This is a genomic window from Bradyrhizobium sp. AZCC 1578 (assembly GCF_036924675.1).
In the GTDB taxonomy this organism is placed as follows: Bacteria; Pseudomonadota; Alphaproteobacteria; order Rhizobiales; family Xanthobacteraceae; genus Bradyrhizobium.
The window spans coordinates 4,431,755-4,544,628 of sequence record NZ_JAZHRZ010000001.1; the positions used below are offsets into that span (position 1 = coordinate 4,431,755).

Sequence of the window (112,874 nt, forward strand, 5' to 3'; positions counted from 1 at the left end):
GGCGGGTGACGTGTCGAGCGTCCAGCGGCCCATCAGTCGGTCGAGCGGCGAGCGCTGCAGCGGGCTGAACGCGGCAGCGCGCGACACACCGCGCCAAAAGGCCGCGAGCGCCGCCCGCGCGCCCTCGGCACCGCCTTGCGTCCACCCGTCGGCCACCAGGGCTGCATTCATTGCGCCCGCCGACGTGCCGGAGATTGCCTCGATCCGCAGCCACGGCTCCTCGACCAGACGGTCCAGCACGCCCCAGGTGAAAGCGCCGTGGGAGCCTCCGCCCTGCAAAGCAAGGTCCACCAGAACGGGTTCGCGCGCTGTTTCGTCCATCGTCACCCTCGTTGATCGGAGATGAAACGACACTCAATTCAGGACGCTCCGATACTTTCCTCTCGACCTTTCGTAAGATCGGCGCAGCAGTGCGAACAGACTGCCACCCGTCGCCGCGCCCAGCAGGTAGGCGAAGGCGATCAGCACAGCGAGCGGCACTCGGGCATGCAGGCCGAGGAAGGACATGGTGACGATCTCGAAGTTCTGCAGCACGAAGATGATCGTTGCCGCGACGAACAGAATGATGACGGCAAGGTAGATCCAGCGCATGAGCGCCTCCTTTTCGTCGATCAAGGGACTGCGCTGCAGCCCGGCCGACCACACCTCAGCGAGCGCGGCGCAGGCCGAAGCCGAGCCCGACCCAGCCAGCGCCGGCCATGATGAGATCGATGGCGAGGAACAGGCCGAGGATATAGAGACTCGAAACCGGCCAGCGCACCAGGATCAGCACGCCGAGCAGAAGCGTGATCACGCCGGATAGCGCGACCCAGATCCAGGGCATTTCTCGTTTCATGCTGAAAGCCAGCACGATCCGCATGATGCCCGAGACCACCAGCGAAGCGCCGAGAACGAGGGTCAGTAGCACTGCCGCGAGCAACGGATTCTGGAACGTCGCGAAGCCGGCGATGATGTAGAGCACGCCAAGCAGAGCCCAGAGCAGAAATTTGCCCCAGCTCTTGATCTGGAAGGCGCTAAACACCTCTGCGACGCCGGCGATGATCATCATCACGCCGACCAAGAAGACGCTCACGACGGTGGCCATTGCGACGCTGCCGAGCGCGATAAACCCGGCGAGCAGATAGACGATGCCGAGTGCGACGATCCACCCCCACTTGGCACGTAGCGGTGCCGTATCCGAACCGGCTTGAGGGCTCTTTGCGGTGTCTGAAGTGCTGGTCATGACGGCCTCCGATGCGAAAACCTATCCGACGTCAATTTGTCGGGCCCTCGACGCTAGTGCGCGAAGGGGCGCTCGACAGGTGGATACTACCGCAACTGCGCGTTGCGATCACCTGATTTCGATATCATCGGTCGTGAATTCGCCGTGCGAGGTCCTGCCGCGGCACGATGCTGGTCGCCTCGTTGGCGATAAACGATTATTGAGCGGTAGCAATACGCTAGATCAGCCGCATCCCCTTCAGACTCGCGTGCCCATTCTTGCCGACGATGATGTGGTCGTGCACGGAAATGCCGAGCGGCTTTGCGATCTCGACGATCGCTTTGGTCATGTGGATATCGGCCTGCGACGGCGTCGGATCGCCGGAGGGGTGGTTGTGCACGAGGATCAGCGCGGTCGCCGATAGTTCGAGCGCCCGCTTGATCACCTCGCGCGGATAGACCGGGGTGTGGTCGACGGTGCCGGTCTGCTGCACCTCGTCGGCGATCAGTTGATTGCGCTTGTCAAGGAATAGCAGGCGAAACTGCTCCTTGTCGGCAAACGCCATGCCGCTCCGGCAATAATCGATCACGTCGTTCCAGGACGAGAGCGCAATCTTGCGCTTGATCTCGCCCTTCGCGACCCGGCTCGCCGCCGCGGCGAGCAGCTTGATCTGGTTCACCGAGGCCTCGCCGATGCCGTCGACCTCGCGCAGGCGCACCACCGGCGCATGGATGACTTCGGCGAACGAGCCGAATTTCTTCAACAGCGCCTTTGCCAGCGGCTTGGTGTCGCGCCGGGGCAGGGCCGGAAACAGCGCCATCTCCAGCAGCTCGTAGTCGCTCAGCGCCTCCGGCCCGGCCGCATAGAAGCGCTCGCGCAGGCGTTCGCGATGGCCGTGATAGTGCGGCGTCTCTGTGGATTGATCCGGGGGATTGCTGGTCTTGGCAGGCATCGGCCGTAACCATGCCGTGCCTGCGAGCTTTTGCAACTCTAAAGTGCGACAGCATCTGAAGAAAAGGCGCCGCACACATAGCGCGGCGCCTTCGTTTCGCTTCTTACCTGCGATCAGGCCTTCACGGCCGCGAATGCGTAGCCGTTGCCGTCCTTTGTCAGCGTGCCGACATTCGGGAAGCCGAAGTGATAGCCGGCGATCATGCCCTTTTCCGCGATGACGCGGTCGAAGAACGCGCGCCGCGTGGCTTCCGCCTTCGGCCCGTCGGCGTCGAAGGACGAGAACCAGCCGGGATTGCGCACGAACAACTGGTGCATGCCGGTGACGTCGCTCTGGATGAACAACTGCTGCCCGCCCGAAGCGACCAGGAACGACATGTGGCCGACGGTGTGGCCGGGCGTGGCAATCGCCTTGACGCCGGGCGCGAGGTCGGCACCGTCATTGTACTGCTTGATGTTCTTCCAGGTCGGGAAAGTTGCCTGGATTCGCTTGACGAGGGGCCGCATATTCTCGGGCATCTTCTCGACCAGCGCCGGATCGGTCCAGAACTTGTACTCCACCTCGGGCATCAGGATTTCCGCATTCGGGAAAACCTGCGCGTTGGTTTCTTTCACCCACAGCCCGGAAATGTGATCGGGATGGAAATGCGAGATCACGACCGTTGAAACCGTCGCCGGATCAAGGCCAGCCGCCTTCATGTTGTCGGCGAGCTTGCCCACTGTCGCAGGGCCATTGCCGCCAAAGCCGGTGTCGAACAGCACGACCTTGCCGCCAGTCCGGATCGCGGTGACAGTGAAGGGATTGTCGAACTTGTCCGGGTTGATGCCGGCAGCCGTCAGCGCCTTCTTGATGTCGTCAAGCGAGGCGTTCTTGATCATTCCCTCAGTGGCGGCGCGCTCGACACTGCCCTCATGCAGGCTGAAGGCCTCGATGTCGCCGACCTTGAATTTGAGGCTGTCGGCGGCGCGCTGCGCATGCGCCGCGCCGATGAACGAAACCGGCCCCTTGAGGCCGAAAACCAGCGCCGCCCCCGTGCTCCCGAGGATCAGATCGCGACGTGAAATCTCGAACATTGCTCTTGCTCCCTTTGGTTGATCCCTGGCCCGCCAGAGGCTCTCGCTGCCGGAAGGTGCCCCGTGCCGAGTCCTACACCGGCGCGCCCGGCCTATTCCGCAAAGGTTAGGATTAGTTGACTGGCGGCAGGAAGGCGCTGTCGTGTTGAGAACGACTTGCAACACGCCGCTGTGGCAGCCTCGTTCAAGCAGTCGCGTCGTGCGTCGCAACCAGAAAGTTGAGCCGACTGCGTTCGATGTAGCCGGGTTGGGCCGAAGCGGAATTTAAGCCGCCGCCAGCGGCTTCTCGCCGTTGCGCTCTGACAGCGTAAAGATTTCGACGCCAGTCGCGGTCACGCCGACCGAATGTTCGAATTGCGCCGAGAGCGAGCGGTCACGCGTCACCGCGGTCCAGCCGTCGGACAGGATTTTTACATGCGGCTTGCCGAGATTGATCATCGGCTCGATGGTGAAGAACATGCCGGGCTTGAGCATCACGCCTTCGCCGGGCCGGCCGATATGGATGATGTTGGGCTCGTCGTGGAACATGCGCCCGAGGCCATGGCCACAGAAATCGCGCACCACGCTCATGCCCTGCGGCTCGACAAAACTCTGGATGGCATGGCCGATGTCGCCGGTGGTGGCGCCGGGCTTCACCGCGGCAATGCCGCGCATCATCGCCTCATAGGTGACTTCGATCAGCCGCTCGGCCTTGCGCGCGATCGGGGCGATCACATACATCCGGCTGGAATCGCCGTACCAGCCGTCGACGATGAAGGTGACGTCGATGTTGACGATGTCGCCTTCCTTCAGCGCGCGGTCGCCCGGCATGCCGTGGCAGACCACGTGATTGATCGAGGTACAGGTCGAGTAGCGGTACCCGCGATACATCAGCGTCGCCGGATAGGCGCCATGGCTGAAGGCGAAGTCGCGGACGAATTCGTCGATCCGCGACGTCGGAACGCCCGCCTGGACCACGTCGGTGAGCTCGTCGAGGCATTTGGCCACCAGCGCGCCTGCCTTGCGCATGCCGGCGAAGCCGCTGGCGCCATGCAGCTTGATCTGGCCGGTTTTTCGCAAGGAGGTGTCGGTGGCTTCGATATAGCTCATGGGCGGGTCATACTTTTGGAACGGAAAAAGGACTGATTTTGAATGCCTAATTTAATGATCCAACCGGTCAGCGCAAGCCGAGGTTTGGGCCACGGCACGGCTTTAAAAGGCTTGCATCTAGCCGGAAACTTCCACCACGGGCTCGACCGGCAGCGCGCCGCCGCGGACGCGGATTTCGCGGACCGGATAGGGAACACGGATCCCCTCCCGCTTGAACGCGTCCCACAGCTCCAGCATCACGTCGCTCTTGACGTTGTCGAGTCCATCAGGATCGGGCAGCCAGAAGGTCAGGGAGAACTTCATCCCGGCCTCGGCGAATTCGGTCAGGATGCAGTTCGGGGGCTTGTTCTTGATGGCGCGCGGCACGGCGCCGGCAAGGTCGATGGCCAGCTTGCACACCGCTCGCGGATCGGCGTCGTAATTGGTGCTGAACAGCACCTTCACCAGCGTGTTCTTGTCGGTATAGGTCCAGTTCACGACCTTCTGGGTCACCAGATCCTCGTTCGGGATCAGGAACTCGCGGCCGTCGCCGGCGGCAACCGAGATGTAGCGCGTCTTCATCGTGCTGATGCGCCCGGTGTTGTCGCCGATGGTGACGAGATCGCCCGGCTTCACCGACTTGTCGACCAGGAGGATGATGCCGCTGATGAAGTTGGCGACGATCTTCTGCAGGCCGAGACCGATACCGACGCCGGCCGCGCCGGTGAACACCGCGAGCGCCGCGAGGTTGATGCCGACCGCGCTCAGGGCAACCGCAATGGCAAATACCATCAGCGTGAACCGGACGATCTTGACGAGGAGAACCTGGATCGATGGCGTCAGATCGCCGGACCGGGTGATGCGCCCTTCCACGAAGTTGCTGGCGATATTGGTCAGCCATAGCGTCACGATCAGGAGCGCGCCGAGCTTGATCAGGAGCAGCGGCGTCAACCTGAGATCGCCGAGCACGATCGAGACCGAGTCGAGCGCCTCGACCACCGGCTCGAGCTGGCCCAGAATACTCAGGGCCACGACCAGCCAGGCCGAGATCGACACCAGCCGGACCACGAAGGTATTGCGGATCACCGAGGTGATAAGGTTGATGACCAGCCACGCGAAGGCGAGCTTGGCGGCAACCGCGAGCAGATAGCTGCGGCTCGGCCAGGTCGACGCGATCATGACCCAGCGCGTCAGCATCATCAGAAGCGCGAACACCGCCGTTGACGTGCTGCCGACCAGCACGCGGACGAACAGCCGGAACGGCGCCGGCCAGCCCATCGCAACCGACGACACGTCGATCCTGGAGCGCACGGCGGCGGCGCCGGCCCAGGCGATGCCTGCGGCCGTCAGGATCAGTCCCAGTTGCAGATAGAACCAGGGCGAGGTGACCTCCGCGCCGACCGAACGTGCGGCGTTGTGCAGGATCTCGATGATCTCTTTCAGGTCCATCGGAAAATTCTCGTTCGAGGTTCTGGCCCCATCAGACAAAGGTGATTCGCGAATAGCAGGCAGATTCTCACAGGCGACGTGCGGATGCCATCGATACGCAGCTACGGGGGAAGGTCAGGCCCCGTAAATCGGGCACATTGCCGCGATCGCAGAAATGGGTTGGCGATCAAGTGTGGCAACGATAAGGATGCAATTGCAAGTATTTGCGACGATATCGGAGGTTCATGGCTTCTCTCGACTCGGTCAGCATCGCCATCTTTCTGGGCGCCATTCTGGTGATGGCGGGCATCCTGTCGAGCCTGCTGGCGTTGCGCTTCGGGGCGCCGCTGCTACTGGTGTTCCTCCTGATCGGTATGCTGGCGGGCGATGCCGGGCCGGGCCAGCTCAGCTTCGATGATGTCCGCACCACCTATCTGGTCGGCTCGGTGGCGCTGGCGCTGATCCTGTTCGACGGCGGCCTGCGAACCAAATTTCAGAGCATCCGCACGGTGCTGGCGCCCTCGATGGTGCTGGCGACGATCGGCGTATTGCTCACCGCGCTGATAACAGCGCCCGTCGCCAAATATGCGCTCGACCTGAACTGGACCGAGTCGCTGCTGGTCGGCGCGGTGGTGGCGTCGACCGATGCTGCCGCGGTGTTTCTGCTCGTCCACACCCAGGGCCTGCGCCTGCGTCCGCGTGTCGGGGCGACGCTGGAAGCGGAATCCGGCACCAACGATCCGTTTGCGATCTTCCTCACCTTGATGCTGGTCGAATTCATTTCCATCGGTCAAAGCTCACCCGGGCATGTCGCATTCGAACTCGCGCGCGAAGGTCTGCTCGGTGCCATCTTCGGCGTGGTCGGCGGTCGCCTGGTGGTGCTGGCGCTCAATCGCATGGCGCTGCCGCAGGGCTTGCATGCGCCCTTCGTCACGACCGCTGCATTGGTGGTTTTCGGTGTCGCGCAGATTGCACACGCGTCGGGCTTTCTCGCGGTCTATCTCGCGGGAATCATCGTCGGCAACCGGCCGACGCGCGCCCATAATTCGGTGGTGACGTTTCTCGATGCCGCGACCTGGCTGGCGCAGATCGTGATGTTCGTCCTGCTTGGGCTGCTGGCGTCGCCGCAGCGCCTGCTGGATAGCGTCGGTCCGGCCGTGATCGTGGCGCTGGTGCTGATGCTGGTGGCGCGGCCGATCGCGGTGTTGCTGTGCCTGGTACCGTTCCGATTCAACTGGCGGGAAAAGATCTTCATCGCCTGGACCGGCCTGCGTGGCGCGGTCGCGATCTTCCTCGCCTCGATCCCGATGCTGGTCGGATTGCCAAAAGCCTATCTCTATTTCGACGTCGCCTTTGTCGTGGTCATCATCTCGCTCTTGCTGCAGGGCTGGACACTGGCGCCGGCGGCGCGGTGGCTGCACGTGGCGCTGCCGCGCGTCGAACGCGGTCCGCGGCGCGTCGAGCTCGATCTGCCCGGCCAGCTTGAGCAGCAACTGGTCGGCTATCCGGTACGGGCGAAGAGCCTGTATTTCCGGCGCGGCCTTACGCCATCCTGGTCAAAGCCGACGCTCGTCATCCGCGACGAGCGGATTCTCTCGCCCGCCGAGGCCGATCCGATCGAAGCCGGCGACTACGTCTATCTGCTGGCGCCGCCGGAAAAGGCCGAGGCGCTGGATCGTTTCTTTGTCGATATGCCGCCGAGCACGGCGCCTGACCCGCATCTGCTCGGGGATTTCATGGTGTCGGGCGAGCACACGCTGGGTGAACTGGCGGAGGTCTATGGCGTCACTATCAGCGAGGATCAGGCCAAGCTGACGCTGTCGGATTATTTCGATATCCATCTCGACCACGCGCCGAAAGCAGGCGCGGAGCTGGCATTGGATCCCATCGTCCTTGTCGCGCGCAATATCAGTGGCGGCCGCGTCAACGTGGTTGGCCTGCGGCTGCCTGAAGAGGAGGAGAAGGTCGTTCCCCTGACAAGCTGGCAGGCCTTCAAGCGCAAGCTTGCGGAGGTCTGGTCGTCGGTGGCAGGGGCATGACCGCCACCGCCTTCCTTTGGCTGTGGTCCGTCACAGAGCGCGCCGTTTGGATTCGCGTTGCGCCAGAGCTACTCCTCCAGCGTAAACCCGACTCTCAAGGTGACCTGGTAATGGCGAACAGACCCATTTTCGATATGGCCTCTGGTCTGCACGACCTCGAACCATTTCAATTCGCGAATGGTCTTTGATGCGCGGGTGATGGCGTTCTGAATGGCATCCTCGATGCTTTTTTCGGACGATCCGGCGAGATCCAGAATCTTGTAAACGTGATCCGTCGTTCCTGCGGTACTGGGCATTGCAAACCTCCGTTGCGGCGATTGGTGCCTGCTTCCTCCTGTTCAGCGTTCTGATGCGATCAGGAGCGCGTGCATTCTGAACGAGTTCTCAAGCTCTTCAGTTCCATCGAAAGCCGTCGGCCAGTACCGCTGCACAGGGATTATGACAGGTTGAACGGGGGGTCAAAGTAGCTCTGGCAGGTGTTTCGGATCAACGAGCAGTTCGAGCTGCGGGGGCTGCGCGGTTGCCTTTTGATGAATCCCTCGCGCTCGAGCGTTAACACCATCGGCGTTCACTAGCTGAAGATCCCGGTGAAGCTGGCGAGCTGAGGCGCCGGCGCGGCAGCCGGACTGAAACTCCCGCGGCACCTTTGCCGTACTTGTGCGCTGGGAGGATCAAATCATGAATGCGAGCCTCGAAGCCGAGCAACGGGGAGCCCTGTCCTGGACCGGCCAGGCGAGGAACGGAATCGCCGGGCAGACGGCGGCGCGCAGGCGCATCGATTCCGTCGACCTCGTGCGCGGCCTCGTGATGATATTGATGGCGCTCGACCATGTGCGCGATTTCTTCGCCCCGGGTGGGTTCAACCCGCGCGACGTGACCGATCCCGCGCTGTTCATGACGCGCTGGATCACGCATTTCTGTGCACCCGCCTTCGTCTTTCTCGCAGGTGTGTCGGCATTCCTCTACGGTGAGCGCGGCCGTAGCACGCGGCAGCTCAGCCGCTTCCTGCTCACGCGCGGGATTTGGCTCGTACTGATCTAGCTCACGCTCGTCCGCCTTGCATGGACCCTCAGCTTCGATCTCGGCTACTTCTTCAGCCAGGTCATCTTCGCTATCGGCGCGTCGATGATTGCGCTCTCAGTGCTGGTCTTTCTGCCGCGCAGTGCGGTCGCGGCCATCGCGCTCGTCTTGATCGCCTGGCACAATCTACTCGATCCCATCAAGGCAGAGGCCTTTGGCCCGGCCGCGCCGATCTGGAATTTCCTGCATGAGCCGGCTTTGCTGCAGTTCGGCGCCACCGTGAAGTGGTTCGCGGTCTACCCGTTGATCCCGTGGATCGGCGTGATGGCGGCGGGCTACGCGCTCGGTCCGGTCTTCACGCTCGATCGTACGAAGCGGACGCGCTGGCTCGTTGGATGGGGCACCGTCGCGGTGGTCGGTTTCGTCCTGCTGCGGGCGAGCAACGTCTACGGCGACCCCGCGCCCTGGAGCGTTCAAGCCGGTGCAATTGCGACGTTGCTGTCCTTCATCAACTGCGAAAAATATCCGCCATCGCTGCTGTATCTGGCCATGACGATCGGGCCGGCATTGCTGCTGCTTGCTGCGGTTGAGAACGCGCGCGGCCGGTTCGCGGCGTGGGTCACCACCTTCGGCCGCGTTCCATTCTTCTATTATGTGGTTCATGTTTTTGTCATCCACGCGCTCGCGGTGATCTTCGCGTGGGCGAGCGGTGCGGAGACCAGCTGGCTGTTTGGTCCATTCCCTGCCGACAAGCCGAACGGATACGGCGTCGGCCTCCTGGGCGTCTTTTCCGTGTGGCTTGCGGTTGTGGCGGCGCTCTATCCGCTTTGCAACTGGTTTGCCGGCATCAAAAAACGTCGCAGCGACTGGTGGCTATCCTACCTCTAGTACCGCTGCACGGTGATTAATCCCTGTGCCGCGGTACTAGTGGACGATTCAGCGAACGAAAAAGGCCCCAGCCGTCGGCTGAGGCCTTCCCATCATGTACTATGCGCTCTCAATAGATGTAGGGAGCGCAGACGTACACGGTGCGCGGACCATACTTGGTGAAGATGGTCTTGTAGCAGCTTCCGCCGACATAGAACGACGTTCCAAAGTGGCGATGGCCCCAGTGACCATGCCCATGATGTCCATGATGACCGTGGCCGTGATGACCATGGCCATGATGACCGTGGCCGTGATGACCATGGCCATGATGACCGTGGCCGTGGCCATGATGGCCACCATGCTTTCCGCCGGCGGACGCCGGTGCGACCGCAGCCGCGGTCATGGCAATGGCGGCGACGGCAGCGAGGGTAATCTTACGAAACATTTCTGTTCTCCGCTCCAGGCATGATTGCCTGATATGCCTGTGAGACGTGCCCGGGGCGGAGAAAGTTCGAGGGATTTTTATGAACGCGCGTTCACGTGTGACCTGCAGCACGCAGCAAGCGTTCAATGCCATCCAGCCTGCATTCGTGCGCTCAGGAAGCGATTCCGCGCAGGTCTGATGCAATATCCGCAGTTGAGGAATGAACGGAGTATCATTAGCCTTGCGGGGCAAGGCCGCCGCTTCACGGCCGCACGGTGGAAACGCAGGAGACACAACAATGTCCGGCCCCTCTGACGACCAGCTCGGCTTTGCGCCCGATTATGATGCTGCCGTTCCCTATATGCAGCGGACCCGCGACTACTACGCGGCGATTGGCTACACCACGCCCTACCGCTGGGCGCATTATGTCGACGCGCCGTTCCAGCCGCTGAAAAAGCCGCTCGCGCAATCGCGCGTCACCATCGTCACCACGGCCGCCCAGTATGATCCCACCAAGGGCGATCAGGGACCGGGCGCGGCGTACAACGGCAGCGCCAAGTTCTACCAGGTCTATGACGGCGATACCTCGAAAGAGCACGATTTGCGCATCTCGCATATCGGCTACGACCGCAAGCACACCACGGCCACCGACAGCGGCACCTGGTTTCCGCTGCCGCAGCTTCTGAAAGCCGCCGCCGCGGGACGGATCGGCGAGGTCGCGCCGCGCTTCTTCGGGGCGCCGACCAATCGCAGTCACCGCGTCACCATCGACGTCGACGCGCCCGACATCCTCGCCCGCTGCCTCGCCGACAAGGTCGATGCCGCCGTGATCGTGCCGAACTGCCCGGTCTGCCATCAGACCTCTGCTCTGGTGGCTCGTCACCTCGAAGCCAACGGCATCGCCACCGTGGTGATGGGTTGCGCCAAGGATATTGTCGAATACGCGGCCGCGCCGCGTTTCCTGTTTTCGGACTTCCCGCTCGGCAATTCCGCCGGCAAGCCGCATGATTTGGCGTCGCAGGCGCTGACGCTCGAACTGGCGCTGCGGCTACTCGAGTCCGCGCCCGGCGCGCGCACCACGATGCAGTCGCCGTTGCGCTGGAGCGAGAATGCTTCCTGGAAGCTCGACTACAACAACGTCTCGCAGATGAGCCCGGAAGAACTGGCGCGGCGCCGCGCCGAGTTCGACAAGCAGAAGGAAATCGCACGCGGCAACCGCGCGGCGTGACCCCGTCACCCTCCCCTCCAGGGGAGGGTGGACTTCACGGCCATCCTCTCTCACAAGGGGAGAGGAAGCAGGAGGATACCCCTTTGACCCGACCGTTCGAAGGCGTGAAGATTCTCGACTTCACGCAGGTGCTGGCGGGCCCCTATGCGAGCTACCAGCTCGCGCTGCTCGGGGCCGACGTCATCAAGGTGGAGCGGCGCGAGGGCGAGGACATGCGCCGCACGCCGCTGAGCCGCGAATGGGCCGAGCGGGGGCTCGCGCCGGGCTGGCAGGCGATCAACGGCAACAAGCGCAGCCTGACACTCGACCTCTCGAGGCCGGAAGCGATTGCCATCGTCAAGCAGCTCGCCGCGCAGGCCGACGTGGTGATGGAGAATTTTCGTCCCGGCGTGATGGACAAGCTCGGCATCGGCTATGCCGCGCTGTCTGAGATCAACCCGCGGCTGATCTATTGCGCCATTTCCGGCTTCGGCCAGACCGGGCCGGAACGGCTGGGAGCCGGCTATGACGGCAAGATCCAGGCGCTATCAGGCATCATGTCGATCACCGGTCACGCCGAGACCGGGCCGACGCGGGCCGGCTTTGCGGTTTGCGACGTGCTGTCGGGCGCGACCGCAGCCTTTGGCGTGTCGAGCGCGCTGTTCCAGCGCAGCCATACCGGCAAGGGACAGATGGTCGACGTCTCCATGCTGGAGGCGACGCTGGCGTTTCTGTCCGGGCAGGTCGCGGATTACTCGGTCGCCGGCCACCGCCAGCAGCTTTCCGGCAATCAGGCCGTGAGCCGAAGGCCCACCGCCAACCTGTTCAAGGCGGGCGACGGCTATCTTCTGCTCGCCGTCAACAGCGAGAAGCAATACCGCGCCTTGATGACCGCGCTCGGCCGCGCCGATGCGCTTGAGGATTCCCGCTTTGTTGATTGGTTTGCCCGTCAGGAAAACGAGCCGGCGCTACGGGCCATCATCGAGGAGGCGCTGTCCAAGAAGGACCCGCGCGAGTGGGAAAAGCTCCTGGAAGCCGCAGGCGCGCCCTGTGCCAGCATCTGGAAGATCGAGGAGGTGATCGACCACCCGCAGGTCGCCGCGCGCGGCGCCATTCAGGAGATCGATACGCCCTATGGCCGCCTGCGCTTCGCCGGCAGCGGTTTTCAGCTCGCCCATGGCGGCGGAAGGCTGGACCACATGGCGCCCGCGCTCGGTGCCCACACCGACGAGGTGCTGGCCTCGCTCGGCTATGACACGAAGGCGATCGCGGAACTGCGCGCGCGCGAGGTCGTCTAGCGGTAGCCGGGGCAGGGGCGTCTGCTCCTGTCCCGTTTTGAGCGTGCCTGCGCATGGCGACCCTGCAGCAAGCCGCTTTAAGCGGCCGGGCTTACCGTCTAAAAGACGCCTTTCCCGATCCAAGAAGGATAGATCATGCCCGCCTATCGTTCCCGAACCACGACCCACGGCCGCAACATGGCGGGCGCCCGCGGCCTCTGGCGCGCCACCGGCATGAAGAACGAGGACTTTGGCAAGCCGATCATTGCGGTCGTCAACTCCTTCACCCAGTTCGTGCCCGGCCACGTGCACCTGAAGGACCTCGGCCAGCTCGTCGCGCGCGAGATCGAGAAGGCGGGCGGCGTCGCCAAGGAGTTCAACACCATCGCGGTCGATGACGGCATCGCGATGGGCCATGACGGCATGCTCTACAGCCTGCCGTCGCGCGAAATCATCGCCGACAGCGTCGAATACATGGTCAACGCGCATTGCGCCGACGCGATGGTCTGTATCTCCAACTGCGACAAGATCACGCCCGGCATGCTGATGGCGGCGCTGCGCATCAACATTCCGACCGTGTTCGTGTCCGGCGGCCCGATGGAATCAGGCAAGGTCAACCTCAAGGGCAAGATCCGCGCGGTCGACCTGATCGATGCCATGGTCGCAGCCGCCGACAGCAATGTCAGCGATGCGGACGTGGAGGAGATCGAACGCTCGGCGTGTCCGACCTGCGGCTCCTGCTCGGGCATGTTCACCGCCAATTCGATGAACTGCCTGACCGAGGCGCTTGGCTTGGCGCTGCCGGGTAACGGCTCGGTGCTGGCGACGCATGCCGACCGCAAGGGATTGTTCGTGGAGGCCGGGCACCTGATCGTCGACCTGGCGCGGCGCTATTACGAGCAGGATGACGAAACCGCATTGCCGCGGACGATTGCCAACTTCAAGGCGTTCGAGAACGCCATGACGCTCGACATCGCCATGGGCGGCTCGACCAACACCGTGCTGCATCTGCTGGCGGCGGCTTACGAAGGCAAGGTGCCGTTCACGATGCAGGATATCGACCGGCTGTCGCGGCGGGTGCCGGTGCTGTGCAAGGTCGCGCCGTCGGTGGCGGACGTGCATCTGGAAGACGTGCACCGCGCCGGCGGCATCATGGCCATCCTCGGCGAACTCGACCGCGCCGGGCTGCTTAACCGTAGTCTGCCGATGGTTCACAGCAAGACGCTGGAAGACGCGCTGAGCCGCTGGGATATCAAGCAGACCAAGAGCGAAAGCGTCCGAAAATTCTTCACGGCGGCGCCGGGCAATGTGCCGACGCAGGTCGCCTTCAGCCAGGAGCGCCGGTTCGAGGAACTCGATACCGACCGAGCCACCGGCTGCATCCGCGACGCCGCGCACGCTTTCTCCAAGGACGGTGGCCTCGCGGTGCTCTCGGGCAACCTCGCGCTCGACGGCTGTATCGTGAAGACGGCGGGCGTCGATGAGAGCATTTTGAAGTTCGAAGGACCGGCGCGGATCTTTGAAAGCCAGGATGCCGCGGTCGAAGGTATTTTGGGCGGCAAGATCAAGGCCGGCGACGTCGTCGTGGTCCGTTATGAGGGACCCCGCGGTGGCCCCGGCATGCAGGAGATGCTGTATCCGACGAGTTATTTGAAGTCGAAAGGGCTTGGAAAGGTCTGCGCGCTGATCACCGATGGCCGGTTCTCCGGCGGCTCCTCGGGCCTGTCGATCGGACACATTTCGCCGGAAGCGGCTGAAGGCGGCCTGATCGGCCTCGTGGAAGACGGCGACCTGATCAAGATCGACATCCCCGCGCGCTCGATCAGCCTCGTGGTGGATGACGCGACGCTGGCAAAGCGCCGCGAAGCCATGCTGGCCCGCGGGGCGGACGCCTGGAAGCCCGCCAAGAAGCGCAGCCGCAACGTGTCGATGGCGCTGAAGGCCTATGCCGCGCTGACGACGAGCGCAGCCCGCGGCGCGGTGCGGATTGTGCCGGAGTAGCGCTACGTCAGCACCTTGACGCCGCCGAGCGCGGTGACGCGGCCGCGCTTGAGCATCACGATCTGGGTCGCGAGCTGACGCAGCTCGGCCGCGTCGTGGCTGACATAGACCATGGGGATGCCTTCGTCGCGCAGCCGCACCAAATAGGGCAGGATTTCCTCCTTGCGGCCTTCGTCGAGCGATCCCAGCGGCTCGTCCAGCAGCAACAGCCGCGGCTTCGATAACAGCGCGCGGCCGAGCGCGACGCGCTGGCGCTCGCCGCCGGAGAGTTTTCCGGGACGGCGATCGAGCAGATGGCCGATATCGAGCAGGTCGGTGATGCGCTTGAATTGCGCGGGATCCGCCGCGAGCCGGTTCATGCGCCGGCCGTAGTCGAGGTTTTGCCGCACGTCGAGATGCGGAAGCAGCCGGGCGTCCTGAAACACGTAGCCGATCCGTCGCCGGTGCGGCGGCACGTGGACGCCTGCGGATGTATCATCGAGCGTCTCATCGTCGAGTGCGATGATGCCGCGATCGGGCCGCAAGAGCCCTGCGATCATATTGATCAGCGAGGTCTTGCCGGCGCCGGATGCGCCGAACAGGCCGGTGACGCGCCCCTGGCTTTCGAACGAGGCTTCAAGCGAGAACTCGCCGAGTTGCTTGGTGACGTCAACGCGCAGCATGGGTCAATTCCCGTGCACGCGCTGCGTGGCGCGCCGCGCGAACCATTCGGAGGCGATCAGGGCGCCCATCGCGATCACGGTGGAAACGACAACCAGCCGTCCCGCCGCGGCATCGCCGTCCGGCGTCTGGATCAGCGAGTAGATCGCCGATGAAATGGTCTGGGTTTCGCCGGGAATGTTGGAAACAAAGGTGATGGTGGCGCCAAACTCGCCGATTGCCTTGGCGAAGCCGAGCACCATGCCTGCGAGTACGCCCGGCAACGCCAGCGGCAGGGTTACCGTCGCAAACACCTGCCACGGCGCCGCGCCGAGCGTGCCTGCCGCCTGCTCGAGGCGACGGTCGACCGCCTCGATCGAGAGCCGGATCGGCCGCACCAGCAGCGGAAACGACATGATGCCGCAGGCAAGCGCGGCGCCGGTCCAGCGAAACGCGAACACGATGCCAACGTTGTCGGCGAGCCACGCCCCGACCAGGCCACGGCGGCCGAAGGTCAGCAGCAACAAATAGCCGGTGACGACCGGTGGCAGCACCAGCGGCAAATGGACCAGGGCGTCGAGGACCGATTTGCCCCAGAACTCACGCCGCGCCAGCAGCCACGCCAACGCGATGCCGAACGGCGTCGCCACCAGCGTTGCGATGATGGCCACCCGCAGCGACAGCAGGATGGCGGTCCATTCGGCCGGCGAAATCTCGAACATCAGGTTGACGGGCTGACGAGGAATTTGAAGCCGTATTTTTCAAAAATGCCCTTCGCCGCGATCGAACGCAGGAAGACGAGATAGTCTGAGGCATCCGGCTTCGCGGTCATCGTCGCCGCGACGGGATAGATGATCGCCGGATGGGAATCGGCCGGAAAGGTGCCGACGATTTTGACGCCGGTCTCGACCTTGGCGTCGGTGGAATAGACGATGCCGAGTGCAGCCTCGCCGCGCGCCACCAGCGTCAGTGCGGCGCGAACGTCAACGGCCATCGCAAATTTCGGCTCGGCGGCCTGCCATGCGCCGAGCTTCTCCAGCGCTGCCTTGGCGTATTTGCCGGCGGGCACGGATTTCACGTCGCCCGTGGCGATCCGGCCGTCGCCGGCGAGTCTTGCAAGATCGAAGCCGGGGCCGATGTTCACATGGTTGATTTTCGAATCCTTCGGTGCGATCAGCACGATGCTGTTGCCGAGCAAATTGACCCGGCTCGGTTCGTTGATGGTCTTCTTCCCGATTGCGTAGTCCATCCAGTCGGTATCGGCGGAGATGAATATATCGGCCGGTGCGCCCTGTTCGATCTGTCGGGCGAGCGCGGAACTGGCGGCGTAGCTGACGGTGATCTTGGCGCCCCTCTTCGCGGCGTAGGCGGCGTCGATCTCGTCAAGCGCATTCTTCATCGAGGCTGCGGCGAAGATGGTCAGCGATTTGTTCTGCGCGGCGGCGGGCGAGGGGATGGCTAACGATAAGGCGAAGGCCAGGACAAGGCCGGCAAGACGATTCATCGGGCGCTCCATGCATGATCGCGAGCTGCGGTTGCCGCGCGCAAGACAGGCATTGGTTGGGTAAGGCGACCCATCGGAAGCGCCGTTCCGGTATTCCCTGAAAGACTTGCGGTCGACCGGGATATCGCCAGCCCTGACAATAGTCAGGATGGGAAAGGAGGTAAAGGCGGCTGCACCGGCTTGCAAGGTGCAGCCGGGCCGTCAATGGTGATGGTGTCGCTTGTGCCCGCCACCGCCGTAACCCCGCAGCTCCGCATACCTGGTCATCTGCGACGGGGTCAAAACGCTGCCGGTCGACAAATGATATTTCAGATGGGTCTCGCGCAGCATCCCTTGCGTGGCGGCAACGGCCGCGGTGGACGCCTTCAGGCTTTCGGGCGTGACGGTGCGGGTGGCAAACTGCTTGTCCAGTTCGGCTTCCTGCTCGATCAGCTTGGCGCCTAGCGGCATCGCTTCGGCCTTCATGGTATCGAACAGGCGCTGCATGCTGGCGCGTTGCTCGGCCGAGAGTTCGAGCTTGTCGGCAAGCTCGAGAACGTGCAACGGCCCCGGATAGCCGTTCAGTTCGGCCGCGAGCGCCAGGCCCATTCCGCGGCCGGCGCCAAGATCGGAAATCTGCTGCTCCGATAGCGCCTTGATCGAGCGCGTCTGCATTCCTGCATAAGGGGTCTGTGCGTGCGCGCTCGTGACGAATGCGATCGATGCAATCAGGGGCCAAATCTTCATCGTCGTTCTCCGGTGGGTCTGCTTGACACTTCGTGTTTGGTATCCGGCGCGTTCAGCACCGACTTGCAGGCGGGCGGTAGCGCCGCCATCGTCATCGGCGGCTTCGGCTTCGGCGGCACTTTCGGCGGTTTCGGATGCAGCACCGCGTCGCTGAACCAGTAGGCAAGGTCGGCAGGCTGGCAGCCTTCGCCCTCGTTCGGCTCGGGCTGGCTTTCGCATTCGCCGGCGCCGGGCGGGCATTTCATGCGGATGTGGAAGTGATAGTCGTGGCCGTACATCGGCCGCACCTTGTGAAGCCAGTATCGGTCGCCCTTGGCTTCTCGGCACAACGCCTTCTTGATCGCGGCATTGACGAAGATGCGTTGCACGCTGGGCTCCAGCGCCGCGGCGCGGATCACGGCAAGATGCGTCGGTGTCCAGGCCTGCGGATCGATATCGAGCCGGTCGCGGCGCACCATCATCACCGCCGACATTTCCTCGCGCTCATTGCGCGATAGTTGCCGGTTCGGCATCGGCGTCAGCCAGATGTCGGCATCTAACCCCACCTGATGGCTGGCATGCCCGGTCAACATCGGCCCGCCGCGCGGCTGCGACATGTCGCCGACCAATATGCCGGGCCAGCCGGCATCCCGGCGCGCTCTTGCGGCCAGCCGCTTGACCAGCGCGACCAGGTCAGGATGGCCCCAATAGCGATTGCGCGACAGCCGCATCACCTGCCAGCTATCGCCGTTGATCGGCAGCCCTTCCGCGCCCGCGATGCAGCCATGGGCATAGAACCCGTGCACGCGCGTCGGCATTGCCGTCGGCAGCACCTTGCGGCCGAACAGTTCCTTGGCAGCGATGTTGGGATCGTTGGGATTGGCCAGCGGCGGCAGCGGTTTTGGATGGACCGTGCCCTTGTCCTGCGCCCATGCGCTTGCGGCATAGGCGGCGGCTAGCAAGGTTATGAGGGGGATCAGAAACAGGCGAGGATTCATCGGACCAGAGAGTTCAGTGATCACTCAATTCGCGCAAACGTAGCATGAAATCGGCAACAGGGGAGAGGCGCGGCTAGCACAATTGCGTGGCCCCTCGCCAGCGCGGCAATCCGCGCAACACCCGTATCGGGGTCAACTCACGCGTGCCCTCACTGCAACTCGATGTTGGCGGACTTGATCACCGCGGCCCACCGGTCGATTTCCTCGCGCATGTAAGCGGATGACTTGTCGACCGGGCCGCCGAAAATACCGGCGGACAGTTTCTTGAGCTGATCCTGCACCTGAGGTTGGCGCAAGGCCTCGTTCACATCGGCATTGATCTTCTCGACGATGTTTTTCGGAGTTTTGGGCGGCGCTACGATTCCGTACCAGGCGACCGCTTCGAAACCCGGCAACGTTTCGGCGATCGTCGGCACGTCCGGCAGCGCCGGGAGCCGTTCGGGCGAGGCCACGGCGAGCAACTTCAACTTGCCCGCCTGGACAAGCGCCAGCGAGACGCCGAGATTGTCGAACATGACGTCGACGTCGCCGGCGACAAGCCCCTGCAACGCGGGCGCCGAGCCGCGATAGGGAATGTGTCGCAGCTTCACCTTCGCCATCGATTGAAACAGCTCCGACGTCAGATGCGAGGTCGTGCCGTTGCCCTGCGTGGCGCAGATCGCCTTGTCGGAATTGCCCTTCAGATATTCGATAAGCTCGGGCACGCTCGATGCTTTGACGTTGTTCGGATTGACGATCAGCGCGTTTGGTACCTGGGCCATCACCACAATCGGCTCGAATTTCGTCGGATCGAAGCCGAGCCTGGGGTACAGATTGTGATTGATCACGAGCGGCGGCGGCGGTGACGAGAGCAGGGTGTAGCCGTCAGGCGCCGAATGAAAGACCTGCTCGGCCCCAATGTTTCCCGCGGCGCCCGTGCGGTTTTCGATGACCACCGGCTGGCTCCATTTGCGTGACAGCCAGTCCGCGATGATCCGTGGAATGGCATCGGCCGTTCCTCCAGCCGGAAAAGGCACGACGATCTTCACGGGGCGGTCGGGATAGTCCGCAGCCAACGCACGCGCATACAAATGCGTGGACATGACCAGAACCAGCGGCAGGAGCGCCAGTTTACGGCGGGCGGCAAGCAGAGCTGGCATGGAGCCGTGCATTGAAACTCCTCCCACTGTCGTTCTTCGTCCGGTCTATCGCGCCGGCGCTTGGTGTTTACAGCAAGAGAGGATAGCTTGAACGAGCAAGCTTCCGAAGCATTTTTCGCGTGGGATGATGACGCAGCCGCAGCTCACTGTTGTGATCATTGGAGGTGGCATTGGCGGATTGTTCGCCGCGAACGCGCTGATCGCTCACGGCTTCGATGTTTCCGTCTATGAGCAGGCGCCCGCGCTTGGCGAGGTCGGGGCGGGGGTATTTCTGACACCCAACAGCGTGCGGCAGTTGCAGCGGGTGGGGCTCGGACAGCAGGTGGAAAGATGGGGGGCCAGGGTCGGTACCGCTTCTCACTATTTTCGCCACGACGGCGCGCCGATCGCCCCGGTTCAGGTGACGGACTCCGCGGGCTGGAATGCGACGTTCGGCATGCATCGCGCGGACCTGGTCGAAATTCTGGCCAAGGCATTGCCGCCCGCCGTAGTTCGCACGGGCCATCGCGCTACAGGCTTCGAGCAGGCCGATCAGGTTGCGCGCGTGACATTCGCCAATGGCGCCGCCGCCGAAGGCGACGTCGTCATCGCTGCCGATGGCATCCACTCGGAGCTCCGGCGCTATGCGGCGCCGCCGTCCCGGCCGGTGTTTCACGGCTCCGTCGCCTATCGGGGCGTGCTGCCGCATCAGCGCATTCCGCGCTGGCCAACCGACCGCTGGCAGATGTGGCTGGGCCAGGGAAAACATTTTCTCAGCTTTCCGGTTCGATCGGGCGAGCTCATCAACTATGTCGGCTTCGTGCCGGCCGATGCCGAAATGAAGGAATCCTGGTCTGCGCCCGGAGATCCCGACGTGCTTCGCCGTGAGTTCGAGGGCTGGGACCCGCGCATCGGGACGTTGCTGAGCCAGGTCGACAAGACGTTCCGATGGGCGCTGTACGATCGCGAGCCGCTGCCGGCCTGGACGCGCGGGCGCTTGACGCTGCTTGGCGATGCCGCGCATCCGATGCTGCCGCATCTCGGCCAGGGCGCCAACCAGTCGATCGAGGACGGTATGGCGCTGGCAACAATTCTGGCGCAGGCGTCGCGCGCCAATGTGTCGGTCGCGCTGCTGGCTTATGAGCGGCTGAGACGCGAGCGCGTAGCGGCCGTTCAGCGCGGTGCGCGCGAGAATGGGATGCGCTACGACTCATCCTACGCCGATCTCGGCGTGCGCGACGCCGAGATATCAGCCCATGCGGCGTTCCGCAGGCGGCTTTACGATCACGATGTGGTACCGGAAGCGCAGGCCGCGGCATCTTCGCTGTGCTGAACAGTCGTTGCACGTGGTCGTATTAACTGCGCGATAACCTTCCCGGTCACTGACGGACATCTATGCGCACGTTCGGCGTTTCGCGCATTCCTTGTGCATCCGCCGCGCGAGAAGCCGTGCCCGGCGGCCGCGCGTCGATTATGCCCCGTGGATCGGCGGTCCGCACCGCGCTTGTACACGCAAAGCGTGTGTGTGCAGTTTTGTCAGGCCGCGCATGAGCGCGTGAGGTAGTAGTTTCTACGACAAGAGATACCTTTTTTTCAGAGACTTATCTGAAAACTTTGCACGCACAGTGCGAGTAGAGCGTGGTAATGCCGAAGAAGCCAAAAGCTGCCAGGAAGCCGAAACAGTCGATTGTCCGTTTTCCTGGCCGGCCCGCAAAGCCCGCTGCGACCCGGGATGGCGGCATCATCGGACTGCGCGTCGACATCACTGAGTTGAAGCAGCGCGAGGCTTCGTTCCGGCTGCTGTTCGACAGCAATCCGGTTCCGATGATCGTCTGCGCGCTGGGTGACGAACGAATCCTCGCCGTCAACGACGCCGCAATCCAGCACTACGGTTACAGCCGCAGTGAATTCGAGAAGCTCACGATCCGCAACCTGCAGGCCTTCGACGTCGAGCCGCCATGGGCCGGCGAACACGCCGGCGACGAGCGCGCGGCCCACGCCTGGAAGCATGTCAGGGCCGACGGCGCGCTGATCGATCTGGCGATCTATTCGCGTCAGCTTGTTTACGGCGGTCGTCCCGCGGTCCTGCTTGCGCTGATGGACACCACCGAACGCAAGCGCGCCGAGGCGCGGCTGACGTTCATGGCCCAGCATGACGGCCTGACCGGGCTACCGAACCGCAATTTGCTGCGTCAGCAGATGGACGACATCCTGCTGCGCACCCGCCGCAACGCCGAGAAGGTGGCGGTGCTCGTGCTCGGCCTCGACCATTTCAAGGCGGTCAACGATACGCTCGGCCACGGCATCGGCGACAAGCTGCTGCGCGGCGTCGCCAAGCGATTGCAATCGATGCTGCGTGAGGAAGATGCGCTGGCCCGGCTCGACTCCGACGAATTTGCGGTCATCCAGAGCGGGGTGACGCGACCCGAGGATGCAGTGTTCATGGCGAGGCGTCTATTGGACGCGATCGCCGATCCCTATCTTCTGGACGGGCATTCGGTCGTGATCGGCGCCAGCATCGGCATTGCGATGTCGCCCGGCGATGGTGACGAATCCGAGAAACTGCTGAAGAACGCCGACCTCGCGTTATCGCGGGCCAAGAACGATTCCCGCGGCACGTTCTCGTTCTTCGAGGCCGGAATGGACGCACGCGCCCAGACCCGCCGCAAGATCGAAACCGAACTGCGCGAGGCCGTGCACACCGATGCGCTGCGGCCCTATTACCAGCCGCTGGTCGATCTTTCGAGCGGGCGCATCACCGGCTTCGAAGCGCTGGTGCGCTGGCCGCATCCCGAGCGCGGCATGATCTCGCCCGCCGAATTCATCCCCGTTGCGGAGGAGACCGGGCTGATCAACGCCGTCGGCGGTCTGATGCTGCGCCGCGCCTGCACGGATGCGGCGCAATGGCCTGACGACGTTCGTGTAGCGGTCAATCTGTCGCCGCTGCAGTTCCGCGTCGGCAATCTCTTGTCGCTGGTCGTGGAAACACTAGAGCAGTCCGGCCTGCCGGCGAAGCGCCTGGAGCTTGAGATTACCGAGACGCTGCTGTTGGAAAAGAGCAGTGAGGTGCTCGCGACCTTGCATGCGCTGCGCGCGCTCGGCGTCCGCATCTCGATGGACGATTTCGGCACCGGCTATTCCAGCCTGAGTTACCTGCGCAGCTTTCCGTTCGACAAGATCAAGATCGATCAGTCCTTCGTGCGCGACCTTGCCGCCAATCCCGATGCCCAGGCGATCGTGCGTTCGATCATCAGCCTCGGCAAGGGCCTCGGCGTCACGATCACGGCGGAAGGCGTCGAGAGCGAGGCCGAGGTAAATTGCCTGCGCAACGAGGGATGCCATGAGGGGCAGGGATTCCTGTTCAGCCGCGCGCGGCCCAATGCGGAGATCGTCAGTCTGTTGAAGACGCAAGGCAACTGGAGCGCGCCGGCAGGTGCGGCGCTGGTGGCGTGAGGCTGGCATCGCTTTCACAGCCGTCATTGCGAGCGCAGCGAAGCAATCCATTGGACCGCAAAGCAAGAGTGGATTGCTTCGCGGAGCCTGTCATCGGGCGCGCATTCGCGCGACCCGTTGGCTCGCAATGACGGTGGAGACTACTTCGCCCGTGCCGTCTTCTTCCTCGCATGATACGTCAGCGCCAGCGCCACGCAGTGGCGCAGCGCGGCCTCGGGGAGTTTGTCGCCGGCGTCGAGCAGAACGCTGCGGTTGCCGCCGTAGCGCAGTTCCGGATAGAGCTCGCGAAATGTCTCGACTAGATCGGTCTGGCAGTGGAAATAGACCGCGTAGCGGCCGGCTTCCGCCTTCACCTGGTCGATCCGGGTCGTGCTGCCGCTCTTGCTCTCGGTCGTGAGATAGCTCGGCTGCCCCCATTTCAGCGTCTCTTCCAGGGCGCCGACGCCCTCGGTGGTCCTTGCGGTATCGAAGATCAGCCGGCGCAGCGCCAGCAGTTTTGCCCTGACCGGATTGGGATAGGCTTCGAAGACCGCTTCCACCGCAGCATCCCGGGTGGCAACGCGTGGCCGTTTGGCGATGCGCTTTGCAGTTTGCTTCCGTGCCGCCTTCTTCATTGCAATGTCAGTGCATCCTGCCAGCTTCCATTGCAGAACCTAAAGCAGGATGCGAGCGGGCGGAAGCCGTCTCTTGCGTTGCTTCATCGCGTCGTCGGCGGTGCGTCGAGATTGCCGGCGAGGATCGCCCGGCCGGCATCCTCGTAATGGGCGTCACGGCCCTGGATCTGCTGCGCGATCGCGTGCATGTCGCGAAAGCGGCGCTCGAACTTGTTGGCATTGAACACGGCCGTTGCGCCCGTCATGTGATAGGCGGCGTCGACCACGGCGGCCGATTGATGGATCGTCCATGTCGAGGCGAGGCGCAGCGCCACGCGATGGGCTTCGGTGATAACAGCGCCTTGCGACAGGTCACGCCATACATCCGCAGCAGTGGCATAGAGATAGGCGCGGGTGGCGCGCAGTTGCGCCTCGGTGCGCCCGATCAGCCCCTGCACGGCGTTGTTGTCGCGCATCGCCTTTGACGCTTGCGGTGTCTTACCCCGGGCAAGGTCGGTCGCCGCATCGAGCGTGGCGCGGGCGACGCCGAGCGAGGTTGCCGCAAAGCCCATGCCGAAAACCATGTTGGTAGAGAGTTTGTACAGCGGCCCGTTCTCGCGCAGCGCCGCCGGATCGTCGCGCAGCGCTGCGAACTTTTCCGGGATGAACAGATTGTCGACCGAATAGGAATCGGTGCCGGTGCCGCGCAGGCCGATCACGTCCCAGACGTCGTGCATCGTGGCGCTGGTTACCGGAAACAGAATGGTACGAATCTCCGGCGAACCGTCCGGCTTGCGCCGCGGGGTGCCGTCGGCTTCGACGACCCGGACATGGGCGCCGAGCCAGCTTGCCTGCCGCGAGCCGGAAGCAAAATCCCAGCGCGCGCTGGCCTTGTAGCCGCCGGGGACCGCCTGCACCTCGTGGTTGATCGCGCCCCAGGCCAGAATCCCGGGTGCAACGTTGAAGATCTCGTTGGCAGCATCGGGATCGAGATAGGCCGCGGTCATGGCGCAGACGCTGCACTGGCCGAGGCACCATGCGGTCGAGGCATCCGCCTTGGCGACCTCCTCCTGCATCTGCATGAACGTTTCCAGCGGCACTTCGGCGCCGCCAAAACTCTTCGGCAGCAGCGCGCGGTAAAGCCCGTTCTCGATCAGCGCCTGTGTCACCGCTGAAGTCAGGCGGCGGGTCCGCTCGATCTCGTCGGCCTCGCGCGCGATCAGTGGCTCTAGCGCCCGCGCGCGTTCCACGAGGTGGATGCTAGGCTGCCTGTTCATGCGTTTCCTCGCATTCTCTTCTTCTTGGCGTTTTTCTATATTCACGCCGCCGCGCGACCGATATTGAGCGACGGCTGCGGCGGTCGCTTGGCCGACGGGAAACTCAAGGCTATTGCGACGGCGGCCATGCCGATCGTGAAGGAGCCGACATAGAGCCAATTATAGCCGTGGAAGGCATCGAATACCCAGCCACCGGCGAGCGGCCCCAGCGCCATGCCGAGGCTGGCAAAGGCGGACACGGCGCCGAACATGCTGCCCATGATGCGCACACCGAAATATTCGCGCACCAGCACGGCGTATAGCGGCATTACGCCGCCATAGGCGAGGCCGAAGACAACCGACAGCGCATAGAACTCGCCGAGCTGGCCGACCGCGAGATAGGTTGCGATCGCCAAGGCCTGCACGAACAGGCCGCCGACCAGAACGTGCTTGGCGCCGAAGCGATCGGCCAGCAAGCCGAGCAGCAAACGGCCGCCGAGGCCGGAGAAGCCGGCGAGGCTATAGACGGTGACCGCGGTCAGTGGCGCGATGCCGCAGATCATGGCGTAGCTCACCAGATGGAAGATCGGTCCCGAATGCGCCGCGCAGCAGGCGAAATGCGCGCCCGCCAGGATGATGAATTGCGGCGTTCGCAGCGCCTGCGCGACCGTCCACTGCCCGTCAGGCGCGCCGATTCCATGGGCAGCGACGGGCGTTGAGGGTTCTGGCGGCCGCCGCACCAGCAGCGAGGCCGGGATCAACAGCGCCAAGGCGACGATGCCGATCACCAGCATCGCCGTGCGCCAGTCATAGGAGGCGATCAGCCAGCTTGCGAACGGCGCGACCGTCATCGGCGATACGCCCATGCCGGCCGACACCAGCGCCACCGCAAGGCTGCGACGATGTTCGATCCAGGCGCTCGCCACCGCGACCATCGGTGCATAGAAGCTGCCGGCCGAAATCCCGATCAAGACGCCGAACGCCAACTGAAATTGCCACAGGCTGGTGGCCTGGCTCGCGCCGATCAGCCCGGCGCCAAGCAGCAGCGTGCCAGACAGGACGACGATACGGGTGCCGAACCGGTCGGATAGCGTGCCCCAGAAGAACGCCGCCAATCCCATGGCGAGAAAGTTGATCGTTGCTGCCGCCGAGACGCCGCTGCGCGACCATCCCATGGCCTCCGAAATCGGTTGCAGGAACACGGCCAACGACAACATCGAGCCGAACGCGACGCAGGTCATCAGCGCGCCTACGGCGACGACGACCCAGCCGTAGGATGAACCGGAGGCCTTGCCCATGCGTTTCCTTGCGCGTGTGCTGTTATTTGTATGCGCGGGATAATGGTGGCCTATTTGGCGTCGTCGCGCAATGCGGTGGAAGGCAACCCTCTCATTCGAAGATCATCTGATTGTGCGTTGCATTCGGCGGAGCATCGCGCGCGCGCCGAGGACGACGAGCAGCGCACGATCGAGCTGTTTGGAATCGATTTGGCCGATGATGCTCAGGACACGATCGTGTCGCAGCGCGATCATCTTGTCTGTCATAATTTGTGAACGAACACGAAGCCATTCGAAGGCTTTTCTGTGCTTGCTCCACTTCTTGACCACAGCGCGGCGCGAGCGCCGGCGAGCCAGGGCCCATTCTACTTTGCATGGGGTTGTTTTCGCGATTTTGTGTCCAGGCCGTCGGAGAGGCGCGCTGCGCCCGGCACACGAGATCGTTAGTGCTTCGCGAGCAGCCCTCAGCTATCCACCTTCAGCGCGGCAATGAACGCTTCCTGCGGGATGTCGACCTTGCCGAACTGCCGCATCTTCTTCTTGCCTTCCTTCTGCTTCTCCAGAAGCTTGCGTTTGCGCGTGATGTCGCCGCCGTAGCATTTGGCGGTGACGTCCTTGCGCAGCGCGCGGACGGTTTCGCGGGCGATCACCTTGCCGCCGATCGCGGCCTGGATCGGGATCTGGAACATGTGCGGCGGAATCAGTTCCTTCATCTTCTCGACCATGGCGCGGCCGCGGCCCTCCGCGCGCGTCCGGTGCACCAGCATGGACAGAGCATCGACTGGCTCGCCGTTGACGAGGATCTGCATCTTGACGAGGTCGGCCACCTTGTAGTCGGTCAGATGATAGTCGAACGAGGCGTAGCCCTTCGAGACTGACTTCAGCCGGTCGTAGAAATCGAACACGACTTCGTTGAGCGGCAAATCGTATTTCACCATCGCGCGGGAGCCGACGTAAGTTAGCTCCTTCTGCGCGCCGCGGCGGTCCTGGCACAGTTTTAGCACGCTGCCGAGATATTCGTCCGGCGTGAGGATCGTGGCCTCGATCCACGGCTCCTCGATGTCGGCGATCTTGACGACATCGGGCATGTCGACCGGGTTGTGGATCTCGATCTCCTGCCCATCAGTCAGGTGCATCTTGTAGATCACGCTCGGCGCCGTTGCGATCAGGTTGAGATCGAACTCGCGCGACAGCCGCTCCTGGATGATTTCGAGATGCAGCAGCCCGAGGAAGCCGCAGCGGAAACCGAAGCCGAGCGCGGCCGAAGTCTCCATTTCGTAGGAGAAGCTCGCATCGTTGAGCCGCAGCTTGCCCATTGCCGCGCGCAGCGTTTCGAAATCGTTGGCATCGACCGGGAACAGGCCGCAGAACACCACCGGGATTGCCGGCTTGAAGCCGGGCAGCATCTCGGTAATCGGCTTCTTGTCGTCGGTGATGGTATCGCCGACGCGCGTGTCGGCCACTTCCTTGATCGCCGCGGTAATGAAGCCGATCTCGCCGGGGCCGAGCTCGTCGACCTGCTCCATCTTCGGCGTGAAGAACCCGACGCGCTCGACATCATAGGCCGCGTTGGTGCCCATCATGCGGATGCGCTGGCCCTTTTTCATCGTGCCGTCGACGACGCGGATCAGCACGACGACGCCGAGATAGACGTCATACCAGCTATCCACCAATAGCGCCTTCAGCGTCGCGCCGCGGTCGCCCTTCGGCGGCGGCAGGCGAGTCACGATGGCTTCCAGCACGTCGGGAACGCCCAGGCCGGTCTTGGCCGAGATCATCACGGCGTCCGAGGCGTCGATGCCGATCACGTCCTCGATCTGCTGCTTGACCTTGTCAGGCTCGGCCGCCGGCAGGTCGACCTTGTTCAGAACCGGCACGATCTCGTGATTGTTGTCGAGCGCCTGATAGACGTTGGCGAGCGTCTGCGCCTCGACGCCCTGGCTGGCATCGACCACCAGGAGCGAGCCTTCGCAGGCCGCCAGCGACCGCGAGACTTCGTAGGCGAAGTCGACATGGCCAGGCGTGTCCATCAGGTTGAAGATGTAATCCTTGCCGTCCTTGGCGCGGTAGTTCAGCCGCACCGTCTGCGCCTTGATGGTGATGCCGCGCTCGCGCTCGATATCCATGGAATCGAGCACCTGTTCCTTGCCCGCCATTTCACGGTCCGACAGCCCGCCCGTCATCTGGATCAGGCGGTCAGCCAGCGTCGATTTGCCATGGTCGATGTGCGCGACAATGGAGAAGTTGCGAATGTTGGAAATGGGCGCAGTTGTCATGGGGCGCGGGATAGCATTCGCGTCCCCGTGCGGCAACCATCTTGCTGTATTTTAAGGGGCTTTCTTCACGCCAAGCTGATTCCACTAGAGCCGAAAACACGCTAGGCAATGGCCATGTCGACTGCATCCATTTCGCCCACGGCCGCGCGCTTGAGGCGCATTCCCTCGATCCGGCGGCTGGCCGCGTGGCTGGCCTCACGCGCCAGTGATCCCAAAGCCAGCCTGTGGCTGGTGACCGGCTTTGCCGTGGTCCACGCCGTGCTGTGGACGCTGATCCTGGTCAGTCTGAAGACCGGGCAGGACGTCCATATGGACGTCGCGGAAGCCTTCGCCTGGGGGCAGAAGTTCCTGCTCGGCTATGGCAAGCACCCGCCGCTGTCGGGATGGGTCGCCGGCATCTGGTTCATGCTGTTTCCGGTCACGGACTGGGCGACCTATGCATTGGCAATGGCGACGCTTGGCTGCTCCCTCGTGATCTGCTGGCTATTGGCGTTGCGCGTGGTCGATCGCCGCCGCGCGTTCTTCGTCGTGGCGATGCTCGCGCTCTATCCGATCTTCAACTTCAAGGGCTTCAAGTACAATCCGGACCTGCTGCAACTCGTCACGCTGCCGCTCGTCGTGCTGGCCTATCTCGACGCGTTCGAGAAACGCAGCCTCAAATCGGGCGTGTGGCTCGGGCTCGCCGGTGCGCTGGCGCTGATGACCAAATACTGGGTGCTGACCATGATCGGCGCCGTCGGCCTTGCCGCGTTGATCCATCCGCAGCGTTTGCAGTTCCTGCGTTCGCCGGCGCCATGGGTCGCGATTGCCACGCTCGTGGTCGTAATGCTCCCGCACTTCATGTGGCTGAAGCAGGTGAACTTCGTCCCGCTCACCTATGCCGGCGATACTTACTCTCTCACCGATCGCGCGATGATCGACGATCTCGCGCTGGGCTATGTCGGGCACAATCTCGCGCTGCTGGCCGCACCGGTGATACTCGGCGCGATCGCGCTGATGTGGCGGCCGTTGCGCCTGATGCCGTTTCCGGCCTTCGCGCGCGGCGCCAACACCGGCGTCAACATTTCGCAGGCGATCAATGTCTGGATCGTCCAGGCGGTCGTGGCGATCGGTCCGCCGCTGGGTGCGTTGATATTCCACGTCTACATCAAGACCGACTGGGGCATCCCGCTGTTCTTCCTGGTGCCGCTCGCGCTGGTCGCGATCCCTGCGGTGCGGATCCGCAAGATCGCGCTGTTGAACCTGACGACGACCTGGCTCGTCATTTCGCTCGTCGTGCTGGCGATATCGCCAAGGATCGTCGCCTACGAACTGGATGAAAAGCGCACCGCAGGCGCGCCCTACCGGGCGCGTTCCGAACTCGCCCGCGAACTGACCGAAGCCTGGCACACGCGGTTTTATTCGCGCTGGCCGGTGGTCGCCGCCTATACCGATACCGGCCAGCCTGTCACCTTCTACAGCCCCGACCATCCGGCGCCGCTGACGCCGGACGAGCCGTGGTCGTCCGGCCTGACCTCGCTCGAGGAGGCGAAGCGATCGGGCTTCATCGGCATCTGCGAGGTCGGCGACTGGAAGCTGGAAAAATGCGAGGCGTGGATGCAGGCCCATGCCGCCAATGCCGAGCGCATGGTGATGACCACGCGGCGACTCTTTCTCGGCAAGGCTGGCCCCGCGACGGCCTGGAACATCTTCATCGTACCGCCGGCCAGATAGAAATCACTCGAAGGGGCAACGCATGGATCTCGACCTGACGGATAAAACGGCGCTCGTGACCGGCTCGACCCGCGGCATCGGGCTCGCGACCGCCATCGGGCTTGCGCAAATGGGCGCGGAGGTGATCGTCAACGGCCGCGAGCAGGCGGCGGTCGGCGAGGCCGTCGCGAAAGTTGAACAGGTTGCGCCGTCGGCCAAGGTGCACGCGGCGGCATTCGATCTTGGCCATGCGGCGGGCTGTGCCGCGCTGGTGGCGCAATTCCCTGAAGTCGACATTCTCGTCAACAATCTCGGCATCTACGAACCAAAGGGCTTTTTCGAGATCGAGGATTCCGATTGGTCGAGGATGTTCGAAGTCAACGTCATGAGCGGGGTGCGGCTGACGCGGCACTATTTGAAGCGGATGCTTGATAACAAGGACTGGGGTCGCGTCGTGTTCGTCTCCAGCGAATCCGGTGTCTTCGTTCCGAAGGAGATGGTGCATTACGGCTTCTCGAAATCGGCGCAGCTCGTCATCGCGCGCGGCGCGGCGGAAACCACCAAGGGCACCAACGTGACTGTCAACTCGGTGATGCCCGGCCCGACCTGGGTCGAGATGGCGCCGGTTCGCCTGGCCGCGCGCGCGAAAGCTGCGGGCACGACCGTCGACGATCTCGTCTCGCGCACCTTCAGCGAACGCCGCCCGGCATCGCTCTTGCAGCGTTACGCCGCGCCGGAAGAGATCGCCAATCTGATCTGCTACGTCTGTTCAAAAGCCTCCAGCGCCACCAACGGCGCCGCGCTGCGCGCCGACGGCGGGATTGTGACGAATCCGTTTTGATGGAGTCTCACACGCCTTCTTCGTTGAACTTGTCGGCGACCAGCGCTGCGATCGCATCGACCGCTTGCTGCGCCTCGGGGCCGATCGCGGAGACCGTGACCGAGGTTCCAGGTCCCGCGGCCAGCATCATCAACCCCATGATCGAGGTGCCGCCCACGGTCTCGCTGCCGCGCGTCACCCAGACCTCGGCGTTGAAGCGCTCGACCATCTGGACGAATTTGGCCGAGGCCCGCGCGTGCAGGCCGCGCTTGTTGATGATCTGAAGTTCCCGCGAGATGGCGCCCGCGGGCACGCTCGGCCCGAGTTCCTTGTCGGGCGCGGCCTCGTCGCTCATTTGCCGGCGAGCACGCGGCTGGCGATGGTGACGTATTTGCGGCCGGCTTCCTGCGCCATCGCGATGGCTTCGGGAAGCGAGCGCTCTTCGCGCACCTTGGCAAGCTTGACCAGCATGGGAAGATTGATGCCTGCGAGCACTTCCACCTTGGGGCGGCTCATGCAGGAAATTGCGAGGTTGGAAGGTGTGCCGCCGAACATGTCGGTGAGGATGGCGACACCATCGCCGCTGTCGACGCGATTCACCGCTTCGATGATGTCGCTTCGACACAGATCGGAGTCGTCTTCGGCTCCAATCGTGATGGCTTCAATTTGTTTTTGCGGACCCATGACATGTTCGAGCGCCGCCTTGAACTCGTCGGCAAGGCGCCCATGGGTCACAAGCACTAGACCAATCATCGGAAACTCCTCGCGGGTGCTTTTTGGTGCACCGCACGAACGCGCCACTTTGACCATCCAGAGGCCCCGCGCAAGAGGGCATCTTGGCTATTGTTCCGGAATGTGCCGGTAAAGAGTGAGGCCTGCGCCGGTTTATTCGGTGGCGATATTGGGGCTTATATGGTTACCAATCCCCTTCGAACAATCATCCAAAGGTTGGACGGAACCTGAACCGGCGGTTGTTGTCAGAGCCGCTACAATCAATGGGAGGGGGTCGTAGCCGGTTCCGACGGGGATTCTCGGTAGTAAAACACCATTCAGGCGGATAGAGAGCGCTTCTGGCGGCGGCAGCCGCTCGGCATCGCTGGCCGCAAGATCGGCGACGAGGCCCACCACCGCCTCCCCAACAAAGTCACAATGGCGAATGCCGAGGCCCCGTACCTCGATCAGCCCAGCCAATTCTCGCGCCGGGCGGACCAACAATTGTCCGGCGACTGTGTCGAGATGGACACGGTCATCGCCGACCAAAACGGCCCGCGGAACCTGTCCAGTGCGTCCGGCGAGAATCAGATCGAAGGCCAGCCGCGACTTGCCGGCGCCGGATGGCCCGCGGATCAGCACGGCGCGCTCGCCCACCAGCACGGCGGAGGCGTGCACGCTCGCGCCCGCCGTCATGGCGTGGGCAGCCTGACCACGAACCGCGCACCCGCCACGCTCGGCTTGCCGTCGGCGCCGGCCGGGCCGTGGCGGTTTTCCGCCCAGATCCGCCCATTGTGCGCTTCGATAATCTGCTTGGAGATCGATAGGCCGAGACCTGAGTTCTGGCCAAAGCCCTGATGGGGACGGTCGGTGTAGAAGCGCTCGAAGATGCGTTCCAGCGCATCCTCGCCGATGCCCGGTCCGTCGTCATCGACGATGATTTCGATCTCCGAGCGCGCGCGGCGGCAGGTGACGCGCACCTTCCCGCCGGGGGTGGAGAAGGATTGTGCATTGGACAGCAGGTTGGAGATCACCTGTCCCAGCCGGGAATCGTGGCCCGGCACCGAGAACGTATCGGTGGCGCCGCGGCCGTCGAAGCGCGCTTCGACCGCGACGTCGTGGCCGAGCCGGGTTTCGTTGGCGACCGAGGTCAGCGTCGTCAGCAGCCGGCGCAGATCGACCGGGGCCATGTCCTGGCGCTGCAATTCGGCATCGAGGCGGCTTGCATCTGAAATATCCGAGATCAGCCGGTCGAGCCGCTTGACGTCGTGCTCGATCACCTCGAGCAGGCGCGCGCGGCTGGTGTCGTTGCGTGCCAAAGGCAGCGTTTCCACCGCCGAGCGCAGCGAGGTCAGCGGATTCTTCAATTCATGGGCGACGTCGGCGGCGAACATCTCGATCGCCTCGATGCGGCTGTAGAGCGCGTTCGTCATGTCGCGCAGCGCGCCGGACAGATGGCCGATCTCGTCGCGGCGGCGGGTGAAATCGGGAATCTCGACGCGAGTCTGGATGCGCCGGCGGACACGCTCGGCGCCGTCGGCCAGCCGCCGCACCGGACCCGCGATCGTGCTCGCGAGCAAGAGCGACAGCACGATCATGACCGCGGAGGCCACGCCGCCGACCTTCAGGATCGCCAGCCGCTCGGCGGTCACCATCTGGTCGATGTCGTCGCCTTGCGTCGAGAGCATCAGCGCACCGTGTACAGCACGGAAGCGCTGCACGGGGACGGCGACCGAGACGATCACCTCGCCGCGGTCGTTGACGCGCACCATGCTGCTCTTGACGCCGTCGAGCGCCTGCACGATTTCCTGGTAGCCCTTGCCGTTCTCCGGGCCCAGTTCGCGATAGAGCGGCAGGTCGCCGCGATTGAGCCAGGTGCGGGTCGCGATCAGCGCGCGTTCGACGAAGCCCGGCTTCTCCGTGGAAGGTGGCGGCAGTTCGAATCGCAATACGTCGCCGCGGCCATAGAGACTGCGGCTGTCGAGGATCATGCCGCCGTCGCCGCCATAGATGCGGGCGCGCGTCTTGGTCGGTGAGATCAGCCGCCGCAGCACCGGCGCGACCCGCTCCGGATTGATCGGAAAATCCAGCCCGGAAGATTCGTCCGGCGCGCCGTAGCTTTCGCCGGGCTTGAGATCGAGCAGCCGGTCCGGATCGATCGTGATGGTGTTGGTTTCGACGGTGGCGGAGGCGGCAATCGCGCCGGCGATGATTTCGGCCTGCACCAGAAGGCTCTGCGCCCGCGCATCGATCAGGCCGGCACGGAATTGCGAGAGATAGAGAATGCTCGCCACCAGCGCGACGAGGCCTGCCAGATTGAGCGAGACAATCCGGCGCGTGAGGCTGGAGAAGGAAAGCGCGAAGAAGAACTGCCCGGCCCGGCGCAACCAGCCGAGCGGTCGTCGCCAGCCCTTCTCGCCCGCATTATCCTCGGCAACGCGTTCCCGATCGAGGAGCTCCAAAGCATCCTCGTGGTTCAGGTTGGGATCGGGCTGCGTTCGATCTAGCAATGGCTGAACTGCCGGTTGTGATGCGCCGATTTCTAGCTCTACGCCTTTACGCCGAACGGGCGGACGTGTCAGTTAACACTTCCGCCCGGAAAACGCAGATCAGGCTTCCTTGAAGCGATAGCCGACGCCATACAGCGTCTCGATCATCTCGAAATCGTCATCGACGACCTTGAACTTCTTGCGCAGCCGCTTGATGTGGCTGTCGATGGTGCGGTCGTCGACATAGACCTGGTCGTCATAGGCCGCATCCATCAGCGCGTTGCGGCTCTTCACCACGCCGGGCCGCGTGGCCAGCGCCTGCAGGATCAAGAACTCCGTCACCGTCAGCGTCACCGGCTCGTTCTTCCAGGTGCAAGTGTGACGCTCCGGGTCCATCCGCAACAGGCCGCGGTCCAGCGCGCGTGCATCCGGCTCCTTCGGAACGGCGGTCGGATCCTTGGGCTGGCCGCGGCGAAGCACGGCCTTGACCCGCTCGACCAAGAGGCGCTGCGAGAACGGCTTGCGGATGAAATCGTCGGCGCCCATCTTGAGGCCGAACAATTCGTCGATCTCTTCGTCTTTGGACGTTAAGAAGATCACCGGCAGATCGGACTTCTGCCGCAACCGGCGTAGCGTTTCCATGCCGTCCATGCGCGGCATCTTGATATCGAGGATCGCAAGGTCCGGCGGCGAGGTACGGAAGCCGTCCAGCGCCGAGGCACCATCCGTATAGGTCATGATGCGATAGCCTTCGGCTTCGAGCGCGATCGATACGGAAGTGAGAATGTTGCGGTCATCATCGACCAGGGCGATTGTGGGCATGAGCCTCTGCTTTCGAATAAGAGAGTGGCTTAAACGGCGGGCACTTGAGCCAGACGCCGCATAAATGGGCTTCGTACACAGTCAACGAGCAATGCAAGCTGGGCTGAAGTGTGACCGAGTTCCGCAAAACGCTCCCCCAAGGAGACGCGCGGCCCCCATATAGCACCCTGACCCGCTGAGAAAAGGCCCTTTTTGCAATAAGATGGCCGGAAAGGAACCATGCAGCCGACCGCAGATTTTGATGCTTCCAAACTGGCCCGATCGCTGCTTAGGCGTAGCCGGCAGGGCGCATTGGCCACGCTTATGCCCGAAAGTGGCGATCCCTATTGCTCGCTGGTGAACGTCGCCAGCCATGCCGATGCGTCGCCGATTCTGCTGCTTTCGCGGCTGGCGCTGCATACAAAAAACATCCTCAACGATGGCAGGGTATCGCTGATGCTGGACGAACGTGCCGCCGGCGATCCGCTGGAGGGCGCACGAATCATGCTTGCGGGACGGGCCGAGGAGGCCCAAGGGGAAGCTGCGAAAATCCTGCGCCGGCGCTATCTTAACGCTCATCCATCGGCTGAAGCGTTTGTAGATTTCAAGGACTTCTCGTTCTTTCGGATCGTCCCGTCAGGCCTGCATCTGGTCGCGGGTTTCGGCCGCATCATCGACCTCAGGCCCGAGCAGTTCATGACCGAGATCGACGATGCCGCCGATTTGCAGGAAGCCGAGCAAAACGCTGTCGAGCATATGAATGAGGATCACCGCGAGGCGATGAACCTCTACGCGACCAAACTGCTGGGCGCCGAGTCCGCGGACTGGCGCTGCACCGGTTGCGACCCCGACGGCATGGACATGCAGGCCGGCTCCGCGACGCTGCGGCTCGATTTCCCGGCACGGATCACCAGCGCCATGGCGTTGCGCAAGATGCTCGTGCGGCTGGCGGGCGAGGCGCGGGGCAAGGGCTAACAAGAGTTAACGCTTGCCATCACGGAGCAACTCCGCCGCACCGTCGAATTCATCGCCGATGACAGTGAAGAAGATTCAGGCGCTGTTGCCGTAAAACGAAGCGATGGTGCAGTTCGCGGTCACGGGCGGAAAGCTTCGTCATGAAAACACGCTCCGCGCGCTGAAATGTTCTGATGGTGCGACGCAGCAATTGCCGGCCGATCCAGTCAACGGCGGATGGTCGCGCAACCAAGAGGGCAAACCAGCGCAAAGCAGTGCAGCAAGCGATTGATACAAATCAACCTTCCGCGCTGGAATAAACCAAATCGCGTGGATCGGCTTGGCAAGCACGGCGTTCATCAATATAGGTCGCCGGACCGAGGCCGGCAGGCTATAATTCAGGGTCACCGCGACAGAGCGCGTCAAGCGACATGCGCGCGATTCGAGTAACGCGGGTTCGAGGAGGACTTTCTTCGTGCAAGAGACGGGTCTACGCAACGGTGCCTTCGGCGCCGATAAATTCGGCTTAAAAAATCTCAAGACGGTGCACTGGAATCTCGGCGCGCCGCAGCTTTATCAATATTCACTCACGGCCGGCGAGGCCGTGTTGTCGGCCGACGGCGCGCTCTGCGCGGACACCGGTGAATTCACCGGCCGCAGTCCCAAGGACAAGTTCACGGTGCGTGATGCGACCACCGACAAGAACATGTGGTGGGCCGGTAACCAGTCGATCACCTCGGAGCAGTTTGCCGCGCTCTATGCCGACTTCCTCAAGCATGCCGAAGGCATGACGCTGTATGCGCAGGATCTTTACGGCGGCGCCGATCCGAGCTTCCAGATCAAGACGCGCGTGTTCACCGAACTTGCCTGGCACTCGCTGTTCATCCGAACGCTCTTGATCCGCCCCGAGGCTCAAGCGCTGAAGGATTTCGTGCCTGAACTCACCATCATCGACCTGCCGAGCTTCCGCGCCGACCCCAAACGTCACGGCGTGCGCTCGGAGAACGTCGTCGCCATCGACTTCGCCCGCAAGATCGTCCTGATCGGCGGGTCTTATTATGCCGGCGAGATGAAGAAGTCGGTCTTCACCACGCTGAACTATTATCTGCCCGCCAAGGGCGTGCTGCCGATGCACTGCTCGGCCAATGTCGGACCCAAGGGCGACACCGCGATCTTCTTCGGCCTGTCCGGTACTGGAAAGACCACGCTGTCGGCCGATCCCAACCGCACGCTGATCGGCGACGACGAGCATGGCTGGGGCAGCGACGGCGTCTTCAACTTCGAAGGCGGCTGCTACGCCAAGTGCATCAAGCTGTCGAAGGAAGCCGAGCCGCAGATCTTCGCCGCCAGCAGCCGCTTCGGCGCCGTGCTCGAGAACGTGGTGCTCGACGAGAGCACCCGCGTACCTGACTTCGACGACGGCTCGAAGACCGAAAACACCCGTTCGGCCTACCCGCTCGATTTTATCCCGAACGCTTCGCGCACCGGCCGCGCCGGCCAGCCGAAAAACGTCGTGATGCTGGCCGCCGACGCGTTCGGCGTATTGCCTCCGATTGCAAAACTCTCGCCGGCGCAGGCGATGTATCATTTCCTGTCCGGCTATACCGCCAAGGTCGCCGGCACCGAGCGCGGTCTCGGCAATGAGCCGCAGCCGGAATTCTCCACCTGCTTCGGCTCGCCGTTCCTGCCGCTCGATCCGTCCGTCTACGGCAATATGCTGCGCGAACTGATCGCCAGGCACAACGTCGATTGCTGGCTGGTCAACACCGGCTGGACCGGCGGCAAATACGGCACCGGCAGCCGGATGCCGATCAAGGTGACGCGCGCGCTGCTGACCGCAGCGCTGGACGGTTCGTTGCGCAACGTCGAATTCCGAACCGACAAGTATTTCGGTTTTGCGGTGCCGACCGCGCTGCCGGGCGTGCCCAGCGAGATCCTCAATCCGGTCAACACTTGGAAGGACAAGGCCGAGTTCGACAAGACTGCGCGCGCACTGGTCGGCATGTTCCAGAAGAACTTTGCCAAGTTCGAAGCCCAGGTCGACGCCGAAATTCGCGCCGCCGCGCCGGATTTGAAGCTCGCGGCGGAGTAAGGCTCAAACGCAGGCAACTGCTCCAAAGGGCGGCTTCATGGGCCGCCCTTTTTGCTTTTCCGACGAATTTGGCTGTTGTCCGGAAAGACCGCGTTGCTGGGCGTGCGACGATCGGTGATCTGCAGGCCGAACAGGCTGCTGATCAATTCGACCGCGACGCGCGCGGTGCGGCCGCGTTCGTCCAGGAACGGGTTGAGCTCGACGACGTCGACTGATCGCACCAGACCGGAATCGTGCAGCAACTCCATGATGAGATGCGCTTCGCGATAGGTCGCGCCACCCGGTACCGTGGTGCCGACGCCGGGGGCGACCGCAGGATCGAGAAAATCGACGTCGAAGCTCAAATGCAGCACCCCGTTGCTCGCCCTGACGCGCTCGATCACGCGCCGGATCAGGACGGCGACGCCGAACTCGTCGATGGCGCGCATGTCGGCGATCGCGACGCGGCGGTCGAACACCAGCTTTTTCTCCAGCGGATCGATCGAGCGGATGCCGAACAGATCGAGCCGCTCGGGACCGATCGAGGCGCGGGGCACGTCGCCGAGCAGGCCCTCGAGGCCGTCCTCGCCGCAGAGAAAGGCCGCCGACATGCCGTGCATGTTGCCGGTCTCGGTCGTCTGCGGCGTGTTGTAATCGGCATGTGCATCGAGCCACAGCACGAACAACGGCCGGCCCTGTTCCTGCCAGTGTCGCGCGACGCCGTTCACCGATCCCATCGAGAGCGAGTGATCGCCGCCCATGAAGATCGGAACGGCGCCGGATCGCGCGAGCAAATACGAACGCTCGCTGAGCGCTCGGATCCAGGTTTTGATCACGTCGTAATATTTGGCATTCGCCGGCGGCGGCCCCTCGGCGGGAGCAATGGCCGGCGTCAGCATATCGCCATGGTCTTCGACGACAAAACCGAGTTGATCGAGGATGCGGCCGATGCCTGCGGTGCGCAGTGCCGCAGGTCCCATCAGCGTGCCGGCCTGCGAGGCGCCGATCTCGAGGGGGACACCGAGCAAGGCGATGCGGGGAGCGTTGGCGTCGGACATGCAGGCAGCCTCGATCAAACTGTAGCGTGGGCAAAGCGAAGCGTGCCCACCATTCAATGCAATGATTGAATCGATGGTGGGCACGGCGCAAGTGCGCCTTTGCCCCTACAAGAGAGGTAAGGGCCCAATGTTCCGCTTAGGCCTTGAAATACGCGATTTGCGTCGTGGTCGCGAGCAGGCGGCCGGAGGGTGACCACAGCTCGCTGTTCTGATCGCCGTAACTCCGGTGGAAGATCTTGGCGTCGGCTACCGCCAATATGTGCGTGATGTCCTCGGCCGCGAGATCGTCCGACGCGGTATGGAAGTACGTCGTCAGTGACACCGTGCCGAACGGGACCAGTTCCCGCCGCGCCAGAAATACTCGTCCGAAGAACGCATCCGACATCGACATCAGCGACAGCAAGTCGATCTTCCGCGGCGTGCGGTCGCCGATCCACTGTTTAGAGAACGCATCGAGCGGTGCCGTGGCAGGCGATCCGTACAAACTCGGCTCACCCTCGACGAAGCGGAAATCATACTGGTGCGTCCAGGTCATCGGCGTGTTCGGAAACGAACGCGCCTGCTCGAACGGCGTGGCGCCCGGAAATCTTGCCTGCTGGTGCGACCAGGACGGACGGCGCTCGGCGAACACGGCGGTTGCCAGCGTCGCAACATCGCCGCCGCCTTGCGTCATCTCCACGCACCAATGCTGGCTCGAACGGTTGGCCTTGACCAGGCGCACGTCGAGATCGAAGCCGCCTTCGGCGACCGGCGCGCAGAAATTCACCGTGACCGACAACGGATCGCCTGCGCGCTGCGGATGCTCCATCAGCGCGCGCAGGATGGTGGCGGCTGTGCAGCCGCCGAACGGGCCGACAAAGGCCCAGTAATTCGGGCTGGTCTTGCCTTGCCAGCAACTGTCACCGGCGGTGACTCGCGTCGCATCATCGAAGAGGTGTGGGGCTTTTGTCAGCATGGATACTTTCGATTTTCAAAGGCGACAGCCTTGCCGCAAGTGCCGTCATTGCGAGCGGAGCGAAGCAATCCATCGCGCCGCAAGCGGAGGAATGGATTGCTTCGTCGCTTGCGCTCCTCGCAATGACGTGGACGTAGTATCGCGACTATCCGGTCGAATTCAATGACGTCTGAGGTAATGGTTCCCGTGCCCCGGGATTTACCGCGTCGCCCCGCGCTGCGCGCTTGTTTCCGGCACGGCCGACGTCGCGCGCACCGGCACGTTCCAGATATCCTCGGCATATTCGCGGATGGTGCGGTCGGAGGAGAACCACGGCATCCGCGCCACGTTGAGGATCGAGGCGCGGGTCCAGGCCGGCACCACCTGCCAGCGCGCGTCGATGCCGCGCTGCGCCGTGTAATAGGAATCGAAATCGGCCGAGACCATGTAGTGGTCGAGATAGCGCAGCGCGTGGCTGATCGAGGCGAAACGGGCGCGATCGTCAGGCGAGAACGCGCCGCTCTCGATTGCCGTAATGGCCCGCGCCAGCCGCGGCGAGCGGCTGATCACATCGGTCGCATCCAGGCCCTGCTTGCGCCGGATCATGACGTCGCCGGCCTCCATGCCGAAGATTGCGATATTCTCCGCGCCGACATGGTCGCGGATTTCGATATTGGCGCCGTCGAGCGTGCCGATCGTCAGTGCGCCGTTCAGCGCCAGCTTCATGTTACCGGTACCGGAGGCTTCCATGCCGGCGGTCGAAATCTGTTCGGATAGATCGGCGGCCGGAATGATCACTTCGGCGAGGCTGACATTGTAGTCGGCCAGAAAGACGACCTTCAGCCTTCCTGCGACGTCAGGGTCGTTGTTGACGACTTCGGCGACATCGTTGATCAGCTTGATGATCAGCTTGGCGTAGCGATAGCTCGCCGCCGCCTTGCCGGCGAAGATTTTTACGCGCGGCACCCAGTCGCGCTGCGGCTCGTCCTTGATCGCCTGGTACAGCGCAATGGTCTCGACGACATTGAGCAATTGCCGCTTGTATTCGTGGATGCGCTTGATCTGGATGTCGAACAATGCCGACGGATCGATCTTGACGCCAAGGCGCTCGTTGATGAGCCGCGCCAGCGCCACCTTGTTGTGATGCTTGACCTCGCGAAAGCGCTGCTGGAACGCGTTGTCGCTGGCGTGGGCCTCGAGGCGCTCGAACAGCGAGAAGTCGTCGAGCACGGCCTCGCCGCAGACCTCGCGCATAAGCCCGGTGAGCTTCGGATTGGCCAGCATCAGCCAGCGGCGGAAGGTGATGCCGTTGGTCTTGTTGGTGATGCGGCCGGGATAGAGATGATTGAGATCGTGGAACACGGTCTCCTTCATCAGGTCGGAGTGCATCGCTGACACGCCATTGATGCGGTGCGAGCCGACGAAGGCGAGCTGCCCCATCCGCACCCGGCGGCCGGACTTCTCGTCGATCAGCGACACCGACGCGCGATATTCGATGTCGCCGGGGCAGCGCTGATCGGCCAGCGCCAGATGCGCAGCGTTGATGCGGTAGATAATTTCGAGATGCCGCGGCAGCAGCCGCTCGAATAGTTCGACCGGCCAGGTCTCCAGCGCTTCCGGCAGCAGGGTGTGATTGGTGTAGGACAGCGTCGCCACCGTGATCTTCCACGCCTCGTCCCAGCGGAAATTGTGCAGATCGACCAGGATGCGCATCAGCTCGGTGACGGCAAGGCTCGGATGGGTGTCGTTGAGCTGCACCGCGACCTTCATTGCCAAGTTGCGCAACTGCCCGTCCGAGGCGAGGTGCCGCTTGACCAGGTCCTGCAGCGAGGCCGAGACGAAGAAATATTCCTGCCGTAGCCGCAGTTCGCGCCCCGCGGGGCTCTCGTCGTTCGGGTAGAGGAATTTGCAGATCGATTCCGCGCGCGCTTCCTCGGCGACGGCGCCGAGGTAGTCGCCGGTGTTGAAGACGTCGAGCCGCAAGGGATCGGGCGAGCGCGCCGACCATAGCCGCAGCGCGTTGACGTGCTGGCCGCGCCAGCCCACGATCGGCGTGTCATAGGCGACGGCCTGCACGGTTTCCGCCGGCCGCCACGTCGCGCGGTCGCGCCCGTGGTCGTCGACGTGTTCGACAAAGCCGCCGAAATGAACGTGATAGACCACCTCCGCCCGCAGGAATTCCCAGGGGTTGCCGAAGCTCAGCCATTCGTCCGGATATTCCTGCTGCCAGCCCTGCGAAATGATCTGGCGGAACAGGCCGAAATCGTAGCGGATGCCGTAGCCGATAGCGGGAACGGCCAGCGTCGCCATGCTTTCCATGAAGCATGCCGCCAGCCGTCCGAGACCGCCATTGCCGAGCGCGGCATCCGGCTCGCATTTGCGCAAATCATCCAGGCCGACGCCGAGATCGCCGAGCGCCGCCTCGAACACCGGCAAGAGGCCCATATTGTTCAGCGCGTCGGTGAACAGCCGGCCGATCAGGAATTCGAGCGAGAGGTAGTAGACCCGTTTGCTGCCCGCATCGTAGCTCTCCTTTTCGGCCGTCAGCCAGCGGTGCACGATGCGGTCGCGCAGCGCCAGCGCCGCGGCCTTGTACCAGTCGCGACGCGTCGCCATGCCGGCGTCCTTGCCGATCGCAAGGCGCAGCTTGGCGAGGATGGCGCCCTTGATCTCGGCGAGCGCGAGCTCGTCGACCGGCTGGCCAAGTGCCGGATAGTTCCCTGCGATTTGTTCCTGCAACACGTCGATCCCTGCATTGAGACTCACAACATAGGCGTCTTGTCCGATAATCGAAACGCCGGAGAACGCCGGAGTATGTTGTGCACTGCGCTGGTATGAATTTATGCAAGGACCGGGCCGATTTCGCGGCACCGGCGGCCGGCTTTTGGTGTTATAATTCCATACCAAAGTACAGGGATCGCTGGGCTTGGTGGGTAGATGCCGATTGGGGTTCAAGGAATCGCGTGCCAGCAGAACGGGGAGGGCCTGTCATGAGATTGACGATCGAGATCGCTGCCGCCGCGTTGTTGATGGTCTGCATCAGCGCCACCAGCGCCGCCTTTGCCGCGGGCAAGACCGGCAGAAGTGCGGACGGCGTAAGCTGCTCGTTCAGCGTCGCAAAGGGCGCTTCACCAGAAGCGCGTTGTGCCGCGATCAAGCGGCAGTGCGGCGGAAAATTCTACGCCAATTATTGCGGCGACAAGCTGTTGTCGGCGATGTGAAGGATTGAGTTGCGGATGGTTCATACCATCGCGCGATCCCAAGGTTCTCGCGTCGGCCACTTCCAGCAACAGCGTCCGGATCTGGCTGGCTCGCGCCCCGTCCATGATTCTCGATTCCGCGGCAACCGGATAGGCGAAATTTCGGCACGAAGCTGGAACAAATTAAGAACACTTTAGCAAGTCTTTGATATATCATTGTGATTCGGCGCGATGCCGACACAACATCTATGGTCTATCAGTCTCTGCGAGGACTACATGTCCACCATCGCTTTCGATCAGTTCGCTCTCACCCGCATCGCCGATTTCGCGCGCTCATTGTCGCGCCTGCATCAGGCCTCGCGCCGCCAGCTCGTCGACGACGACGCGATCGACCGCGAATTCAACGCGGTCTGCATGTCGGTGTGGGGCTACACCACGGACGATTTCAGCGACGAACTGTTTTCGATCGAGGATCACGCCTTTCTCGATTCGCTGGATGAGGCGCAGGCGCGGATTTTTGCAGCCCAAGCAGGCTACGATCTCGTCGACGACCAGGGCATGCTGACGGACTGGTGGGGCTATTGCTGGATGATTCTCGCCGAGAAGCGCGGCCTGCTGACGCCGGAAAACCGCGCTGCGGCGCGTGCGGCGATCGAAGAAAAATATCTGTCGGCGCCGAACGTGATCGGCGTCATCGTCGGGCGGTAGTGCTGGCGTCAGCTACGTGAATGCTGCGAGGCCGGGCCCACGCTACTTTGCATGGGGTTGTTTTCGCAATTTTGAGTTTGGGCCCTGCGGTGTACTGCGGGTGCCCTATCGCGCTTCCGCCCGCTTCGCCGCTTTCGGCGCGGCCGTCTTCGGGATCGAGGCGGTCGGCAGTTCGTCGTCGCGCCGTGCTTCGGGCAGCGGCGCGGTGCCGGCGACCATCTCGGCGCTGACTGGCGCGACCTTCATTTCGCCGAGCCGGGCGCGGACATCCGCCGTGAGGCCGGGATAGGAGGCGACTGGCGTGAACTCCGCCGTGTGGTCGGCGCCCAGGCGCACGCCGGTATAGGCCACCAGGCCGTCGGTGGTGGCGACGACATCGCCGGAGCGCAGCGAGGTATCGAGCGTGAGATCGACCGGCGCAAGCCCGGACGGGCTTCGGCCGTTGCAGGTGCAGTCGGCGCTCAGCGCCTTGCGATAGGCGTAGGCGTTCTCGCTGTCGGCATAGCGCTCGCCGTTACTGGCGGTCGCATGATCGATGTTGCTGCCGTAAAACACCTTGGTGACGCTGGCCGGGCAGAACGCCTGGCAGGTCTGCACCGGCGAGGCGGTGCCGCGCATGGTCAGCGGAAAATATTTGCCGTCGCAGCTTCGGACGCAAAACGCTGGCCCGGAGCCGGCTACCCGCGGGGCCGGGGCGGGCGCTGATGGCTGCTGATTGAGGCCGAACGGATCGGCGAAGAAATTGGCTTGCGGTGACGCTTGCCGCGTCTGCTGCTTCTGCGCGCCGCCGAACAGGAAATCGAACAGGCCTTCGGCGGAAACGCTGCGGGGCGCGAGCAGGAGAGCGCCCGAAAGGATCGCTGCGGCAACAAACCTCGCGCGGCGCCGCATGCGCGAAAAAGCCAACTCTGTACGCAACGCCAACTCCACCCAACGCAACAAACGCGCTGAAGCGCGACGGCTTCAGTTCGGGTAACCTTAACGGTGGATGGTAAATGAGTGATGAGCGGGGACGGGGAAGACCTATTCACCCCTTCAAAAATTCACCCGCCTTGTACAGCGAACGAAACTCAAGCCCTGCCTCGGCAAAGGCTTCGGTCGCGCCTTCCTCGCGGTCTACCATCGTAAGCACGAGCACGACCTCGCCGCCGGCTTCGCGCACGGCCTCGACCGCCTTCAACGCCGAGCCGCCTGTGGTGGTGACGTCCTCCACGATCACGATGCGCTTGCCCTGCAGGGTCTCGCCCTTGGCCAGCCCCTCGACCGCGAGGCGGGCGCCATGTTCCTTCGGCTTCTTGCGCACGAAGAAGGCGGCGATCGGGTGGCCCTTGATCCAGGAGAGCTGCGCGATCGCGCCCGCCAGTGGGACCGCGCCCATCTCCAGCCCGCCGACGAAATCGAGATTGTCGTCCTTCAGCGCCTCATAGGTCAGTTCCGCCAACAGCGCCGCACCTTCGGGGTCGAGCATGGTCGGCTTGAGGTTGAAGTAGAAGTCGCTCTTGCGGCCCGAGGCCAACGTGATCTCGCCGCGGCCGAACGAGCGCTTGCGGATGATCTCGGCGAGGCGGGCGCGGGAGGCTGATTTGGACAAGGCGGTTTCCCCGAAGGTTTCAGGCGGGGCGCAATCTATCGGTGCTGCAGGGCAGATTCTAGCGCCGATCCGACGCCGTCAACAGGGCACAATGTCGTCTTGGCCATCGGGTCGGCGCACCGCGCAGCCCGATGACAGGCTCCAGCGGATGACCCCGTATTCCGCAGCAGCGGTTGTAACGCCCCAAAGTTCCGGGGTACTGGATACCCCGCTTGTCGCCTTCGCTAAAGCTCCGGCGGACCCATTATCGCAAACCCCGGCGGAGCCTTGGCGGAGACGGGTCGCGGGGATCACAAAAATGACGATCGAACTGCACACCTGGAACACGCCGAACGGCCGCAAGATCTCGGTTGCGCTGGAGGAAATGGGGCTGCCCTACAAGGTGATCCCGGTGAACATCACCAAGGGCGAGCAGATGGCGCCCGCCTTTCTCAAGCTCAGCCCGAACAACAAGATCCCGGCGATCGTCGATCCCGACGGTCCCGGCGGTAAGCCGGTCGGCATCTTCGAGTCCGGTGCGATCCTGCTTTATCTCGGCGAGAAGACCGGCAAGTTCCTGCCCAAGCCGCTGGCCGAGCGTATCCCGGTCTATGAGTGGCTGATGTGGCAGATGGGCGGCTTTGGTCCGATGCCCGGGCAGGTGCATCATTTCATCGCGCTGGAGAACGAAACCGACCGCGCCTACGGCCTCAAACGCTTCATGGCCGAAACCCGCCGGCTCTACGGCGTCCTCGACCGCAGGCTGGAGGGCCGGGAGTTCGTCGCCGATGCCTTGTCGGTCGCCGACTTCGCCATCCTCGGCTGGGCCTGGCGCCATCCGCGCCACAAGGTGGAGCTGAAGGATTTTCCGAACGTCGAGCGCTGGTACAACGCGATGATGGCCCGCCCGGCGACCAAGCGCGGCATGGAAGCCAAGCTGGATTGATACGCGCTGTCCCGACCCACCATTGTCGCCGCCCGGCCTTGTGCGCAATTGCGTACAAGGCCGGGCGATGACGGCCGGAGCTCACGCCCTTTTCGCCTCGAACGCCATCTTCACCGCAAGCCCGGCCAGCACCGTTCCCATCAGCCAGCGCTGCAGCAACAGCCACGTCGGCCGCGAGCCGAGAAACATTGCGATCGATCCGGCGGCGAGCGCGATCACCGCATTGACGGAGACGCTGATCACGATCTGGATCGCGCCGAGCGCCAGCGACTGCGTCAGCACGCTTCCCACCGTAGGGTCGATGAACTGCGGCAGCAGCGCCAGGTACAGCATCGCGATCTTCGGATTGAGCAGATTGGTGACGAAGCCCATCGCAAACAATTTGCGCGGGCCGTCGACTTGCAGCTTCTTCACCTGAAACGGCGAACGCCCGTTCGGCTTCAGCGCCTGCCACGCCAGCCACAGCAAATAGGCCGCGCCGGCAAACCGCAACGCGTCGTAAGCATAGGGCACTGCGAACAACAGCGCGGTGATGCCGAACGCCGCGCACAGCATGTAGAACACAAAGCCGAGCGCGACGCCGCCCAGCGACACGATGCCGGCCGCCGGTCCTTGCGTGATCGAGCGCGAGATCAGGTAGATCATGTTCGGCCCCGGCGTCAGCACCATGCCGAGCGAGACCAGGGCGAAACCGAGCAGGGTAGGGAGATGAGGCATGGGGGACCCGCGGCGAGGAATGCGCACGTTTCTAACGTGCGAGCCGCGGCGATGTCATTTCGTATATTGCTCCGAGGACATTTCTATGGAGCTGCATCGGCGGTGCGCTCCCTCTCCCGCGTGCGGGGAGGGCTGGGGTGGGGGTGTCGCCGCATAAGAGATGTCAGAGTTCGCGGAGAGAAACCCCACCCGCCGCGCTTACGCGCATCGACCTAAGAGCGAGCTTCGCTCGTCTCGACCCCGCAAGCGGGAGAGGTAAGAATCAATGCGCCTCATCCCAGTTATTCGCCGCCCGAGCATCCACCTGCAGCGGCACAGACAGCGCCACCGCCGGGAACGGCGCGTCCTGCATGACGTGCTGCACCACCGGAAGCGTCGCCGCCACTTCGTCGTCCGGCACCTCGAAGATCAGCTCGTCATGCACCTGCAACAGCATCTGCGCCGACAGCTTCTTCTCCGCCAGCGCGTCCTCCATGCGGATCATGGCGCGGCGGATGATGTCAGCGGCGGTGCCTTGCAGGCGCGCGTTGATTGCGGCGCGCTCGTTGAAGGAGCGGATCGAGGCGTTGGAGGCCTTGATGTCGGGGTAGTGCATCTTCCGGCCAAATAGCGTCGTGACGTAGCCGTTAGTGCGGCAGAAATCCCGCGTCTCGTCCATGTAAGCGCGGATGCCCGGGAAGCGCTCGAAGTACTTCTTGATGTAGGCAGAGGCTTCCTCGCGGGCGATGCCGAGCTGGTTGGCAAGGCCGAATGCCGAGATGCCATAGATGATGCCGAAATTGATCGCCTTCGCGCGCCGCCGCACTTCGCCCGGCATGTCCTTGATCGGCACGCCGAACATTTCGGACGCCGTCATGGCGTGAATGTCGAGCCCGTCGCGGAACGCCTGCTTCAAAACGGGGATGTCCGCAATTTCGGCCAACAGCCGCAATTCGATCTGCGAGTAGTCCGCCGACACCAGCTTGTGCCCGGGCGTCGCGATGAAGGCGCGGCGGATCTTGCGGCCGTCCTCGGTGCGAACTGGAATGTTCTGCAGGTTTGGTTCGTTGGATGACAGCCGCCCCGTGGTGGTCGCGGCCAGCGCGTAGGTCGTGTGCACGCGGTGGGTCTGCGGGTGCACGTAATTCGGCAGCGCGTCGGTATAGGTCGATTTCAGTTTCGAGACCTGCCGCCACTCCAGAATTTTCTTCGGGAATTCATGACCCTGCTCGGCGAGTTCGTCGAGAATCTGCGCCGAGGTCGACCACGCCCCGGTCTTGGTCTTGGTGCCGCCGGGGATGCCCATCTTGCCGAAGATGATGTCGCCGATCTGTTTGGGGCTGCCGACATTGATCGGCTCGCCGGCGATCTCCTGCAACTCGGCCTCGACGCGCGCCGCGGTCTGGGCGAAATCGCCCGACAGCCGCGACAGCACCTGGCGGTCAATCGAAATGCCGCGCCGCTCCATCCGCGCCAGCACGGTGACCAGCGGCCGCTCCAGGGTCTCGTAGACCGTCATCATGTGCTCCGCAGCGAGCCGCGGTTTGAGCACGCGATGCAGCCGCAGGATCACGTCGGCGCTCTCGGCCGAATAGACGGCCGCCTTGTCGATCGCGACCTGGTCGAAGGTCAGCTTGTTCTTGCCGTTGCCGATTAGCTCGCTTTCGCTCGTGACGGCATGGCCAAACCAACGTTCGGCGAGCGACCCCAGCGCATGTGAATTGCGTCCGGCGTCGAGCGCGTACGACATCAATTGCGCGTCGTCGACGTTGCCCAGGGTGACGCCGTGCTGCGCCAGCATCACGGCGCTGAACTTGATGTCGAAGCCGATCTTGAGAATGCCCGGCGATTCCAACAGCGGCTGCAGCGCCGCCAGCGCCTCGGCGGCCGTGATCTGGTCCGGCGCGAGGCCGGCGTCAAACAAGCCTGCGCCGCCGCCGGATTGCTTGTGCGTGAGTGGAATATAGCAGGCGTCGTTTGGCGCCAGCGCCAGCGCGATGCCGCAGATGTCGGCCTGCATTGGATCGTCCGAGCTCGCCTTGGCGACGATCGCAAACGTGCCGGCGTCATAGGCCCGCGCAACCCAGGCATTTAGCTCATCGAACGTGCGGATGGTCTGGTACTTGGTCCGATCGACCGGCAGTTTTCGCGCGGCCTCCGCGCGGACCGCGGCCAGCGATATCGGCGTACCCTTGTGGCTCGCCGCCTTGTCCTGCTTGTCGCCGCCGGTCTTGCCCGGTGCGGTGCCGGCTTTGCCGGCGGGCAGACTGTCGAACAGCGTGGCGCCTTCGACATAGCCCTCCGGCTTCTTGCCCGATGGCGGCACCGCGAACACACTGGCGCCGCTCTTGTTGCCTGCATCCGGCTCGATATCGGCGGGATCGATCTGCGAATATTCGGCGACACGGCGGGTAAGGGTGGAGAATTCCATCGCCTTGAGGAAGGCGATCAGCTTGCGCGCATCCGGCTCGTGCACGGCAAGGTCATCGAGCGGCACTTCGAGATCGACCTTGTCGTCGAGCAGCACCAATTGCCGCGAGATCCGCGCCTTCTCGGCGTTCTCGAGCAGTGCCTCGCGCCGTTTCGGCTGTTTGATCTCGCCGGCTCGGAACAGCAATTGTTCGAGGTCGCCATATTCGATGATCAGTTGCGCGGCGGTCTTGACGCCAATGCCGGGCACGCCGGGAACGTTGTCGGTGGAATCGCCGGCCAGCGCTTGCACCTCGACGACTTTCTCAGGCGGTACGCCGAATTTCTCGATCACCTCAGGGATGCCGATGCGGCGGTCCTTCATGGTGTCGTACATGGTGACGCAATCGGTCACGAGCTGCATCAGGTCCTTGTCCGAGGACACGATGGTGGCGGTGGCGCCGCGCTCGCAGGCGATGCGGACATAGGTCGCGATCAGATCATCGGCCTCGAAGCCGACCTGTTCCAGGCACGGCAGATCGAACGCCCGCACCGCCTCGCGGATCAGCGCGAATTGCGGGATCAGATCGTCCGGCGCCGCTGTCCGGTGCGCCTTGTAATCGGGATAGAGCTTGTTGCGGAACGTGATTTCCGACTTGTCGAACACGACGGCCAGATGCGTCGGCCGGTTATCCTCGGGCATCTCGCGCAACAGCTTCCACAGCATGTTGCAGAAGCCGAGCACTGCATTGACCTGCAGCCCGTCGGATTTGCGGTTCAGCGGCGGCAGCGCGTGATAGGCGCGGAAAATGTAGCCGGAACCGTCGACCAGGAAGACATGGTCGCCCTTGGTAGGGGCTTTGGCGGGCGCCTTGGCAGGCGCTTTGGCGGGAGCGGGTTTCGCGGCGGCTTTGGGGGCTGATTTCGGCATGGCCGAAATTTAGGGATTTTTGCGCGGATTGACAGCCTTGAGGGGCGGTAATTTGGGATTGCCGCACAGCCAATTTTCGTCGTCCCTGCGCACGCAGGGACCCATAATCCCGGAGAGTAGTTTCGTACTGGGCCGGGGCGATAGCCGATGTAACCACGGGGAGCGGTGGTTATGGGTCCCTGCGTGCGCACTAGGGCATCTACACGCTTGCCGGGCCATATACGAGGAGTTGGAAGCGAGCCATTCCCATGTGGAAGGTGATTGGTCCAGGTGGGCGATGAGAGGCGTAACCGGTCCATCCGCCGAGCTTTGCGATGATCCATGCCGCCCAGGCGACAGTGTTGGGGCGATGGTGGTTCTTCTGGAGCTCGGTGCGGCCTTTCAGGGTTTTGTTGATGGCCTTGAGCGCTTCGATCTCGTCCGGCGTGAACACAAATTCGACCTGCAATTGTTCGCCGCCATTGCGGGCTTGAACGAGCTGGATGACGATACATGCTACTCTGGTGGCGATCGCCACGAGTTTGATCAGGCCTTCAGCGCTGTCGAGCTGACTATCCTCGATGCGCAGACCCTGGCTCTTCAGCGAGCGAAAGAGCTGTTCGATGATCCAGCGCTGCTTGTACCAGGAGACGATCCGCCAGGCATCGGCGGCGGTGACGACCGGATGAGTGGTCAGGAGCAACCAATGAATGGGCTTGGCGCTCTTCGGGGGGTGCAACTCGACGACCTCCACGAAGCTGACTTTGACGCCCTGTGGCAGGTCTTTCACGCCGGGGCGCTGCGGTCGTTTGAGCACAACGGTTCCCAGGCGCATGGAGAGGTGGGCCTGGCGACCGTGGCGATCCATTCGCTTTGGTAGATCGATCACCGCCTTGTCGCAGAAGCGGGCCCGCGCGACCGCCTGATAAAGCGTGCCGCCATCGACCAGCGCATGGTCGTGCATGGCGCGCGACAGGAGGTGGACATTGTCAGCGGGTGTCAGCGACCAGTGAGCAAAGAAATCCCCCTCGCGGTCGTTGACGACGGTGATCATACGAGCAGCGACCAGAACCTCGCAGCCTTGCTTAGCCGTCGTCACCCAGCGCGCCGATTCCTTGTCGGCCAAGGCGCGCTTCTCGTGAGCGATCCTGGCCTTGCGCTTGCGCGTCCACACCTCACCGCCGGTGAGCCCGAGACAGACCCCGCTATCGGCATCGACCGCCATCATGGCATGCAGCAGCACGCCGCAGCATTGCCTTTGCCGACCTTGCCCAAGTCGCGCCGATGTCCCGGACGAGTGTGGAAGTTGATCTCGCTGGTGTCCTGGATCGACAGCACATGACGCCCGCTGACCGCCATCGACGTCTGCAGGCTCCAGCCTTCAATCAGCTTGTCGATCGTGACTTGCGGATTGTTCACAAACCGCCAGAACGCCATGTTCGCGGCCCAGTTGCCCTGCGCCATCTGGCGCAAACAGACACTGCGCGTGCAAAGCATAGCCCGGAGAAGCGCCGCCCCCTTTTATCGAGGCGAACGTCTCCAAACTTACCCAGGGACAAATCCGGTTCCTGCTGCATCTCTGGCGCTCCTTCGAATCAAAGCGCCAGAGAGAGAATCATACAAAACGCTGCGGCGAACGCACATCATGCCGCCCCGAGTCAATCTGTCGCGTCCCCAAGACGTGTAGATGCCCTAGTGCGTTCGCAGGGACGACGATAGAGATTACGCCGCCAGCTGCAGCGCCGGCGCGGCCTTTTTCGGCACGATCCAGAACGCGGCCGGGCGCTCGAACAGGAAGTTCGCCCGCAGCGCCAGTGCCAGGCGCCAGATCACCACCGCTCCGGCGACGCCTGCGACCGTCACGATCAGCGAGACCATCCCGATATCAGCGATCAGGCCGGTCTTCAAAAGCAGCGTTCGGGTCACCGCCATCGGTAGGAAGAAGGCGAGATAGATGACGATGGAATGCTCGCCGCAATAGCGCAGGAAATTCAGCCACTGCATGCGCGCCAGCAGCGTGCCCATGACGATGATGGCGCCGGCGCCCGCAAAGCCGAGCGCCAGTGAAACGAGCGGCCATTCGTCAAAGCCGGATACGACCAGCGCGCCGTTGACGAGCGTCCACAACGCGACGCCCACGAGTGCGAGGGCCGGGCGCGCCCGCGCGCGGTCCGACAACGCGAACACGTAGTTGGCGAACAGGTAGCCGGAATAGAAATAGACGAAACGCCCGCAGAATTCGTCGATCACGGTCCAGCCGGTCGTGATATGCGCCATCTCGAGCGCCGCGGCCGCGAGCCAGATCGCGAGCGGCGGGACGCCACGCAACAATTTTGTGACAACGAAGAATACCGGCAACAAATAAATGAACCACAGCGTGCCGAACGGCTCGATGAAGGATTCCAGATACATGAATCCGACATGCCGCCAACCCGATTCAGCGGCGAAGCCAGGAGCCTTGAAGCCGAACTGGATCGTCACCCACAGCACATAGAAATAAGCGAAGTGCAGGACCTTGCGGTCGAGATAGGTGCGCCAGTCACGGTCGATGACAACGGCAAGAAACAGGCCCGAAATCAGGAAGAAATCCGGCATCCGGAACGGTTTTGCGAACATCACGAACGCGTGCATGAAGCCGCTCTGGCCGGCCGCCGCTTCGACCCCCAGCACCGAATGCATCATCACCACCATGATGATGCAGATGCCCTTGGCGTAGTCCACCCAGTCGATGCGGGTGGAGCGTTCCGTGACGGCGGATGTACCGTTTGAAGTCATCGGTGTCCCTTTTCGGCGCGAGGCGGCCGCATCTTCGGCCCGATCCGTTGCTTTCTTCTTTATCCATACAAATCACATGCCGGGATCGGGCACTTTTTCCGGTTTCCCCCTTTGGTGAAAAATGCTCTAAGACGCCCGCAAAATCGGGATTGGCGTTAACCATCAAATACGGATTGTTTTCATGCGAATCGCCATGATTGGCACGGGCTATGTGGGGCTGGTATCCGGCGCCTGCTTTGCCGATTTCGGCCACCAGGTCACCTGCGTGGACAAGGACGCCGGCAAGATCGAAGCCCTGCGCCGAGGTGAGATCCCGATTTTCGAGCCCGGGCTCGACGCGCTGGTGGCCTCCAACGTCAGGGCCAAGCGGCTGGATTTCACCACCGACCTGAGCGCGCCGGTGGCGGAAGCCGACGCCGTGTTCATCGCCGTCGGAACGCCCTCGCGGCGTGGCGACGGCCATGCCGACCTCACCTACGTCTACAGCGCTGCGCGCGAGATCGCAGCCGCGCTGTCCGGCTTCACCGTGGTGGTCACCAAATCGACCGTGCCGGTCGGCACAGGCGATGAGGTCGAACGATTGATCCGCGAGGCCAATCCGTCGGCCGACGTCGTGGTCGCCTCCAATCCGGAATTTTTGCGCGAGGGCGCCGCGATCCGCGACTTCAAATTCCCCGACCGAATCGTGGTCGGGACCGACGACGAACGCGGGCGCAAGGTGCTGGGCGACGTCTACCGGCCGCTGTCGCTCAACCAGGCGCCGTTGATGTTCACGGCGCGGCGCACCGCCGAACTGATCAAATACGCGGCCAACGCGTTCCTCGCCACCAAGATCACCTTCATCAACGAGATTGCCGATCTCTCGGAAAAAGTCGGCGCCGACGTGCAGCAAGTCGCGCGCGGCATCGGGCTCGACAACCGCATTGGCTCAAAATTCCTGCATGCCGGTCCGGGCTTCGGCGGCTCCTGCTTTCCGAAGGATACCCGCGCGCTGGTCAAGATCGCCCAGGACCATGACGTGCAGCTCCGCATCGTCGAGGCCGTGCTCGGCGTCAACGACATCAGAAAGCGGGCGATGGCGCGCAAGGTTTCCAACGCAACCGGCGGCCTGCGCGGCAAGACGGTGGCGGTGCTCGGCCTCACCTTCAAACCCGATACCGACGACATGCGCGAGGCGCCGTCGATCCCGCTGGTGACAGGTCTCCTCGACATGGGCGCCAAGGTGCGCGCACACGATCCGGTTGGCATGGAGCAGGCGAAGAAGGAATTGCCCGAGATCGAATATTGCACCGACCCCTACGAATGCGCGCGCGGCGCCGATGCGCTGGTGATCGTCACCGAGTGGGTCCAGTTCCGTGCGCTTGATCTGGAGCGCCTGAAGAATGAAATGGCGCAGCCCGTGGTGGTCGACCTGCGCAACATCTATCGCCCCGAGGACATGGCCGCGCAGGGCTTCACGTATGAGAGTGTCGGACGGGCGCCTGAGCCGAAGGTGTAGCCGCAACCACAGTTGTCATACCCTGCGCAGGCGGGGTACCCAGTACGCACGATCTTCGTAATCAGTAGCGTCTGCGTTTATGGATCACCCGCCCCAGTGCGCAATCGCGCACAAGGCGGGTGATGACGGATGAGAGATATTGCCTCTTACCTTCGACACGCCCCTGCCGATCGACGCGGTGCTCGACGAACTCGGGCGTACGCTCGCGGCCAACAACGCGGCGGTGCTGGTGGCGCCTCCGGGGGCCGGCAAAACCACGCGGGTGCCGCTGGCGCTGCTCGATGCGCCCTGGCTGAAGGACAAGAAGGTCATCATGCTGGAGCCGCGGCGGATCGCGGCGCGGGCCAGCGCCGAACGAATGGCGCGGACGCTCGGCGAGCGGGCAGGAGAGACCGTCGGCTATCGCGTCCGCTTCGGCTCCAAGATCTCGCGCGCGACCCGGATCGAGGTGGTCACCGAGGGAATCTTTTCACGCCAGATTCTCGATGATCCCGAGTTGAACGGCGTTGCTGCCGTGCTGTTCGATGAATTTCACGAGCGTTCGCTCGACGCCGATCTGGGGCTCGCGCTCGCCCGCGATGCGCAGACCGGCCTGCGCGAGGACCTGCGCATCCTCGTGATGTCGGCGACACTCGACGGCGCAAGGGTCGGCAAGTTGCTCGGCGACGCGCCTGTCGTTGCCAGCGAAGGTCGCGCTTTTCCGGTGGAGACGCGCTATCTCGGCCGCAAGGCCGATGCGCCGATCGAGCGGCAGATGGCGGATGCGATCGCGACCGCGCTGCGTGCCGATCCCGGCTCGGTGCTGGCGTTTCTGCCGGGCGCTGCCGAAATCCGCCGGACGCAGAATTTTCTCGCCGAGCGGGTTCATGACGCGAGCGTCGAGATCGTGCCGCTGTTCGGCGCGCTGGAGGCCGCCGTGCAGGACCGCGCCATCGCGCCGGCACCGAAGGGGCAACGCAAAGTCGTGCTGGCGACTTCGATCGCCGAGACCTCGCTCACCATCGAGGGCGTCCGCATCGTCGTCGATTCCGGCCTGGCGCGGGTGCCGCGTTACGAGCCCGATATAGGCCTGACGCGGCTGGAGACCGTGCGCGCCTCGCGCGCCGCGGTCGACCAGCGCCGCGGCCGCGCTGGCCGCACCGAGCCCGGCGTGTGCTACCGGCTGTGGGACGAGCCGCAGACGGCGTCGCTTGCCGCCTACACCCAGCCCGAAATTCTTTCGGCCGATCTATCCTCGCTGGTGCTCGATCTCGCGCAATGGGGCGTCCGCGATCCGGCGACGCTGGCGTTTCTCGATCTCCCGCCGGCGCCGGCGTTGAAGGAAGCGGGCAGCCTGCTTCTCGAACTCGGCGCTCTCGATGGCGACGGCCGCATCACCGCAGAGGGCAAGAGCCTGCGTGCGCTGGCGCTGCCGCCGCGGCTGGCGCGCATGATCGTGGATTCGCACCGGCTAGGCGCGGGCGAAGAGGCCGCCGAAATCGCCGCTGTTCTCACCGAGCGCGGCCTCGGCGGCGACAGCGTCGATCTCGATGTCAGGCTCGATCAGTTCCGCCGCGACCGCTCGCCGCGTGCTTCCAGCGCGCGTAGCCTCGCACAGCGCTGGGCCCAGCAGGTGGCGGCGACGGAGCGCGCCAACGAGTCGGCTCTCTCTTCTCCCTCCCCCCTTTCGGGGGAGGGCCGGGGAGAGGGGGCCACACGGGCAGTCTTTCCTGCGGCCACCCCCTTCCCCCGCCCCTCCCCGCAAGGGGGAGGGGAGCCCGGGCAGTCTCGCGTCCCTAACGCCGAACTTTCAACAGGCGTCATGCTCGCACTCGCCTTTCCCGATCGGGTCGCCCGCAACCGCGGCAACGGCAGTTTCGTGCTCGCCAACGGCCGTGGCGCCGCCGTCGAGCAAACCTCGTCGCTGGCGCGCGCGCCCTATATCGCGGTCGCCGAACTGACCGGCACCGCAGCCCAGGGACGCATTCTGCTGGCAGCACCGATCGCCCAAGGAGACATTGAATCGCATTTCGCCGATCAGATCGAAAGCACCGAAGAGATTTCGTTCGATCGCGGCGCGATGGCGCTGCGTGCGCGCCGCAAGCGGACGCTGCACGCAATCACGCTGTCGGAAGCGCCGATGGCGCTGTCGCCGTCGGCAGAGACCGCACGCATCTTCGCTGCGGGCTTGGTCGCCGCCGGACTCGATAAGCTGCCGTGGTCGAAATCCCTGAAGCAATGGCGCGACCGCGTGATGTTCCTGCGCAAGGCGGAAGGTGAGAGCTGGCCCGATCTGTCGGATGCTGCGCTGGCAGCCGAAGCCGAAAACTGGCTGGTGCCCGCGCTCTACGACAAGACCTCGCTGAAGGATTTTTTCCCCGGCGATCTCTCAGATGCGCTGATGACGCTGTTGCCATGGGAATTGCGCGCGCGGCTGGAGCGCGAGGCGCCGACGCATTTCGAGGCTCCGACCGGCACCATGCTCGCGATCGACTACGAGGCCGAGCAGGGCCCGACCATCGCTGTGCGCCTGCAGGAACTGTTCGGGCTCAACACCCATCCTTCGATCGCCAAAGGCAAGGTGCCGCTGGTGCTCGAATTGCTGTCCCCGGCGCAACGCCCGGTGCAGGTGACGCGCGACCTTCCAGGCTTCTGGCGCGGCAGCTATGCCGCGGTGCGTTCCGACCTCCGCGGCCGCTATCCCCGCCACCCCTGGCCGGAAGACCCGGCCACCGCGCTGCCGACCCGCCGGGTCAAGCCGCGCGGGACGTGAGGGGACCGATACGCGCGGGTCAAGCCCGCGCATGACGATTTCGGCCCATTAACACTTCGCTCATCCTTTTCGTCAAAATGGCAGGCCCAGTCATCGCCGTTAGTCGCGGTTTCGCGGCTGGCGTGGTGATATCGGCGGTCTGGCAGTCGAGTGTGGCGTGATGCGTAACCTGATGATCCTTGCCGCCGTCCTGGTCGGCCTCGGCACCTACATGGCGCAGATGGCAAATAAGATGTCGCCGGCCTCGGCCTCCGCCAGCACGTCGCCTCAAAAAGCTCCCGTGCAAACGGTCGCGCAAGCCTCCAGCCGCAGCCTCGACATTCCCCGCGATGCGCGCGGCCATTTCCAGGCTGACGGCCGCATCGACGGGCAGCGCATCAACTTCATGGTCGACACCGGCGCCTCGCTGGTGGCGCTGAACGAAAAGTCGGCGGCGCGGTTTGGCCTGCGTCCCTCGCGCAGCGACTACAACGCGACCGTCACCACGGCCAACGGCACCATCAAGGCCGCGCGTACGCGGCTTGCGATGATCGAACTCGGCGGCCTCGTGGTGCGCGACGTCGACGCCGTGGTGCTGCCTGACGAGGCGTTGTCCGAGAACCTGCTCGGCCTGTCGTTCCTGTCGAAGCTGAAGCGCTTCGAATACGCCAACGGCAAGATGGTGCTGGAACAGTAGAGCTTTCCGCCCGGCCTGGCGGCATCTATATTTTTCAGATGAACAGTTCCGAAGCCTTGGAGACCCTGCGACGCTCCGAACACGCCCTGCGCGGGCGGGGTGTGAAGCATGCTGCCTTGTTCGGGTCTGTGGCACGCGGCGAAAATCGTCCTGACAGCGATATCGATATCATGATCGAATTCGATCCGGAGGCTCGTGTTACGGTCTTCGACTACGTGGATATCAAGGAATACATCGCGCAGCTTTTTGATCGGCCCGTGGACGTTGTGAACCGCGAAGGGCTCAAGCCTTATGTCCGCCCGGCGGCAATGGCCGACGCGATCTATGCCTTCTGATCCTACGAACCGCGCGCTCCGCGATATCCTCCATCACATCGATTTGGCGAAGAAAATGGCAGACGCCGGAAACGTCTATCGTCACGACTACGAGGACGTTGCTGCCCAATTTGTCATCGAAGCAGAGATTCGGAGATCGGGCGCCTAAGTCCGGTGGCGCCGTTTGCCGCAACTGCCAAATTCGCCGCAATTAGCCGCCACAAGGCGCCGGTCCCGCCTATCGCCGGGCCGGCGTATTCGCTATGGCTGCGGTTCCCTCGCTTTCATGACAAGGCTATCCCATGTTCCCGAAGCCCAAATCCGTGCTGGTTCCGAATACCTATGACTTCGAATCCGGGCCGATGGTGAAGGCGACTGGTTTCCGCGAATACGACGCGCGCTGGCTGTTCGAGAAGGAAATCAATTTGATGGGTGTTCAGGCGCTGGGCATGGGGCTCGGTACGCTGATTGCGGAACTCGGCGTGAAACAGGAAATCGTCACCGGCCACGATTTCCGTGGCTATTCTGCTTCGATCAAATACGCGTTGATTTCCGGCCTGATGGCCGCGGGCTGCAAGGTGCACGACATCGGGCTCGCGGTGACGCCGATGGCCTATTTCGCGCAGTTCGATCTCGACGTGCCCTGCGTCGCCATGGTCACCGCCTCGCACAACGACAATGGCTGGACCGGCGTCAAGATGGGCGCCAACCGCCCGCTCACCTTCGGCCCCGACGAGATGACGCGGCTGAAGGAGATTGTGCTCAACGCCGATTTCTCGAACAGGGTCGGCGGCTCCTATCAATTCCACGAGAATTTTCCGGCGCGCTATATCGCCGATCTCACCAAGCGTCCGAAGCTGAAGCGCAAGCTGAAGGTTGTTGCCGCCTGCGGCAACGGCACTGCGGGCGCGTTCGCGCCGCAGGTTTTGGAGGCGATCGGCTGTGAAGTAATTCCGCTCGACACCGAGCTCGACCACACGTTTCCGAAATACAATCCGAATCCGGAAGACATGGAGATGCTGCACGCGATCCGCGACGCCGTGCTCAAGCACAAGGCCGATGTGGGCCTGGGCTTCGACGGCGACGGCGACCGCTGCGGTGTCGTCGACAACACCGGAGAGGAAATCTTCGCCGACAAGGTCGGCGTGATGCTGGCGCGCGACATGTCGGCTATCCACAAGGAAGCGCAGTTCGTGGTCGACGTGAAATCGACGGGATTGTTCGTCACGGATCCGGTGCTGCAAAAGCAGGGCGCAAAAACGGCCTACTGGAAGACCGGCCATTCCTACATGAAACGCCGCACCAACGAGATGGGCGCGCTGGCGGGATTCGAGAAATCTGGCCACTTCTTCTTCAACAAGCCGTTCGGCCGCGGCTATGACGACGGCCTGGTCTCGGCAGTTGCGATCTGCGAGATGCTCGATCGCGCACCTGACAAGTCGATGGCAGACCTGAAGAACGCGCTGCCGAAAACCTGGTCGTCGCCGACGATGTCGCCGCATTGCGCAGACGAAGTGAAATACCGCGTCGCCGACGCCGTGGTGAAGCACTTCGAAACGCTGCAGAAGAAGGGCGACAAGGTCGCCGGCCAGAAGATCCGCGATCTCGTCACCGTCAACGGCGTGCGCGTTACCGTGGAAGATGGAAGCTGGGGCCTGGTGCGGGCCTCATCGAACAAGCCGGAACTGGTGGTCGTGGTCGAGAGCCCGGTGAGTGAGGCGCGCATGCGCGACATGTTCGAAGCGATGGATTCCGTGCTGCGCACGCATCCGGAAGTGGGGAAGTATAATCAGAAGATTTGAGAGGGGCGCATTGCTGCCCCACTCTCGATCGTCGTCCCCCGCGAAGGCGAAGGCGGGGGACCCAGTACGCCGCGGCTTCTCGATCGAAAATGGGCGTCTCTGGAATACTGGGCGGTCAAGCCGGGCGATGACAGCTTCGCGAATGGCGATAACTCTACGCCGCCGGCACTGGCAGTGCGGTCACCGACTTGATCTTCTCCATCGCAAACCGCGAGGTGACGTTCTTCAGCGGCACTGCGCTGATCAGCTTTTTGTAGAACACGTCATAGCTCGCCATATCGGCGACCACGACGCGCAGCATGTAATCGACGTCGCCGGCCATCCGGTAGAATTCCATCACCTCGGGCATGGCGCTGACGGCGTCGGCGAACTTTCGCAGCCAGGCCTCGGAATGGTCGGCGCTCTCGACTGAGACGAACACGGAAATGCCGAGCCCGATCTTGTTCTGGTCGACCAGCGCCACCCGGCGCAGGATCACGCCATCGGCCTCCAGCCGCTGGATCCGCTTCCAGCACGGCGTCGACGACAGCCCGACCCGGTCCCCAATCTCGGCAACCGATAGCGAGGCGTCCTCCTGCAGCACGGTCAGGATCTTGCGGTCGATGGCATCCAGCCGGCGGCTGGCTTCAGGGAGCTGAACGGCTAGGTCAGTCATGAGAAGAATGTTCCATATGAAAGGTCTGATCCTCTCATATATAGAAAATTCTTCTATAGCAAGCCGCTAGTGGCCGGCCGAGGTCTGGCCCGCAACATGGCCGTGGGTCAAAAACTCTTCAACTTCAGCACGTTGAGGGGCTGCGAAAGCTCCCCCGAAGCGGGTGCATTTCAACGCCGCCGCGGCGGAGGCAAATCGAAGCGCCTGCCGCAATTCCTGCTTCTCGGTAATCGCGAGCGCAAACGCGCCGTGGAACACGTCGCCGGCGCCCAGGGTGTCTACCGTATGCACCGGGAAAGCCGGGGTTTCCTGGATACCGCCGTTCTCGTCGAGCCAGATCGTGCCCCTCGGGCCTCGGGTTCCCGCCAGAAACGAGGGGGTCAGTTTTGCAATCTTCTTCAGCGCCTGGGCATCGTCGCTAACATCTGCGGTCTCCTGCAGCGGCTCGCTCGAGAACACCAGATGCGTCGAGGCGTTCAACAGTCCCTCGCGCATCGACATCGCGCGATCGACGTCGACAATGACGGGAATGCCGCGCCGGACCGCCTCGGCGCAGAGTTCGGTGCAGAATTCCGCGCAGCGGCTCTCGGTGAGAATGGCGGCGCAATCGTCCAGCAGCGTGTCGAAGTCGGGCAACTTCACATGCCACAGGTTCGGATCGCGGAAGGTCACGATGGTGCGCTCGCCGGAAGGATCGATCATCACCGCCGAGATCGGCGTCACCAGCCCCGGCATGTGGATGAGATGTTTTGTCTCGATGCCCTCATGCGCCATCTGCTCGAAGATGAAGCGGCTCGATGTTTCCTTGGCATCGCCCATCGGCCCGCAAATCGAGGCGCGGCCACCGAGCCGAACGATGCCGATCGCGCCATTGAGCGCGTTGCCGCCGCAGATTTCGTCGAATGCGGTGGCGTTCTCCTTGGAACCGCGCCCGGGAACACCCGGCGTATGAAAAGTGAGGTCACGCACCGGCATGCCGATGCAGAGGACACGCGGAGGTATTTTCGGCGCCTTGTCCTGAAAGTTCATGCGTGAGTCCGTCATGTCCGTTCAAAGTCCCGAGTTAATCGAGCAAGCAGGCGCCGGTTCCGTGCTACGCGCAGTTATCCCCGCGGATGCAACCATTGGCCGATCAAATGATGCGCGATCGCGAAGGGGTGCGCGGCAAACAGGCCGTCGGGGTGTTGGCGCTTGTGCATGAGAGCGACTTCGGCGCGATCGAACCAGCGCGCGTCCTCGAGCTCTGCGCGGTCCACTACGATCTGCTCGTTGAGCGCGCGCGCGGAACATCCGATCATCAGCGATGACGGATAGGGCCACGGCTGCGTCATGTAGTAGCTCACGTCGGTGCAACGAATGCCGGATTCCTCGAAAATTTCCCGGCAGACCGCGTCCTCGATCGTTTCGGCCGCTTCGACGAAGCCGGCGAGGCACGACCACATTCCAGGCATGAACTGCTTCTGGCGGCCGAGCAGGCATCGATCACCGTGCGTAACCAGCATGATCACGACCGGATCGGTGCGCGGAAAGTGCTCTGCCTTGCAGCTCGGGCACTCGCGCTTCCAGCCGCCTTCCTTCATCGCGGTGCGGGTGCCGCAATTGGCGCAATAGCCGTGGCGCTGATGCCAGGTCACCATCGATTTGGCCATGGCGATCGCGGAGAGTTGTTCTGGCGGCACGGTGCCCTGCATGGCCATGCCGCGCAGCTCGGTCACGGCGACGTCGTCGCGCGTCATCAGCTTTTCCACGGCGGCCGCCGAAATGCCCATGCCGAACACCGGCGCGCCGTTGCGCAGGCCCAGAAAGATGGTGCCGGGATTGGCGCCGAGCTTCACGGCTTCTTCGACGCCGAGCAGCACGCGCGGCCCATCCGCCTCCTGCTTCACCAGGAGCGAGTCGCGGTAGATCACATAGGCGCTGGCGTTGCGCTGGTTCTCCAGCGCGAACAATTTTTCGTCATTGGTGCGCAGATGCGCGGCGCGATCGAGAATATGGGTAACGAAAGCGGGCTTCCCCAGCGGATATTTGTCGAATGCGGACATCTATTCAACCCAACCAGATCTTGCGGCGAAGCGCGTTGATGAAATTCTGGACTTCCTCGGCGTCGTGCGCGAGCGGCGGCATCACGCCCCAGACCGGGCGCGGCCAGGCCGCATCGCTGGTGCGCCGCGCGATGACATGGACATGCAACTGCGGCACCAGATTGCCGAGCGCCGCAACATTGAGCTTGTCGCATTTGGTGATTTCTTTGAGCGCCCGCGAAACCCGGGAGATTTCGGTCATCAACTGCGCCTGCTCGACGTCGTCGAGGTCGATGATTTCCACCGCACCTGCCCGGCGCGGCACCAGGAGCAGCCACGGGTAATGCGCGTCCTTGATCACCAGCACCTTGCACAGCGGCAGGTCGCCGATGTCGATGGTGTCCTTTTTGAGCTGAGAATGCAGCGACCAGGTGGAAGCGTCAGGGGGCATCAAGAGTTCCCATGCCCGATCCATGCCGGGCCGATAAAGTGCCTTCTGTGGGCACTCCTGGTTTCATACCAAGGTGTCATCATCCGCGAAAGCGGTTGACTTGTCCGCCGTAGCCTCAACGAGCGAAGGCGGATCTACGGAGTATTACAGGGAAAGCCCCGCTTGCTTTCCGGTCCTTTTGGCCCCAAATAGGGACCGGGAGATTGGCGGTGGACGAGCCACTCGCCAACCGGGTCAGGTCCGGAAGGAAGCAGCCCTAACGAGGTCCGGATCGGGTCGCTCGTCAGTCTCCTACCTGTTTTTCGAGCGAATCGCGCATGAACGCGGCCAGTCAGCGCCCTGCGCTCGATTCCGTTCCTATCCGCAAGCCGGCCCCGAGAGACAATCAATTGCGGATCGACCGATGAGTGATGCTGGCGCTCCCCCCGACAAGTCAGATGGCGCCGGCCAGAGCGGTTTCGAGCTCGGCGGCCAGGGCGAGACGGCCAAGCCCTACCGGGTGCTGGCACGCAAATACCGTCCGTCCAGTTTTGACGATCTGATCGGCCAGGAAGCGATGGTCCGCACCGTTTCGAACGCGTTCGAAACGGGGCGAATTCCGCAGGCCTGGATCCTGACCGGCGTCCGCGGCGTCGGCAAAACCACCACGGCGCGGATTCTAGCCCGCGCGCTCAACTACGAGAAGCCGGATGGTTCGGTGAAGGGGCCGACCATCCACATGCCGGATCTCGGCGTGCACTGCCAGGCGATCATGGAAAGCCGGCACATGGACGTCCTCGAAATGGATGCCGCGTCCCATACCGGCGTTGACGACGTCCGCCAGATCAACGACAGCGTGCGCTACGCGCCGGCCAGTGCCCGCTACAAGGTCTACATCATCGACGAAGTCCACATGCTGTCGACGGCGGCCTTCAACGCCTTCCTGAAGACGCTGGAAGAGCCGCCGGAGCATGCCAAATTCGTCTTCGCCACTACCGAGATCCGTAAAGTCCCGGTCACCGTGCTGTCGCGCTGCCAGCGTTTTGACCTGCGCCGGGTCGAGGCCGACGTGCTGATGGGGCATCTCTCCAACATCGCGAAAAAGGAAGGTGTCGAGGTCGAGCCCGAGGCACTCGGCATCATCGCACGCGCCGCCGAAGGCTCGGTGCGCGATTCGCTGTCGCTGTTCGATCAGGCAATTGCGCATGCGGCGGGGCTTGTCCGTGCCGACGCGGTACGGCAGATGCTGGGGCTTGCCGACCGGACCCGGGTGATCGACCTGTTCGAGCATCTGGCGCGCGGCGATATCGCCAGCGCCTTTGGCGAATTCCGTTCGCAATATGACGTCGGCGCCGATCCGGTCGTGGTGCTGTCCGACCTCGCGGAATTCGTCAATTTCGTCACCCGCGTGAAGATCGTCCCCGCCACCGCCGACAACATCGCGTTCGGCGAGACCGAGCGCGTCCGCGCCCGTGAATTTGCCGCAAAGCTGTCGATGCGGGTGCTATCGCGGATGTGGCAGATGCTGCTCAAGGGCATCACGGAGGTGCAGACCGCGACCCGGCCGGCGGCCGCCGCCGAAATGGTGCTGGTGCGCATCGCCTATGTCGCCGACTTGCCGACACCGGATGAGGCGATCCGGATGCTCGACCAAAACGGCGGTGGCGCGCAGATCGCGTCAGGCAGCGCGGCGCCGTCACGGGCTGCGCCCACCGCACCGGTATCTTCAATGTCTGCCGCATCGCCGATGCGGACGCCTGCCTCGCCCCGCTCCGGCGCGGAAGCGTCCGCGCGCCCACAAATGGCGGCGCCGTCGGCACAAACGGACTCCGCGCCGGTTCTGCGGATCACCACTTTCCCGCAGCTTGTCGCACTCGCCGGCGAAAAGCGCGATCTCCTGACCAAGGCGGCGCTGGAAGCCGATATGCGCCTCGTCCGCTTCGAGGACGGCCGGCTTGAGGTGGCGCTGGAGCGGAATGCGGCGCGGGGGCTGGTCAACGACCTCTCCCGCAAGCTGGAACTGTGGACCGGGCGGCGCTGGACCGTGATCGTCTCCAACGAGGCCGGCCAGCCGACATTGCGCTCGCAGAACGAGCAAGCGAGAAACGAGCACGCCCGCGCAGCCGAGGCCGATCCGCGTGTGCAGGAGGTGCTGGCGCGGTTTCCCGGCACTAAGGTCGTCGAGGTGCGAAGGCTTGCCGCCGAGCCGCCGGAATCCGATATTATCACTGACGACTTGAACGAGACTTCCGACGGCGACGACGACTGATCGGACTCTCGAGAGGACGGATGAATGGCTGATTTTCTCGGCATGATGAAGCAGGCGGCGGAGCTGCAATCCAAGATGCAGGCGATGCAGGAAGAGCTCGGCAATCTCGAGGTCGAGGGCATTTCCGGCGGCGGGCTGGTTGCCGTTCGCATGACTGCGAAGATGGAAGTGAAGGGCGTGAAGATCGATCCGTCGCTGATGAAGGCCGAGGAGCGCGAAGTGCTCGAGGATCTGCTGGTCACCGCGCAGAACGACGCGCGGCGCAAGGCGGAAACCGCGGCGATGGAAAAGATGCAGGCGCTGACCGGCGGGCTCGGCCTGCCGCCTGGACTTGGTCTCACCTGAAATGGCCGCAAGCGTTGCCGGCCCTGAAATCGAACGCCTGATCCAGCTCCTGGCGCGCCTGCCGGGGCTCGGGCCGCGCTCGGCGCGGCGCGCGGCGCTGCACCTGATCAAGAAGCGCGAGGCGCTGATGACGCCCTTGGCTGGCGCGCTGCAGGTGGCCATCGACAGGATTCAGGTCTGCAAGACCTGCGGCAATATCGATACGCAAAATCCCTGCACGGTATGCACTGACCCGAGGCGCGATCCCTCGACCATCGTCGTGGTCGCCGACGTCGCCGACCTCTGGGCGTTGGAGCGGGCGAACGCGACCAACGGCCGCTACCACGTGCTCGGCGCCACATTGTCGCCACTCGACGGCATCGGTCCGCAGGACCTGACCATCGACGCGCTGGTGGCCCGCGCACACGAGTCGCAAGTCAGCGAAATCGTGCTCGCGCTGAACGCCACGGTCGACGGCCAGACCACCGCCCATTACATCACCGATCTCCTGCAGGACGCCAACGTCAAGATCACCCGGCTTGCCCATGGCGTGCCGGTCGGCGGCGAGCTTGATTATCTCGACGAAGGTACGCTATCGGCTGCCATGCGGCAGCGCACGCTGTTCTAACCATCACCAACGGAACTGATCGACATGACGAAACCTCGATTCGGCAAACGCTATTGTTTTGCGGTCATCATGGCGGCGACTTTGATCGCGCCTTCCGCATGGGCGCAGCAGGTCGAGCCCGCACCGAAGCCCGGCAAGCCGATCAAGGCCGGCGACGTGCTGTCCGGCGAACTCAACGCCATGAAGGGCGGCAAGAAGCGCGCCGCGACCTACCAGATCACCAGCGAGCCGCGCCGGCTGCCGCCGCCGAACGGGCTCTGCAATCTCGAAACCGGGCCCGAGACGTTCCAGCTCGTCACCAGCAGCGACGCCCAGGCCGCGCAACTGAAGAATTTCATCGGCAAGGAAATTTCCGTGAAGGTCGACGAAGTCGCCTGCGCGCAGGACGCCGGGCAGATCAGCGAAGCCGTGATCACCAAGTGGAGCGTGGTGACCAAGCATTAGATCGACGCGTCTTGCATCTATCTTCGTCGTCCCTGCGAACGCAGGGACCCATAACCACAAATGTCCGTCGTGAGGCCGTGCTGGCGCTCCAGCGCATTTCAACAAGCAAGATTCGTGGTTATGGGTCCCGGCGCGCGCTTCGCTTGGCCAGGACGACGGAGAGACTAAACCTTCACCGGTCCCACCGCTTCAAAATGCCCGCGCCGCTGCAGCCACGTCAGCAGGATCAGGCTCGGCACCGCGACCGCAACCGAGATCACGAAGAACAGCGGCCAGCCCGTCGCCTCCGCCACATAGCCGGCGCCGGAGGATAGATAGGTGCGCCCGACGGCGGCCAGTGCGGTGAGCAGCGCGTATTGGGTCGCCGTGTGCAACGGGTTCCGGCATAGCGCTGAGAGATAGGCGACGAAGATCACGGTGCCGATAGCGCCGGTGAAGTTTTCCGCCGAAATGGCGGCCGCCAGTGCCCATTGGTTGGTGCCGACAAAGGCGAGCCACGCAAACACCAGGTTGGAGATCGCCTGCAGCACGCCGCCGATCCAGAGGCTTGCGACCAGCGAATATCGCCGCGCCACATAGCCGCCGGCAAAACCGCCGATCAGGGTCGCGGCGAGGCCGACGCCCTTCACGATGGCGGCGTAGTCGTTGCGGGTGAAGCCGAGGTCGATCACGAACGGCGCGGTCATGGTGCCGGAAAACGCGTCGGTGAGTTTGAACAGCACCACGAAGGCCAGCACCGTCAAGGCATGCTTGCGGACCAGAAATTCGGAGAACGCCCCGATGGCGGCATGCATGACGCGCGAGAATGCAGCCTCGTCGTGGGTCTTGGCCTCCGCGCGCACCGATTGTTCAGGCTCGGTGGCGGCCAGTGCGGTGACGGTGCCGATCAGCACCAGCGCGGCCATGGCAACATAGCCCCACATCCACGCCGAGCTACGCCCGATGCCGGTGTCCTCGAACGCGCTTACGAGGAACAGCACGCCGGCGGTCGAGACCAGCATGCCGATCCGGTAGGCCGCGACGTAGGAGGCCATCCCGGCGGCCTGTTCGCTTTCGGGCAGGCTCTCGACACGGAATGCGTCGACCACGATGTCCTGCGTCGAGGACATGGTCGCGACCAGAAGTGCGCCGAGCGCCACGAACAGCGGCGAGCGCGCCGGGTCGGTCAGCGCCAGCAGCATAATCGCGCCGATCAGGAGCAGTTGCGAGAACACCAGCCAGCCGCGCCTGCGGCCGAACGCGCGCGTGAAGATTGGCACATGCAGCGCATCGACCAGCGGCGCCCAGGCAAATTTCAGCGTGTAGGGCGTACCGACCAGCGCGAACAGTCCGATGGTGCCGAGATCGACGCCGGCTTCGCGCATCCACACTAGGAGCGTCGATCCAGATAGCGCCAGCGGCAACCCCGACGAAAAGCCGAGCAGCAGGACGATCAGCACGCGCGGCTGGAGGTACACGGCCCAGGCCTCGCGCCAGGTTGGCGCGGGGGCTTTCTCGGGCGCAGAGGTGGCTTCTGGTGCTGTCATGCAGGGGTGTTAGCAGATTTTGCAACACTGTCATCGCCCGGGCGTTGACAGTCTAATATGCGGCCCTACTCCCCCGCCTGCAGCTTGCGCGGGGCGGGGAACAGCTCGGGGGTGCTGCTCTTGACGAAGCGCGGCACTTCCACCGGCGCATCGGTCTTGCTGAAATCGAGTTCCTCGATCCGCCCGGCGCGCTTTTCGATTTTGTCGGCGGAGATCAGGATCTGGCGGACGTCCTCGTTCACGTCGCCAAAATGCTTTTGCAGCTTCAGCACGCGGTCGCGCAAGCGGCCCAGATCGTCGCCGAGGTTGAGCACTTCGGTGCGGATCTGGTCGGCGGCATCGCGCATGCGCGCGTCTTTCAGGATCTGTTGCATCACCTGGATCGCCAGCATCAATAGCGAGGGCGACACCAGCACGACGCGGGCGCGGTAGGCTTTTTGGATCACGTCGTCAAAGCCGTCGTGGATTTCGGCATAGACCGATTCCGACGGCACGAACATCAGCGCGGTATCCTGGGTCTCGCCGGCGATCAGGTACTTCTCGGCGATGTCATTGACATGTTTCATCACGTCGTTGCGCAGGCGCTGCGTGGCGAATTTTCGCTCCTCGTCGCTGCGCGCGTCGTGCAGCGCGGTCATTGCCTCCAGCGGAAATTTGGCGTCGATGCAGAGCGGGCGCTGATCCGGCAGGAACACCACGCAATCCGGCCGCTTGCCGGACGAGAGCGTGTACTGGAACTCATACGAGCCCTGCGGCATGCCGTCCTGCACGATTGCTTCCATCCGCGCCTGGCCGAAGGCGCCGCGCGACTGCTTGTTGGCGAGGACGTCGCGGAGCGTTGTCACTTGAGACGTCAGGTCGGTGAGGTTCTTGTGCGCGTTGTCGATGATGCCGAGCCGCTCGTGCAGCACGCGCAGGCTATCCATGGTGTGGCGCGTGGTCGCTTCCATCGATTGGCCGACGCGATGCGTCACCGAATCCAGCCGCTCGTTGACCGCGCGCGCCATCTCGGCCTGGCGGCCGGCCAGCGCCTGCGCCATGGCGTCGACCCGCCCCGTCGATTCGCTCTGCGCTCGCAGCATCTCGCTCAGCCGCTCTTCCAGCTCGTCGGCGCGGATCGCCTGCGCCATTGCCAGTTCCGCGCCGCGGCGGGCGGAGCGGGCGATGACGATGGCAATCGTCAGCAGCAGCGCCAATGCGAGCGCGCCGAAGCCCGCCAGCGCCTCGCCCACGTGAATCGGCAGGTCGCCGACGATGAAGAGAATTTCGTTCATGTCAGCCTTGTAGCCCGATTCGCCGCTTGAATCGAACGAAGGGGGAACATTTATGGTAAATGATGGATCAATTATCGTGGTTAACGCCGGCTTAAAAATCATGGTTAAGGCCGCCTTAACGGCCGCTGCGGCGGATTGACCCCGGCAGGTCAGCGGCTTAAATCCCGCGCCAGAGAAAAATCATGGCCATCAGAGAAATCATCATCCTGCCGGACAAGCAGTTGCGGCTCGTCTCCAAACCTGTCGAAAAGGTGACGACGGAGATCCGCAAGCTCGCCGACGACATGTTCGAAACCATGTACGACGCGCCCGGCATCGGTCTGGCCGCGATCCAGGTCGCGCAACCTTTGCGGTTGATCACCATGGATCTCGCCAAGAAGGACGAGAACGGCGAGACCAAGCCGAAGCCGCGGGTGTTCATCAACCCGGAAATCATCTCCTCGTCCGAGGAAATGTCGGTCTACGAGGAGGGCTGCCTTTCGATCCCCGAATATTACGAGGAGGTCGAACGCCCGGCGCGGGTTCGCATCCGCTACACCGATCTCGACGGCAAGGTGCATGAGGAGGACGCCGATGGCCTGTTCGCCACCTGCATCCAGCATGAGATCGACCACCTCAACGGCGTGCTGTTCGTGGACTATCTGTCGAAGCTGAAGCGCGACCGCGTGATGAAGAAGTTTACGAAAGCCGCCAAGCGCGCGGCGGGGTAGGCGTTTTTCCGCCGTGATCCATCAGCCGTCATGCCCGGGCTTGACCCGGGTATCCACGTCCTTTTTGTGCCGCACTAAAGACGTGGATGGCCGGGGGCGCAGACAAGTGTACGTAGTCTGCGCAAAGCAGACTACTATGCCCGGCCATGACGGAACAAACTAACGCCGTCCCGGGATTTTTCACCTCATGCCACTCCGCCTGATCTTCATGGGCACGCCCGATTTCGCTGTGCCAACGCTTCTGGAACTCGTGGCCCATGGCCATGAGGTTGTGGCGGTCTATACCCGTGCGCCAAAGCCGGCCGGGCGCGGCATGAAACTGCAGCCGACCCCGGTCGAGCAGGAAGCGCGGCGGCTTGGGATTCCCGTGTTGACGCCCACAACGCTGAAGACGCCGGAAGCGCTTGCCGAATTCCGCGCGCACAATGCCGACGCCGCCGTCGTCGTCGCCTACGGCATGATCCTGCCGCAGGCCATCCTCGACGCGCCGCGCTACGGCTGCTTCAACCTGCACGCTTCGCTGCTGCCGCGCTGGCGCGGTGCCGCCCCGATCAATCGCGCCATCATGGAAGGTGATGCCGAGACCGGCGTGATGGTGACGAAGATGGATGTTGGCCTCGACACCGGCGACGTCGCGATGGCCGAGCGGCTCGCGATCACGGACTTAATGACGGCGGCCGACCTGCATGACGCGCTGGCGCCGCTCGGGGCCGACCTGATGGTGCGCGCCATGGGCGGGCTCGAGCGCGGCGGGTTGCAGCTCAAGAAACAGAGCGAAGACGGCGTGACCTACGCCGCCAAGATCGACAAGGCCGAGGCGCGGATCGACTGGAAGCGACCGGCGCGCGAGGTGCTGCGGCATATTCACGGACTGTCGCCGTTTCCGGGCGCCTGGTGCGAGTTGGCTGCCGACGGCGAGCCGGCGCGGATCAAGATTCTGCGCTGTGAGTTGGCGAAAGGTTCAGGTGCGCCCGGCGAGGTGCTCGACGATGGTTTGACGATCGCCTGTGGTGACGGCGCGATCCGCATTCTGGAACTGCAACGCGAAGGCAAGGCGCGGATGAAGGCCGCGGATTTCCTGCGCGGTACGCCGCTGAAGGCTGGTGCGCGGTTTTCTTAACGCTGTCATACCCCGCGATGGCGGGGTATCCAGTACGCCGCGGCCTTCGAGATTGAACCGAGGAGCCGCAGCGTACTGGATCATCCGCCGGAGCCTGTCATCCGGCCGGCCAAAGGCCGGACCGGTTGGCGGATAACGACGGCTCTACTGGATTGAGATGCCCCGCTACAAACTCATCATCGAATACGACGGCACGCCGTTCTCCGGCTGGCAGATCCAGGATAACGCGCCGACCGTGCAGGGCGCGCTGGAAACCGCGGTGAAGGCGATCTGCGGCGAGGATGTGCGCGTCCATGGCTCGGGCCGTACCGATGCCGGGGTTCATGCGCTGGCGCAGGTCGCGCATTGCGATATCCAAAAGCCGTTTCCGCCGGGCCGGCTGCGCGATGGGTTGAACGCGCATTTGCGCCCGCATCCGATCGGTGTGCTCTCGGCGGAGATCGTGGCCGATGATTTCGAGGCACGTTTCTCGGCCAAGAGACGCCACTACCGCTACCGGATCACCAACACCAGAGCCAATCTCGCGCTCGATATCAAGCGGAGCTGGCGGGTGCCGCGGCATCTCGATACGGATGCGATGGACGCCGCAGCCAAGAGGCTGCTCGGCAAGCACGATTTCACGACGTTTCGCGACACCGAGTGCCAGGCGAAATCGCCGGAGAAGACGCTGGACCAACTCGACGTGATCAGGGAAGGCGATCAGGTTTCGATCCTTACTTCCGCGCGCTCGTTCCTGCACAGCCAGGTGCGCTCGATGGTGGGCTCACTGGTCTGGGTCGGCGAAGGCCGCTGGAGCGCCGACGACCTCGCCGCGGCGCTCGCCGCCCGCAACCGCGCCGCCTGCGGCCCGGTGGCGCCTCCGGAGGGGCTGTATCTGGTGCGGGTGGAGTATTAGCTGACGCTGACGATGTAGGATGGGTGGAGCGAAGCGATACCCATCATGTTCGCGGCGAGATGATGGGTATCGCTGCGCTCCACCCATCCTACGGTTCTGTGCGGATGGTGGCGGCGGTGCACTAGGCAAAATACCTTTCCAACACCCCGCGATAGATCTTCGTCAGCTTCTCCAGATCCGACACCGGGGTGCGTTCGTCGATTTGGTGCATGGTCTGGCCGACGAGGCCGAATTCGATCACCGGGCAGTAGCTCGAAATGAAACGCGCGTCCGAGGTGCCGCCGGAAGTCGAGAGCTCCGGCTTGCGTCCGGTGATTTCCTCGATCGCGCTTACTGCGAGATCGGTGAACGCGCCCGGCTTCGTCACGAACACGTTGGAGTTGGAATATTCCCACACGATGCGGGCGCGGATGCGGTTGCCGCAGGCCTTTGCCAGCCGCTCCTCGACCAGCGCGCGCAAGCTTTCCTGGGTGTGGTTGTCGTTGTAGCGGATGTTGAATTTGGCGCGCGCCTGTCCGGGGATGACGTTGCTGGCCGTATTGCCGACATCGACGGAAGTGAACTCGAGGTTTGACGCCTGAAACTGCGCGCTGCCATGGTCGAGCGGCTCGTCGGAGAGCGCTACGATCAGCCGTGAAATATCAGGCACCGGGTTCGACGCGCGGTGCGGATAGGCGACATGGCCCTGCACGCCCTCGACATAGAGCGTGCCGGACTGCGAGCCGCGGCGGCCGATCTTGATGCAGTCACCCATCACCTCGACGTTGGAAGGTTCGCCGAGCACGCAATGACCGAATTTTTCGCCGCGCTCGGCGCACCACTTCAACAGCTTGATGGTGCCGTTGACCGAAATGTCCTCTTCGTCACCGGTGATCAAAAACGAGATCGAACCCCGGCCATCTTTTTGGGGCTTGCCGCCGTTGTCGGCGAGATATTGCAGCACGGCTGCGACGCTGCAGGCGATGCCGCCCTTCATGTCGACCGCGCCGCGGCCATAGAGAAAGCCGTCCTTGACCTCGCCCGAGAACGCGCCGAGCGTCCACGCGGCCTCGTCGCCGGGTGGCACCACGTCAGTATGGCCGGCAAAGGTGATGTGCGGCGCGCTGTCGCCGATCCGAGCGTAGAGATTGTCGATATCGGCGGTGCCTGGCTCGCCGAAGGTGACGCGATGCACCTCGAAGCCGGCGCCCTTCAGCAGACGTTCGAGCACGCCGAGCGCACCGGCGTCGGCAGGGGTGACAGAAGGGCAGCGGACGAGATCGCGGGTGATGGAGACGGCGTCATTCATACCCCGGCTTAACACGCCAAACCGGCGGCGGGCCAGCCTTGTGCGGCACCGGTTCGATCTCGCTTTGCTGGTCCCAGCGCTGCCTGGCGTCGTGCGGCGGTGGCGGCGTCAGCGGATCGGCGCCGAAGCGGTTGGTCCTGCGGGAGCCCCGGAGGCAATACATCTCGACGAAGCCCCAGACGCAGAGAACCAACGCGGCAATGGCTAACGGCTGGTCGGCATAGGAATCGGGAAGCCGCTCTGCGAACTGATTGTAGAGGCCGGGCACCGCGAAGAACGGCACCATCCACCAGCCGCTCTTGTCGCGGTCATGCAGCCGCTTGATGGAGGTCGCGAAATAGACCCACATGAGCAGCGACGTGCTGACCAGCTTGATCGAGAGCCGCGGGAGGTCGGCCGATGTTAGGGACCGATACGCATCGGGGTCCACCAGCCTGAAGAGGTCCCTGGCGCCGAAATGGAAGGATGCGGGGCCGCCGAGCAGGCTGTGGATCGCAGCGATTACCGCCCCCAAAGACATCATCAAGCCCAACAGGACCAGCATTGCGAGCCACATTTTGGCGCGGTTGATGCGGCCGTCGAAGCGGAAAAGGAACCAGACCCAGTCCATGCGAAACCCCGGGCGGCGGCAAAGCCCGCGGCCCGGAGATTGGTCGCATCGGAGGGATTTTAGGTTCGAGCCCTAATCCCGCAGCAATTCGTTGATGCTGGTCTTGGCGCGGGTGCGCTCGTCGACGCGCTTGACGATCACGGCGCAGGCCGTCGATGGGCCGGGCTGGCCGTTCTTCAGCGGTTTGCCGGGCAGGGCGCCGGGAACCACGACCGAATATTCCGGCACTTCGCCGATGAAGGTTTCGCCGGTCTCGCGGTCGACGATCTTGGTGGAGGCGCCGAGGAACACGCCCATTGCCAGCACCGCGCCCTTGCGCACGATCACGCCTTCGGCGACTTCCGAGCGCGCGCCGATGAAGCAGTCGTCCTCGACGATCACAGGTTCGGCCTGCAGCGGCTCCAGCACGCCGCCGATGCCGACGCCGCCGGAAATATGCACGCGCTTGCCGATCTGCGCGCAGGAACCAACCGTCGACCAGGTGTCGATCATGGTCGCCTCATCGACATAGGCGCCGAGATTGACGAAGGAGGGCATCAGCACGACGTTGCGGGCGATGAACGCCGAGCGGCGCACGATCGCGCCGGGTACGGCACGGAAACCGGCGTCGCGAAAACGGTTCTCGCCCCAGCCCTCGAACTTCGACGGCACCTTGTCCCACCACGACGCCTTGCCGGGGCCGCCGGGAATCTGGCCCATGTCGTTGAGGCGGAACGACAGCAGCACCGCCTTCTTCAGCCACTGATTGACCTTCCACTTGCCCGAGGCCTCACGCTCGGCCACCCGCGCCTCGCCTTTGTCGAGCAGCTCGAGTGCGTGATCGACGGCCTCGCGAACCTCGCCCTTGGTCGCCGTCGAAATGCCGTCGCGGGCATCGAAGGCGGAATTGACGGTGGATTCGAGCGCGGACAGGGACATCGGGATTCCTCGGGGGATTGGGCAAAGTCGGTGGGCTTTTTCGGGATTTGGAGGGTGAGAGTCAAGGCACGATGTCGTCCCTGCGAACGCAGGGACCCATAACCACAGGCCGTTGTGAATTGAGCATGGCGTCAACCACCGACCTTAATCAGCGCGGCCGCCGCGTATGGGTCCCTGCGTTCGCAGGGACGACGGAAAGAGTTATCCGTTGCCGCTCAACCTCTGCAAAAACCCCGTCAAATCATCCGTGACATGATCGACGTAAGCTGCATCGCGGCCTTCCAGCTCCCAGTCCTCGCGCACCACTTCCTTGGCGCCATCAGGCACCACCAGCACCGTGGTCATGCCAAGCTGGTGCGGCACCACGAGGTTGCGGGCGAGATCCTCGAACATCGCCGACCTCAGGGGATCGACGCCGTGGACGCGCAGGAACCTGTCGTAGGTCTGCGGCGCCGGCTTCGGCTCCAGCTCGGCGGCGATGATATCGAACACCGCCTCGAAATGCGCAGCCAGACCGAGCCGCTCCAACACCGCGCCGGCATGATCGGTCGAGCCGTTGGTCAGGATCAGCTTGCGCCCCGGAAGCTTTGCGATCGCAGCCCCCATCGCCGGGTTCGGCTCCAGCGGCGAATGATCGATCTGGTGCACATAGGCGAGGTAATCGTCGGCGCGCACGCCGTGCTCGGTCATCATGCCGCGCATGCTGGTGCCGTAACGGCGGTAATAGTCCTTCTGGATCACGCGGGCTTCTTCCGCGGAGATCTTCAAGTAAGCGCTGATGAACTCGCCGATCCGTGCGTCGACCTGCTGCCACAGATTGACGTGATGCGGGTACAGCGTGTTGTCGAGATCGAACACCCAGGTGTCGATGTGGCTGAAGGAGCGGGGGGATCTCATTTTTGACACTGCTCTATCTCCCCGTCGTCCCTGCGAACGCAGGGACCCATACGCCGCGGCGGTTGTTGGTGAGCACAGTGCGCATTGCCTTTTGTCGCGGGTAGGATCCTAGGCCTAACTCGGTTCGGTGGTTATGGGTCCCTGCGTTCGCAGGGACGACGATAGAGCGTGCGCCGTGCTTCATCACGGCATCGCAAATCGCAGCGTCTTGCCGCCGCTACTCATATCGACCGTCGCAAAGCCGATTGCGGCAAGTCCGCGCGTGCCGCAATCGCTCTGTTCGGATATCTCGAACTTGCTTTCGCGCGTGCAGAGCTGTTTCGGGCCGCCCCAGTTCAACGGCTTGTCCCGATACTTGATGGCGCGGTTTTCGCCGTCGACGGCTTCGGCAAAACTGTAGACCTGTTTGGGCTGGCCGATCACATCGGGATGCAGGCACTTGCCGGGATCGATGCGGTACCAGCCGCGGCTGGTCACCGCCTTGCCGTCGTCGGTGGCGACCGCCGCCATGATCTTGTGCGGCGTGTCGTTGCACCAGGTCAGCCCTGTGGAGGAGGGCTTTTGCACGGCGTCGATCATGGTGGCGAAGAAGTTTTGCGACTGCACGATTTCGGCCGCCAGTCCGCGGCTCTTCAGAAAGGCGCTCAAGGCCCCTTGCGTCTTCGGTCCGTCGACGCCGTCGATCGGCGCGGCGTCATAGCCCGCGATCACCAGGAGCCGCTGGATGCCGGCGAGCCGCGCCTGCTCGTCGTCATACTCGGAATCTTCGGCCAGATAGGCGACAAGGGTGCCGTCGTCGGTCCGCGTCGGCGTGATCTGGGTGAACGGCGCCGGCGTCTGGTTGCCGCGGCACTGGCGGGCGGCGGCGATGACGAAATTGTCCGGCGCGATGCACAGCGTGTCGTTGCCGTTCTGCGGGATCGGCGAGGCGCCGTAGACGCCGAGCGCACGCGCGTTCAACAGGATGCGGTCGGCGGTCAGCGCGCCCTGCAGCACCACCCGGCAGGCGGCCGGATCGATCCGGAACCAGCCGCGCGTCGCAGTCGCCGATTTCTCGTCGATGCCGATCGCGGCCTCGACGACGTAGCTCATGCGGTTGCAGAGCTTTAAGTCGGCAAACGCGGGCAGCGCGGAAACGAACAGCGAGGTCATTGCGGCCGGCAGCGAAATCAGGAAGCGTGCAAAGCGCGGCCGTCGCAATGCCCTCCGCTCGTCATGCTTGGCCATGACGGCCCGTATGCGCGTCGCCGCTTTGCTCATCACTTGTGGATCAGCGTGCCGGTGCCTTGATTGGTGAACAATTCGAGCAACACGGCGTGCCGCATCTTGCCGTCGATGATGACGACGCCCTGCACGCCCTGTTCCAGCGCGTAGATGCAGGTCTCGACCTTCGGGATCATGCCGCCGGAAATCGTGCCGTCGGCGATCAGCTTTCGCGCGTCCTTCACCGATAATTCCGGAATCAGCTTCTTCGACTTGTCGAGCACGCCGGGAACGTCGGTCAACAGCAATAGTCGCTTGGCCTTGAGCGCGCCGGCCACCGCGCCGGCAAACGTGTCGGCGTTGATGTTGAGGGTGTGGCCGTCATGCGAGGTCGCCAGCGGCGCCAGCACCGGGATCAGTTCATAGCCGATCAACTGGTTCAGCAGCGTGAGATCGACCTTGTCGGGATCGCCGACAAAGCCGAGATCGATCGCTTTCTCGATGTTGGAATCCGGATCGACCATGGTCCGCGACGTCTTGGTCGCCTTCACCATGTTGCCGTCCTTGCCGGACAGTCCGACGGCCTTGCCGCCGGCTTCATTGATGTAGCCGACGAGTTGCTTGTTCACCGAGCCCGCCAGCACCATTTCGACGATCTCAATCGTGGCGGCATCGGTGATGCGCAGCCCGGCGGCGAATTCCGACTGGATACCGAGCCGCTTGAGCATGGTCGCGATCTGCGGCCCGCCGCCATGCACCACCACCGGATTGATCGCGGTCTGCTCCAGAAGCACGATGTCGCGCGCAAACGCCTTGGCGGTTTCCTCCGCGCCCATGGCGTGGCCGCCATATTTGATGACGATGGTTTCCTCGTCATATTGCTGCATATGCGGGAGCGCTTCCGACAGGATGCGGGCCTGATCGAGCGGGCTGATATCTTGCGCTGATGTCATGAAGCGGGTCTCGCCATTTTCGGATGTCGGGCCGGGTTCTATCCGATTGGCGGGCAGGGCGCAAAGTGGGTTGTTTCCTTCTCCCCTTGTGGGAGAAGGAAGAGTCACTCCCGCCGCGGCCAGGCCGCCGAAACCGCCAACGCCAGCCAGCTCGCGATCAGCAGTGTCCCGCCAGTCGGCGCGGCCATCGTAAACAGCCCATGCCCGGCATAGTGCCGCAGCGTCAAATCGCCGGCGAACAGGCTCGCTGCGAGAACAAGGCCGAAAGCGGCCGCGATCCCGATTTTCGCGTGAACGATCCCGCGCTCGGCCAACGCGACGGCGCCCAATACCGCGCTGGCGTGAAACAACAGCATTGACGACGCCGACACCAGCCGCGACGCATCCGCGCCATGGGCGGAGGCTGCCGCCAGCATGACACCATCAGCGCCCATGATGGCAGCGAGCACGATCAGGATGCGGCCGGTGCGGTTCATCAGCCGCGCTCCTTCAACAGGCGCGCCATCGCCGCGCGCAATTCCGGCATGCCGGCACTGGTGCGCGAGGAGGTCACCAATACATCCGGAAACGCCGCCGGATGCTTGGCGAGCGCGGCCGTTGTCTCGGTGATATTGTTCTGAAGCTCGGCGGCCTTCACCTGATCCGCTTTCGTCAGCACCACCTGGTAGCTCACGGCGGATTTATCCAGCGTCTTCAGCACGTCCTGGTCGACATCCTTGATGCCGTGGCGCGCGTCGATCAGCACATAGACCCGCGCCAGCGTGGCGCGTCCTAACAGGAATTGATGAATCAGCTTGGTCCAGGAGGCGACCTTGGTTTTCGGCGCCGAGGCATAGCCATAGCCGGGCATGTCGACCAGCCGCAGCCCGGCCTTGTCAGGCCCTTCGAAGAAGATCAGTTCCTGGGTGCGGCCCGGCGTATGCGAGGTGCGCGCCAGCGCGTTGCGCCCCGTGAGCGCGTTGATGAGACTCGATTTGCCGACATTGGAGCGGCCGGCAAACGCCACTTCCACGCCCGCCATCGGCGGCAGTGTCTCGATCGAGGGCGAGGCCCAGACGAACTTCCATTCGCCGGCGAAGAGTTTTCGTCCCTCTTCGATCAGCTCCGCATCGATGTCAGCGCTCATGCGAAGATCCCATGCCCTTCGTCATGGCCGGGCTTATCCCGGCCATCCATGTTCGTTTCCGTCACCAGCACCGTAAAGACGTGGATGCCCGGCACAAGGCCGGGCATGACGGGTTGGAGAATGTCGGTATGGCTGCCGAAGGCGCCGCCGCGTCACGTCTTCTCGGCGGCCTTCTTCGGCGCGAACGTCGCCTTGAGATTGTCGAACAGCTCCACCTTCACGCCGTTCTTTCGCATGATGTAACTCTGCTGGATCACCGAGAGCAGGTTGTTCCAGGCCCAGTAGATCACGAGACCCGCCGGGAAGCCGGCCAGCATGAAGGTGAAGATCAGCGGCATCCAGTCGAAGATCATCTTCTGGGTCGGATCCGGCGGCGTCGGGTTCAGCTTCATCTGGAACCACATCGTGATGCCCATGATGATCGGCCAGACGCCGAGCGCGAGGTAAAATCCGATCACCGGAATGTGCGTCGGATCGAAAGGCAGCAGACCGAACAGATTGAACAGGTTGGTCGGGTCCGACGCCGAGAGATCCCTTATCCAGCCGTAGAACGGCGCATGGCGCATTTCGATGGTGACGAACAGCACCTTGTAGAGCGAGAAGAACACCGGAATCTGCAGCGCAATGGGAAGGCAGCCCGCGATCGGGTTGATCTTCTCCTTGCGGTAGATCTCCATCATCTCCTGCTGCTGCTTCTGGCGGTCGTCTGGATAGCGCTCCTTCAGCGCCTGCAGTTGCGGCTGCACCGACTTCATCTTCGCCATCGAGGCGTAGGACTTGTTGGCGAGCGGGAAGAACAACAGCTTGATCAGCACCGTCACCAGCAGGATGGAGAGGCCGAAATTGCCGACCAGATGGAAGAAATAGTCGAGCAACAGGAACATTGGCTTGGTGATGAAGTAGAACCAGCCCCAATCGATCAATAGATCGAATTGGTTCAGCCCGAGCTGCTTGTTGTAGCCGCCATGGCCGGCAAACGGGAAGTTGATGCCGACGACGCTGGCCTCCTTGGCGCCGGCGAACAGCCGCGCATTGGCGCTGCCAGTGCCGCCGATCGCAATCGTCTGCGGATCCAGCAGGTAGTCGGTCTGGTAGGTGCGCTTGGTGCCGGCCAGGTTGGAGGAGAAGCGCGCCTGCAGCCTGGCGGTGGTGTCCGGCAACAGCGCCGACGCCCAGTATTTGTCCGTGATGCCGAGCCAGCCATTGGTGACGTTGAAGGCGACCGACTTAACTTCGTCGATCTTCGAGTAGCTGTATTCCTGCAGGCGCTGGTCGCCGAGATAGCCGATCAGGCCTTCATGCAGGATGTAGTAGCCCGAGACCTCCGGCGTGCCGTGGCGGGAGATAAGGGCGAACGGATAGAGCGTGACCGGCGCATTGCCGACGTTGGTGACGTCGTCCTTGATGGTGAAGAGATAGCGGTCGTCGATTGCAATGGTGCGGCGGAAGGTGAGACCTTCGCCATTGTCCCATTTCAGCGTGACCGGCCTCTCGGGACTCAGGCTGCCGGAGCCTTCCTGCTGCCACACCGTCTCGCGATCGGGAAGCTTGGCGGTTGAGCCGGAGGCGGCGACCCAACCGAATTCCGCGTAATAGGGATGCGCCGTCCCCGAGGGCGAGAACAGCACGATCGCCGGCGACTTCGGATCGACGGTGTCGCGGAATTTCTCCAATGCGAGATCGTCGATGCGCGCGCCCTTCAGCGCGATGCTGCCGGAAATACGCGGCGTCTCGATCTTGATGCGGGGCGAGGCGGCAATCGCGGTGTCGCGGCTGACGACCGGCTGGGCCGGCTGGCCGGCAGGCGCGCCGGCGGAGGGCGTCGCGCCCGGTTGCGGCGTGGTGGAGCCGGGAGCCGTCTGCGGCTGCGACTTGTTAAGTTCGGCCTGGGTCTGCTGTTGCGCACGCTGCCGCTCCATCTGCGGCATATTGTAGAAATACTGCCAGGCGATCAGCACGAGGCCGGACAGAATGACGGCGAGGATGGTGTTGCGGTTGTCGGTCATCGTTTTTGAGGTCTCGCCATTCAATTCGGATGTTTGGTCGGCTGCCGGTCGAGGCGATGCAGCGCCGAGCGGAGATCGTCGAGCATGGTTGCGAAGTCGCGGGTGAGCGCGGCGCGACGGCCTACCAGCACATAATCATGGTGCGGTCGCATCGATATGACGTCCAGCCGCTTCACCAGTTCGCGAAGCCTGCGCCGGATGCGATTGCGCTCGGTAGCAGTACCGTTCTTTTTGGTAACGGTGAAGCCGATTCGGATCGGGCCGTCATCGTCGCGGGCTCGGCGCTGCACCACGAAGGCAGCGCTGTTGGCCCGCGTGCCATTGGCAACGGCGAGAAAGTCCGCCCGCTGCCTCAGCCGATCCATGAATGAAATCTCCGGAAAGGTTCCGGCTCAGGCGCTCAGACGCTTGCGGCCGCGCGCACGGCGAGCGGCGAGAACCTTGCGGCCGCCGGCGGTGGCGAGACGGGCGCGGAAGCCGTGACGGCGCTTGCGCACCAGTTTGCTGGGTTGATAAGTCCGCTTCACGGGTAGTTCTCCGCTGACCGGGCAATTTGCCTGTTGGATTGAGATGCGTCCGATGATGCGGGCCGGCCCGAAATGGGCCATTTACGGCCCAAAGCGAGCCGCCCCCGGCTGAAACCGGGCCATCGCGGACAATTGGCGCGGCTTATACGGGAGCGACCTGTTTTCGTCAATGTCGGGGGCTGCCGCATCAGCCCTTCTTTGAAACGTCGCAATTGGGGCGAATATATCTGTTTTCGTGGGGTTTTCAGGGGCAGGACGGCGACGCGCCCGGACCATTGGAACCACGGCACATTAGCGATCGGTAATTTGACCGTTCGGTGGCCCAAACGCATCCTCGGAATCACGGGAACGCGAACTTATATGGGCCGCGCGACCTGGGTTCGGCGGGCTCCGAAAGCAGAGATATCAAGGCGGATAATCGTGTCAGCGACCGACCAGCCGACTCTTCAAGCGCCGCGGCCTTCGGGCCCGCGGCGGCTCGGCCTGTCCGGCAAGCTCCTGCTGCTCACCATTCCGCTCGTGATGATCGCGCTCCTGATGATCTACGTGCCTTCGATCGCGAATTTCTGGACCAATCGGCTGAACGACCGCCTCGCCGCGGCCAATACCGCCGCCTTGGTGCTGGACGCCGCGCCGCTCGGCATGGTCCCGGATTCGCTGGCCCGGCAGATTCTGACCAGCGTCGGCGCGCGGGCGGTCGCCATCAAGATGGGGCAGCAGCGTCGGCTGCTCGCCAGCGCCGACCTGCCGCCGGCGATCGACCGTGACATCGACATGCGGACGCTCACGGTGTGGTCCGCTATCGTCGAGTCCTTTGAGACCATGCTGGAGCGAGGCAACCAGACCATCCGCGTGGTGGGGCCCGCGCCCGGCGGCGCCCAATTCATCGAAGTCGTGGTCGACGAGAAGCCGTTGCGGCTGGCGATGTACCGCTTTTCCAGCAACCTGCTGCTGGTCTCGCTGGGGATCGCGATGCTGGCCGCGGGGCTGGTTTACCTCGCGCTGCATTATCTGTTTGTCCGCCCGATGCGGCGGCTGACTGCCAATCTCGTCGGCTTCCACGAAAACCCCGAAAGCGCGGCGCGCATCATCGTGCCGAGCCAGCGCAGCGACGAGATCGGCGTCGTCGAGCGCGAACTGTCCGACATGCAGCGCGACCTCGTCTCGATGCTCTCCCAGAAGAGCCGGCTTGCCGCGCTCGGGCTTGCGGTGTCGAAGATCAACCATGATCTGCGCAATCTTCTGGCGTCCTCGCAATTGCTGTCGGATCAATTGGCCAGTGTGCCCGATCCGCGGGTGCAGCGCTTTGCGCCGAAACTGATGCGCTCGCTGGAGCGCGCCATCGACTTCTGCCAATCGACGCTGTCCTATGGCCGGGCTCAGGAAGCCGAGCCCGACCGCCGCTTGATCCAGGTCGAACCCGTGGTCACCGAGGTGCGCGAATCTGCCGGCCTTGCCGCCGACGCCTCGATCACCTGGATCAACGCCATCGAGCGCGGGCTTTCGATCGACGCCGATCCCGACCAGCTCTTTCGCGTGCTGCTTAACCTGGTGCGTAACGCGGTGCAGGCGCTCGACAGCCGCCCCAAGGGCGACACCGCGACATTGCAGATCCGAATCACCGGCCGCCGCGAAGGCTCGGTCGCGATCATCGAGGTTTCCGACACCGGTCCGGGCGTGCCGGCAAAGACGCGCGAGCACCTGTTCGAGGCGTTCCAGACCTCCGGCCGCCCCGGCGGCAGCGGGCTGGGCCTGGCGATCGCCGCCGAGTTGGTCCGCGCCCATGGCGGCGACATCCACCTGGTCGAAGGCACCATTGGTGCCACCTTCCGCGTCTCGATTCCCGACCGCCCGGTGGAACTACAGAGCGTCCGCAACGAGCGGGCCCGGGCGTAAGCAGTTGATCCTCCACGTCGTTCCGGGGCGATGCCACCGGGTCCGCGCGAAGCGCGGCCGGATGACAGGCTCTGCATCCTCCGCATCGAACCCGGAATCCAGAAGTCATGGCGCGAGATTCCCCGATGTGCGGGGCGCATCCGAGGTTTGCGCTGTGATGCGCCCGGAATAACGGAAATACTGCCCGGAATTGGCCCCCCGATCGCATTTCCCCACCTTGCCAAGCGAAGCCGGAGCGGGTAGCTAAAGCGCTCTTTCGCGACCGTCCGAGGTCTTTGTCGGACGCATCCGGGCCTCTTAAAGCCCAAATGCCAAGCGAAAACGCGCCCGTAGCTCAGCTGGATAGAGCACCAGACTACGAATCTGGGGGTCAGGAGTTCGAATCTCTTCGGGCGCGCCACTACTTAGCGGGTTTTTGCGCATCGCGTTTTGCAGGCCGTTTTGCAAAATCTGTTTCCAAGACGTTCTCGAATTTGGCCATCGCGCTGTCTGCAAGTTGACTAGTCCGGGCAAGATACTTGTCGAGAATTTCCTGTGCGCGTCGAAGGCTATGCCCTGTGATCGCGACGATTTCACCAATGTTGCAGCCCGCTCGGAACAGCATCGTGACGGTCGTTCCGCGAATGTCGTGAAAGTGCAGATCAGTGATCCCGGCGGCTTTACATGTTTCTTCCCATTTTTCTGCGAAATATCTTTTCTGAAATGCCAGCCCCGTCTTTGTCGTAAGAATTACTGCCGCCCTCCGTGGAGCAGCATCGAGCGTTGCCTTTAATGCAACTGTACAGGGGATGCGAATAGCTGGCGGCATTTTGCCTAATCGCCGCGCCTTGCCCTGTCTGAGAGTGATCCCAAGCCCGTCATAGGCTGACCATGCCAAACGACGAATGTCACCTTGGCGTTGACCAGTATGAAGGGCCAAGACCATTGCAAGCTTCATCTCGTTCGACGCAACAGCCATAAAGGACTCAACGTCTTCGGGCATCCAAATGATATCCGAACGGTCATTTGAATAAGCTCTTTGAAATCCATCGAGCACATTTGCTTTCAGTGGACCGTCTTTGGCTCCCCAAGAAAGGACACGCGCCAAGATGCTGATTCGGTTGTCTGCCTCGCGCGGCTTGTCTTCCGAAAACCTGTCATGCCATTTTACTATATCCGCGCGAAATGCCTTGTCTTCCAAAGCCCGAAACGGACATGTGCCATATTCGGAATCCCAGAACTTAAAAACACGCCGATATTCGGTTTGAGTGCTTGGGGCAAGTCTGCGCCATTGCTTCGTACCTTCGAAATCACGGATGAGGCTGGAAAGATTGCCTGTATTTCTGTTGCGTGATTTTTCTTCCGCCGCCGCGAAACTTGCGATGAATTCCGGGCTGTTCGGTTCTCCTTCGAGCCGCGTGCCGCTGGCGCGGTGATAGTAATAGGTCTTGGATTGGCCAGTTGCCAACGTCGCCCGGCTCGTGTTCACGCCGGAGATTTTAATGCGCATGAAAACGCTTCCATATTTCGAAGGGCGATTGGTCGTTGAATGCGACAGGAGCGGTAGAAACAGCGGCAGCCCGCTCCAAAGCAAGACGACTCCATCGCCTCGTGCCAGTCATAGGTCTTGGAAGGATACCTTTGCGAACCCACGAATCGAAGGTTGATAAAGAAAGGCCGCACATCGCCGCGCATTGGGCTCTGTCGAGAAATAGCGGCCAGTTGTCATTTGCTGCGATAGACAATTTTGAACCCGAAGAAGCTATGATTTCGACTGCAACCGGTCGGGACCTCAAGTGTCCCGACTGCCTTTTGCGCCAACAAAACGTTCTAGGCTGCCATTTCTACAGGTTCGTAGCCGATCAACAGCTCAATAGCGGTCACGACCAAATGCTTTCCAACGGCCCCCGGCCGTTTGTCGCTGGCCGCAAGCCCCGGCATTTGTTCACGACCGATTTTGTCCAGCGTGTCGCCCAGGGCGGCAGAAACCAACGCCCCGTAAAGTCTTGCTCCCAAGCGACTGCGGTAATCGGCAAGCGTTTCGGTTGCGTGACTGACTGCCGCTTCGTCCGCCGACAACACTACCGTTGGATCATGACTCGATATCGGTGCGCGGTTGGTGGAAGCTATAGCTGTAAAGGAGTTGGCCGCCTGGCCTTCGTTTGGAAACGTTTTTCCTGCAAGAGAATTTGGGCCGTAAGGCACGTTAGTGACCCTGTTATTTTCTTTGTTCTTTTTGCTTTTCTTGGACCGTTCCTTCACGGCGTATTTGCGAAATTTGCCTTTGCCGTCTCTGTAACCAATGATGTGACCCGACTCGTTGAATTCAAATTTTCCGGCGCGATGTAGAAACCGTACCTTATTGCCTAAGACGGAGAGTTCACTTTTCTCCATCAGTTCAATGGTAGTTGCGTTCCACGGGCCGCGCTCATTGTCGCCGCTGCCGTCTTGCCACAAGTTACGCATCGCGCCAGTAGCTATAGACGGGCCGTAGTCAAGGTCACGCTCCATTCCGACGCCCGGCCCATTTGCTTCACTACTTTGCTGGTGAAGAATGCCGTGGCCTCCATTTTGCCGAATGGTCAGCAATTGCCGCACTTCGTGCAGCACCCTGATCGCTTGGTTGTTGATAACGAGCGTTTCAGCGTCATTTGAGCCGCGCATGAGACTGCCCTTTACGGCCTGATCGCGCACCGGCCAATCGTGAAACCAGTTGTCGTTAGCGGCCCTGGCTTGTGGCTCGCTTGTAGCTGGGATCGGACCGCTGTAGGGCCGCGTGAAAAATGCCTTCGCGCGCTCGTCCGAAACCGGCGGCAGAACTAGCGGCAAGTCCTTAACGCCCCTATCACTCTTCTTTCGCGGCACCTTTTCGCCGCGATCATTCGCCCAAAGGCGTTTTTCCTCGGACGGCGTCGCGCGGCCGGTACAGCGATATCCAAATCCCATTGTTAGCTCCCCTGTGAAACGACGGGCATCCCGTCATTTGTATAATGCGCAAAAGACAGATAACTTGTCAATACATATTTTGTGCGTTATACAAATGAACGATATGGGGGACATTGATGGCCACGCCGAAGCAACTAGTTCATGCGGTCGCGACCGCGCTGCACGTACCAGAGGCGACGGTCACTGTTCATGACCGCAACCTTTCGGTCGCGGGGCTAAGAAGTATGGGGGGACGTGGCCGCGCAGCGGCGCAAGTTACGGCCCGCGACGCTGCCAATCTACTAATCGCTACCGCCGCGAGTCGAAACGTAAAGGACAGTGTGGAGTCCGTTCGCGTCTATGGAAATCTGGTTTCGACTGAAAAATGGAATTGGCGAATCTTTCCAGATTTTGCATCGTCCAAAGTCAAGCTGTCGTTGGCTGATGCGCTAAGCAGCCTTGTCGAGTTCGCCGCTACAGGAATACTCACAAAAGAAAAACTAAAAGGACATGAACTTTTTGTGCGTTTCTTCGGTGTCGAGCCGGAAGCAGAAATCGAGGTAATGCGCGCGAAGCAAACGTTCAAGCAGATAGACGCCAACCATAACAGATACGCGATCCCAGGACCCGGTGGCTTGAACTACAGTATGTACTTTACAGATCGCGCTTTGGTGGAGGTCGCGAAAGTATTTAGTAGTGCGTGATCCATTGCGGCTTGTGCCATTCGGGCGCACTTAGACAATGTGACGTAATTGGCGGCTGGACGTGGACCGTTGCACTAAGGCCGTAGATGCGAACCGACGGTCGAGAGATTATGAACGAGCGAACTCCATAATATGAGCGTGCTCTAGCCGGGAATAAATTCATTATCTCGGACGCTAACCATTTTACCAAAGTTTAAAGCTACGCGCAGAAAAGACGTAAACGCCCAAATGAATGACGCAAACCATAGTGCAACAGTCCAATAAGTGAAGTTCCCCTTCATATCCAGATCGAGGATCATAAGAGGTATCGAATAGATCGTGAGAACAAAACCCATGTACATGGCTTGTAGAACATACCATTGAAATCGCTTCATCACTGGCAGACGCCGGAAACTCCCCAATAAAGCCATCGCTCTTTGTCGCGACAAAGCCGAATACGCTGAAGAGAAAGCCAGTTTGAATGGCCGCCCAGCCGAAAACGGCGGAAAACAAGCCGCTCAGAATTATTTTCCCTGAACTTATGCTATCTACAAACCACTCTCTGAAAAAGTAAGCGAATGCGAGCCAGATCACGACAGAACCAATTGGTCCATATCGTTCGACTATGTAGGCAATGGTTCGCCTATCAGAATTTGCCATCGTTCCGTGCCATACTCGCGTGTAACGCCTCTAGTCGTATCTTGTAACTCTCTTTGGGGTCGTTGCGTGGGAGATCAAGCGTAATTTTCTCTGTTAATACCTCTCCAAGCAAGTCAATCTCCTCTTCCTGCTCGGCCCCTTTGCCCTTCAGTTTCCTCAGATCGATTTCACCGTTGTCGTTTCTTCGCAGGAGATCCTTCGCAAATTCATGCGCCTTAGTAAGGGCGCCCTTTGATTGACCCATTGACATTGAAACTTCCATTAGGTGTGGGCTGTAACTCTCCGCCAGTTCAGCAATGTTTTGATAGACGGCTTTGTGGGCGCCCGTGACTTGATTGAGATCAGTTGGGTTCGCAATCGCAAATCTTATTTTCTTCGGTGGAGTTGAAATGAATCGATTCCACATGTCCTTGCGAACCAAAGGCGTGAAAAGATACCAAACGTGCGGCGGAAAGGAATTCAAGTATCCGTTTACTCGGCTGAGCGAGAGTGTCCTGCTATCATACTGAGCGGCAAGAACGCTTTTGTTTTCGTTGAATACGAATGCTAGGTGATGACCTAGTGGCCGTTCCGTTTGAAGCGCCAGCGTATGTTCATCATGGACTTCTGAGGGATATCCCCGTTCCTGAAGCCTGACAAATTCGCCTTCATAAAAACCGGCAGAACGCGCATCAAATGCTTCGAGGCGCACTTTGACGCCATTCACATCCTTCATGCGTTTGCTCGGACCGCCTAAGGCAAAGATTTTTTCCAAGGTCTTTGCAAAGGTGGGATCGTGCCTTTCGGCCCTCTCAACGCGATAGAAACGTATTGCTATTCCCTGATCCATTAGTCCCCCCAATCGGATCGAGGAGACCACAATCTATGCGAGCAACAAATAACTATCCGCCGATTTCCTCTGATAGTTCACGTCGATCCGGCCTGTAGCAGTGGCAGTCTAGCAAATTAACACCAACAAGCAAGAACGGATGGAGAACCCTTTCCAGAAGCGACATTGCCCTTTGCCGTTGCCGATGATGGACTTTCGTCCGGCGAGCCTGTCGAATGCGTTCAATGCAGGCCGCTGTATGCGTGCCCACGCGCTTTCACGGTCACCATCGTCGACGCGGTCGCGTTGAGTTGCACTGGTTGCCCTGCCACTGCGATTTCAACGTTGCCTTAAATTGTTCCTTTGAACTTGACCGCGAAACGCCAGCGCACAGGTGATTTCATTGAGCGATCATACGATCCATATTGTGCTGATACACGGAACATGGGGAAGACGGTCAACTTGGACCTCCAGCGAGTCCAGTTTCCGGCGTGAACTGTCCAGGCAACTTGGACGGCCCGTCCAATTTCATGTTTTCAAATGGTCGGGGTGGAATTCGCATCTGGCCCGTATCAGGGGTGCGATACGGCTGGCCGAAAATCTGCCAGATGAAGTCGATCCAGATAATCTTTTCTTTGTTGCACACAGCCATGGAGGCAATTTGCTGAACTACGCATGTGCGATGACTAACCTCGCAGATGTGGCGGGAGGGTTTGTCTATTTAGGAACGCCATTCATGTACTTTTCCAAGCGATCCGACTTCCACTTCTGGCTAACGAAAATTTCGCCCATCTTGACGGTTTCTTACTACCTAATCTTATTTGCGTCCTTCTTTTTGATTGGAATCCTGCTAGTGGCCCTCAACATCCCTGTATTGCCCCTTCTGGTTCTCTTTGGCTGTTTGTTCCTGTTCGAAAACTATCTTGCACACGGCCCCAAGGCCGCGAAGCGCTGGCTCATTAATTATGCTGAAACTGCGATGCCTCTCGCCGATGGAGCCTGCAAGGTCTTTCGTCAGCCAGAACTGCCCTCATCTAGAGTTTTCATATGTCGGTCATCTTTCGACGAAGCCAGCATGTGGCTTCGCTCGATTGGAACGGTGCTGGATACTGCTCGGTGGACATATACGATTGCATCGTCTGTATTCTATTTTCCGAAATTTGGAATGGCCACCGCTGCCTTTGCACTTATTGTAATGTGGCTGCTAGAGCGCGGGCGGGAGGGCTTGTACTTTGTGTTCTGGTACTATTCTTTGGCGCTAATCTTAACACTTGGATCGGCTATATTCGTCAAATATTTTTCGCGCGTCCTTGCGAACCAACCGTTCTCATATGGTCCTGATCGCTTTGTAGATAATGCCATAACGGAGGTGTCTGTGCGGAGGTATCCGAACATTGTAGGCGGCCTGCCGATGGAGCATCTTAGTGTTTCGCGACTACCGATCCGGTTTCTAAATCACTGCAACTACTACTTGGATCGCGAGACCATCGGGGCGATAGCCACTTGGATCAATAACCGACTTCCGCGAACGCCGTGACTCAACTGAGTCTTCGCTTCGGCAAATACATGCTGCGCGTCCATTCGAATGCTTCCTTATCGCCGTACGCGTTCCAAAGCGCTTCGAGCCTAGCGCAATCCATGAACTGAACGAATCCGCAATCCGTGTCGCCACGCAACCATGCTTCCTCATCCGCGCTGAGTGCGCCGCGTCGGCGGAGATTTCGCTTGCGCACCGGCATCAGCGGTTAGCCTTTAAAACGTTCGGCCGGGACTCCGCGGGCGTTGCAATGTCTAGTCCGAGTTCGCGGACAAGCCGGGCAAATGCCAATCGGCTGTCGCGCTCAATTGCGATTTCCGGGCGGCTACGCGGCGCGCCGAACCGATCTAAATACGTCATTCCGTGTTTAGCAATCTCTTCTCTTGCTTGTTCTGATCTATCCCACGCCTCGCCCGCTTTGATGAGCAAGCGGACGTGGTGGCTTTCCAATTCGTAATCTGCAACCACGCCTGCGAACCACTTAGCAGTTTCCGAGCGCAGATGGTTTGGCGCTCTTGGGGGCGCCGATTGTGATTTCATGTAAGGAATCCGATTTGAACCGGGGAACCGAGCGCGCAAAAGTCACCCAAGGCCGGTCGAGAGGGTAATTGTGTAAAGTTTCTTGCGGTGCGGGCCGATGATCTTCATCACCGGCCCGTCCGTTCGCATTTAGCTTGTGGCAATCTTCAATTTGTTGATCGCTTCCGCCTTGCCAATCCCGCCAGCCACACGTCGCCGAGCATGGAAGCGGGTAACGCCTGTAGTGGCTTGTGTGAAAGGGTCTCGCATAATCGCAAGCGAGACACGGTCAAAGATGCGGTAAGCGTTGCTGAAATCGCCGAAGACTACGGGATACGTGCTTGTGCCAATGTCCGGCATGTCGGGAAACTCAATGACCGGACGGCCCAGCAACGTGGTGACCGGTGCGTTCGCGATGCCAGCCATCGCCAACAGGTAATTGCCTGTTGTATCCTTCAATTTGCGGATTGCAGATAGCGTGTTGCTGTTCATTCCGAACACAGCATTGGCGCGGTAAGGCGTTTTGATCGAGTGATAGAGATCGATCAGGCCGTCTGCCGTTATGGCCGAAGATGAACCGGACGCGGTGTAAGCGACCGAGCTATCTTGCATGAACCCGGAAGGGGACAACACACTGTTGCCGTTGACGAACGCCTTACCCTCTTCATAGCCGAACTCTTCCGCGAACTCATAGTTCAGCATGGCGGCAACGTCGAACGCAGTGTCTTCCAGTAACTGGTTGCTAACGTCTACATACGCGGCCAATTCACGGACCTCGTAACGCGACTGGCCGAACGTGACGTTCGTTGCGGGGCGTGCGCTGGTTTCGCCCACCCAACTTGCCGTCATGCCGCCGGTCCGCTTCGGCCATAGAATTGCCGGGCCGCTTGCAGGAAGTACCCGGGCAACTGACCTGATTGGAGAGAACAGCACAATATTGCGGTCGAACTCAGCTTGGAAGGTATCAGGGACGAGGTAGCCACCAGCCGCGTTGTCGGATGTTCGAAGCGCTTTCGCTTCATGGGGTGCGAGCGCCGCTTGGCCGTGGCGAATAAACTGATCGAACGCTTTTGCTTCAAGGGTTAGTGGCGTGTTGTCGTTTGCCGCAACGCCAGGACGGTTAAATCGAAGTTCGAGGTCGTCGAGGCGTGATTTGAAGTTGTCGTTTGCCGCTTTGACTTCGGCTGTCTTGGTGTTGACGGTTTCGGTTAAGCTGGCCAAAGCGGCATAAACGTTGGTTGCCTCGTCATCTGACTTGCGCAATGTATTCGTATTCAAAGTAATCGAGTCCTTTAATGAATTGCCGCATTTGCGGCGTTGATAGCCTGAATGAGGCGTTGGAATTCCGTGCTGCTTTTCACGCGACTAACTGTAGCGCTTGGCAGCATCGGGAACGTCACGACCGAGATTTCGAAAAGATCGACCTCTTGCAGAAGTCGAACGTTCTTGATGCGGTCGAATGTGTCTTTCGTCGCACGATAGCCAATGGACAAACCGTCGAGCGCGCCAGCCTTCAAGAGACTGTAGGTTTCGCGGCCGCGCGTTGTGTCCAGAATTAGCTGGCCGGTCGCTTTTAATCCGCGCTCATCCTCAATCAGACTTGTCCAGACCCCGATGGGTTCTGACGTGTCATGGTTGCGAAGCATCTTGATCTTTGGCAGCGGCTTTGACGCCAACGCCTTGGCGAACGCGCCAGGTTTGACGATATCCCGGCCAAGGTCTTGTTCATCGAACTTTGAAGCGTAGCCGGTAAATACGCCGTCAGCCGTGATACTCTTCGTATCAAGTTCGAAGAAAGCGCCTATCTCTTTCGTCATGCGACTTTGGTCTTTCGTAATTGATTATTATCATTTGCGGGAATCAGAATGTCGCCACCTTCTATGGGTGGACGGTTCTCTAATGCACGTGCTTCATTCGCCGTCAGGAACGGGCCGCCAACCGATTTGGCATAAGCTTCCGTCCGGGCCGTCAGGTTGGCGCGCGTGAGGGCCGACGTATCGAGTTCAATTGAAGTGGTCGCCCGTTCTTCCGGGGCGAATAGCGCGCGTGTGAGGGCCGCTTGCCATTGCAGAACCCATGGCATCAGCGTGTAGTCAAGGAATGCTTGGCCCATTTCTGCCGCGTTGCCCCAAGTCGCTCTACCAAGTTCAGAGAGAAGGTGGGGCGGTACGCGGAATGCGCGGCTGATTTCTACTATTTGCATTCGCCGGAGTTCAACGAATTGCATATCTACACTGTTAAACGTGAGAGGAGTAAAGTCTGCGTCTTGATCGAACACGGCCGTTCCGCCGGATGCACCCGAACCATGTGCTGCCTGCCAAGCCGCCTTGATGCGGTCTAGCTGTTCTCTTGTAAGCTTGCCGCTTTTGAACTTTAGGATGCCGCTTGGCCGCGCACCGTTGCCCAATAGCTTGGCGGCATGGCCCTCTAACGCCAACGCTAAGGCGATAGCTTCGCGGGCGTGATGGATTGGCGCAATACCGGTCACACCGTCGATGCTGATAGCCTTGATGTGAATGATGTCGGAGTAGGGGGCAGTTCGCCTAATGCCCGATGAATTGGTGACCGTGTAGACCGGTTCGCCGGAAGATTGATCATGGGCAACCGTTACGGATGTGGGTGCAAGCCGGATCAGTTCACGCGGCGTGCCAGCTACGCGGTTGACGAAGGCATAACCATTGCCATGCAACAACACGTCTACCTGAATCTGTAGTCGAAAATCATACGAGCTTGTCCAGCCGTTCGGCTCATTGTGGATTAGCCGATAAATCGTGTTGCCTTTATCGAGAATTTTGGATGTTCCATCGAACTTCAAGACGTGTGCCGGTAGTGCGGCAACCGATTCCGAAATGATGCGGACGGCGGCATTGACGGCGGGCACATGCAGGGCAGTGGCAGCGGTGACTGTTTGACCGCTCAACGTCGGGGTGAAGCCAAATAGTTCGGAGAGGCGCGGGTCGGTGAGAGAGTGTGATTTCTTAAACCAAGTAAACCCAAACAATTACGCGGACTCCCAACGATTGAAGTGGAGTCCACAGGCAAGATCGAAGAGACATTTCCCGCTGATCGTCATGCTGCGCCTAACGCGAATATCGGACCAAGGCGCTGACTGAATGCCGAACAGGGTTTCGCATTGCCCTTCAATCGTCTCAATCGAAAGACACGCGCGCGGTCTATCGCAATCGACTTCAATCCGGGATTTGTATGCAAGGGCCGCCGTATCACTGGCCGATTTGAAAGAGTTGATCATGTTAACGAGAACGTCGCCCAAACCATTCCGGCCAGTGGGGTCCATCAGTGCGTAGTACGCACAGGCCGCACTTGCAGCGTCTTTGGCAGGGACATCGGTTAAGAGGGCCAACAGCATCATGACGGTGTGGCGGGTATTCAGTTTGGGTACTGTTGCGCCACGGCTGGATGGCCAAATTCCGGTTTCCACCAGTCGGCGCTTCACGCCTATGACGGTGGAAAGGGGCAAGCCGGTTATACGTGCCAGATTTGGCACGAGATCAGAGGCCGCTACCATGCGGGGAGAATCCTTTGAAATGAATACGTGAGTGAAATGAATTGTGCGGGCGCGGTGCGCCGGTCGCATTTTGGTATCAGGATCAAAAACGGCCCGGCCAACGCCGTCCCGCTTTCATCCCTCACTAGATCGGGCGCTGGGTGCGGTTTTTAGTGCACCGGCCTACAAGGCTTCTTGCCCTCATCATATAGGGCGCGAAACCGCATTTTCGGTGCACCGGCCTATCTGAGCCAGCCCCGGCTATCAGCATCCACGTCCGAAAGGCCAGTTCGGGCCAGGTCATAAAGTCCATAGTCCGCGAGATTGTCGCGATAGACCCAATGCCAGCCGTAATCACCGGTGATCCTGTCCTTAACAAGCAGAAACAAGGATTCGTCGTCCGCGTCGTCAATGCCGTCAATGGTATCGTAATCGAGGTCTACTTTGTCGGTCATGGAGCATCCCTTTGGTGACGAGCCGATTAACCGGCTCACCTTATAGGGCGCAGGCGGGCCGTCTTGGTGCACCGGACGTAGGCTGGCTGCGGCCGTCGCTGGTGCGGGCCGCTTTATCCAGCGGAAAGGCTGGCCGGTTCACGGCAAACCTCTGTACGGGCGTCGCGCGCACACTATGATGCGGAGGATTGATTGGGCGGGAAACACCATGGACTGGGTTATTGTAGCGGGATGCCTTTGTTTGGGGGCCATTATCGGCTCGTTCGCAACGTTCTATTTTTTCTCAAACTACAAAGAACGAACGGGTACAAAAGTTCTTGTCGCTACCACGTCCGCCTGCATCGGAACGTCTGTCATGGCGATGTTCAGCTTTTTGGCTGGATTTGCTGGACCAACGCGCGAGTATTGGTTTTATCCGGTAGGTCTGTTTATCGGCTTTGCTTTCGTGATGATCTTGGATTTTGTCTATTTCGATTACGGCACCGGTAACCGTCGGAAGCGGTAGGGTACACACGTTCACACGATCAACAAGGGCAAGCTGCGATTAGCGGTATTTGGACTTCGTCGTCGGCAGAACAGGATTCGCCTGTGACCAAAGAAGAGTTTGAACGTAGACTCGATAGGGCGTTTTCGAAACGCGTCCGAATTGTCGCGGAGAACCCGCGTGGGAAACTCTCCGCTTGTTGGATTTTCTGGGGCCACAAAAGCGATTTCTATTTCGGCGCAAAAGGCATTTCCAATGCGATAAAGGTCAGCCTGCATGAAAACGGCCGTGGCTACGTTGGCTATGACAAGCAATACTTTGAGAGAAAGCGCGGGGAAGGTATCGCAATTCCGGCTAAAACGGCGTTTGAGTGGGCGTTGCCAGTGCCCGGCCTTCTCGGGGCAGCGCATGCGGCTTCACTTATCTTGCCCGCCGACTATTGCCATGGCGCTTCGCTGTCTGATAGCGCACGCAAAAAGACACTTGTACTTGGCATTGAAGATGGAAGCTGCGCGGAAATTGGCGTTTTTCTCTCGCGTGAGCATCCAGCTACGCTAGAATCCAAGTTGAAGAAAATCGGAAGGCCGATGTTCGCAGTAACGTTGGATAATGGGATGCACACATCGCTTGTTGTCCGTTCTCGGCCGTTCGATAGTGCCTCTCTTCCGTCAGACGAGCAGACGGCACGCGCGCGTTCGCAAATGCTGACGACCGAGCCGGTCTCCGAGAATGAAACTCTGAATGCAATCTTGTGGGATGCGCCGGAAGACGGCGGCGCGATTCGTGTCATCGATGTTGGCGGCGTGCGGTGGAAGAAGCGCCCAACGCCCCCGGCAGTCTAGAATGGGCTGGCTATCCATCAGAGCCGCGTTCTCGGTCGGGGGGCTGTTCGCAACGCACCAGCCGTTTGAACCCGGCCCGGTGCCTTCGCATCGGGGCCGGGCTTCGCACCGGCCCGGGGGTTATAGGGGGGTGCGAAGCACATGGGTGCGAAGGGGTGCGAAGCAGTACGAAGGTAGGTACGAAACAGTAAGGCAGTTGACTGATTGTTCTGCGTTGCAAAACTGTTTGACCTCCTGTCCCTGATTTGATGGAAGCCCGTTTCTTAAATTGCCCCGGCCGCCCAAGCAGTGGAGAGCACGTTGGACAGTACGCTATTTCTTACCTTGTTTCTATTTGCAGTGCAGACGGCAGCCGGGGTCGCTCCAATGAAGTGGCCGCAACGCAGATGGCTGGCAGACGCGATTTTTTATCTCTCTGGATTCTTCGCAACTATCTGCTTAGTAACGTATCTGGTGACAAACAGAGATTGGCTCGTGCCGGCAATTCAACCATCCCACGTCATAGCTCTCGGATTGGCGATTGCCTTCGGCGGCCTGCTTTGGCAATGGCGACAAGCCCCCATACAGGTTCCGAATGTCCAGCAACCATTCCCATCACCGACGATTACTCCCTCGGCGTCCACGCCGCCGGCCGCGAAGACACTGATAACCTATTCCGAGCGAGATATCCGTGAATTGTTAGATGGGCTGGCCGAAGCTCACGACTTGGTCGAAAAGCGCGTATTCCCGGCCACTCATAAGATCACAGAGGCGACAGCTAATTGGCACGGCAGAATACCGAATCATGGTCCAGCGGGCTTTGCCCGTGCGCTCCGAGAAATGAACGCCGCACTTCCAGATGAATTATGGAAGCCAATTGACGCCCTCTTGGAGAAGTACAGTCGCGTAACTGAACAGTTGCGATTTGCGCTTGCACTAGATCATGAGGCGGCAAGAGGAGAAATCAGCCGCGCGCTCAAAAATGCTATCGACGCTCTAGAAAAACTTCCTGAGAATCCCTCTGAGACTACTCGCGACCTCGTTAGACCGCAATTCGCGGAAGCCTACAGGCAGGGCGAAATCACTTTCAACTGGATCACGGTTGCTCGCACACGAATAGCCCAAATGACGCAGAATCTGCGAACGAAGGGCGTTACAGGATTTGAATAGGGCTGACTAGTTGATGGTCTTACCGCTCCTCATCAGGATGCACCCACTTGTACGGCGTTATCTCCCGCCGCTCAGTCAGCTTGATCATCCGCACCGGCGGCTTGTAGCGCCGCGTACCGCAAGACCGGCTTCGGAACGAAGACTCCAGCTTCCATATGGGCGTATCACGCCGTCTGCGAATGGCATCCAATGGCAGACTCGCCCTTGTCTTGCATCGGCGGCATTCGATTTCTAACCAGCCGTACCCGCCGTTCAGGCACTGGCCTATCGTTGGGGACGGCTGCGCAGGGCTGCCATAGCCTTCCATGCGGACCGACGCGGCCGGCCCAGATGACTTCGCGCGTCTTCGTGCTCATGGCTGGCCATTACAGCGGCGTTGGCAGGACTGAGCAACTTTACTAGGCTTTGGGGCAAGGAACGGGTTGCGGACCCTATGTCTAACCGCCGCTTGATCACGAAAAGCGAATTGGCCAGGGGATTTGAATTGACCTTAGTCGCGGTATGGAGAGCGCAAGATCGGCTGATGGCAGTAGCCGATACCCGGATCGTGCGCACTGCGGGCAATGTTCTGACAGAGCATGGGCCAAAGCTGTTGCCTGTGACGATTGTTTGCAGGCAACCTGGTCCGAGCGGCTTCTTCGACCGCGAAGTTTATCGCGCGGACATCGGTTTTGCTTATAGCGGGTCCACACTTAGCGCCTTGGCCGCGCACGCCCTGTCAAACACCTTGCTTTCAAAATTGATTGGAAATCCGGGCGCTCCACCGCCTGCCCTTAACGAGGTAGCCCATTTTATTGCCGGCGCCTCTGCCGAGTACATGCGTGAAGTCGGTCAACTGTCTGGAACAGACGGCTTGTTCTCGGCAATTGTATTCGGGTGGTGTCCGCAGCAACGTACTCTTCGCACATTTGAACTTCGACCCAGACTTGCGAACGCGCAGTTTTGGGTAGATATGCAGGAACATTCTCTAAATCCAATCAGAGTCGGAGGTACAGCGGCAGAATCTTCGATTGTCATAGGAAGCTCTCCCGCTCTTCTTAAAGAGGCAATCGACAAGGAGCTTGGTGACGCAAAAGCGAGGGAAGAAGTACACCAAATTGTCGCTTTTGATGCGCCAAGGCGCGCGCTCCGGCATTTGATTGTTGAGAACGCGAGCGAAATGATAGGCGGAACAGTTCAGCAAGCGTGGGCCACTGCCTCGGGATTTCAGATTGTTTCGAATGTGGAGCCAATTGCACTTCGTCCACCGTCACCCCGGAATGTTGGTACGTTCATATTGGGTTTCGACGCTGCCGACATCCAAACGGTTGGTAATTATAGAGTGGCGTCGGACGGTCGCTGAAATGTGCAATCTCTACAGCATCACCACTAACCAAGAAGCCATCCGCGCGCTGTTCCGCGTCATGAATCGGTACGTCGGCAACCTCCCACCGATGCCGGGTGTGTTTCCTGACTATCCCGCGCCCGTCGTCCGCAACGCGGGGACGGAGCGGGAGCTAGTCATGATGCGGTGGGGGATGCCACCGCCACCCAGAACTGGCGGCCCGCCGGTCACCAATATACGCAACACATCATCCCCACATTGGCGCGGCTGGTTGAAGCCTGAGAATCGATGCTTGGTGCCGCTGAACAGCTTTGCAGAATATGCGCCGGAGCCCAATCCTGAAACCAAGAAAAAAGACGTGGTGTGGTTCGCCCTGAATGAAGACCGACCGCTGTCCGCATTCGCGGGTATATGGACGGAATTTAGGGGCGGCCGAGGAACGAAGTCGAAGCCAATTCCTGGCCCGCATCTTGTCTATGGGTTTCTGACAACGCAGCCGAACGCCGTCATCGAGCCGATTCACCCGAAAGCCATGCCGGTGATCCTCACAACGGATGAAGAGCGCGAGGTTTGGATGCGAGCGCCTTGGGATGAAGCAAAAGAATTGCAGCGGCCGTTGGCGGATGATGCGTTAAGGATTGTTCGACGCGGCGCGGACAAAGAGGACTTACACGTTCATGATAGCCAGACTTCGTGAAAAATTTAACGGTCTCAAATGGGGGCTTGTAAATAGCCGTCCTATCGCAGCCGTTCCATGGTCAGCCATACGTAGGATCGGGCAATCACGACTTCTTGCGCTAACTATCATCGTGCCCTTTCTAGGATCACTTCTGCTCTTCAATCAACACGTTGTTGAACTGCTTACTCTGTCGCCAGACTTGGTGCGTCGTTGGATGAACATATCAGCAAGCGCCGCTGATGACACAGCGCGCCAGGTGACTTTGTCTCGACTGTACTACGTCTATTTCGGCCTCACGTTTCTTGGAATCGGATCAGCACTCTTTGCGCTCTTTTGCCCCCTAATCGTGAAGAACTATGCGTCTGCCGTCGAATACATACAAATGGAGAGCGCGCTAGTAACCAAATCACGAATAGGACTCATGGTGACGGAACTGGCGTCCCACTATTCAAGTTGGTGGGAGGAAGATGGTCCTTATCAAATGCCAACATTGCTGAGGCGACTAGGCGAGCCAATAGATTTTATAAACTTGGGCTCTGTTGCGATCATTGAAATATTTGCCGATATTCCTGACCCGCCCATGGACGAAATTGTGTCGGGTGACACTGAAAGCGAAGCGGCTATGGGTGTGGCTGGGGAGGAGGAATTTGAAGACGATTTCTATGATCGCAGAGGCAAACCTGATCCAACAAAGATTGCAAATGTTTTGCACTCGGGGGCGCGATACCATCAGCCGTTCGTTGAAGATTTCAGCCAACAGGCAAGTACTGACAAGCACCGGAACGACATTCTTACGCTACGATATATGGCGCTCGACAATTCCCGTCCGATGCTGCGCGTTTTTGTTTTAACCTTTTACGGCTGCGGATTTGCGCTGTTGCTTATCCCGACGGCTATTACATTCTTACAACTAACTTGGCACGTTCTGCGCCATTAGATTAATTGTCGGCGGCGCAGCGGTGCTGACTTGTTCAGGAACCTCCAAGCCTCGAACGAGTCCGCAAAGCGTATTGGTCGGCTAGTTAGGGCTCGCGACCAATACGTCATAGCAGCGCGAAGGCGGCCCTTGCTTCTCAATCCGCAGTACCCCGGCATCAAGCAGCCGCTGCATTGCTTCTGCCATCTTTTGTTTAGTGTAGCCTTTGGCATCAGGATGTTCCGCGATCCGCTTTGGCGCATATGTGGCGCAAGGCTTTGGACTTAGCCGGTGCCCCTGGTTCGTCATTCTTAGAAAGACAGCCAAGAAAACGTCGTCGGCGGCGCGGTTGGACAGGTTTACAACCGAAGGATCAGCGCCACTGTCAACAACATAGACCCCTTCATTCCAGCGAAGGTTTATCTCTTCCCCGGTTCGACCATAGTTGGCCTTCATGACCTTCAAGACGCGCGCGTCCGGGTCATCTTTCACGGCTTGCAAATAGAGTCGTGACCGAACGCTGTTTGACCATGCGGTTGACCCGGACAAGCCACTCCCGCTGTTCATGCCGGTTAGTGAGGGATGAGATAAAAGAACAATGGCGCAACCGCAGTTGAGTGCCAACGCTGCCAATTTCTGAATGAACTGGCGCACCTGATTGCGGTTGATTTCGTCGCCGCCGAACACATCAGCGGCCGGGTCAATCACGACCAATCGCGGCTTAAAGCTTTCGACTTCGGTTTTCAGCTTCCAGTACTGCCGCGTCCAGTTCAACTGCCCTTTGTCTGAACTCGCCAGCGTCGCATCTAATCCAGCCATCGGGATCAATCGCACGCCCTCAAGGTCGGCCAGTTCATATCCAGCATGGGCGACGGTCGCGGCAAACCGTCTGTGTAATTCGTCGGCTTCGTCTTCGGCCGTATAGAGAATACAGGGTCCCGGAGTAACGTCCTTGCCGAACCATTGCAGGCCAAGGGCCGCCGCAACGATCAATTGCAGCGCTGTTTGCGTCTTGCCAGTGCCGCCGTCACCCGAATACAGCGTCACGACGCGCTGCGGGATCAAGCCTTCCACCAGCCATTCACGCTCGGGTATCTGCTTGCCTTGCCAACTGCGCGGATCGATGACGGGCAGGGGTTCTAGTTGCTTGTCGATGAACGATATCGCGCCGCGCGTCCGCATACCTTCGAGCAGCGAAGGTCCTTTGGTCTCGTTTATTTCAATTGTCATTTCGGCTGTTCCGTTCAGTTGGCCAACAGCCCGGCTAGATTTCGCATGTATGACTCGAGGTCCGGCGACCGGCTCTTGAAGCCGACAAGGCGGCACGCCTCGCTAACGGACTCGCACCATTTCGGAGAGGTCAAAGCGAAATGGGGTTCCAGCCGTTGCCAATCGGCATCAGTAAGCTGTTTGACTTGATCGGCAAGCTGAATGAGTAGACCAGCCGCTTCCGCGTTACGGGCATCTTGAGGGTATCGAAGCCGCATTTTCTCCCGCCAATTGGCGGTTCGCTGTAGGGCGTCGGCGATAGAATTGATGCAATCGTGTTTGTCGTTATCTGTCATAATTCACTTGAGATTTGCCCACGACAAAGCACCCCATGGGCGTGGGTGCGAGACTCACTTATCTCGATCTACAGGGCTTAGGCCGTCTGTTTTGGTGCACGCACCGGTTTCGGTCGTTTTGCATCTAGGCCACTAACCGATTGAAATGTAATGACCGCGTATTGGGGCGTTTTGCAGAAAAGTCCATTCAAAACAATGATCCACCGCAGTCTACGAATCTGGGGGTCAGGAGTTCGAATCTCTTCGGGCGCGCCACTTGTCCTTGATTTCGTTGCTTTTTCTCGATACCGCTCTCGCTTGTTACCGGGTGTTACCGTAGGCGCGCGGGCACATCTTTCAGCGCGGCTGCAATGTCGATCAGTGCGGCGCGCGCGACCGTTTTGATCTGGAAGAGGCGATGTCCGGGGAAACGCTCCGTGAGGTCGTAGATCTCGGTCCCTCGGACCGAACGCTCTCCCTCAGGACCAAAGACAATGACCTTGCTTTGGCCTGTGTGATCGATCCACCTGACGATCGCGTACCGGGGCAGCTTGCCGGCACCTATTCCGACTGGGTCCAGTAGCTGGAGGGCGGTCTCCGCCGGACGCCTGGAGCCAAATTTTTGTTGCCATTCCGCGCTGCGCCCAATGTCGAATGGGGGCGGGATATTCATGGCCAGTTCTTCGATGCGCTTGGCCAGAAAGTCCTCCAATGTGTCGGTCAGGCGCCTTCGGGTGCTCACTGGCTTGAGCCCTGAGAAGCGCTTCAGCACGTCGAGCGAGTCCTTTGCGAAGGTGCTGCCGACGGAAGCGATTAGCAGACGCGATGCATCGAGCGCGTTCATGGCCGCGGCTGCTCGCCCATAGCCCTTGAACGATATCCAGCCGGCCACTCGGATCGTTTTCAAGTGGAGTTGCGCGCTCTCCCTAGAAATCCCGATCGCATCCCCTACCACGTCGGCCAATTCCCTGGATGTGACCAATGCCGTCCTCCGAATCGTATTTCTGTTAACTATACCTTCTGTGGACCTATTGTTCCATTGAAAATTCAGTGTCATATTTGGTCCACTGGAGGTCGATGTGACGAGACGGCTGGACTATCGCGTGGTCGGCGGAAAAGGACTGATCATTCCCACCCCGTTGTATGTGGATGATGATCTGTTGGCTGAAATCGCGTTCGGAGATAAAGCTCGGCACTGGCGCGAGATCCGCCATGTGTTCGAGCGGCAAGGCATGCCCGGGCCGCGCGCAACGGTCCGGGGTTTGTATTACCTTCCGGCATTTTTAAGATTTTTGGACCGCCGCGAGGGGCTTGCTCACGAAAATGAGGACTATGCCGAAGATGGTCCTGACGCCTTCGGTCCGTGAGCAAGCGAAAGCGCTCAGCCATTGTCCAAATCGCTGGACAAAACGTTGCAATCGACGCACCCGGGCTGAAACAGATCAAGCGCACGAATAGGGTGGATCTATATTGGGCTAAGGACGAGAACGCGCTGTTCGCCGACTATAAGCCTGCGACCGTTCGAATTCACGTCGACTTTTCGCGTCCAGACGCTTTCGAAACAATCGAAAACATCTGTCGACGCGAACAAGCCGCGATGGAGCTTTGGCTGGAGGACAGAGGTGATGACAGAGAGCGTCTCCGGCCCAAGTTCAACGGCACTGTCGGAAGTCTCTGCCTAATCTACGAGAACGATCCTGAGAGCGGTTTCGCCGATCTGCAACAGAACACTCAGAGCTCCTATCGAGATGGCTCAAAATTGTTCGCGAAACGATCGGTGGAAGCTTCTACCGGTCCAGGTCGCGCAACCCACTTGTCCCGCATCGCAGCCAAAGAAGGCTTGGGCTCTTGAATCGGGAAGCTCTTGCATCGCCGGTCTACAAGCGAACAATTTCGCCTATGTCCGTGACAAACATGATCGGCGCGCGCCGCGCGCCAGACCATGCCGCCGCCGTTAGCGGACCGCCGAAACAGGCACCCGTATCGAGATTCAACCGATTTGCCCGCAGGTCGGCTTGCCGTGACGTTGTGGGGGTGTGCCCATGCACAACCAGCACTCCATGATCGTCCCTTGAGGATAGGAACGGCTCCCGTATCCAGAGAAGATCCTCTTTCGACTGGAGAGCAAGCGGCACACCAGGCCGGACACCGGCGTGGACGAAAAGGCGATGCCGGTCTATGTGCGTCAGCGGGAGCTGCTTCATCCATGACAAGTGTTCAGCAGGCAGTTCGCTGGGATCGTCAACACCATAGCTTTTGAGGGTCTGCTCACCCCCGTTTCCCCACCAAGTCATGAGATCGTGATCCGAGCGATACTTGTCCGCGGCGCGCACCAACATCTCCTCATGATTGCCGCGCAAGCAGATGAAACGGCGTCCCAGATCCGATTGTCGTCGGATCAGGAAATCCACTACCTGCCTGCTGTCCGGTCCTCTGTCGATGTAGTCGCCGATGAAGATGAATCTGGGACCCTCTCCACCTTGAACAATTTCGCACAGGGCAAGCAGCGTTTGTAGCTTATCAAAGCACCCGTGAATATCGCCAATGGCGAATGTAAGCGAATGCGACAGAGTTCACTCCAAGCGGGACTACAGCGGTTTACCTTACGCGTTTGTTTCAGCGGAGCGCGCAGGCGGACTAACTTTCGCCAGCTGCCGCAACAGCTCCTTGAATTTGGTTAGCTCGAGCATGCATACATTGTGCATTCCGTAGCCAGCAAAGCTGGCATTGAAGAAGCGAAGGTCGAAATGCGCAGGCTCTTTGATCTCGTCAAGGATGTTCAACAGCTTCGTGCTGCGTGGGTTGTGGTTGGCGAGCAGAAAGACCACTTCAGGTCGACCAGAGACAACCGCCCGATCGTACTTCACGTGCTTGTTGAAACGGACGAGTCCTAGTTGGAGCAATTGCTCAAACTGCTCTTCGATCGTCTTGTTGAGGCTTTCACGCTTGATCGGATCGGCGAGGATCTTTTCGAGATCTGCGATATGCTTCGCGATGCCAGCGGCACCATCATAAGCTCCGATGCCATATTTCATCTCGACGAGGACAGGTGTGCAGCGGGTCTCATCCTTTTTATCCTTGCTTAGCCATTTGAGCCCGACCATGTCGAGCTTGGCTCCCTGGTCAGGGTCAGCAAATTCGATGTCCGTCATAAAGTATTCGGTCTCGTTCGATATAGCTGACCTGTTGTTCTCCCATGCGACAAGCTGCTGAAACTCGCGTTCGGATTTCCGTTTTGTTGCAAAGTATGAGTTCATCGTTTCTTTGAGTGTTGGCAGCGCCGCAACCCAAGCCGAGCAGTGCTCAGGCTCATGAATAAGGTTGGAGGGCAGTTCGACTGGCTTACCCTGAGCATAGCCGGCATCGAAGGCCGCAACATATCCACCATTTTTCTCTTCAAGGTACAGGATGCTTCCGCCGCGATAGTAGATGTTGATGTAGTGGCCGCGAAGCGCGAGCATCAAGGTATCGTCCCGCTGAACCTTTTCCGTAAGTTCATGCAGCCGACCTCCTTCCTGCAGGTCCTTCATGAACTTCTCGGATATTGCCTTACCCATTTCTATTGCCCCTTGTTTTGCAGCTTCAAAAAAGACGATCTAGACATCCCACCATTCGCCATCGTCGCGACGCGTGACATTCGCGAAATAGTCGGAGAACCGGTCACCCTGGAATGTGTGAATTGGCACGAGCCGGCGCGGATTGAGAGCGTTGGCCAACCGCTTGAGATCGGCGATGCTGGCATGGCCCGACGTGTGAATGACGTCCAGCCGGATCCCTCGGCCCAGCAGGTCGGCCTTTAGTTTCGCGCCGGGGCCTTCGTTGAGGTATCCGTCCCATTGGGACCAGATCGCCCTCGCGTCATTCCAGAGGTTACCCAATTCCAGGTCGCGCATCATTGCGGGCCGAAACAGCATCACCACCCTGTCGGCGATCTCGGCGATATGCTCGCGGAAGATACGTGTGGATTTGTAAGGTTCGAGCAGGTCGAAACGCTGATTTCTGGCAATGTGCCGGCGTTGATATTCCGGAACGTAGACCGAGAGGTTAGGCCAGCCCACGTTCGGCAGGTTTGGATTGCCGGTCGCTCTCAGGATCTCCATCGCATAGACATCGAGCAGAAGCGTGCGGTTTGTCCGCTTGCAGGCGCGATAAATACCGACCATGCGATCAATGTTCTGCGCGGACGCGGAGATCATGACGAACCCTGGCCGACTGAAGTTCTCGATGAGCCTGGCCTCGATTTCCTGTTCGCTCTCGAAATGGTCGTGTTCGTCGAGCCGGCCGAGGCTCGAACCCTCCATCAGCATCGTGTCGATCTGTTGAGGTGGCTTCCTCACCAATTGTTCGAAGAGTGCCGCTTTGCGACCGTGAGCGCGAATGTCGCCGCTGTAGAACAGCCGGCGGCCAGCTGCCTCGATCTCCAGGGCGTAGGCGTCATAGGCCGAATGGTCGACAAGATAAGGGGTAAGACGGAACGGTCCAATCTGGAGGGGAGTTCGGTCAGTCAGATATTTCGACACGTTGGGCGCAAAAAAATTGGGTGCAAACGGTGCCGCGGCACCCATAATGCGAGCGGTTGCAGCACCCATGACCAACGGGATCGCGGGCTTGCACAACGGCAGCAATCCCCAATGATCGCCGTGCCCATGCGAAATGACGATCGCGCTCAAACTTGGGTCTTCGCCTTGAAGCCCTGCGACATCCGGCAGCAAATCGTCCGAAGCTCCGTCAGCGTCGAGCGGCAAGCCCAGATCGAGCAAGATCCTTTGGCCATCCGCCTCCAGTTCGATGCAAGTCCCACCAATTTGCCGAGTGCCGCGGTGTACGCGAGCGCGAAATGCACCCATGGATCTAGTATTCATAAGGCCTTCTGGATTTGTTCAGGAGGGAATGGATGTGATCTGCTCGAGCGGTTCGTGATCTGAGAGACTATGCGGGCGGCCGTCCTGCGGAAGCGAACCGGCTAGGGATTCGATCAGGAGAATCGGGCGTATGCTAGGGTTTGGTCCACGAATGCAAAGGAGGCTCCGATTTAGCGATCAGATATCTATATTCAGTTGAAGGCCTCGGAAATTGCGGCTTAAAGCCGAGAAATAATCGATGTTGCATTCAAGCAACATTCGGGAGCTGTCGAGTTTGAATCGCTGCGGGAGGTAGTACACGGACCTATTGGCGGTGGTCTTGAAAAAGGGCTATTCGGAATTTCGTGTTGAAACATCCTGGCCTCAGTCAGATCCAGTTCTCGACTCTGACCCCCGGCATACGGGCGAACTCGCGCATATTGTTGGTGACGACGATCAAGCCTTCGCTGCGGGCATGACCGCCGATTTGCATGTCGTGCGGACCACTGGGCGTTCCCGCGCGCTCTAGTTCCGCCCGGACCTGACCGTAGTGCGCAGCCGCCTTCTCAGCAAAGGGCAGCACATCGAGGCGCGCCACAAAATGCTCGATTGCCGTTAGGTTGTGGGCGCGGCGTGCGGATTTTTCTGCGCCATAGTGCAACTCGCCGAGCGTGATGCTGGAGATGCAGAGTTGCTCGGCCAATGCATTGAACTTTTCGCGCAGCTCGATCGGATAGTTCTTCATGACATAGATGCAGATGTTTGTGTCGAGCATGTAGGTAAGCATCAGAGCGGCTCGCGCTCCTCGGCTGCGGGCTGCTTACGCTCGACCATGAAATCCTCGCTCGCGCGCGGTCCGTTCTGAAATAGATCATCCCACCGTTTGCCTTGAGGCACGATCACACGGCTGCGGCCGATCTTCAGAATATCGACGTGATGCACATTCTCCGGAAAGGCGACGGCCTTAGGTAGGCGGACAGCCTGACTGCGATTGCTTGTGAACACCGTGGAGCCCGTCATGTGCATCCCCTTGTATATCCAACTGGGATATACCTATTCCAGTGGCAATATTTTTACAAGGCCAAAGAACGTCCCGTCAGCGACATCAGCCGAGGCGACCAGCAATCCCTCGGATTCCCCACGAAAATCCGAATAGCCGAAAAAAGTATGGGGTGCCGGCTCCGCCGAATGATCCTCGGGCATGGCTCTTGCCCACCGGGCAGGCAAGGGCACCACCACGTGAAGTTATTCCCTTCTCCTGCTCTGGGTGAGATTCAAGAAATGGCGATAATCTCAATTTCGTTTGTGCCTGAGCCTACGGTGTCTCCCACGGCTTTACCCATCAGTAATTTCGCCACAGGGGAAGCAAACGAAATGGAACCTGCCTTAGGATCCGCTTCGTCCTCGCCAACAATGCGAAACTTCTGTACGCGACCGTCCAGTCGATTGAATGTCACTGTGCTTCCAAAGGCGACGACGTCCGCAGACGTGGGATTGGGAAGGACCTGAGCCGTTCGCAGTCGCTCGGAAAAGTATCGCGTGTCGCGAATGGGGATTGCCGAAAGTCGCCGTTTTTCATTGACGTCGTCAGTCTTTTGAGCGGCTTCGTAGGCCGCGCGTGCTTCATGGAGTTGTCGCTCCAAGGCTTTCAGACCGGTCTCAGTTACCAGATTGGGATGGGGTGAAATCGGACGATCCGGCAAAAGCGTCTCAGATGCAGTCTCGGCACTTTCTTCCTTTGTAAAAGCGACGCTCACTCCTAATCTCCAATTTTCGGCTATCCGGATTTTCGTGTGGAAACGCTACACTGGCTCACATCGCCAAGGATCGCCTCGGCGTGAGAGAGTTTCCTCTGGGAACCATTTGCGCTCCGTTGTCCATTAAACTCTGCAGCGATGTGAACTTCAACCGGCGTCGATATGACTCATGAAGTGGAAGAATAACAGATGGACGCTGATCGCCAATACGCGGTTGCCTCATTACTATTCGATTACGTGAAGAGTCCCTCATTGCGGCATCTGCGTGACCCTCACAGCATACACAGACTCGCGCGAGACATCGTGAACGCCTTAGATAGAGCGAGTTCCGTGTGGAAGAAGTGGGAGCCGAAGCGTGAGGAGATCGTACAAGCCGCAGCTCCTTGCTGGATACCGCTAGAGGACCTTCAAGCCTTTCTAACTACGTTGCGTGGTCCCCGTTGACGAAGACGGATATTGAGCAGCGGTTACGCGCGATTTGGGAAGAGCCACATACAACCTACCCAAAGGACGAGCTCAAGGAAGGTTGTCGTGCGCTGTACCATGCCGAGAAGGCACAGGGTACAGAGATGCGAGCTATCATCGGTGCACTGCAGGAGCATATAGAGCGCGAGGAAGAGCGACTCAGGTGCGAACACCAAGAGAACTACCACCGATGGAAGGAAGAAGAACGAGTAAAGCTCCGGCGCTTTCTCGCTGGCGCCGACTGTGGATGGACCCGAATTAACAGGTCCGAAGCGTTCTATTGTCGTCGTAACGGCCGCGCGTTTCGCATTGTCCAGGGTAAGGAGGCGCTGGACCATGTATCGTGTCAAGGAGATTGACGACGAGGGCGAGTTGCTCGGCACTTACCAAGGCCGCGGCAGTGCGAACAAGGCGCTAGCGACGATTGCTTACGCTCCTGAGCCGTACCCATGATCAGTGCTACACTGTGTATATGGATTTGACTATCGAAGTGCCGGGTCGCGCAACCTACATCTCGGTTCATGATGCGGCGCGTGAAGCCGAAGTTTCCAAAAATCACATAGCAAATTCGACCGCAAAGGATCGGTTGGGGCGACTCATCGCGGGCATGTGGTTCGTAGACCACAAACAGCTTCGTTCATACTTCGCACGACGTGCAAAGAAGCACGACCAACGACCATCGAGAAGCAGCGTATCGATGTCCAACCACATCGCCAGAGCGATCTAGTTTGCCACGACCAAAACGTCGTCGAGAGCGCCGCGATATCGTTGAACGCAATCCGAAAGATCGCCGCCCTTTGCGTACGGCATGACCAGGTATTGTTTGCTTTCATCGCCAGGTGTCGCATCCAGGGCGGAATGATCGAGCAATTTCACGATGTTCGGATGCGTCAAGGTGCCGATCGCCGTAACTTCGTCGCGAAACCTAACGTCCCGTTTCGAATTCAGCACGCGTTTCAGAATGCAGCGATCCGTGTAGACGGCCGATTTGTCGCTGACGAAATAGATGTGAGCCTGCCCGCTCTCGGTCAGTTGATCGAGACGCTTCCAGCGTCCGCCCCATTCATTCTTCTTCTTCGCCATGACTTGGATCCGGTGTCGCTCTTCTCGATGCGATGCGAGGATCGTCTACGTATACGGTGCGGCCGTGCCCACCTCGGCGGGACGGGTGAATTATACAATTTAGATCGATCAGCTACGTCTTTCCTTTAGCGGATTTCTTCGGTCGACCGTCTCTCGCCGGGCCGACTATGCTGCGATATTCGGACGACAACGGCGGCTGCTCGTCATGATTGAACCAGACGTCATCCGGTTGCCCTCTCAGCACGATCCGCCAAATGTTTACCTCGCCAGTCGCGGAAATTCGTTTCATCGCCCGGAGCACCGACACGCGGTGCTTCTTCTCGACGTCGTTCGTCCCGAAGACCTCGCAGCAGAGGTCGTACGTGGAAAGAACGCCGCTACGCTTCGTCCTTCTGAATATCTCGACGATCTTGCGTTCGACATGGCCAGGGCCCCTGCTCACGTAAATTCCTCGATTCTAAGTGTTTCCGATATTATCGCGGGCTTGATATAAGTGGAAGCACTAAGTGTCATCGTTTGATCGGCGCAGGGCTTCTTGAACGCCTTGAAATCGCCACCACCGGCGAAGGAAAATCATGTTCAGCAAACATACGTTCGGCGCTCGCAGCTACTGGCATTACCGAGGATATCGCGAAAAGGGCGATGCCGGGCCGCCGCTCACGAAAGCCTGGCGAAGGGCGCAAAAAGCAAGGCGGCGGCGCGCCGAGGCATTCAGGGCGCGCGCAATGGCCGGACGGCAGCGAGGAGCCGGGTGAGCCAGAGCTTAGGCCCTCAGAGCGAGAGCAGGTGATCGTCCATCATCGTCAGTTCTAGTGAGACTTGAGTTGCCTGGTCGGGAATTTCTTTTGCCACGTCTCTACCAGAAACAGTGAAACGGTGCTCGCGGAATGGATGGCCAATCGGGCGATGCGCGGATCGATCCTTCGGTATCCGCGCTCGCGCCCGTGCGCGTCGCCGCCGTGCGTCCGGAGGGAGCCGACGCCGTTTACGACCGAATTCAGGCCGCCGAGAATGGTGCGGACGTCGTTCGCGATGTCGTCGGCAACGCCCGGCTTGTCCGGCGTCAGTCCCAGCGGCTCGCGGACCGCCTGGTAAAGACCCTGGATGTCCTTCTTCGAAGGCAACGGCACACCGAGCTCGACCAGAACCGATCGGCAGACGCTCTCCACCACCGAGCACGCCGAGGTAACGGCGTCCTCAGGATCGTTTTCCGCGCTGGCAAGCGCCCGTTCGAGATCGCGGTTCACGGTGTCGAAGTCGATCACAACGACCGCGCTGACGAGAGCCTCGACCACGCTGGCGGATCGGCCCGGCGCGCCGAGGCGGACCTGGTTGCCCACCCGCTGCAGCTCGAGCCCGTCGTACGCCAGGCGCGCGTTGAGATAGTTGATGACGGCCTGCAGCCGGTCCGGATCCGAAAGGAAGTCTCGAGGGTCAGCCGCCCGTTCGATGATATTCCTCAAGATCGTCTGGTCGCCGGCGCGGTTCGCCCGTTCGAGAGCTTCGACGAGCGTCGGCAGGCGCGATCCTGCGCCGACCGACATCGCGACGTTGCAGCCGCGCATGAAGGATTCGAGTTTGGAAGCCGACCTGTAGATGCCGATCGGAGGTGTCTGATCGTTGCCACCGCCACCTGAAATGACCACGGCGAGGGCTTCGATCGATTGCGGAGCGAGATGAATGTGCATGGCAACAGCAGACTAAATGAACCGTCGGAAAGTCGGCTCCGACCTCGGCGGATTCATGGCCGCCGGAACTCTGTCGCTGGCGAGCGCCAGCGGTAGAAACGGGGGTGGCTTGTCGGTCGAATCCTTCAACGTTGCGAATGAAAGGAAGCCTGTTCAAGGAAACCGAAGCCGCCGTTTACGCATTGTAACGCTGCGTGACAGAGCGGTTAGTGGAGTTTGGGCGTGAGCGATATCATCGGCCCCCAAAAGGGCTTTCCGTCTTCAGTGAACAAGGTCCTGGTTTGGATCGCCATTCCGACGGTGCTCCTTATGGCCGTCCTGGGATTCTTCGGAGCGCTCGGTCAGGCCGGAGCTATGATACATTCAGCGTGTCAGAACGTGGGCCTTTGTTCGATCCCCAAGCCAGTTCGAGAGGCGCCCAAGCTACCAAACTTCACCTCGTCGCGGGTGGACGGCGGGCATGGCTATACGGAGTTCTGCGAGCCGCAAGCTCAATCATACCGGGAACAGTACCCCGATTTCACGATCACTTGGCACGAAGCGGGCGACGGCCGCGACAAGGACTGGAGGGGACATGCCACGTATCAATACACGTGCACCTTCAGCGCCGTTCCCAAGAGGTAGTCGACAAGCTCTGTCATTCCCATTCGCTGAAGTCGGCCAACCCCAGCCGGCTCGAAATTGAATGAACCTGAGGGCCCGTCGGTCCCAAACGGTGGTACACGGCGGTGGTCACAAATCTCAGCCGGACCTTTGCGGGATCCTTGTTTTTCAGCGTATTTCGCGACTTCCGGCGGAAGGATGGGAATCCCTCCCTCTCCGCCATTTTTAAGATCCTATCCACCACTTTCTCCCCCTCCCCGCGAGAAACCCCTGCAAAGCAGCGTCTGCGGTTGCGTGAGTGTGCAAGGGCCGAAGCGGGTAACCTTGCGCTCGTGACGGCGACGAATAGCCTCAATCATTCTAGCATTTCTGCATTCGAAAGGCTGAGATAGTTAGCAGCGCCGGTGGAATCCGGCCTACAAGGCGTTTTTGAGCCTTCTTCAAGTATTGGTGCGATTCTATTTTCCTAGGGGACACGGATCAAAGAAATGAAACGCATTTTCCCGATGCTGATAACGACGCTAATCACCACGGCAGCGTCAGCCG

General features: G+C 61.4%; 112 protein-coding genes, 1 tRNA gene, 1 other RNA gene and 2 pseudogenes (2 of these 116 running past the window's edge). 43 read left to right on the forward strand and 73 right to left on the reverse strand.

Annotated elements, in window-relative coordinates:
- The 7 genes from V1290_RS21115 to V1290_RS21145 form a co-directional block, all read right to left on the reverse strand.
- Nucleotides 1–321: the 5' end (the start) of a patatin-like phospholipase family protein gene (locus V1290_RS21115; RefSeq protein ID WP_334366196.1), read on the reverse strand. Its footprint begins 708 nt before the window's first position; 321 of the gene's 1,029 nt are visible here — the first part of the coding sequence; the start codon lies at nt 319–321; its stop codon lies off the left edge, out of view.
- 33 nt (nt 322–354) lie between these two features.
- A complete protein-coding gene (locus tag V1290_RS21120) occupies nt 355–615 on the reverse strand; it encodes a hypothetical protein (protein ID WP_334366197.1) in 261 nt (86 codons plus the stop codon).
- Between the two features lie 31 nt (nt 616–646).
- Nucleotides 647–1,222, reverse strand: coding sequence for an HdeD family acid-resistance protein (locus tag V1290_RS21125; protein WP_334366198.1), 576 nt, complete (start codon nt 1,220–1,222; stop codon nt 647–649).
- Between the two features lie 217 nt (nt 1,223–1,439).
- Nucleotides 1,440–2,153: a RadC family protein gene (radC, locus tag V1290_RS21130; protein WP_334366199.1), complete on the reverse strand. Its 714-nt coding sequence runs from the start codon at nt 2,151–2,153 to the stop codon at nt 1,440–1,442.
- Between the two features lie 113 nt (nt 2,154–2,266).
- Nucleotides 2,267–3,226: an MBL fold metallo-hydrolase gene (locus V1290_RS21135; RefSeq protein WP_334366200.1), complete on the reverse strand. Its 960-nt coding sequence runs from the start codon at nt 3,224–3,226 to the stop codon at nt 2,267–2,269.
- Between the two features lie 264 nt (nt 3,227–3,490).
- Nucleotides 3,491–4,315, reverse strand: a complete 825-nt coding sequence (gene map / locus V1290_RS21140) for a type I methionyl aminopeptidase (RefSeq protein ID WP_334366201.1) — start codon at nt 4,313–4,315, stop codon at nt 3,491–3,493.
- Between the two features lie 117 nt (nt 4,316–4,432).
- On the reverse strand, nt 4,433–5,743 hold the full coding sequence (locus tag V1290_RS21145) for a mechanosensitive ion channel family protein (RefSeq protein ID WP_334366202.1): 1,311 nt from the start codon (nt 5,741–5,743) through the stop codon (nt 4,433–4,435).
- Between the two features lie 224 nt (nt 5,744–5,967).
- Between V1290_RS21145 and V1290_RS21150 the strand changes: the two genes are divergently transcribed.
- The gene (locus V1290_RS21150) at nt 5,968–7,761 is read left to right on the forward strand and encodes a potassium/proton antiporter (protein ID WP_334366203.1); all 1,794 of its coding nucleotides are present in this window, start codon (nt 5,968–5,970) and stop codon (nt 7,759–7,761) included.
- Between the two features lie 68 nt (nt 7,762–7,829).
- On the opposite strand, the gene V1290_RS21155 is transcribed toward V1290_RS21150, so the two are convergent.
- On the reverse strand, nt 7,830–8,057 hold the full coding sequence (locus tag V1290_RS21155) for a dodecin (protein ID WP_028350994.1): 228 nt from the start codon (nt 8,055–8,057) through the stop codon (nt 7,830–7,832).
- 382 nt (nt 8,058–8,439) lie between these two features.
- Between V1290_RS21155 and V1290_RS21160 the strand changes: the two are divergent.
- Nucleotides 8,440–9,669 (forward strand): annotated as a pseudogene (locus tag V1290_RS21160) (DUF1624 domain-containing protein).
- Nucleotides 9,670–9,778: 109 nt separating this feature from the next.
- Here the strand turns inward: V1290_RS21160 and V1290_RS21165 are convergent.
- Entirely contained in the window at nt 9,779–10,093 is a 315-nt protein-coding gene (locus tag V1290_RS21165; protein ID WP_334366204.1) for a hypothetical protein, read from the reverse strand.
- Nucleotides 10,094–10,370: 277 nt separating this feature from the next.
- Between V1290_RS21165 and V1290_RS21170 the strand changes: the two genes are divergently transcribed.
- From V1290_RS21170 to ilvD, 3 genes are all read left to right on the forward strand, one after another.
- On the forward strand, nt 10,371–11,300 hold the full coding sequence (locus V1290_RS21170) for a glycine reductase (protein WP_334366205.1): 930 nt from the start codon (nt 10,371–10,373) through the stop codon (nt 11,298–11,300).
- 83 nt (nt 11,301–11,383) lie between these two features.
- Nucleotides 11,384–12,577 (forward strand): CaiB/BaiF CoA transferase family protein, encoded by a 1,194-nt coding sequence (locus tag V1290_RS21175; protein WP_334366206.1) that lies wholly within the window; start codon nt 11,384–11,386, stop codon nt 12,575–12,577.
- A 135-nt stretch (nt 12,578–12,712) separates the two neighbouring features.
- Nucleotides 12,713–14,557, forward strand: a complete 1,845-nt coding sequence (ilvD, locus tag V1290_RS21180) for a dihydroxy-acid dehydratase (protein WP_334366207.1) — start codon at nt 12,713–12,715, stop codon at nt 14,555–14,557.
- Between the two features lie 2 nt (nt 14,558–14,559).
- On the opposite strand, the gene modC is transcribed toward ilvD, so the two are convergent.
- The 6 genes from modC to V1290_RS21210 form a co-directional block, all read right to left on the reverse strand.
- Nucleotides 14,560–15,219: a molybdenum ABC transporter ATP-binding protein gene (gene modC, locus V1290_RS21185; protein WP_334366208.1), complete on the reverse strand. Its 660-nt coding sequence runs from the start codon at nt 15,217–15,219 to the stop codon at nt 14,560–14,562.
- 3 nt (nt 15,220–15,222) lie between these two features.
- Complete coding sequence (gene modB, locus V1290_RS21190; RefSeq protein WP_334366209.1) at nt 15,223–15,918, reverse strand: molybdate ABC transporter permease subunit; 696 nt, start codon at nt 15,916–15,918, stop codon at nt 15,223–15,225.
- Nucleotides 15,918–16,700: a molybdate ABC transporter substrate-binding protein gene (modA, locus tag V1290_RS21195; RefSeq protein ID WP_334366210.1), complete on the reverse strand. Its 783-nt coding sequence runs from the start codon at nt 16,698–16,700 to the stop codon at nt 15,918–15,920. The genes modB and modA overlap by 1 nt, the downstream gene beginning before the upstream one ends.
- A 201-nt stretch (nt 16,701–16,901) precedes the next feature.
- Nucleotides 16,902–17,426 (reverse strand): Spy/CpxP family protein refolding chaperone, encoded by a 525-nt coding sequence (locus tag V1290_RS21200; RefSeq protein ID WP_334366211.1) that lies wholly within the window; start codon nt 17,424–17,426, stop codon nt 16,902–16,904.
- Nucleotides 17,423–18,403: a penicillin-insensitive murein endopeptidase gene (gene mepA, locus V1290_RS21205; RefSeq protein WP_334369115.1), complete on the reverse strand. Its 981-nt coding sequence runs from the start codon at nt 18,401–18,403 to the stop codon at nt 17,423–17,425. The genes V1290_RS21200 and mepA overlap by 4 nt, the downstream gene beginning before the upstream one ends.
- A gap of 149 nt (nt 18,404–18,552) precedes the next feature.
- A complete protein-coding gene (locus V1290_RS21210; RefSeq protein ID WP_334366212.1) occupies nt 18,553–19,554 on the reverse strand; it encodes a Bug family tripartite tricarboxylate transporter substrate binding protein in 1,002 nt (333 codons plus the stop codon).
- Nucleotides 19,555–19,669: 115 nt separating this feature from the next.
- Between V1290_RS21210 and V1290_RS21215 the strand changes: the two genes are divergently transcribed.
- Together V1290_RS21215 and V1290_RS21220 are read left to right on the forward strand one after the other, a co-directional pair.
- Nucleotides 19,670–20,854, forward strand: coding sequence for an FAD-dependent monooxygenase (locus tag V1290_RS21215; protein WP_334366213.1), 1,185 nt, complete (start codon nt 19,670–19,672; stop codon nt 20,852–20,854).
- A gap of 311 nt (nt 20,855–21,165) precedes the next feature.
- A complete protein-coding gene (locus V1290_RS21220) occupies nt 21,166–22,974 on the forward strand; it encodes a putative bifunctional diguanylate cyclase/phosphodiesterase (RefSeq protein ID WP_442895003.1) in 1,809 nt (602 codons plus the stop codon).
- Between the two features lie 140 nt (nt 22,975–23,114).
- On the opposite strand, the gene V1290_RS21225 is transcribed toward V1290_RS21220, so the two are convergent.
- From V1290_RS21225 to V1290_RS21235, 3 genes are all read right to left on the reverse strand, one after another.
- Nucleotides 23,115–23,513, reverse strand: a complete 399-nt coding sequence (locus V1290_RS21225) for a DUF1801 domain-containing protein (protein ID WP_334366214.1) — start codon at nt 23,511–23,513, stop codon at nt 23,115–23,117.
- 158 nt (nt 23,514–23,671) lie between these two features.
- Nucleotides 23,672–24,844, reverse strand: a complete 1,173-nt coding sequence (locus V1290_RS21230; protein WP_334366215.1) for an acyl-CoA dehydrogenase family protein — start codon at nt 24,842–24,844, stop codon at nt 23,672–23,674.
- 41 nt (nt 24,845–24,885) lie between these two features.
- Nucleotides 24,886–26,121 carry an MFS transporter gene (locus V1290_RS21235; protein WP_334366216.1) on the reverse strand — a complete coding sequence of 412 codons (1,236 nt, stop codon included), beginning with the start codon at nt 26,119–26,121 and terminating at the stop codon, nt 24,886–24,888.
- A gap of 42 nt (nt 26,122–26,163) precedes the next feature.
- Here V1290_RS21235 and V1290_RS21240 point away from each other — a divergent pair, with 42 nt between their 5' ends.
- Nucleotides 26,164–26,376 carry a hypothetical protein gene (locus V1290_RS21240; RefSeq protein ID WP_334366217.1) on the forward strand — a complete coding sequence of 71 codons (213 nt, stop codon included), beginning with the start codon at nt 26,164–26,166 and terminating at the stop codon, nt 26,374–26,376.
- A gap of 188 nt (nt 26,377–26,564) precedes the next feature.
- Here the strand turns inward: V1290_RS21240 and lepA are convergent, their stop codons facing one another.
- The gene (gene lepA / locus V1290_RS21245; protein ID WP_334366218.1) at nt 26,565–28,376 is read right to left on the reverse strand and encodes a translation elongation factor 4; all 1,812 of its coding nucleotides are present in this window, start codon (nt 28,374–28,376) and stop codon (nt 26,565–26,567) included.
- A 114-nt stretch (nt 28,377–28,490) separates the two neighbouring features.
- On the opposite strand from lepA, the gene V1290_RS21250 reads away from it, so the two are divergent.
- Together V1290_RS21250 and V1290_RS21255 are read left to right on the forward strand one after the other, a co-directional pair.
- Nucleotides 28,491–30,089 (forward strand): glycosyltransferase family 39 protein, encoded by a 1,599-nt coding sequence (locus V1290_RS21250; protein WP_334366219.1) that lies wholly within the window; start codon nt 28,491–28,493, stop codon nt 30,087–30,089.
- 22 nt (nt 30,090–30,111) lie between these two features.
- The gene (locus V1290_RS21255) at nt 30,112–30,909 is read left to right on the forward strand and encodes an SDR family NAD(P)-dependent oxidoreductase (protein ID WP_334366220.1); all 798 of its coding nucleotides are present in this window, start codon (nt 30,112–30,114) and stop codon (nt 30,907–30,909) included.
- A gap of 7 nt (nt 30,910–30,916) precedes the next feature.
- Here V1290_RS21255 and V1290_RS21260 read toward each other — a convergent pair whose 3' ends face one another.
- The 5 genes from V1290_RS21260 to V1290_RS21280 form a co-directional block, all read right to left on the reverse strand.
- A complete protein-coding gene (locus tag V1290_RS21260) occupies nt 30,917–31,243 on the reverse strand; it encodes an HPr family phosphocarrier protein (protein ID WP_065746723.1) in 327 nt (108 codons plus the stop codon).
- Complete coding sequence (locus V1290_RS21265; protein WP_247838581.1) at nt 31,240–31,641, reverse strand: PTS sugar transporter subunit IIA; 402 nt, start codon at nt 31,639–31,641, stop codon at nt 31,240–31,242. The genes V1290_RS21260 and V1290_RS21265 overlap by 4 nt, the downstream gene beginning before the upstream one ends.
- 132 nt (nt 31,642–31,773) lie before the next feature.
- Nucleotides 31,774–32,295 (reverse strand): HPr kinase/phosphorylase, encoded by a 522-nt coding sequence (locus V1290_RS21270; protein WP_334366221.1) that lies wholly within the window; start codon nt 32,293–32,295, stop codon nt 31,774–31,776.
- The gene (locus tag V1290_RS21275; RefSeq protein ID WP_334366222.1) at nt 32,292–34,109 is read right to left on the reverse strand and encodes a sensor histidine kinase; all 1,818 of its coding nucleotides are present in this window, start codon (nt 34,107–34,109) and stop codon (nt 32,292–32,294) included. Before V1290_RS21275 ends, V1290_RS21270 begins: the two co-directional genes overlap by 4 nt.
- A 99-nt stretch (nt 34,110–34,208) precedes the next feature.
- Nucleotides 34,209–34,910 carry a response regulator transcription factor gene (locus V1290_RS21280; RefSeq protein WP_027541437.1) on the reverse strand — a complete coding sequence of 234 codons (702 nt, stop codon included), beginning with the start codon at nt 34,908–34,910 and terminating at the stop codon, nt 34,209–34,211.
- Nucleotides 34,911–35,129: 219 nt separating this feature from the next.
- On the opposite strand from V1290_RS21280, the gene V1290_RS21285 reads away from it, so the two are divergent.
- The 3 genes from V1290_RS21285 to V1290_RS21295 all read left to right on the forward strand — a co-directional run bounded on the left by V1290_RS21285 (nt 35,130) and on the right by V1290_RS21295 (nt 37,935).
- Nucleotides 35,130–35,864: a HugZ family pyridoxamine 5'-phosphate oxidase gene (locus V1290_RS21285; RefSeq protein WP_334366223.1), complete on the forward strand. Its 735-nt coding sequence runs from the start codon at nt 35,130–35,132 to the stop codon at nt 35,862–35,864.
- Nucleotides 35,865–35,970: 106 nt separating this feature from the next.
- A complete protein-coding gene (locus tag V1290_RS21290) occupies nt 35,971–36,135 on the forward strand; it encodes a hypothetical protein (RefSeq protein WP_334366224.1) in 165 nt (54 codons plus the stop codon).
- A 183-nt stretch (nt 36,136–36,318) separates the two neighbouring features.
- Nucleotides 36,319–37,935, forward strand: a complete 1,617-nt coding sequence (locus V1290_RS21295; protein WP_334366225.1) for a phosphoenolpyruvate carboxykinase — start codon at nt 36,319–36,321, stop codon at nt 37,933–37,935.
- A gap of 35 nt (nt 37,936–37,970) precedes the next feature.
- On the opposite strand, the gene rocF is transcribed toward V1290_RS21295, so the two are convergent.
- From rocF to V1290_RS21310, 3 genes are all read right to left on the reverse strand, one after another.
- Complete coding sequence (rocF, locus tag V1290_RS21300; RefSeq protein WP_334366226.1) at nt 37,971–38,972, reverse strand: arginase; 1,002 nt, start codon at nt 38,970–38,972, stop codon at nt 37,971–37,973.
- 136 nt (nt 38,973–39,108) lie between these two features.
- Entirely contained in the window at nt 39,109–39,927 is an 819-nt protein-coding gene (locus V1290_RS21305; protein ID WP_334366227.1) for an acyl-CoA thioesterase, read from the reverse strand.
- Nucleotides 39,928–40,125: 198 nt separating this feature from the next.
- Nucleotides 40,126–42,654, reverse strand: coding sequence for a glycogen/starch/alpha-glucan phosphorylase (locus V1290_RS21310; protein ID WP_442895069.1), 2,529 nt, complete (start codon nt 42,652–42,654; stop codon nt 40,126–40,128).
- 242 nt (nt 42,655–42,896) lie between these two features.
- On the opposite strand from V1290_RS21310, the gene V1290_RS21315 reads away from it, so the two are divergent.
- Complete coding sequence (locus V1290_RS21315) at nt 42,897–43,127, forward strand: hypothetical protein (protein ID WP_334366228.1); 231 nt, start codon at nt 42,897–42,899, stop codon at nt 43,125–43,127.
- Between the two features lie 255 nt (nt 43,128–43,382).
- Nucleotides 43,383–43,814, forward strand: a complete 432-nt coding sequence (locus tag V1290_RS21320) for a hypothetical protein (protein ID WP_334366229.1) — start codon at nt 43,383–43,385, stop codon at nt 43,812–43,814.
- 105 nt (nt 43,815–43,919) lie between these two features.
- Here V1290_RS21320 and V1290_RS21325 read toward each other — a convergent pair whose 3' ends face one another.
- Both V1290_RS21325 and pyrE read right to left on the reverse strand, forming a co-directional pair.
- Nucleotides 43,920–44,732 (reverse strand): DUF2865 domain-containing protein, encoded by an 813-nt coding sequence (locus V1290_RS21325; protein WP_442895004.1) that lies wholly within the window; start codon nt 44,730–44,732, stop codon nt 43,920–43,922.
- Between the two features lie 109 nt (nt 44,733–44,841).
- Nucleotides 44,842–45,405 carry an orotate phosphoribosyltransferase gene (pyrE, locus tag V1290_RS21330; RefSeq protein ID WP_334366230.1) on the reverse strand — a complete coding sequence of 188 codons (564 nt, stop codon included), beginning with the start codon at nt 45,403–45,405 and terminating at the stop codon, nt 44,842–44,844.
- A gap of 298 nt (nt 45,406–45,703) precedes the next feature.
- Between pyrE and V1290_RS21335 the strand changes: the two genes are divergently transcribed.
- Nucleotides 45,704–46,330 carry a glutathione S-transferase family protein gene (locus V1290_RS21335; RefSeq protein WP_065743862.1) on the forward strand — a complete coding sequence of 209 codons (627 nt, stop codon included), beginning with the start codon at nt 45,704–45,706 and terminating at the stop codon, nt 46,328–46,330.
- Nucleotides 46,331–46,411: 81 nt separating this feature from the next.
- On the opposite strand, the gene V1290_RS21340 is transcribed toward V1290_RS21335, so the two are convergent.
- The 5 genes from V1290_RS21340 to V1290_RS21360 all read right to left on the reverse strand — a co-directional run bounded on the left by V1290_RS21340 (nt 46,412) and on the right by V1290_RS21360 (nt 53,120).
- A complete protein-coding gene (locus V1290_RS21340) occupies nt 46,412–47,047 on the reverse strand; it encodes a LysE family translocator (protein ID WP_334366231.1) in 636 nt (211 codons plus the stop codon).
- A gap of 262 nt (nt 47,048–47,309) precedes the next feature.
- The gene (polA, locus tag V1290_RS21345; protein ID WP_334366232.1) at nt 47,310–50,366 is read right to left on the reverse strand and encodes a DNA polymerase I; all 3,057 of its coding nucleotides are present in this window, start codon (nt 50,364–50,366) and stop codon (nt 47,310–47,312) included.
- A gap of 199 nt (nt 50,367–50,565) precedes the next feature.
- Nucleotides 50,566–51,588 carry an IS4 family transposase gene (locus V1290_RS21350; protein WP_334365843.1) on the reverse strand — a complete coding sequence of 341 codons (1,023 nt, stop codon included), beginning with the start codon at nt 51,586–51,588 and terminating at the stop codon, nt 50,566–50,568.
- Entirely contained in the window at nt 51,570–51,818 is a 249-nt protein-coding gene (locus V1290_RS21355; RefSeq protein ID WP_334365844.1) for a hypothetical protein, read from the reverse strand. Before V1290_RS21355 ends, V1290_RS21350 begins: the two co-directional genes overlap by 19 nt.
- Nucleotides 51,819–52,067: 249 nt before the next feature.
- On the reverse strand, nt 52,068–53,120 hold the full coding sequence (locus V1290_RS21360) for an acyltransferase family protein (RefSeq protein ID WP_334366233.1): 1,053 nt from the start codon (nt 53,118–53,120) through the stop codon (nt 52,068–52,070).
- A 181-nt stretch (nt 53,121–53,301) separates the two neighbouring features.
- On the opposite strand from V1290_RS21360, the gene V1290_RS21365 reads away from it, so the two are divergent.
- From V1290_RS21365 to V1290_RS21385, 5 genes are all read left to right on the forward strand, one after another.
- Nucleotides 53,302–54,618, forward strand: coding sequence for a UDP-glucose dehydrogenase family protein (locus V1290_RS21365; protein ID WP_334366234.1), 1,317 nt, complete (start codon nt 53,302–53,304; stop codon nt 54,616–54,618).
- Nucleotides 54,619–54,757: 139 nt separating this feature from the next.
- Nucleotides 54,758–57,370, forward strand: coding sequence for an ATP-dependent helicase HrpB (hrpB, locus tag V1290_RS21370; protein ID WP_334366235.1), 2,613 nt, complete (start codon nt 54,758–54,760; stop codon nt 57,368–57,370).
- Between the two features lie 172 nt (nt 57,371–57,542).
- Entirely contained in the window at nt 57,543–58,046 is a 504-nt protein-coding gene (locus tag V1290_RS21375) for a TIGR02281 family clan AA aspartic protease (protein ID WP_334369118.1), read from the forward strand.
- Between the two features lie 38 nt (nt 58,047–58,084).
- Nucleotides 58,085–58,381 (forward strand): nucleotidyltransferase family protein, encoded by a 297-nt coding sequence (locus V1290_RS21380; RefSeq protein ID WP_334366236.1) that lies wholly within the window; start codon nt 58,085–58,087, stop codon nt 58,379–58,381.
- A gap of 281 nt (nt 58,382–58,662) precedes the next feature.
- A complete protein-coding gene (locus V1290_RS21385; RefSeq protein WP_334366237.1) occupies nt 58,663–60,162 on the forward strand; it encodes a phosphomannomutase/phosphoglucomutase in 1,500 nt (499 codons plus the stop codon).
- A 154-nt stretch (nt 60,163–60,316) separates the two neighbouring features.
- Here the strand turns inward: V1290_RS21385 and V1290_RS21390 are convergent, their stop codons facing one another.
- The 4 genes from V1290_RS21390 to V1290_RS21405 all read right to left on the reverse strand — a co-directional run bounded on the left by V1290_RS21390 (nt 60,317) and on the right by V1290_RS21405 (nt 63,289).
- Entirely contained in the window at nt 60,317–60,817 is a 501-nt protein-coding gene (locus tag V1290_RS21390) for an Lrp/AsnC family transcriptional regulator (RefSeq protein WP_028351627.1), read from the reverse strand.
- Nucleotides 60,818–60,883: 66 nt separating this feature from the next.
- Nucleotides 60,884–61,846 carry a sugar kinase gene (locus V1290_RS21395; RefSeq protein WP_334366239.1) on the reverse strand — a complete coding sequence of 321 codons (963 nt, stop codon included), beginning with the start codon at nt 61,844–61,846 and terminating at the stop codon, nt 60,884–60,886.
- A gap of 74 nt (nt 61,847–61,920) precedes the next feature.
- Nucleotides 61,921–62,859: an NAD(+) diphosphatase gene (nudC, locus tag V1290_RS21400; RefSeq protein ID WP_334366240.1), complete on the reverse strand. Its 939-nt coding sequence runs from the start codon at nt 62,857–62,859 to the stop codon at nt 61,921–61,923.
- Nucleotides 62,860–62,863: 4 nt separating this feature from the next.
- Nucleotides 62,864–63,289 (reverse strand): HIT family protein, encoded by a 426-nt coding sequence (locus tag V1290_RS21405; RefSeq protein WP_334366241.1) that lies wholly within the window; start codon nt 63,287–63,289, stop codon nt 62,864–62,866.
- A gap of 198 nt (nt 63,290–63,487) precedes the next feature.
- Between V1290_RS21405 and ffs the strand changes: the two genes are divergently transcribed.
- From ffs to V1290_RS21430, 5 genes are all read left to right on the forward strand, one after another.
- An RNA gene (gene ffs, locus V1290_RS21410) (signal recognition particle sRNA small type) lies at nt 63,488–63,584 on the forward strand.
- Between the two features lie 108 nt (nt 63,585–63,692).
- Nucleotides 63,693–65,537, forward strand: a complete 1,845-nt coding sequence (locus V1290_RS21415; RefSeq protein ID WP_334366242.1) for a DNA polymerase III subunit gamma/tau — start codon at nt 63,693–63,695, stop codon at nt 65,535–65,537.
- Between the two features lie 24 nt (nt 65,538–65,561).
- Entirely contained in the window at nt 65,562–65,882 is a 321-nt protein-coding gene (locus V1290_RS21420) for a YbaB/EbfC family nucleoid-associated protein (RefSeq protein ID WP_057841937.1), read from the forward strand.
- A 1-nt stretch (nt 65,883) separates the two neighbouring features.
- Nucleotides 65,884–66,489, forward strand: a complete 606-nt coding sequence (recR, locus tag V1290_RS21425) for a recombination mediator RecR (RefSeq protein ID WP_028351632.1) — start codon at nt 65,884–65,886, stop codon at nt 66,487–66,489.
- 24 nt (nt 66,490–66,513) lie between these two features.
- The gene (locus V1290_RS21430) at nt 66,514–66,933 is read left to right on the forward strand and encodes a hypothetical protein (RefSeq protein ID WP_334366243.1); all 420 of its coding nucleotides are present in this window, start codon (nt 66,514–66,516) and stop codon (nt 66,931–66,933) included.
- Nucleotides 66,934–67,097: 164 nt separating this feature from the next.
- On the opposite strand, the gene V1290_RS21435 is transcribed toward V1290_RS21430, so the two are convergent.
- Both V1290_RS21435 and V1290_RS21440 read right to left on the reverse strand, forming a co-directional pair.
- Nucleotides 67,098–68,459, reverse strand: coding sequence for an AmpG family muropeptide MFS transporter (locus tag V1290_RS21435; RefSeq protein ID WP_334366244.1), 1,362 nt, complete (start codon nt 68,457–68,459; stop codon nt 67,098–67,100).
- Between the two features lie 65 nt (nt 68,460–68,524).
- Nucleotides 68,525–69,733, reverse strand: coding sequence for a DNA recombination protein RmuC (locus V1290_RS21440; RefSeq protein WP_334366245.1), 1,209 nt, complete (start codon nt 69,731–69,733; stop codon nt 68,525–68,527).
- Between the two features lie 182 nt (nt 69,734–69,915).
- On the opposite strand from V1290_RS21440, the gene def reads away from it, so the two are divergent.
- The 3 genes from def (at nt 69,916) to truA (ending at nt 72,458) form a co-directional block, all read left to right on the forward strand.
- Nucleotides 69,916–70,443 carry a peptide deformylase gene (gene def, locus V1290_RS21445; RefSeq protein ID WP_334366246.1) on the forward strand — a complete coding sequence of 176 codons (528 nt, stop codon included), beginning with the start codon at nt 69,916–69,918 and terminating at the stop codon, nt 70,441–70,443.
- Nucleotides 70,444–70,630: 187 nt separating this feature from the next.
- Nucleotides 70,631–71,563 carry a methionyl-tRNA formyltransferase gene (gene fmt / locus V1290_RS21450; protein WP_334366247.1) on the forward strand — a complete coding sequence of 311 codons (933 nt, stop codon included), beginning with the start codon at nt 70,631–70,633 and terminating at the stop codon, nt 71,561–71,563.
- A 157-nt stretch (nt 71,564–71,720) separates the two neighbouring features.
- Complete coding sequence (gene truA / locus V1290_RS21455) at nt 71,721–72,458, forward strand: tRNA pseudouridine(38-40) synthase TruA (RefSeq protein ID WP_334366248.1); 738 nt, start codon at nt 71,721–71,723, stop codon at nt 72,456–72,458.
- 121 nt (nt 72,459–72,579) lie between these two features.
- On the opposite strand, the gene dapE is transcribed toward truA, so the two are convergent.
- The 11 genes from dapE to rpmH form a co-directional block, all read right to left on the reverse strand.
- Nucleotides 72,580–73,746, reverse strand: a complete 1,167-nt coding sequence (gene dapE / locus V1290_RS21460; RefSeq protein WP_334366249.1) for a succinyl-diaminopimelate desuccinylase — start codon at nt 73,744–73,746, stop codon at nt 72,580–72,582.
- The gene (locus V1290_RS21465) at nt 73,739–74,356 is read right to left on the reverse strand and encodes a DUF805 domain-containing protein (protein WP_334366250.1); all 618 of its coding nucleotides are present in this window, start codon (nt 74,354–74,356) and stop codon (nt 73,739–73,741) included. Before V1290_RS21465 ends, dapE begins: the two co-directional genes overlap by 8 nt.
- A gap of 72 nt (nt 74,357–74,428) precedes the next feature.
- On the reverse strand, nt 74,429–75,274 hold the full coding sequence (dapD, locus tag V1290_RS21470) for a 2,3,4,5-tetrahydropyridine-2,6-dicarboxylate N-succinyltransferase (protein WP_057846067.1): 846 nt from the start codon (nt 75,272–75,274) through the stop codon (nt 74,429–74,431).
- 201 nt (nt 75,275–75,475) lie between these two features.
- On the reverse strand, nt 75,476–76,171 hold the full coding sequence (locus V1290_RS21475; protein ID WP_334366251.1) for a pyrimidine 5'-nucleotidase: 696 nt from the start codon (nt 76,169–76,171) through the stop codon (nt 75,476–75,478).
- 183 nt (nt 76,172–76,354) lie between these two features.
- Nucleotides 76,355–77,398 (reverse strand): DUF1036 domain-containing protein, encoded by a 1,044-nt coding sequence (locus V1290_RS21480; RefSeq protein WP_334366252.1) that lies wholly within the window; start codon nt 77,396–77,398, stop codon nt 76,355–76,357.
- Between the two features lie 32 nt (nt 77,399–77,430).
- On the reverse strand, nt 77,431–78,327 hold the full coding sequence (gene argB, locus V1290_RS21485; protein WP_028347942.1) for an acetylglutamate kinase: 897 nt from the start codon (nt 78,325–78,327) through the stop codon (nt 77,431–77,433).
- A gap of 104 nt (nt 78,328–78,431) precedes the next feature.
- Complete coding sequence (locus tag V1290_RS21490; protein WP_334366253.1) at nt 78,432–78,803, reverse strand: DUF423 domain-containing protein; 372 nt, start codon at nt 78,801–78,803, stop codon at nt 78,432–78,434.
- Nucleotides 78,803–79,453 carry a ribosome biogenesis GTP-binding protein YihA/YsxC gene (gene yihA, locus V1290_RS21495; protein ID WP_334366254.1) on the reverse strand — a complete coding sequence of 217 codons (651 nt, stop codon included), beginning with the start codon at nt 79,451–79,453 and terminating at the stop codon, nt 78,803–78,805. The genes V1290_RS21490 and yihA overlap by 1 nt, the downstream gene beginning before the upstream one ends.
- A gap of 152 nt (nt 79,454–79,605) precedes the next feature.
- A complete protein-coding gene (gene yidC, locus V1290_RS21500; protein ID WP_334366255.1) occupies nt 79,606–81,459 on the reverse strand; it encodes a membrane protein insertase YidC in 1,854 nt (617 codons plus the stop codon).
- Nucleotides 81,460–81,479: 20 nt separating this feature from the next.
- Entirely contained in the window at nt 81,480–81,824 is a 345-nt protein-coding gene (gene rnpA, locus V1290_RS21505) for a ribonuclease P protein component (protein WP_334366256.1), read from the reverse strand.
- 27 nt (nt 81,825–81,851) lie between these two features.
- Nucleotides 81,852–81,986, reverse strand: coding sequence for a 50S ribosomal protein L34 (gene rpmH, locus V1290_RS21510; RefSeq protein ID WP_008542748.1), 135 nt, complete (start codon nt 81,984–81,986; stop codon nt 81,852–81,854).
- Between the two features lie 420 nt (nt 81,987–82,406).
- Here rpmH and V1290_RS21515 point away from each other — a divergent pair, with 420 nt between their 5' ends.
- The gene (locus tag V1290_RS21515) at nt 82,407–83,882 is read left to right on the forward strand and encodes a HAMP domain-containing sensor histidine kinase (RefSeq protein WP_334366257.1); all 1,476 of its coding nucleotides are present in this window, start codon (nt 82,407–82,409) and stop codon (nt 83,880–83,882) included.
- 323 nt (nt 83,883–84,205) lie between these two features.
- A tRNA-Arg gene (locus V1290_RS21520) sits at nt 84,206–84,282 on the forward strand.
- Here V1290_RS21520 and V1290_RS21525 read toward each other — a convergent pair.
- Both V1290_RS21525 and V1290_RS21530 read right to left on the reverse strand, forming a co-directional pair.
- Nucleotides 84,283–85,371: a tyrosine-type recombinase/integrase gene (locus tag V1290_RS21525; protein ID WP_334366258.1), complete on the reverse strand. Its 1,089-nt coding sequence runs from the start codon at nt 85,369–85,371 to the stop codon at nt 84,283–84,285.
- Between the two features lie 320 nt (nt 85,372–85,691).
- Nucleotides 85,692–86,807: a hypothetical protein gene (locus tag V1290_RS21530; protein ID WP_334366259.1), complete on the reverse strand. Its 1,116-nt coding sequence runs from the start codon at nt 86,805–86,807 to the stop codon at nt 85,692–85,694.
- A 116-nt stretch (nt 86,808–86,923) separates the two neighbouring features.
- Between V1290_RS21530 and V1290_RS21535 the strand changes: the two genes are divergently transcribed.
- Nucleotides 86,924–87,490 carry a hypothetical protein gene (locus V1290_RS21535; protein ID WP_334366260.1) on the forward strand — a complete coding sequence of 189 codons (567 nt, stop codon included), beginning with the start codon at nt 86,924–86,926 and terminating at the stop codon, nt 87,488–87,490.
- A gap of 625 nt (nt 87,491–88,115) precedes the next feature.
- Here the strand turns inward: V1290_RS21535 and V1290_RS21540 are convergent.
- A complete protein-coding gene (locus V1290_RS21540) occupies nt 88,116–88,958 on the reverse strand; it encodes a DUF6731 family protein (protein WP_334366261.1) in 843 nt (280 codons plus the stop codon).
- A gap of 382 nt (nt 88,959–89,340) precedes the next feature.
- On the opposite strand from V1290_RS21540, the gene V1290_RS21545 reads away from it, so the two are divergent.
- The gene (locus V1290_RS21545; protein ID WP_334366262.1) at nt 89,341–90,474 is read left to right on the forward strand and encodes an esterase/lipase family protein; all 1,134 of its coding nucleotides are present in this window, start codon (nt 89,341–89,343) and stop codon (nt 90,472–90,474) included.
- 201 nt (nt 90,475–90,675) lie between these two features.
- On the opposite strand, the gene V1290_RS21550 is transcribed toward V1290_RS21545, so the two are convergent.
- The 6 genes from V1290_RS21550 to V1290_RS21575 form a co-directional block, all read right to left on the reverse strand.
- Nucleotides 90,676–91,014 carry a P27 family phage terminase small subunit gene (locus V1290_RS21550; RefSeq protein WP_334366263.1) on the reverse strand — a complete coding sequence of 113 codons (339 nt, stop codon included), beginning with the start codon at nt 91,012–91,014 and terminating at the stop codon, nt 90,676–90,678.
- A gap of 129 nt (nt 91,015–91,143) precedes the next feature.
- Entirely contained in the window at nt 91,144–92,271 is a 1,128-nt protein-coding gene (locus V1290_RS21555) for a phage major capsid protein (RefSeq protein ID WP_334366264.1), read from the reverse strand.
- 14 nt (nt 92,272–92,285) lie between these two features.
- Entirely contained in the window at nt 92,286–92,810 is a 525-nt protein-coding gene (locus V1290_RS21560) for an HK97 family phage prohead protease (protein ID WP_334366265.1), read from the reverse strand.
- Complete coding sequence (locus tag V1290_RS21565) at nt 92,807–93,994, reverse strand: phage portal protein (protein ID WP_334366266.1); 1,188 nt, start codon at nt 93,992–93,994, stop codon at nt 92,807–92,809. Before V1290_RS21565 ends, V1290_RS21560 begins: the two co-directional genes overlap by 4 nt.
- Complete coding sequence (locus tag V1290_RS21570) at nt 93,995–94,519, reverse strand: hypothetical protein (protein ID WP_334366267.1); 525 nt, start codon at nt 94,517–94,519, stop codon at nt 93,995–93,997.
- 221 nt (nt 94,520–94,740) lie between these two features.
- Nucleotides 94,741–94,953 (reverse strand): hypothetical protein, encoded by a 213-nt coding sequence (locus V1290_RS21575; RefSeq protein ID WP_334366268.1) that lies wholly within the window; start codon nt 94,951–94,953, stop codon nt 94,741–94,743.
- Between the two features lie 208 nt (nt 94,954–95,161).
- On the opposite strand from V1290_RS21575, the gene V1290_RS21580 reads away from it, so the two are divergent.
- The 3 genes from V1290_RS21580 (at nt 95,162) to V1290_RS21590 (ending at nt 97,428) form a co-directional block, all read left to right on the forward strand.
- Nucleotides 95,162–95,458: a hypothetical protein gene (locus V1290_RS21580; protein WP_334366269.1), complete on the forward strand. Its 297-nt coding sequence runs from the start codon at nt 95,162–95,164 to the stop codon at nt 95,456–95,458.
- An 83-nt stretch (nt 95,459–95,541) separates the two neighbouring features.
- Complete coding sequence (locus tag V1290_RS21585) at nt 95,542–96,279, forward strand: hypothetical protein (protein ID WP_334366270.1); 738 nt, start codon at nt 95,542–95,544, stop codon at nt 96,277–96,279.
- A 300-nt stretch (nt 96,280–96,579) separates the two neighbouring features.
- Nucleotides 96,580–97,428 carry a hypothetical protein gene (locus tag V1290_RS21590; RefSeq protein WP_334366271.1) on the forward strand — a complete coding sequence of 283 codons (849 nt, stop codon included), beginning with the start codon at nt 96,580–96,582 and terminating at the stop codon, nt 97,426–97,428.
- A 19-nt stretch (nt 97,429–97,447) separates the two neighbouring features.
- On the opposite strand, the pseudogene V1290_RS36550 reads toward V1290_RS21590, so the two are convergent.
- A pseudogene (locus tag V1290_RS36550) lies at nt 97,448–97,750 on the reverse strand (hypothetical protein); the annotation flags it as partial.
- 201 nt (nt 97,751–97,951) lie between these two features.
- On the opposite strand from V1290_RS36550, the gene V1290_RS21595 reads away from it, so the two are divergent.
- The 3 genes from V1290_RS21595 to V1290_RS21605 all read left to right on the forward strand — a co-directional run bounded on the left by V1290_RS21595 (nt 97,952) and on the right by V1290_RS21605 (nt 100,368).
- Nucleotides 97,952–98,770 (forward strand): hypothetical protein, encoded by an 819-nt coding sequence (locus V1290_RS21595; RefSeq protein WP_334366272.1) that lies wholly within the window; start codon nt 97,952–97,954, stop codon nt 98,768–98,770.
- A 1-nt stretch (nt 98,771) separates the two neighbouring features.
- A complete protein-coding gene (locus V1290_RS21600; protein ID WP_334366273.1) occupies nt 98,772–99,449 on the forward strand; it encodes an SOS response-associated peptidase in 678 nt (225 codons plus the stop codon).
- A 196-nt stretch (nt 99,450–99,645) separates the two neighbouring features.
- Nucleotides 99,646–100,368, forward strand: a complete 723-nt coding sequence (locus V1290_RS21605) for a hypothetical protein (RefSeq protein WP_334366274.1) — start codon at nt 99,646–99,648, stop codon at nt 100,366–100,368.
- Between the two features lie 81 nt (nt 100,369–100,449).
- Here V1290_RS21605 and V1290_RS21610 read toward each other — a convergent pair whose 3' ends face one another.
- Nucleotides 100,450–101,577: an AAA family ATPase gene (locus V1290_RS21610; protein WP_334366275.1), complete on the reverse strand. Its 1,128-nt coding sequence runs from the start codon at nt 101,575–101,577 to the stop codon at nt 100,450–100,452.
- A gap of 645 nt (nt 101,578–102,222) precedes the next feature.
- Nucleotides 102,223–102,873: a hypothetical protein gene (locus V1290_RS21615; protein ID WP_334366276.1), complete on the reverse strand. Its 651-nt coding sequence runs from the start codon at nt 102,871–102,873 to the stop codon at nt 102,223–102,225.
- A gap of 97 nt (nt 102,874–102,970) precedes the next feature.
- On the opposite strand from V1290_RS21615, the gene V1290_RS21620 reads away from it, so the two are divergent.
- Both V1290_RS21620 and V1290_RS21625 read left to right on the forward strand, forming a co-directional pair.
- Nucleotides 102,971–103,258: a hypothetical protein gene (locus V1290_RS21620; RefSeq protein WP_334366278.1), complete on the forward strand. Its 288-nt coding sequence runs from the start codon at nt 102,971–102,973 to the stop codon at nt 103,256–103,258.
- Complete coding sequence (locus tag V1290_RS21625; RefSeq protein WP_334366279.1) at nt 103,255–103,743, forward strand: hypothetical protein; 489 nt, start codon at nt 103,255–103,257, stop codon at nt 103,741–103,743. The genes V1290_RS21620 and V1290_RS21625 overlap by 4 nt, the downstream gene beginning before the upstream one ends.
- Before the next feature lie 25 nt (nt 103,744–103,768).
- On the opposite strand, the gene V1290_RS21630 is transcribed toward V1290_RS21625, so the two are convergent.
- From V1290_RS21630 to V1290_RS21675, 10 genes are all read right to left on the reverse strand, one after another.
- The gene (locus V1290_RS21630) at nt 103,769–104,461 is read right to left on the reverse strand and encodes a metallophosphoesterase family protein (protein WP_334369119.1); all 693 of its coding nucleotides are present in this window, start codon (nt 104,459–104,461) and stop codon (nt 103,769–103,771) included.
- A 33-nt stretch (nt 104,462–104,494) separates the two neighbouring features.
- Complete coding sequence (locus tag V1290_RS21635; protein WP_334366280.1) at nt 104,495–105,421, reverse strand: hypothetical protein; 927 nt, start codon at nt 105,419–105,421, stop codon at nt 104,495–104,497.
- A 66-nt stretch (nt 105,422–105,487) separates the two neighbouring features.
- Nucleotides 105,488–106,753, reverse strand: coding sequence for an MBL fold metallo-hydrolase (locus V1290_RS21640; RefSeq protein WP_334366281.1), 1,266 nt, complete (start codon nt 106,751–106,753; stop codon nt 105,488–105,490).
- A gap of 367 nt (nt 106,754–107,120) precedes the next feature.
- The gene (gene vapC / locus V1290_RS21645) at nt 107,121–107,519 is read right to left on the reverse strand and encodes a type II toxin-antitoxin system tRNA(fMet)-specific endonuclease VapC (protein WP_334366282.1); all 399 of its coding nucleotides are present in this window, start codon (nt 107,517–107,519) and stop codon (nt 107,121–107,123) included.
- Nucleotides 107,519–107,752, reverse strand: a complete 234-nt coding sequence (vapB, locus tag V1290_RS21650) for a type II toxin-antitoxin system VapB family antitoxin (RefSeq protein WP_334369120.1) — start codon at nt 107,750–107,752, stop codon at nt 107,519–107,521. The genes vapC and vapB overlap by 1 nt, the downstream gene beginning before the upstream one ends.
- A gap of 33 nt (nt 107,753–107,785) precedes the next feature.
- The gene (locus tag V1290_RS21655; RefSeq protein WP_334366283.1) at nt 107,786–107,935 is read right to left on the reverse strand and encodes a hypothetical protein; all 150 of its coding nucleotides are present in this window, start codon (nt 107,933–107,935) and stop codon (nt 107,786–107,788) included.
- Nucleotides 107,936–108,006: 71 nt separating this feature from the next.
- Nucleotides 108,007–108,489: a transcription elongation factor GreA gene (gene greA, locus V1290_RS21660; RefSeq protein ID WP_334366284.1), complete on the reverse strand. Its 483-nt coding sequence runs from the start codon at nt 108,487–108,489 to the stop codon at nt 108,007–108,009.
- Nucleotides 108,490–109,677: 1,188 nt separating this feature from the next.
- Nucleotides 109,678–110,037, reverse strand: a complete 360-nt coding sequence (locus V1290_RS21665) for a hypothetical protein (RefSeq protein ID WP_334366285.1) — start codon at nt 110,035–110,037, stop codon at nt 109,678–109,680.
- A 112-nt stretch (nt 110,038–110,149) separates the two neighbouring features.
- Nucleotides 110,150–110,479, reverse strand: coding sequence for a hypothetical protein (locus V1290_RS21670; RefSeq protein ID WP_334366286.1), 330 nt, complete (start codon nt 110,477–110,479; stop codon nt 110,150–110,152).
- A 367-nt stretch (nt 110,480–110,846) separates the two neighbouring features.
- Nucleotides 110,847–111,725 carry an abortive infection family protein gene (locus tag V1290_RS21675; RefSeq protein ID WP_334366287.1) on the reverse strand — a complete coding sequence of 293 codons (879 nt, stop codon included), beginning with the start codon at nt 111,723–111,725 and terminating at the stop codon, nt 110,847–110,849.
- A 222-nt stretch (nt 111,726–111,947) separates the two neighbouring features.
- Between V1290_RS21675 and V1290_RS21680 the strand changes: the two genes are divergently transcribed.
- Together V1290_RS21680 and V1290_RS21685 are read left to right on the forward strand one after the other, a co-directional pair.
- Nucleotides 111,948–112,349, forward strand: coding sequence for a hypothetical protein (locus V1290_RS21680; protein ID WP_334366288.1), 402 nt, complete (start codon nt 111,948–111,950; stop codon nt 112,347–112,349).
- A gap of 467 nt (nt 112,350–112,816) precedes the next feature.
- Nucleotides 112,817–112,874 carry the 5' portion of a dienelactone hydrolase family protein gene (locus tag V1290_RS21685; protein WP_334366289.1) on the forward strand. 836 nt of this gene lie beyond the right edge of the window, so only the first 58 of its 894 coding nucleotides appear in the window; the start codon lies at nt 112,817–112,819; the stop codon falls past the right edge of the window.

Bases quoted from the DNA above. Each gene is read 5' to 3' on its own strand.
- map (WP_334366201.1), bottom strand. From the start codon at position 4,315: ATGAGCTATATCGAAGCCACCGACACCTCCTTGCGAAAAACCGGCCAG.
- V1290_RS21260 (WP_065746723.1), bottom strand. From the start codon at position 31,243: ATGAGCGACGAGGCCGCGCCCGACAAGGAACTCGGGCCGAGCGTGCCC.
- V1290_RS21475 (WP_334366251.1), bottom strand. From the start codon at position 76,171: ATGAGATCCCCCCGCTCCTTCAGCCACATCGACACCTGGGTGTTCGAT.
- V1290_RS21465 (WP_334366250.1), bottom strand. From the start codon at position 74,356: ATGGACTGGGTCTGGTTCCTTTTCCGCTTCGACGGCCGCATCAACCGC.
- V1290_RS21285 (WP_334366223.1), top strand. From the start codon at position 35,130: ATGCAGCCGACCGCAGATTTTGATGCTTCCAAACTGGCCCGATCGCTG.
- V1290_RS21270 (WP_334366221.1), bottom strand. From the start codon at position 32,295: ATGACGGCGGGCGCGAGCGTGCACGCCTCCGCCGTGCTGGTGGGCGAG.
- rnpA (WP_334366256.1), bottom strand. From the start codon at position 81,824: ATGGATCGGCTGAGGCAGCGGGCGGACTTTCTCGCCGTTGCCAATGGC.
- yihA (WP_334366254.1), bottom strand. From the start codon at position 79,453: ATGAGCGCTGACATCGATGCGGAGCTGATCGAAGAGGGACGAAAACTC.
- V1290_RS21570 (WP_334366267.1), bottom strand. From the start codon at position 94,519: ATGGTAGCGGCCTCTGATCTCGTGCCAAATCTGGCACGTATAACCGGC.
- truA (WP_334366248.1), top strand. From the start codon at position 71,721: ATGCCCCGCTACAAACTCATCATCGAATACGACGGCACGCCGTTCTCC.
- V1290_RS21675 (WP_334366287.1), bottom strand. From the start codon at position 111,725: ATGCACATTCATCTCGCTCCGCAATCGATCGAAGCCCTCGCCGTGGTC.
- V1290_RS21380 (WP_334366236.1), top strand. From the start codon at position 58,085: ATGAACAGTTCCGAAGCCTTGGAGACCCTGCGACGCTCCGAACACGCC.
- V1290_RS21550 (WP_334366263.1), bottom strand. From the start codon at position 91,014: ATGAAATCACAATCGGCGCCCCCAAGAGCGCCAAACCATCTGCGCTCG.
- V1290_RS21665 (WP_334366285.1), bottom strand. From the start codon at position 110,037: ATGGCGAAGAAGAAGAATGAATGGGGCGGACGCTGGAAGCGTCTCGAT.
- V1290_RS21525 (WP_334366258.1), bottom strand. From the start codon at position 85,371: ATGCGCATTAAAATCTCCGGCGTGAACACGAGCCGGGCGACGTTGGCA.
- V1290_RS21600 (WP_334366273.1), top strand. From the start codon at position 98,772: ATGTGCAATCTCTACAGCATCACCACTAACCAAGAAGCCATCCGCGCG.
- V1290_RS21605 (WP_334366274.1), top strand. From the start codon at position 99,646: ATGAACATATCAGCAAGCGCCGCTGATGACACAGCGCGCCAGGTGACT.
- nudC (WP_334366240.1), bottom strand. From the start codon at position 62,859: ATGTCCGCATTCGACAAATATCCGCTGGGGAAGCCCGCTTTCGTTACC.
- V1290_RS21240 (WP_334366217.1), top strand. From the start codon at position 26,164: ATGGTGGCCTATTTGGCGTCGTCGCGCAATGCGGTGGAAGGCAACCCT.
- yidC (WP_334366255.1), bottom strand. From the start codon at position 81,459: ATGACCGACAACCGCAACACCATCCTCGCCGTCATTCTGTCCGGCCTC.
- V1290_RS21395 (WP_334366239.1), bottom strand. From the start codon at position 61,846: ATGAACTTTCAGGACAAGGCGCCGAAAATACCTCCGCGTGTCCTCTGC.
- V1290_RS21280 (WP_027541437.1), bottom strand. From the start codon at position 34,910: ATGCCCACAATCGCCCTGGTCGATGATGACCGCAACATTCTCACTTCC.
- V1290_RS21415 (WP_334366242.1), top strand. From the start codon at position 63,693: ATGAGTGATGCTGGCGCTCCCCCCGACAAGTCAGATGGCGCCGGCCAG.
- V1290_RS21210 (WP_334366212.1), bottom strand. From the start codon at position 19,554: ATGCACGGCTCCATGCCAGCTCTGCTTGCCGCCCGCCGTAAACTGGCG.
- V1290_RS21165 (WP_334366204.1), bottom strand. From the start codon at position 10,093: ATGTTTCGTAAGATTACCCTCGCTGCCGTCGCCGCCATTGCCATGACC.
- V1290_RS21535 (WP_334366260.1), top strand. From the start codon at position 86,924: ATGGCCACGCCGAAGCAACTAGTTCATGCGGTCGCGACCGCGCTGCAC.
- V1290_RS21430 (WP_334366243.1), top strand. From the start codon at position 66,514: ATGACGAAACCTCGATTCGGCAAACGCTATTGTTTTGCGGTCATCATG.
- vapC (WP_334366282.1), bottom strand. From the start codon at position 107,519: ATGCTTACCTACATGCTCGACACAAACATCTGCATCTATGTCATGAAG.
- modA (WP_334366210.1), bottom strand. From the start codon at position 16,700: ATGAATCGTCTTGCCGGCCTTGTCCTGGCCTTCGCCTTATCGTTAGCC.
- V1290_RS21440 (WP_334366245.1), bottom strand. From the start codon at position 69,733: ATGAACGAAATTCTCTTCATCGTCGGCGACCTGCCGATTCACGTGGGC.
- V1290_RS21170 (WP_334366205.1), top strand. From the start codon at position 10,371: ATGTCCGGCCCCTCTGACGACCAGCTCGGCTTTGCGCCCGATTATGAT.
- V1290_RS21135 (WP_334366200.1), bottom strand. From the start codon at position 3,226: ATGTTCGAGATTTCACGTCGCGATCTGATCCTCGGGAGCACGGGGGCG.
- rocF (WP_334366226.1), bottom strand. From the start codon at position 38,972: ATGTCCGACGCCAACGCTCCCCGCATCGCCTTGCTCGGTGTCCCCCTC.
- V1290_RS21435 (WP_334366244.1), bottom strand. From the start codon at position 68,459: ATGACAGCACCAGAAGCCACCTCTGCGCCCGAGAAAGCCCCCGCGCCA.
- modC (WP_334366208.1), bottom strand. From the start codon at position 15,219: ATGCTGCGCGTTGACGTCACCAAGCAACTCGGCGAGTTCTCGCTTGAA.
- V1290_RS21405 (WP_334366241.1), bottom strand. From the start codon at position 63,289: ATGCCCCCTGACGCTTCCACCTGGTCGCTGCATTCTCAGCTCAAAAAG.
- dapD (WP_057846067.1), bottom strand. From the start codon at position 75,274: ATGTCCCTGTCCGCGCTCGAATCCACCGTCAATTCCGCCTTCGATGCC.
- V1290_RS21235 (WP_334366216.1), bottom strand. From the start codon at position 26,121: ATGGGCAAGGCCTCCGGTTCATCCTACGGCTGGGTCGTCGTCGCCGTA.
- V1290_RS21150 (WP_334366203.1), top strand. From the start codon at position 5,968: ATGGCTTCTCTCGACTCGGTCAGCATCGCCATCTTTCTGGGCGCCATT.
- V1290_RS21375 (WP_334369118.1), top strand. From the start codon at position 57,543: ATGATCCTTGCCGCCGTCCTGGTCGGCCTCGGCACCTACATGGCGCAG.
- V1290_RS21530 (WP_334366259.1), bottom strand. From the start codon at position 86,807: ATGGGATTTGGATATCGCTGTACCGGCCGCGCGACGCCGTCCGAGGAA.
- V1290_RS21315 (WP_334366228.1), top strand. From the start codon at position 42,897: ATGAGATTGACGATCGAGATCGCTGCCGCCGCGTTGTTGATGGTCTGC.
- ilvD (WP_334366207.1), top strand. From the start codon at position 12,713: ATGCCCGCCTATCGTTCCCGAACCACGACCCACGGCCGCAACATGGCG.
- V1290_RS21200 (WP_334366211.1), bottom strand. From the start codon at position 17,426: ATGAAGATTTGGCCCCTGATTGCATCGATCGCATTCGTCACGAGCGCG.
- def (WP_334366246.1), top strand. From the start codon at position 69,916: ATGGCCATCAGAGAAATCATCATCCTGCCGGACAAGCAGTTGCGGCTC.
- V1290_RS21305 (WP_334366227.1), bottom strand. From the start codon at position 39,927: ATGCTGACAAAAGCCCCACACCTCTTCGATGATGCGACGCGAGTCACC.
- radC (WP_334366199.1), bottom strand. From the start codon at position 2,153: ATGCCTGCCAAGACCAGCAATCCCCCGGATCAATCCACAGAGACGCCG.
- V1290_RS21385 (WP_334366237.1), top strand. From the start codon at position 58,663: ATGTTCCCGAAGCCCAAATCCGTGCTGGTTCCGAATACCTATGACTTC.
- fmt (WP_334366247.1), top strand. From the start codon at position 70,631: ATGCCACTCCGCCTGATCTTCATGGGCACGCCCGATTTCGCTGTGCCA.
- V1290_RS21360 (WP_334366233.1), bottom strand. From the start codon at position 53,120: ATGACTTCAAACGGTACATCCGCCGTCACGGAACGCTCCACCCGCATC.
- V1290_RS21145 (WP_334366202.1), bottom strand. From the start codon at position 5,743: ATGGACCTGAAAGAGATCATCGAGATCCTGCACAACGCCGCACGTTCG.
- V1290_RS21640 (WP_334366281.1), bottom strand. From the start codon at position 106,753: ATGAATACTAGATCCATGGGTGCATTTCGCGCTCGCGTACACCGCGGC.
- V1290_RS21335 (WP_065743862.1), top strand. From the start codon at position 45,704: ATGACGATCGAACTGCACACCTGGAACACGCCGAACGGCCGCAAGATC.
- mepA (WP_334369115.1), bottom strand. From the start codon at position 18,403: ATGAATCCTCGCCTGTTTCTGATCCCCCTCATAACCTTGCTAGCCGCC.
- dapE (WP_334366249.1), bottom strand. From the start codon at position 73,746: ATGAATGACGCCGTCTCCATCACCCGCGATCTCGTCCGCTGCCCTTCT.
- V1290_RS21255 (WP_334366220.1), top strand. From the start codon at position 30,112: ATGGATCTCGACCTGACGGATAAAACGGCGCTCGTGACCGGCTCGACC.
- V1290_RS21580 (WP_334366269.1), top strand. From the start codon at position 95,162: ATGGACTGGGTTATTGTAGCGGGATGCCTTTGTTTGGGGGCCATTATC.
- V1290_RS21215 (WP_334366213.1), top strand. From the start codon at position 19,670: ATGACGCAGCCGCAGCTCACTGTTGTGATCATTGGAGGTGGCATTGGC.
- polA (WP_334366232.1), bottom strand. From the start codon at position 50,366: ATGCCGAAATCAGCCCCCAAAGCCGCCGCGAAACCCGCTCCCGCCAAA.
- V1290_RS21265 (WP_247838581.1), bottom strand. From the start codon at position 31,641: ATGATTGGTCTAGTGCTTGTGACCCATGGGCGCCTTGCCGACGAGTTC.
- V1290_RS21540 (WP_334366261.1), bottom strand. From the start codon at position 88,958: ATGGATCAGGGAATAGCAATACGTTTCTATCGCGTTGAGAGGGCCGAA.
- V1290_RS21250 (WP_334366219.1), top strand. From the start codon at position 28,491: ATGTCGACTGCATCCATTTCGCCCACGGCCGCGCGCTTGAGGCGCATT.
- V1290_RS21575 (WP_334366268.1), bottom strand. From the start codon at position 94,953: ATGACCGACAAAGTAGACCTCGATTACGATACCATTGACGGCATTGAC.
- recR (WP_028351632.1), top strand. From the start codon at position 65,884: ATGGCCGCAAGCGTTGCCGGCCCTGAAATCGAACGCCTGATCCAGCTC.
- V1290_RS21490 (WP_334366253.1), bottom strand. From the start codon at position 78,803: ATGAACCGCACCGGCCGCATCCTGATCGTGCTCGCTGCCATCATGGGC.
- V1290_RS21655 (WP_334366283.1), bottom strand. From the start codon at position 107,935: ATGCCCGAGGATCATTCGGCGGAGCCGGCACCCCATACTTTTTTCGGC.
- V1290_RS21480 (WP_334366252.1), bottom strand. From the start codon at position 77,398: ATGGCCAAGCATGACGAGCGGAGGGCATTGCGACGGCCGCGCTTTGCA.
- lepA (WP_334366218.1), bottom strand. From the start codon at position 28,376: ATGACAACTGCGCCCATTTCCAACATTCGCAACTTCTCCATTGTCGCG.
- V1290_RS21595 (WP_334366272.1), top strand. From the start codon at position 97,952: ATGGCAGTAGCCGATACCCGGATCGTGCGCACTGCGGGCAATGTTCTG.
- V1290_RS21125 (WP_334366198.1), bottom strand. From the start codon at position 1,222: ATGACCAGCACTTCAGACACCGCAAAGAGCCCTCAAGCCGGTTCGGAT.
- vapB (WP_334369120.1), bottom strand. From the start codon at position 107,752: ATGACGGGCTCCACGGTGTTCACAAGCAATCGCAGTCAGGCTGTCCGC.
- V1290_RS21220 (WP_442895003.1), top strand. From the start codon at position 21,166: ATGCCGAAGAAGCCAAAAGCTGCCAGGAAGCCGAAACAGTCGATTGTC.
- V1290_RS21420 (WP_057841937.1), top strand. From the start codon at position 65,562: ATGGCTGATTTTCTCGGCATGATGAAGCAGGCGGCGGAGCTGCAATCC.
- V1290_RS21230 (WP_334366215.1), bottom strand. From the start codon at position 24,844: ATGAACAGGCAGCCTAGCATCCACCTCGTGGAACGCGCGCGGGCGCTA.
- V1290_RS21340 (WP_334366231.1), bottom strand. From the start codon at position 47,047: ATGCCTCATCTCCCTACCCTGCTCGGTTTCGCCCTGGTCTCGCTCGGC.
- V1290_RS21560 (WP_334366265.1), bottom strand. From the start codon at position 92,810: ATGACGAAAGAGATAGGCGCTTTCTTCGAACTTGATACGAAGAGTATC.
- V1290_RS21635 (WP_334366280.1), bottom strand. From the start codon at position 105,421: ATGAAGGACCTGCAGGAAGGAGGTCGGCTGCATGAACTTACGGAAAAG.
- V1290_RS21365 (WP_334366234.1), top strand. From the start codon at position 53,302: ATGCGAATCGCCATGATTGGCACGGGCTATGTGGGGCTGGTATCCGGC.
- modB (WP_334366209.1), bottom strand. From the start codon at position 15,918: ATGTTCGAGATTTCGCCGGCCGAATGGACCGCCATCCTGCTGTCGCTG.
- V1290_RS21390 (WP_028351627.1), bottom strand. From the start codon at position 60,817: ATGACTGACCTAGCCGTTCAGCTCCCTGAAGCCAGCCGCCGGCTGGAT.
- V1290_RS21610 (WP_334366275.1), bottom strand. From the start codon at position 101,577: ATGACAATTGAAATAAACGAGACCAAAGGACCTTCGCTGCTCGAAGGT.
- V1290_RS21155 (WP_028350994.1), bottom strand. From the start codon at position 8,057: ATGCCCAGTACCGCAGGAACGACGGATCACGTTTACAAGATTCTGGAT.
- V1290_RS21320 (WP_334366229.1), top strand. From the start codon at position 43,383: ATGTCCACCATCGCTTTCGATCAGTTCGCTCTCACCCGCATCGCCGAT.
- argB (WP_028347942.1), bottom strand. From the start codon at position 78,327: ATGACATCAGCGCAAGATATCAGCCCGCTCGATCAGGCCCGCATCCTG.